General features: G+C 71.7%; 98 protein-coding genes and 1 pseudogene (2 of these 99 only partly in view). 48 read left to right on the top strand and 51 right to left on the bottom strand.

Going from position 1 to position 115343, the window contains the following annotated elements; genetic code table 11:
* On the bottom strand, positions 1-5 hold the start of the coding sequence (locus ACFY5B_RS10105) for a MarR family winged helix-turn-helix transcriptional regulator (RefSeq protein ID WP_389967729.1). It extends 421 nt beyond the left edge of the window; 5 of the gene's 426 nt are visible here — the first part of the coding sequence; it begins with the start codon at positions 3-5; its stop codon lies beyond the left edge, outside the window.
* 189 nt (positions 6-194) lie between these two features.
* Here ACFY5B_RS10105 and ACFY5B_RS10100 point away from each other — a divergent pair, with 189 nt between their 5' ends.
* The 4 genes from ACFY5B_RS10100 to ACFY5B_RS10085 are packed head-to-tail and all read left to right on the top strand — an operon-like array spanning position 195 to position 3976.
* Positions 195-1112: an SDR family NAD(P)-dependent oxidoreductase gene (locus tag ACFY5B_RS10100; protein WP_389967246.1), complete on the top strand. Its 918-nt coding sequence runs from the start codon at positions 195-197 to the stop codon at positions 1110-1112.
* Positions 1113-1123: 11 nt separating this feature from the next.
* Positions 1124-1999, top strand: coding sequence for an amidohydrolase family protein (locus ACFY5B_RS10095; protein WP_389967727.1), 876 nt, complete (start codon positions 1124-1126; stop codon positions 1997-1999).
* Positions 2000-2009: 10 nt separating this feature from the next.
* A complete protein-coding gene (locus ACFY5B_RS10090; RefSeq protein ID WP_389967243.1) occupies positions 2010-3512 on the top strand; it encodes a long-chain fatty acid--CoA ligase in 1503 nt (500 codons plus the stop codon).
* Between the two features lie 8 nt (positions 3513-3520).
* On the top strand, positions 3521-3976 hold the full coding sequence (locus ACFY5B_RS10085) for a MaoC family dehydratase (RefSeq protein WP_389967240.1): 456 nt from the start codon (positions 3521-3523) through the stop codon (positions 3974-3976).
* Here the strand turns inward: ACFY5B_RS10085 and ACFY5B_RS10080 are convergent.
* From ACFY5B_RS10080 to ACFY5B_RS10040, 9 genes are all read right to left on the bottom strand, one after another.
* A complete protein-coding gene (locus ACFY5B_RS10080) occupies positions 3967-4794 on the bottom strand; it encodes a PaaX family transcriptional regulator C-terminal domain-containing protein (RefSeq protein ID WP_389967237.1) in 828 nt (275 codons plus the stop codon). The two genes, ACFY5B_RS10085 and ACFY5B_RS10080, sit on opposite strands and share 10 nt — an antisense overlap.
* A 53-nt stretch (positions 4795-4847) precedes the next feature.
* Positions 4848-6530, bottom strand: a complete 1683-nt coding sequence (locus ACFY5B_RS10075; protein WP_389967234.1) for a PHP domain-containing protein — start codon at positions 6528-6530, stop codon at positions 4848-4850.
* 25 nt (positions 6531-6555) lie between these two features.
* Positions 6556-8391 (bottom strand): LamG-like jellyroll fold domain-containing protein, encoded by a 1836-nt coding sequence (locus ACFY5B_RS10070; RefSeq protein ID WP_389967231.1) that lies wholly within the window; start codon positions 8389-8391, stop codon positions 6556-6558.
* A 34-nt stretch (positions 8392-8425) separates the two neighbouring features.
* Positions 8426-11359, bottom strand: a complete 2934-nt coding sequence (locus ACFY5B_RS10065; protein WP_389967228.1) for a glycoside hydrolase family 2 TIM barrel-domain containing protein — start codon at positions 11357-11359, stop codon at positions 8426-8428.
* The gene (locus ACFY5B_RS10060; protein WP_389967725.1) at positions 11356-12225 is read right to left on the bottom strand and encodes an alkaline phosphatase family protein; all 870 of its coding nucleotides are present in this window, start codon (positions 12223-12225) and stop codon (positions 11356-11358) included. Before ACFY5B_RS10060 ends, ACFY5B_RS10065 begins: the two co-directional genes overlap by 4 nt.
* A gap of 187 nt (positions 12226-12412) precedes the next feature.
* On the bottom strand, positions 12413-13261 hold the full coding sequence (locus tag ACFY5B_RS10055) for a carbohydrate ABC transporter permease (protein WP_033307638.1): 849 nt from the start codon (positions 13259-13261) through the stop codon (positions 12413-12415).
* Positions 13258-14142 (bottom strand): carbohydrate ABC transporter permease, encoded by an 885-nt coding sequence (locus tag ACFY5B_RS10050; protein ID WP_389967723.1) that lies wholly within the window; start codon positions 14140-14142, stop codon positions 13258-13260. Before ACFY5B_RS10050 ends, ACFY5B_RS10055 begins: the two co-directional genes overlap by 4 nt.
* Positions 14143-14266: 124 nt before the next feature.
* Positions 14267-15544 (bottom strand): ABC transporter substrate-binding protein, encoded by a 1278-nt coding sequence (locus ACFY5B_RS10045; RefSeq protein WP_389967224.1) that lies wholly within the window; start codon positions 15542-15544, stop codon positions 14267-14269.
* A 47-nt stretch (positions 15545-15591) separates the two neighbouring features.
* Entirely contained in the window at positions 15592-16644 is a 1053-nt protein-coding gene (locus ACFY5B_RS10040; protein ID WP_389967221.1) for a carbohydrate kinase family protein, read from the bottom strand.
* A 149-nt stretch (positions 16645-16793) separates the two neighbouring features.
* Between ACFY5B_RS10040 and ACFY5B_RS10035 the strand changes: the two genes are divergently transcribed.
* The 4 genes from ACFY5B_RS10035 (at position 16794) to ACFY5B_RS10020 (ending at position 23263) form a co-directional block, all read left to right on the top strand.
* On the top strand, positions 16794-17558 hold the full coding sequence (locus ACFY5B_RS10035) for a DeoR/GlpR family DNA-binding transcription regulator (RefSeq protein ID WP_389967721.1): 765 nt from the start codon (positions 16794-16796) through the stop codon (positions 17556-17558).
* Positions 17555-18895, top strand: a complete 1341-nt coding sequence (locus ACFY5B_RS10030; RefSeq protein WP_389967218.1) for a 6-phospho-beta-glucosidase — start codon at positions 17555-17557, stop codon at positions 18893-18895. The genes ACFY5B_RS10035 and ACFY5B_RS10030 overlap by 4 nt, the downstream gene beginning before the upstream one ends.
* A 71-nt stretch (positions 18896-18966) precedes the next feature.
* Positions 18967-22008, top strand: coding sequence for an alpha-mannosidase (locus tag ACFY5B_RS10025; protein ID WP_389967215.1), 3042 nt, complete (start codon positions 18967-18969; stop codon positions 22006-22008).
* Between the two features lie 4 nt (positions 22009-22012).
* Positions 22013-23263, top strand: a complete 1251-nt coding sequence (locus ACFY5B_RS10020) for an alpha-L-fucosidase (protein WP_389967212.1) — start codon at positions 22013-22015, stop codon at positions 23261-23263.
* A gap of 65 nt (positions 23264-23328) precedes the next feature.
* Here ACFY5B_RS10020 and ACFY5B_RS10015 read toward each other — a convergent pair whose 3' ends face one another.
* Positions 23329-24465 (bottom strand): ATP-grasp domain-containing protein, encoded by a 1137-nt coding sequence (locus tag ACFY5B_RS10015; RefSeq protein WP_389967209.1) that lies wholly within the window; start codon positions 24463-24465, stop codon positions 23329-23331.
* A 257-nt stretch (positions 24466-24722) separates the two neighbouring features.
* Between ACFY5B_RS10015 and ACFY5B_RS10010 the strand changes: the two genes are divergently transcribed.
* Positions 24723-25583, top strand: a complete 861-nt coding sequence (locus ACFY5B_RS10010; RefSeq protein ID WP_389967206.1) for a metallophosphoesterase family protein — start codon at positions 24723-24725, stop codon at positions 25581-25583.
* Positions 25580-26239 carry a 4'-phosphopantetheinyl transferase gene (locus ACFY5B_RS10005; RefSeq protein ID WP_389967203.1) on the top strand — a complete coding sequence of 220 codons (660 nt, stop codon included), beginning with the start codon at positions 25580-25582 and terminating at the stop codon, positions 26237-26239. The genes ACFY5B_RS10010 and ACFY5B_RS10005 overlap by 4 nt, the downstream gene beginning before the upstream one ends.
* 36 nt (positions 26240-26275) lie before the next feature.
* On the opposite strand, the gene ACFY5B_RS10000 is transcribed toward ACFY5B_RS10005, so the two are convergent.
* The 3 genes from ACFY5B_RS10000 to ACFY5B_RS09990 form a co-directional block, all read right to left on the bottom strand.
* Entirely contained in the window at positions 26276-26500 is a 225-nt protein-coding gene (locus ACFY5B_RS10000; protein WP_389967200.1) for a hypothetical protein, read from the bottom strand.
* Between the two features lie 177 nt (positions 26501-26677).
* Positions 26678-27208, bottom strand: a complete 531-nt coding sequence (locus ACFY5B_RS09995; RefSeq protein WP_389967719.1) for a toxin-antitoxin system, toxin component — start codon at positions 27206-27208, stop codon at positions 26678-26680.
* A gap of 32 nt (positions 27209-27240) precedes the next feature.
* The gene (locus tag ACFY5B_RS09990; RefSeq protein ID WP_104781073.1) at positions 27241-27900 is read right to left on the bottom strand and encodes a helix-turn-helix transcriptional regulator; all 660 of its coding nucleotides are present in this window, start codon (positions 27898-27900) and stop codon (positions 27241-27243) included.
* Between the two features lie 238 nt (positions 27901-28138).
* On the opposite strand from ACFY5B_RS09990, the gene ACFY5B_RS09985 reads away from it, so the two are divergent.
* The 7 genes and pseudogenes from ACFY5B_RS09985 (at position 28139) to ACFY5B_RS09955 (ending at position 34537) form a co-directional block, all read left to right on the top strand.
* Positions 28139-28798, top strand: a complete 660-nt coding sequence (locus ACFY5B_RS09985) for a hypothetical protein (protein ID WP_389967197.1) — start codon at positions 28139-28141, stop codon at positions 28796-28798.
* Positions 28799-28868: 70 nt separating this feature from the next.
* Positions 28869-30023 (top strand): NAD(P)/FAD-dependent oxidoreductase, encoded by a 1155-nt coding sequence (locus ACFY5B_RS09980; protein WP_389967194.1) that lies wholly within the window; start codon positions 28869-28871, stop codon positions 30021-30023.
* Positions 30020-30316, top strand: a pseudogene (locus tag ACFY5B_RS09975) ((2Fe-2S)-binding protein); the annotation flags it as partial. The gene ACFY5B_RS09980 and the pseudogene ACFY5B_RS09975, both read left to right, overlap by 4 nt.
* Positions 30317-30569: 253 nt before the next feature.
* Positions 30570-31934, top strand: a complete 1365-nt coding sequence (locus tag ACFY5B_RS09970) for an FAD-dependent oxidoreductase (protein WP_389967191.1) — start codon at positions 30570-30572, stop codon at positions 31932-31934.
* Positions 31931-32821, top strand: coding sequence for a dihydrodipicolinate synthase family protein (locus ACFY5B_RS09965; protein ID WP_389967188.1), 891 nt, complete (start codon positions 31931-31933; stop codon positions 32819-32821). The genes ACFY5B_RS09970 and ACFY5B_RS09965 overlap by 4 nt, the downstream gene beginning before the upstream one ends.
* Before the next feature lie 5 nt (positions 32822-32826).
* Positions 32827-33828, top strand: coding sequence for a proline racemase family protein (locus ACFY5B_RS09960; RefSeq protein WP_389967186.1), 1002 nt, complete (start codon positions 32827-32829; stop codon positions 33826-33828).
* Positions 33829-33865: 37 nt separating this feature from the next.
* Positions 33866-34537, top strand: coding sequence for a GntR family transcriptional regulator (locus ACFY5B_RS09955; RefSeq protein WP_389967183.1), 672 nt, complete (start codon positions 33866-33868; stop codon positions 34535-34537).
* 31 nt (positions 34538-34568) lie between these two features.
* Here the strand turns inward: ACFY5B_RS09955 and ACFY5B_RS09950 are convergent, their stop codons facing one another.
* The 4 genes from ACFY5B_RS09950 to ACFY5B_RS09935 all read right to left on the bottom strand — a co-directional run bounded on the left by ACFY5B_RS09950 (position 34569) and on the right by ACFY5B_RS09935 (position 37240).
* Positions 34569-35504 carry a PDR/VanB family oxidoreductase gene (locus ACFY5B_RS09950; protein WP_389967180.1) on the bottom strand — a complete coding sequence of 312 codons (936 nt, stop codon included), beginning with the start codon at positions 35502-35504 and terminating at the stop codon, positions 34569-34571.
* Positions 35501-35680, bottom strand: a complete 180-nt coding sequence (locus ACFY5B_RS09945; protein WP_344465566.1) for a hypothetical protein — start codon at positions 35678-35680, stop codon at positions 35501-35503. Before ACFY5B_RS09945 ends, ACFY5B_RS09950 begins: the two co-directional genes overlap by 4 nt.
* Positions 35677-36747: a Rieske 2Fe-2S domain-containing protein gene (locus ACFY5B_RS09940; RefSeq protein WP_389967177.1), complete on the bottom strand. Its 1071-nt coding sequence runs from the start codon at positions 36745-36747 to the stop codon at positions 35677-35679. Before ACFY5B_RS09940 ends, ACFY5B_RS09945 begins: the two co-directional genes overlap by 4 nt.
* 223 nt (positions 36748-36970) lie before the next feature.
* A complete protein-coding gene (locus tag ACFY5B_RS09935) occupies positions 36971-37240 on the bottom strand; it encodes an HPr family phosphocarrier protein (protein WP_389967174.1) in 270 nt (89 codons plus the stop codon).
* Between the two features lie 583 nt (positions 37241-37823).
* Between ACFY5B_RS09935 and ACFY5B_RS09930 the strand changes: the two genes are divergently transcribed.
* The 4 genes from ACFY5B_RS09930 to ACFY5B_RS09915 all read left to right on the top strand — a co-directional run bounded on the left by ACFY5B_RS09930 (position 37824) and on the right by ACFY5B_RS09915 (position 42370).
* Complete coding sequence (locus tag ACFY5B_RS09930; protein ID WP_389967171.1) at positions 37824-39719, top strand: beta-glucoside-specific PTS transporter subunit IIABC; 1896 nt, start codon at positions 37824-37826, stop codon at positions 39717-39719.
* A gap of 10 nt (positions 39720-39729) precedes the next feature.
* Positions 39730-41172: a glycoside hydrolase family 1 protein gene (locus tag ACFY5B_RS09925; protein WP_389967168.1), complete on the top strand. Its 1443-nt coding sequence runs from the start codon at positions 39730-39732 to the stop codon at positions 41170-41172.
* Positions 41173-41250: 78 nt separating this feature from the next.
* Positions 41251-42114: a PRD domain-containing protein gene (locus ACFY5B_RS09920; protein ID WP_389967165.1), complete on the top strand. Its 864-nt coding sequence runs from the start codon at positions 41251-41253 to the stop codon at positions 42112-42114.
* Positions 42107-42370 (top strand): PTS transporter subunit EIIB, encoded by a 264-nt coding sequence (locus ACFY5B_RS09915; protein WP_389967162.1) that lies wholly within the window; start codon positions 42107-42109, stop codon positions 42368-42370. The genes ACFY5B_RS09920 and ACFY5B_RS09915 overlap by 8 nt, the downstream gene beginning before the upstream one ends.
* Positions 42371-42451: 81 nt before the next feature.
* Here the strand turns inward: ACFY5B_RS09915 and ACFY5B_RS09910 are convergent, their stop codons facing one another.
* The gene (locus ACFY5B_RS09910) at positions 42452-43735 is read right to left on the bottom strand and encodes an MFS transporter (RefSeq protein WP_389967159.1); all 1284 of its coding nucleotides are present in this window, start codon (positions 43733-43735) and stop codon (positions 42452-42454) included.
* A gap of 169 nt (positions 43736-43904) precedes the next feature.
* Here ACFY5B_RS09910 and ACFY5B_RS09905 point away from each other — a divergent pair, with 169 nt between their 5' ends.
* Positions 43905-45953: a phosphocholine-specific phospholipase C gene (locus ACFY5B_RS09905; RefSeq protein ID WP_389967156.1), complete on the top strand. Its 2049-nt coding sequence runs from the start codon at positions 43905-43907 to the stop codon at positions 45951-45953.
* On the opposite strand, the gene ACFY5B_RS09900 is transcribed toward ACFY5B_RS09905, so the two are convergent.
* Both ACFY5B_RS09900 and ACFY5B_RS09895 read right to left on the bottom strand, forming a co-directional pair.
* Positions 45943-46893: a hypothetical protein gene (locus ACFY5B_RS09900; RefSeq protein ID WP_389967154.1), complete on the bottom strand. Its 951-nt coding sequence runs from the start codon at positions 46891-46893 to the stop codon at positions 45943-45945. The two genes, ACFY5B_RS09905 and ACFY5B_RS09900, sit on opposite strands and share 11 nt — an antisense overlap.
* Positions 46890-47732 carry a phosphatase PAP2 family protein gene (locus tag ACFY5B_RS09895; RefSeq protein WP_389967151.1) on the bottom strand — a complete coding sequence of 281 codons (843 nt, stop codon included), beginning with the start codon at positions 47730-47732 and terminating at the stop codon, positions 46890-46892. Before ACFY5B_RS09895 ends, ACFY5B_RS09900 begins: the two co-directional genes overlap by 4 nt.
* A 167-nt stretch (positions 47733-47899) precedes the next feature.
* Between ACFY5B_RS09895 and ACFY5B_RS09890 the strand changes: the two genes are divergently transcribed.
* A complete protein-coding gene (locus ACFY5B_RS09890; protein ID WP_389967148.1) occupies positions 47900-48508 on the top strand; it encodes a TetR/AcrR family transcriptional regulator in 609 nt (202 codons plus the stop codon).
* A gap of 155 nt (positions 48509-48663) precedes the next feature.
* Here the strand turns inward: ACFY5B_RS09890 and ACFY5B_RS09885 are convergent, their stop codons facing one another.
* Entirely contained in the window at positions 48664-49830 is a 1167-nt protein-coding gene (locus tag ACFY5B_RS09885; RefSeq protein ID WP_389967145.1) for a DUF2510 domain-containing protein, read from the bottom strand.
* Between the two features lie 275 nt (positions 49831-50105).
* On the opposite strand from ACFY5B_RS09885, the gene ACFY5B_RS09880 reads away from it, so the two are divergent.
* The gene (locus ACFY5B_RS09880; RefSeq protein ID WP_389967142.1) at positions 50106-51473 is read left to right on the top strand and encodes a cytochrome P450; all 1368 of its coding nucleotides are present in this window, start codon (positions 50106-50108) and stop codon (positions 51471-51473) included.
* 277 nt (positions 51474-51750) lie between these two features.
* On the top strand, positions 51751-54435 hold the full coding sequence (locus ACFY5B_RS09875) for an ATP-binding protein (RefSeq protein WP_389967139.1): 2685 nt from the start codon (positions 51751-51753) through the stop codon (positions 54433-54435).
* 333 nt (positions 54436-54768) lie between these two features.
* Here ACFY5B_RS09875 and pcaD read toward each other — a convergent pair whose 3' ends face one another.
* The 7 genes from pcaD to ACFY5B_RS09840 form a co-directional block, all read right to left on the bottom strand.
* A complete protein-coding gene (pcaD, locus tag ACFY5B_RS09870; RefSeq protein WP_389967136.1) occupies positions 54769-55887 on the bottom strand; it encodes a 3-oxoadipate enol-lactonase in 1119 nt (372 codons plus the stop codon).
* Positions 55884-57179 carry a 3-carboxy-cis,cis-muconate cycloisomerase gene (gene pcaB, locus ACFY5B_RS09865; RefSeq protein WP_389967133.1) on the bottom strand — a complete coding sequence of 432 codons (1296 nt, stop codon included), beginning with the start codon at positions 57177-57179 and terminating at the stop codon, positions 55884-55886. The genes pcaD and pcaB overlap by 4 nt, the downstream gene beginning before the upstream one ends.
* Positions 57176-57781 carry a protocatechuate 3,4-dioxygenase subunit alpha gene (gene pcaG, locus ACFY5B_RS09860; protein ID WP_389967130.1) on the bottom strand — a complete coding sequence of 202 codons (606 nt, stop codon included), beginning with the start codon at positions 57779-57781 and terminating at the stop codon, positions 57176-57178. The genes pcaB and pcaG overlap by 4 nt, the downstream gene beginning before the upstream one ends.
* Before the next feature lie 6 nt (positions 57782-57787).
* The gene (pcaH, locus tag ACFY5B_RS09855; RefSeq protein ID WP_389967127.1) at positions 57788-58561 is read right to left on the bottom strand and encodes a protocatechuate 3,4-dioxygenase subunit beta; all 774 of its coding nucleotides are present in this window, start codon (positions 58559-58561) and stop codon (positions 57788-57790) included.
* A 113-nt stretch (positions 58562-58674) separates the two neighbouring features.
* Positions 58675-59877 (bottom strand): thiolase family protein, encoded by a 1203-nt coding sequence (locus ACFY5B_RS09850; RefSeq protein WP_389967124.1) that lies wholly within the window; start codon positions 59875-59877, stop codon positions 58675-58677.
* Positions 59874-60518, bottom strand: a complete 645-nt coding sequence (locus tag ACFY5B_RS09845) for a CoA transferase subunit B (protein WP_389967121.1) — start codon at positions 60516-60518, stop codon at positions 59874-59876. The genes ACFY5B_RS09850 and ACFY5B_RS09845 overlap by 4 nt, the downstream gene beginning before the upstream one ends.
* A complete protein-coding gene (locus ACFY5B_RS09840; protein ID WP_389967118.1) occupies positions 60518-61273 on the bottom strand; it encodes a CoA transferase subunit A in 756 nt (251 codons plus the stop codon). The genes ACFY5B_RS09845 and ACFY5B_RS09840 overlap by 1 nt, the downstream gene beginning before the upstream one ends.
* Before the next feature lie 204 nt (positions 61274-61477).
* On the opposite strand from ACFY5B_RS09840, the gene ACFY5B_RS09835 reads away from it, so the two are divergent.
* Positions 61478-61942, top strand: coding sequence for a MarR family winged helix-turn-helix transcriptional regulator (locus ACFY5B_RS09835; RefSeq protein ID WP_389967114.1), 465 nt, complete (start codon positions 61478-61480; stop codon positions 61940-61942).
* Between the two features lie 73 nt (positions 61943-62015).
* Here the strand turns inward: ACFY5B_RS09835 and ACFY5B_RS09830 are convergent, their stop codons facing one another.
* A complete protein-coding gene (locus ACFY5B_RS09830) occupies positions 62016-62993 on the bottom strand; it encodes a DUF3048 domain-containing protein (protein ID WP_389967717.1) in 978 nt (325 codons plus the stop codon).
* A 204-nt stretch (positions 62994-63197) separates the two neighbouring features.
* On the opposite strand from ACFY5B_RS09830, the gene ACFY5B_RS09825 reads away from it, so the two are divergent.
* Complete coding sequence (locus ACFY5B_RS09825) at positions 63198-64388, top strand: zinc-dependent alcohol dehydrogenase (RefSeq protein WP_389967111.1); 1191 nt, start codon at positions 63198-63200, stop codon at positions 64386-64388.
* Between the two features lie 81 nt (positions 64389-64469).
* Here ACFY5B_RS09825 and ACFY5B_RS09820 read toward each other — a convergent pair whose 3' ends face one another.
* Positions 64470-65534: an ATP-dependent DNA ligase gene (locus tag ACFY5B_RS09820; protein WP_389967108.1), complete on the bottom strand. Its 1065-nt coding sequence runs from the start codon at positions 65532-65534 to the stop codon at positions 64470-64472.
* A gap of 74 nt (positions 65535-65608) precedes the next feature.
* Here ACFY5B_RS09820 and ligD point away from each other — a divergent pair, with 74 nt between their 5' ends.
* On the top strand, positions 65609-66643 hold the full coding sequence (gene ligD / locus ACFY5B_RS09815; protein WP_389967105.1) for a non-homologous end-joining DNA ligase: 1035 nt from the start codon (positions 65609-65611) through the stop codon (positions 66641-66643).
* Here the strand turns inward: ligD and ACFY5B_RS09810 are convergent.
* Both ACFY5B_RS09810 and ACFY5B_RS09805 read right to left on the bottom strand, forming a co-directional pair.
* Positions 66630-68774, bottom strand: coding sequence for an OmpL47-type beta-barrel domain-containing protein (locus ACFY5B_RS09810; RefSeq protein WP_389967715.1), 2145 nt, complete (start codon positions 68772-68774; stop codon positions 66630-66632). The genes ligD and ACFY5B_RS09810 overlap by 14 nt on opposite strands.
* Positions 68775-68818: 44 nt before the next feature.
* Positions 68819-71299: a ThuA domain-containing protein gene (locus ACFY5B_RS09805; RefSeq protein WP_389967713.1), complete on the bottom strand. Its 2481-nt coding sequence runs from the start codon at positions 71297-71299 to the stop codon at positions 68819-68821.
* A 189-nt stretch (positions 71300-71488) separates the two neighbouring features.
* Between ACFY5B_RS09805 and ACFY5B_RS09800 the strand changes: the two genes are divergently transcribed.
* Positions 71489-72532 (top strand): multicopper oxidase domain-containing protein, encoded by a 1044-nt coding sequence (locus tag ACFY5B_RS09800; protein WP_389967102.1) that lies wholly within the window; start codon positions 71489-71491, stop codon positions 72530-72532.
* Positions 72533-72638: 106 nt separating this feature from the next.
* Positions 72639-73676 (top strand): LacI family DNA-binding transcriptional regulator, encoded by a 1038-nt coding sequence (locus ACFY5B_RS09795; RefSeq protein ID WP_389967099.1) that lies wholly within the window; start codon positions 72639-72641, stop codon positions 73674-73676.
* Positions 73677-73793: 117 nt separating this feature from the next.
* On the opposite strand, the gene ACFY5B_RS09790 is transcribed toward ACFY5B_RS09795, so the two are convergent.
* Entirely contained in the window at positions 73794-74579 is a 786-nt protein-coding gene (locus ACFY5B_RS09790) for a VOC family protein (protein WP_389967096.1), read from the bottom strand.
* A 220-nt stretch (positions 74580-74799) separates the two neighbouring features.
* Here ACFY5B_RS09790 and ACFY5B_RS09785 point away from each other — a divergent pair, with 220 nt between their 5' ends.
* A complete protein-coding gene (locus tag ACFY5B_RS09785) occupies positions 74800-75045 on the top strand; it encodes a WhiB family transcriptional regulator (protein ID WP_344465514.1) in 246 nt (81 codons plus the stop codon).
* A gap of 112 nt (positions 75046-75157) precedes the next feature.
* Here ACFY5B_RS09785 and ACFY5B_RS09780 read toward each other — a convergent pair whose 3' ends face one another.
* The 5 genes from ACFY5B_RS09780 to ACFY5B_RS09760 all read right to left on the bottom strand — a co-directional run bounded on the left by ACFY5B_RS09780 (position 75158) and on the right by ACFY5B_RS09760 (position 84173).
* Entirely contained in the window at positions 75158-76135 is a 978-nt protein-coding gene (locus tag ACFY5B_RS09780; protein ID WP_358322145.1) for an acyl-ACP desaturase, read from the bottom strand.
* Between the two features lie 189 nt (positions 76136-76324).
* Positions 76325-77101 carry a dimethylargininase gene (ddaH, locus tag ACFY5B_RS09775; RefSeq protein WP_389967091.1) on the bottom strand — a complete coding sequence of 259 codons (777 nt, stop codon included), beginning with the start codon at positions 77099-77101 and terminating at the stop codon, positions 76325-76327.
* A gap of 413 nt (positions 77102-77514) precedes the next feature.
* The gene (locus ACFY5B_RS09770; protein ID WP_389967088.1) at positions 77515-80028 is read right to left on the bottom strand and encodes an Orn/Lys/Arg decarboxylase N-terminal domain-containing protein; all 2514 of its coding nucleotides are present in this window, start codon (positions 80026-80028) and stop codon (positions 77515-77517) included.
* Between the two features lie 232 nt (positions 80029-80260).
* Positions 80261-82537, bottom strand: a complete 2277-nt coding sequence (locus ACFY5B_RS09765) for an ATP-binding cassette domain-containing protein (RefSeq protein ID WP_389967085.1) — start codon at positions 82535-82537, stop codon at positions 80261-80263.
* A 10-nt stretch (positions 82538-82547) separates the two neighbouring features.
* Positions 82548-84173 (bottom strand): ABC-F family ATP-binding cassette domain-containing protein, encoded by a 1626-nt coding sequence (locus ACFY5B_RS09760; RefSeq protein ID WP_389967082.1) that lies wholly within the window; start codon positions 84171-84173, stop codon positions 82548-82550.
* Positions 84174-84482: 309 nt separating this feature from the next.
* Here ACFY5B_RS09760 and ACFY5B_RS09755 point away from each other — a divergent pair, with 309 nt between their 5' ends.
* Together ACFY5B_RS09755 and ACFY5B_RS09750 are read left to right on the top strand one after the other, a co-directional pair.
* Positions 84483-85127 (top strand): GPP34 family phosphoprotein, encoded by a 645-nt coding sequence (locus ACFY5B_RS09755; RefSeq protein ID WP_389967079.1) that lies wholly within the window; start codon positions 84483-84485, stop codon positions 85125-85127.
* Positions 85128-85248: 121 nt separating this feature from the next.
* Entirely contained in the window at positions 85249-86079 is an 831-nt protein-coding gene (locus ACFY5B_RS09750) for an isocitrate lyase/phosphoenolpyruvate mutase family protein (RefSeq protein WP_389967076.1), read from the top strand.
* A gap of 1 nt (position 86080) precedes the next feature.
* On the opposite strand, the gene ACFY5B_RS09745 is transcribed toward ACFY5B_RS09750, so the two are convergent.
* The gene (locus ACFY5B_RS09745) at positions 86081-86497 is read right to left on the bottom strand and encodes an SsgA family sporulation/cell division regulator (RefSeq protein WP_053674905.1); all 417 of its coding nucleotides are present in this window, start codon (positions 86495-86497) and stop codon (positions 86081-86083) included.
* Between the two features lie 257 nt (positions 86498-86754).
* Between ACFY5B_RS09745 and ACFY5B_RS09740 the strand changes: the two genes are divergently transcribed.
* Positions 86755-87849 (top strand): WD40/YVTN/BNR-like repeat-containing protein, encoded by a 1095-nt coding sequence (locus tag ACFY5B_RS09740; protein ID WP_389967073.1) that lies wholly within the window; start codon positions 86755-86757, stop codon positions 87847-87849.
* 70 nt (positions 87850-87919) lie between these two features.
* Positions 87920-88243: a plasmid stabilization protein gene (locus ACFY5B_RS09735; protein ID WP_362237707.1), complete on the top strand. Its 324-nt coding sequence runs from the start codon at positions 87920-87922 to the stop codon at positions 88241-88243.
* 10 nt (positions 88244-88253) lie between these two features.
* Here the strand turns inward: ACFY5B_RS09735 and ACFY5B_RS09730 are convergent, their stop codons facing one another.
* Positions 88254-88547 carry a YciI family protein gene (locus ACFY5B_RS09730; RefSeq protein WP_389967070.1) on the bottom strand — a complete coding sequence of 98 codons (294 nt, stop codon included), beginning with the start codon at positions 88545-88547 and terminating at the stop codon, positions 88254-88256.
* A 63-nt stretch (positions 88548-88610) separates the two neighbouring features.
* Between ACFY5B_RS09730 and ACFY5B_RS09725 the strand changes: the two genes are divergently transcribed.
* Positions 88611-89303, top strand: a complete 693-nt coding sequence (locus ACFY5B_RS09725; protein WP_389967063.1) for an endonuclease V — start codon at positions 88611-88613, stop codon at positions 89301-89303.
* Here the strand turns inward: ACFY5B_RS09725 and ACFY5B_RS09720 are convergent.
* Entirely contained in the window at positions 89291-89485 is a 195-nt protein-coding gene (locus tag ACFY5B_RS09720; protein WP_389967060.1) for a hypothetical protein, read from the bottom strand. The two genes, ACFY5B_RS09725 and ACFY5B_RS09720, sit on opposite strands and share 13 nt — an antisense overlap.
* Positions 89486-89663: 178 nt before the next feature.
* On the opposite strand from ACFY5B_RS09720, the gene mmpA reads away from it, so the two are divergent.
* Positions 89664-89810 carry a morphogenic membrane protein MmpA gene (mmpA, locus tag ACFY5B_RS09715; protein ID WP_170320889.1) on the top strand — a complete coding sequence of 49 codons (147 nt, stop codon included), beginning with the start codon at positions 89664-89666 and terminating at the stop codon, positions 89808-89810.
* Positions 89811-89824: 14 nt separating this feature from the next.
* Here mmpA and ACFY5B_RS09710 read toward each other — a convergent pair whose 3' ends face one another.
* Positions 89825-91003: a saccharopine dehydrogenase family protein gene (locus ACFY5B_RS09710; RefSeq protein ID WP_389967057.1), complete on the bottom strand. Its 1179-nt coding sequence runs from the start codon at positions 91001-91003 to the stop codon at positions 89825-89827.
* A gap of 91 nt (positions 91004-91094) precedes the next feature.
* Between ACFY5B_RS09710 and ACFY5B_RS09705 the strand changes: the two genes are divergently transcribed.
* The 4 genes from ACFY5B_RS09705 (at position 91095) to ACFY5B_RS09690 (ending at position 96178) form a co-directional block, all read left to right on the top strand.
* Positions 91095-91475, top strand: coding sequence for an MmcQ/YjbR family DNA-binding protein (locus tag ACFY5B_RS09705; RefSeq protein WP_389967054.1), 381 nt, complete (start codon positions 91095-91097; stop codon positions 91473-91475).
* 110 nt (positions 91476-91585) lie between these two features.
* Positions 91586-92731, top strand: coding sequence for a CaiB/BaiF CoA transferase family protein (locus ACFY5B_RS09700; protein ID WP_389967051.1), 1146 nt, complete (start codon positions 91586-91588; stop codon positions 92729-92731).
* Between the two features lie 11 nt (positions 92732-92742).
* Complete coding sequence (locus ACFY5B_RS09695; protein ID WP_389967048.1) at positions 92743-93957, top strand: acetyl-CoA C-acetyltransferase; 1215 nt, start codon at positions 92743-92745, stop codon at positions 93955-93957.
* Between the two features lie 34 nt (positions 93958-93991).
* Complete coding sequence (locus tag ACFY5B_RS09690; protein WP_389967045.1) at positions 93992-96178, top strand: 3-hydroxyacyl-CoA dehydrogenase NAD-binding domain-containing protein; 2187 nt, start codon at positions 93992-93994, stop codon at positions 96176-96178.
* Here ACFY5B_RS09690 and ACFY5B_RS09685 read toward each other — a convergent pair.
* A complete protein-coding gene (locus ACFY5B_RS09685) occupies positions 96164-96886 on the bottom strand; it encodes a MerR family transcriptional regulator (RefSeq protein ID WP_389967042.1) in 723 nt (240 codons plus the stop codon). The two genes, ACFY5B_RS09690 and ACFY5B_RS09685, sit on opposite strands and share 15 nt — an antisense overlap.
* Positions 96887-97105: 219 nt before the next feature.
* Here ACFY5B_RS09685 and ACFY5B_RS09680 point away from each other — a divergent pair, with 219 nt between their 5' ends.
* Positions 97106-98572 carry an amino acid permease gene (locus tag ACFY5B_RS09680; RefSeq protein ID WP_389967040.1) on the top strand — a complete coding sequence of 489 codons (1467 nt, stop codon included), beginning with the start codon at positions 97106-97108 and terminating at the stop codon, positions 98570-98572.
* Positions 98573-98645: 73 nt separating this feature from the next.
* Here ACFY5B_RS09680 and ACFY5B_RS09675 read toward each other — a convergent pair whose 3' ends face one another.
* Together ACFY5B_RS09675 and ACFY5B_RS09670 are read right to left on the bottom strand one after the other, a co-directional pair.
* Positions 98646-99533: an arginase family protein gene (locus tag ACFY5B_RS09675; RefSeq protein WP_389967037.1), complete on the bottom strand. Its 888-nt coding sequence runs from the start codon at positions 99531-99533 to the stop codon at positions 98646-98648.
* Positions 99534-99778: 245 nt separating this feature from the next.
* Positions 99779-101272, bottom strand: a complete 1494-nt coding sequence (locus ACFY5B_RS09670; RefSeq protein ID WP_389967034.1) for a M1 family metallopeptidase — start codon at positions 101270-101272, stop codon at positions 99779-99781.
* 211 nt (positions 101273-101483) lie between these two features.
* On the opposite strand from ACFY5B_RS09670, the gene ACFY5B_RS09665 reads away from it, so the two are divergent.
* The 3 genes from ACFY5B_RS09665 (at position 101484) to ACFY5B_RS09655 (ending at position 106529) form a co-directional block, all read left to right on the top strand.
* A complete protein-coding gene (locus tag ACFY5B_RS09665; RefSeq protein WP_389967032.1) occupies positions 101484-103448 on the top strand; it encodes a Xaa-Pro dipeptidyl-peptidase in 1965 nt (654 codons plus the stop codon).
* Positions 103445-104719 (top strand): M14 family metallocarboxypeptidase, encoded by a 1275-nt coding sequence (locus tag ACFY5B_RS09660; RefSeq protein ID WP_389967029.1) that lies wholly within the window; start codon positions 103445-103447, stop codon positions 104717-104719. The genes ACFY5B_RS09665 and ACFY5B_RS09660 overlap by 4 nt, the downstream gene beginning before the upstream one ends.
* An 85-nt stretch (positions 104720-104804) precedes the next feature.
* Positions 104805-106529 carry a BCCT family transporter gene (locus ACFY5B_RS09655; protein WP_389967026.1) on the top strand — a complete coding sequence of 575 codons (1725 nt, stop codon included), beginning with the start codon at positions 104805-104807 and terminating at the stop codon, positions 106527-106529.
* A 72-nt stretch (positions 106530-106601) separates the two neighbouring features.
* On the opposite strand, the gene ACFY5B_RS09650 is transcribed toward ACFY5B_RS09655, so the two are convergent.
* Positions 106602-107552 carry an NAD(P)/FAD-dependent oxidoreductase gene (locus tag ACFY5B_RS09650; protein WP_389967023.1) on the bottom strand — a complete coding sequence of 317 codons (951 nt, stop codon included), beginning with the start codon at positions 107550-107552 and terminating at the stop codon, positions 106602-106604.
* A 66-nt stretch (positions 107553-107618) separates the two neighbouring features.
* Here ACFY5B_RS09650 and ACFY5B_RS09645 point away from each other — a divergent pair, with 66 nt between their 5' ends.
* Complete coding sequence (locus tag ACFY5B_RS09645) at positions 107619-108641, top strand: oxidoreductase (protein ID WP_389967020.1); 1023 nt, start codon at positions 107619-107621, stop codon at positions 108639-108641.
* 28 nt (positions 108642-108669) lie between these two features.
* Complete coding sequence (locus ACFY5B_RS09640; RefSeq protein ID WP_389967017.1) at positions 108670-110319, top strand: ABC-F family ATP-binding cassette domain-containing protein; 1650 nt, start codon at positions 108670-108672, stop codon at positions 110317-110319.
* On the opposite strand, the gene ACFY5B_RS09635 is transcribed toward ACFY5B_RS09640, so the two are convergent.
* From ACFY5B_RS09635 to ACFY5B_RS09620, 4 genes are all read right to left on the bottom strand, one after another.
* Complete coding sequence (locus ACFY5B_RS09635; protein ID WP_389967014.1) at positions 110316-110864, bottom strand: putative glycolipid-binding domain-containing protein; 549 nt, start codon at positions 110862-110864, stop codon at positions 110316-110318. The genes ACFY5B_RS09640 and ACFY5B_RS09635 overlap by 4 nt on opposite strands.
* 113 nt (positions 110865-110977) lie before the next feature.
* A complete protein-coding gene (locus ACFY5B_RS09630) occupies positions 110978-113377 on the bottom strand; it encodes a Tex family protein (RefSeq protein WP_389967011.1) in 2400 nt (799 codons plus the stop codon).
* 99 nt (positions 113378-113476) lie between these two features.
* Positions 113477-113602: an LPFR motif small protein gene (locus tag ACFY5B_RS09625; protein ID WP_267889763.1), complete on the bottom strand. Its 126-nt coding sequence runs from the start codon at positions 113600-113602 to the stop codon at positions 113477-113479.
* A gap of 74 nt (positions 113603-113676) precedes the next feature.
* A complete protein-coding gene (locus ACFY5B_RS09620; RefSeq protein ID WP_389967008.1) occupies positions 113677-114546 on the bottom strand; it encodes a hypothetical protein in 870 nt (289 codons plus the stop codon).
* A 114-nt stretch (positions 114547-114660) separates the two neighbouring features.
* Here ACFY5B_RS09620 and ACFY5B_RS09615 point away from each other — a divergent pair, with 114 nt between their 5' ends.
* Positions 114661-115343, top strand: partial view of a GlxA family transcriptional regulator gene (locus tag ACFY5B_RS09615; RefSeq protein ID WP_389967005.1) — the 5' portion only. Its footprint extends 277 nt past the window's final position; only the first 683 of its 960 coding nucleotides appear in the window; it begins with the start codon at positions 114661-114663; the stop codon falls past the right edge of the window.

The raw sequence follows: 115343 nt of genomic DNA, 5'->3' as shown, positions 1-115343 counted from the left end.
CGCATCCACGGCTCGTGGGCGTCGATGGGCTTCGCGGTGACGTTCTCGCGTGTGATGGCGGGCTCCCTGGGCTCGGTGCTGCTTCCTGCTGATTCCAGCATCCCGCACCCATGGGTCAGCAACAACTATTGACGTCAACAATTATTGCTCTTAGCTTCGACCTCGCAGTCGAACCCGTGTGAAGGGACCCACCCGTGCCCAGCATCGATCTCTCCGGCAAGGTCGCCGTCGTCACCGGCAGTGGCCGCGGCCTCGGCCTCGCATACGCCCACGCCCTGGCCGCCCACGGGGCGTCCGTGGTCGTCAACGACGTCGACGAGGCGGTGGCCGAGGCGGCCGTGAAGTCCATCGCGGAAGCGGGCGGCAGGGCCGTCGCCGAAGTCGTCCCGGTCGGCACCTCCGAGGCCGCCGAGCGGCTGGTGAACCGCGCGGTCGAGGAGTTCGGCCGGCTCGACGTCCTCGTCACCAACGCGGGCATCCTGCGGGACAAGGTCCTGTGGAAGATGACCGACGAGGACTTCGACGCGGTGATCGCCACCCACCTCAAGGGCACCTTCACCTGCGCCCGCGCAGCCGCCGTGCGGATGCGCGAGCAGGGCGAGGGCGGCTCGCTGATCCTGGTCGGCTCCCCGGCCGGGCAGCGCGGCAACTTCGGCCAGACGAACTACGCCGCCGCCAAGGCCGGCATCGCGGCCATGGCCCGTACCTGGTCGATGGAGCTGGGCCGCGCGGGCATCACGGTCAACGCGATCGTGCCCGTCGCCGCCACCGCGATGACCGAGACCATCCCCGCCTTCGCCCCGTACATCGAGGCCATGAAGAGCGGTGAGCCGCTGCCGGACTTCCTGCGCAAGGGGGAGGGCTTCGGCACCCCCGAGGACTGCGCCGCCCTGGTCCCCTTCCTGGCGTCGGAGGCCGCCCGGGGCGTCACCGGCCAGGCCATCGGCATCGGCGGCGACAAGGTGGCACTCTGGTCCCATCCGCAGGAGATCAGGGCGGCGTACGCCGACGGCGGCTGGACCCCCGAGGCCCTGGCCGACGCCTTCCCCACCTCGGTCGGCGCCGAGCTCCAGTCCGTCGGCATCCCGGCGCCCGAGTTCCCGGAGGCGTGATGGCCCCGTCCATGAACCTCGACGAACTGGTCGCGATCGACGTCCACACCCACGCGGAGGTCTCCTCCAAGGGGCACTCCTCCCTGGACGACGATCTGCACGACGCCTCCTCCGCCTACTTCAAGGTGGAGGGCAAGCGGAAGCCGACGCTGGAGGAGACGGCCGCCTACTACCGCGAGCGGAAGATGGCCGCCGTGATCTTCACGGTCGACGCCGAGTCCGCGACCGGCACGGCGCCCGTCCCGAACGAGGAGGTCGCGGAAGCCGCCGCCGCCAATTCCGACGTACTGATCCCCTTCGCCTCCATCGACCCCTTCCGCGGCAAGGCGGGCGTCAAGCAGGCGCGGCGCCTGGTCGAGGAGTACGGCGTGAAGGGTTTCAAGTTCCACCCCAGCATCCAGGGCTTCTTCCCCAACGACCGCTCGGTGGCGTACGACCTCTACGAGGTCATCGAGGAGACCGGCGCGATCGCCCTGTTCCATACCGGCCAGACGGGCATCGGCGCCGGGGTTCCCGGCGGGGGCGGCATCCGGCTGAAGTACTCCAACCCCCTGCACGTGGACGACGTGGCGGCCGACTTCCCGCACCTGAAGATCATCCTGGCGCACCCGTCCTTCCCCTGGCAGGACGAGGCCCTGGCGGTCGCCACCCACAAGCCGGGCGTGCACATCGACCTGTCCGGCTGGTCGCCGAAGTACTTCCCGCCGCAGCTCGTGCAGTACGCGAACAGCCTGCTGAAGGACAAGGTGCTCTTCGGCTCCGACTTCCCCGTCCTCACCCCCGACCGCTGGCTCGCCGACTTCGGCAAGCTGACGATCAAGGACGAGGTCCGGCCGAAGATCCTCAAGGAGAACGCGGCCCGCCTGCTCGGGCTGACGAAACCGTAAGGGGCGTGACATGCGCAACGAGGGACTGGGGTCGTGGCCCGCACGCCGGGCCCGCAAGACCCCGCACCGCACCGCCCTGATCCACGGCGACACATCGGCCGACTACGCCACGCTGTACGACCGCACCACCCGCCTGGCCCACGCCCTGCGCGCCCGGGGTGTGCGCCGCGGCGACCGCATCGCCTACCTCGGCCCGAACCATCCCTCCTACCTGGAGACCCTGTTCGCGGCCGGCACGCTCGGCGCGGTCTTCGTCCCGCTCAACATCCGCCTCGCCGGCCCCGAGATCGCCTACCAGCTCGCCGACTCCGGCGCGCGGGCCCTCGTCTACGGCCCGTCCTACGCCGGTCTGGTCGCGGGCCTGCCCGGCAGCACGGACGTACGCGTCTACCTGGAGGTCGGCGGCGAGTACGAGGCGGCCGTAGCCGAGGCGCCCGGGGAGCCGGTCGACGAACCGGTCGGCGCCGACGACACCTGCATCATCATGTACACCTCGGGCACGACCGGCCGCCCCAAGGGCGCCATGCTCACCCACGGCAACCTCATCTGGAACGCGGTCAACGTCCTCGTCGACACCGACCTGATCGCCGACGAACGCGCCCTGGTCTCCGCCCCTCTGTTCCACACGGCAGGGCTGAACATGCTGACGCTGCCGGTCCTGCTGAAGGGCGGCACCTGCGTCCTGGTCGACGCCTTCGACCCCGACGCCACCTTCGACCTCATCGAACGGCACCGGATCACCTTCATGTTCGGCGTGCCCACGATGTTCGACCAGGTGGCCCGCCACCCGCGCTGGCCCGAAGCGGACCTGTCCTCGCTCCGCATCCTCACCTGCGGCGGCTCCCCGGTCCCCACCCCGCTGATCGCCGCCTACCAGGAGCGAGGCCTGACCTTCCTCCAGGGCTACGGCATGACCGAGGCCGCCCCCGGCACGCTGTTCCTGGACGCCGAGCACGCCGTGAGCAAGGCCGGATCGGCGGGTGTGCCGCACTTCTTCAGCGACGTCCGCGTCGTGCGGCCGGACCTCGCGCCGGCCGACGTCGGCGAGGTCGGCGAAGTCGTCGTGCGCGGCCCGCACGTCATGCCCGGCTACTGGGGGCTGCCCGAGGAGACCGCCGCCTCCTTCGCCGACGGCTGGTTCCGCAGCGGCGACGCGGCACACGTCGACGAGGACGGCTATGTGCACATCGTCGACCGCATCAAAGACATGATCATCTCGGGCGGCGAGAACGTCTACCCCGCCGAGATCGAGGACCGGCTCCTCGCCCATCCGGACATCGCCGAGTGCGCGGTGATCGGGGTGCCGGACGACAAGTGGGGCGAGGTGCCGCGCGCGGTCGTCGTGCCCCGCGAGGGCGCCGCCCTCGACCCCGACGAGGTGCTCGCGTCGCTCGCGGGCCACCTGGCCAAGTACAAGATCCCGAAGTCGGTGGTCCTCGCGGACGAACTCCCGCGCACCGCCTCCGGAAAACTCCTCAAGTCCCGTGTCCGTACGCGCTACGGCCAGAGTTAAGGATCCGTATGAGCATCACCGTCAACGGTCTCGACGAACTCAAGAAGCTCGCCGGCGGCGACCTCGGCACCAGCGAGTGGATCGAGGTGACGCAGGAGCGCATCGACACCTTCGCCGACGCCACGGGCGACCACCAGTGGATCCATGTGGACCCCGAGCGCGCCAAGGACGGTCCCTTCGGCGCACCCATCGCGCACGGCTACCTCACGCTGTCCCTCTTCATTCCCCTGTTCACCGAGCTGCTGGACGTCCAGGGAGTGACGACGAAGGTCAACTACGGCCTCAACAAGGTGCGTTTCCCCGCCCCGGTCAAGGTTGGCTCCCGCATCCGCCTGACCGCGAGGCTCGCCGAGGTCGAGGAGGTGCCGGGCGGTGTGCAGATCACCGTCGAGGGTGCCATCGAGATCGAAGGCGGCACCAAGCCCGCCGCCGTGCTGCAGAGCCTGTCGCGGTTCTACGCCTGAGGCCGCGCGGGCACCAGGTCCAGAAGGCGTTCCGAGGCGACGTGTACGAGCGGTGAGAGCCGCTCGTACACGGTCCGGAACGTCTTCTCGGCCTGTTCGGCCGGCCAGTCGTCCGGCAGGTGGCCGACGGGCAGCCGTGGGTCCCGCCGGACGATCTGCAACCACTCCGTCTGGAGCCGCAGCCGCAGCACGAGGGCGTCGTCGGCGTCCGGCAGGTCGTCCTCCCACGGCTGCCAGCGCCGTACGAACCCCCCGTAGCGCCCGGCCAGGTCGGACAGTTCCCACGTCTCCTCGATCATCCGGCCGATGTCCGTGCCGGTGTCCGCGTGGGCCCGGAAGACCTTCACGTGGGCGGACAGGCCGAGCTCGGCCACCAGTGCCGACACGTCGACCTCGCCGGGAGCGATCCACAGGCCGTTGAAGAGCGGACCGAAGCCGCTCCAGGTCAGCCGGGAGCGCAGGTCGTGCCGCTGGCGCTGCCAGGACTCCGGCAGGGAGAAGCCGAGCAGCGTCCAGGTGCCGTCCCACCGGCGGTTGACGGCACCCGTCCGCCAGATCCGATGCTCGCCGTCGCGCAGCACCGCCTCCGAGCGCTCGGTCAGCCCGAAGTACATGCGGCGGCCCTCACGCTGGCGGCGCAGCAGGTCACGGCCCGCCATACGGCTCAGCGTGGAGCGCGTCGCCTGCTCGCCGATCCCGGCCCGGGCGAACACGTCGATGACGCTTCCCGAGTACACGCACACGTCACGGCCGAGCACCTGGTCGCCCAGGAACGTCAGCATCAGGGACTGGGGCCGCAGCGGCTCTTCACCGGTCACGCGGCCCACCGTACCTCCGCCCGATCGGTCCGTGACCTGCTGGTACCCGGGGATCAGGCCTCCTCGACGTCGACGAACACGGGGTTCGAGTAGAACCACGTGTCCGCCCACGGGTCGCCGTCCCCGGGCGCGTGCGGGACCGGGCCGTGCGGATCGACCGAGGCGCCGAGGTACCCGGTGCCGTTCCGTTTGCCGTCACTGCCGCGCAGCCGGACGTAGAAGGACTCCTCGCCGGCGGTCAGCGGGATCCGCAGGCTGTAGGTGCCCTTGCGGCCGGAGACGTCCTCGGTCCGCACGACCCGCGTGTCCGGGGCCTGCCAGGCGTCGCGGTCGGCGACCGGCCCGCGCACCGCGCCGCGGATGACGTCCACATGCGCCAACTCGGGCAGGATTCCCCGCGGGTTGGGCCGGGAGGCGGTCGTCACCGTGACGTTCAGCGTGAGCCTCTCGCCCTTGCGGACCCGCAGCCGGCCACCGAGCGTCACGCCCCGGCACCGGTCGCAGTCCCGGGTCAGGCGGACGTCGAGCCCGTCGAGCAGATGCCCGTGGTCCAGCCAGACCCGGCCCGCGCGCATCCCCGACATGACCGCGCGGTAGCCGTAGCGTGTGACGCCCACGTGCGTACGGCTGAACTGGCCGGGCCAGAAGTCGCTGCCCGGCTGCGGGGTGTCCGTGTTCACCGGGTCGGGCAGCCTGCCGGTGTTGTCGAAGGTCTGCCCGGGCCGCCAGTCGCCGTTCTTCCAGGTGTCGAAGACGATCCGGTGGGCGTCGGAGTTGGTGGTGACCGAGAACAGCCGGCCCTCGGCGAGCATCGAGTCCCACAGGCCGCCGACGGTCGCGGTCGCCCAGTCGAAGCCGCCGTACGTGAGGTAGGCGTCCGCGGGGTAGCCGGGCCAGGACTGCGCGGACGGCTTGTTCTCGTACTCGCCTCGGATGGACGTGGCACCCCGCCAACCCGGGATGGCGGCGCCCTGGGCGCCGGGCGCGCCCTCCATGCCGATCACGATCCCGGGCGCCGCGTCCCGCCAGTTGCGCATCTCGTGCGGGGAGTCGATCCCGAGGCGCATGGGATGGTTGGCGAGCACCAGCACGTCGTCGACGTATCCCGAACGACGCTGCTCCGCGAGCCACTTGATGCCCTTGAGGGCATGCGCCTCGTTGCGGGCGGTGTCCGCGTCGGCGGGGCCGCCCTTGTCGTAGGCGAGGAGCTTGCCGTCGTAGGCGCTCTCGAAGCGGGTCAGTACGTCGACCTCGTGCGGGCCGGGCGCGGCGAACACCGTGCAGTGCTCGGCGGCCGGGATGTACCACTCCAGGCCCTGGAAGATCAGCTGCCGCGGGTTCTCGGCACGGGCCCGGAGGATTTCCTCGTGTTGCAGCGCGGCCCCGAAGTCGGCGTGCCCGAAGTTGGAGTGCTCGGTGAACACCATCCAGTCCAGGCCGTACTCCGCGCCCTTCGCGGCCAGCTGGGAGAAGGTGTACTTGGCGTCGTGGCTGTAGACGGAGTGGATGTGGTGGTCGCCGACGAGGTAGGCCAGGCGCGGGTCCTCACCGCCCGGCCGGCCGCTGTCACCGGCGGCCAGGGCGGGTGTCCGGGAAGTCGCCGCCGAGCCGAGGGCGAACGCGGCGCCGAACAGGCCCGCGCGGCGCAGCAGCCCGCGGCGGGACACGCCCTGGGGATCGAGGACGGCGGGGGAGACGGTGGGATCGGCCCAGGCGGGCAGTTGCTGCTCGGTCATGACGGATCCTCGGCGTTCTGTGAGGTCAGTGGTTCATGAAAGAGGTGACGGGCAGCGCCCGGGCGACGATCCGGACGTCGCCCAGCCGGCCGTGGAGGATCTGGTCGATCTTCCCGCCGTACTCGTAGCCGCCCAGCAGCCACGGCAGCCCGACGGAGGTGATGCCGACCGCGGACGCCTTGGGGTTGCGGACCACCGGGCAACCTTCGACGTACAGCGTGGTGTGCCTGCCGTCGTTGACGACCGCCAGGTGCCACCAGGTCTCCAGCGGCGTCTCCTGGCCCCAGTTGGTCGCGATGCCCTGCTGGTTCAGCGGGCGCATCGCCCACTGCGGCTCACGGTCGTTGGACAGTGACAGCGTGGCCAGCGGCTCGTCCGGGTCGTCGGCGGTCTTCCCGGCGGCGCCGCCCGTGCCCGTGCGGGAGACCAGACCCGACCAGGCGTTGTGGTCCGGATCCCAGTCGGCGGGCAGCCGGTAGAACGCCTCGATGGTGTAACCGTCCCCGAAGGTGGCCTTGTTCAGCGGGGCGCCGTCGACCGTGCGCAGGTAGGCGCCCTTCAGCGGGGACTTGAACCCCTGGAACTCCAGGCTGCCGTGGCCCGGCTGGTCGGGGTGGTGGTCGGCCGACCAGCCCAGCGTGCCGCCGCCCACGGTGACCAACGTGAGGTCGTTGCCCCGGCCGGACAGGTCGCGGACCCTCCCGGCCGTGCCGTCGACGGGTTCGTCGAAGCGCCAGTACGCCATCGTGCCCGGGACGAGCAGCTTCGACGCGGGCCGGGCGGGACGGGCGGGCACGGGCGCGAAACCGGAGAAGCGCTCCTCGAAGTCGATCTCGACGGAGAACCGGTCGGCGTCGCCGCTCAGCTCCATCTCCCGCCGTTCCAGCTCGTTGAGCCCCTTCGCGGCCCGGCCCAGGATCCACGGCGAGAGCGTCTCCACGTCGATGACGCCGCGGTCCAGGTCGAACCGGTACAGACGGATCATCGCCGCGCCGCCGAAGTAGCGGTTCTGGTAGTTCGTCAGATGCAGATGGACGTCGTGCCCGGCCGCGTTCTTGCGCGTCGCGCGCCCGGCGGGCCAGTAGTGCCCGCCGAGGGCCAGGAAGATCTGGTCGTGGTCCTCGATCAGCCGGTCCCACAGCTGCTGCCCGTAGTCCGACAACGTGTCGTCCTCGACCACCAGTTCGTGGGTGGTGAGGATCACCGGCGTCTTCGGGTGCTGCGCCAGGACACCCTTCGCCCACGTGTAACCCTGCGGCGACAGCCGCCAGTCCAGCGCGAGCACCAGCCACTCCCGGCCGCCCGCCTCGAACCGGTGGCAGGTGTTGTAGCCGTCCGGGGAGGCGCCGCCGAACGTCGGCTTCCCCTCGAACCGCTGCGGCCCGAAGGCGTCCAGATACGGGGTCGCGCCGCGCTGGTCGGTCGTCGACGACTTCACGTCGTGGTTGCCGGCCAGGACGCTGTAGCCGACGCCCCGCCGGTCCAGCAGCCGGAACGCATCGCCGATCGCCGCGAACTCCTCCGTCACGCCGTTCTGCGTGAGGTCGCCGAGGTGGGACAGGAAGACGATGTTCTCCTCCCGGCCGTGCTCCAGCAGATAGCGCAGCGAGGCCTCGACCGGCGCCTTGTCGATGCTCGGGCCGTCGAAGAGGTACTGCGTGTCCGGCATCACCGCGAGCGTGAAGCGGCGGCTGCGCGGGTCGGGACGCCAGCTCGCGGGCGCCCCCTGCGCCGCGACGGCCGGCAGTGCGGTCACAGCGGCGGCGGTCGCGCCGAGCAGCGCGGTGGCGCGGAGGAAACCGCGTCTTCCGGCACCGGCCTGGGGCGCTTCGCCCGGGTCGTGGTCATGCGAAACGCACATGGGTGCTCCATGGGGTGACTGAGAGGGGAGGAACTCAGAGAACGCGCAGTGTCCAGCTCCAGCGATGGACGCCTGTCGCGACGAGATGGGAAGCGAAGGTGTCGGGCCCGCACGACGCCGTGCCGAGCCCGCGGTGCGCCGCGTCGATGTGCACCACGCACCCGGCCCGCGGCACCAGTTCGTCATGGTGTGCGACGGCGGCGAGACCGGCCGCGCGGTGCCGGGTCACGGAGACCTGCCGGGGCCGGTCCAGCCGCACCGCGAGCCCGGTGGCGTCCGGCGCGGACAGCGTGAACCGCCGTACACCGTGCCGCCCTCCGCTCTCCTGCGGCCGCAGATAGGGCGTGAACAGCTCGTCCACCGGGAGGCAGTGGTGGCCGACGGGCGCCCCGGCGGCCCGGTCCGGATACGACTCCCAGGGGCCCTGCCCGAACCACTCCAGCAGGTTCAGCCCGGGGACCGTCTCGAACACGGTCCCCACCCGGGCCACGTCGTGCAGCGCCTCGGGCAGTTCGGCGCACTCGTCCACGATCAGCCCGCCGCCCACGGCCGTCAGCACCTGCTCGTGCCGGACGGTCCCGCCCGCGCAGACGTAGTCGCACACCACGGTCACCCGGCCCGGATCACGCCGCACGGAGACGACCTCGCGGGTGGGCGCCTCCAGCCCCCAGTCCCGCCAGCGGGCCGCCATGCCGCCGAGTTCGTCGTTGTCGGTCGGTGCCCGCCACAGCGACAGCACGGGCGCGGCCGTCAGCAGCGGATGGACGAGCAGCCCCTCGTCGTCGACCTCGACCACACCGTCCGGGACCCGGGTGTACGGCGGCGGGAGTGCCGCCCGCAGCCGCACCTGCGGCAGGCACACGACCGTGCCGCGCGGCGCCCACGGCTCGTCCCCGGCCGTCGTGACCCGCAGCGTCAGCCACGCCTCGCCGCCCTCCGCGGGCAGCTCGAACGGCAGGGGCACCGCGGCCGTCTCACCCGGCCTGAGATCGGGCAGCTCGGCGGGCGCCGTCAGGGCGGTGCCGTCGGCGAGGGACAGCTCCCACTCGCCGGACAGCCAGTCCAGGCCCCGGAAGTGCTGGTGGTTGCCCAGCACGACGCCCTCGTGCCGGAAGCAGTCGATGCGCACCGGCGCGGCGATCTCCCGGTGCTCGAACATCACGGGCTTGGGGGTCCGGTCGGGAAAGACGACACCGTCGGCGATGAAGGCGCCGTCGTGGTCCGTCTCCCCGAAGTCGCCGCCGTAGGCCCAGCGATGCCCGGGCGCGGCGACACCGTTGTCATAGAGCCCGGCGCCCCCACGCCCGGCCGGTCTGCCGTCGTTCACACGCTGGAGGATGCCGTGGTCCCAGAACTCCCAGATGAACCCGCCCTGAAGACCCGGGGTGGCCTCGATGGCCGCCCAATGGTCCGCCAGCGTGCCGTTGCTGTTGCCCATGGCGTGCGAGTACTCGCACTGGATGAGGGGCTTGGTCTGGGTGCCGGACAGGGCGTGCGCCAGGCACTCCTCCAGCGGCGCGTACATGGGGCAGGCGATGTCGGAGGCCAGGTCCGGATCCGCCCAGCCGCGCTTGGCCGCGCCCTCGTACTGCACCGGCCGGGTCGGGTCGTGCCGGCGCACCCAGCCCGCCGCCGCGTCGTGGTTCGCGCCGTAGTCGGACTCGTTGCCCAGCGACCAGATGATGACGGACGGGTGGTTCTTGTCCCGCAGCACCATCCGTGAGACCCGGTCCACGAAGGCGCCCAGATAGCGCGGGTCGTCGGCGATCTCGTGCGCGTGGTCGTGGGACTCGATGTCCGCCTCGTCGACGACGTAGAACCCGAGCTCGTCGGCCAGGTCGTACAAGGCCGGGTCGTTCGGGTAGTGCGCGGTGCGGATCGCGTTGAAGCCGAAGCGTTTCAGCAGGACGAGGTCCGCGCGCATGTCGTCGTACGTCACCGTCCGCCCGGTCAGCGGATGGAAGTCGTGCCGGTTCACGCCCCGGATGAACACCCGCTCGCCGTTGACCAGCAGGTCCCGGCCGTTGATCTCCACGTCGCGGAAGCCGACGCGGTGCCGTGAGGTGTCGGCGACGGTGCCGTCGGCGCGGTGCAGGCGGACGGTCAGGCCGTACAGCTCGGGCGTCTCGGCGTTCCAGGTGCGCACCTCCGGCACGGCGGCGCGCAGCCGGGCCTCGCCGAGGAAGCCGGAGACGCGCTCGTCCTCGGCGTTGGCCCGGTCGAACTCCGCGTCCTGCGTGAGCAGGTGCCCCTCCAGCTCACCGCTGACGTACCAGCCCTCGGGCAGCGCCCCGCCCGCGTTCCGCACCCGGCACTCCACCAGCAGGTCGCCGTCCCGCCGGGCCCGCACGGTCACGTCCGCGAGGTGCAGCGGGTCGACGGCGTACAGCAGCACCGAGCGGGTGACCCCGCCGTGCCACCACTGATCCTGGTCCTCGATGTGCGAGGCGTCCGACCACTTCACCACGGTCAGGCGCACGGTGGCCCGCTCCCCGGGGCGCATGAGGCCCGTCAGATCGAACTCGGCGGCCAGGTGCGAGTCCTTGGAGATCCCGACCGGCCGCCCGTCCACGTGCACCAGCAGTACGCTCTCGGCGGCCCCGACCTGAAGCACGATCCGCCGCCCGGCCCACTCGGCCGGCACGTCCACGGAACGCTCGTACACCCCGGTCGGGTTGGCGGCGGGCACGTGCGGCGGGAACTCGGCGAACGGCATGCGGATGTTGAGGTACCGCGGGAGGTCGTCTGTGCCCTGCATGGTCCACACACCGGGCACGTACGACGACGACCAGACCTCCCCGAGCGGGGCGTCCGGCGCGGGCAGCAGCTGGAAGCGCCAGTCGCCGTCGAGCAGGACGGCTCCGGGGCGCCGGTCGACGGCGTTCATCGGCAGCCGGCCCCAGGAGGTCACCTCGGGGGCTTCCCAGGGACGCAGGGCGATGAGGGGATCGGGGCGTTCGTCGGTCATGACCATTCCGAAGTCGGTGCTGTGGGGCGGGGCAGGACGCGGCCCTGCAGGCCCCAGGCGGGGTCGACGGGGATGCCGAGACGGTCCAGGACGGTGGGGGCGATGTCGATGAGGCGGGGCGTGTCGAGCCGGTTGCCCGCGTGTCCGCCGGGCTCGGCGAGGATGACGAAGACCTCCCGTTCGGCATGCGAGTCGCCGCCGTGGCCACCGGCGTCGAGATGCCCGTGGTCGGTGGTGACCAGTACGGTCCAGCGCTCCTCGGCGCGCCCCGGGCGTGCGCGCCGGGCGTCGATCGCCGCCAGCAGCCGCCCGAGGTGGGCATCCTGGTCGAGCAGGGCCCGGTCGTAGGCGGGGGAGAGGGGGCCGGTGGCGTGCCCGGCCTCGTCGGTGGCGCCGAAGTACACGAACAGGGCGTCCGGGTCGCCCTCGGTGAGCCAGCGCAGGACGGTGCGGGCGACGCGGCGGTCCGCGGTTGCGTATCCCCTGCGTTCACCGTTGGGGCGCACACGGCGGCCGATGGCCCGGCCGAGGGTGCCGCGGCGGACGAGTGCCGGCCAGGACACCGCGGCCGCCGTGCGCAGACCGGGCCGGGCGGTGCCGGCGCGGGTCAGGAAGTCGGGGTAGCGGGCGTAGTCGGCACCTTTGAAATCGTTGCCGGTGACGCCGTGGCGGTCGGGCCACACCCCGGTGAGGATGCTCGACCAGCCGGGTCCGGAGTCGGTGTAGGCCGTGCCGTCCGAGGGGTCGTCGTCGGCCCGGCCGTAGGGCAGCAGGCTCGTTCCGTGGGCGCCCGTGGCCATCAGGTGGTGCAGCACGGGCGCGGTGGAAGGGGAGCGGGTCAGCCGGTCGTAGCGCAGGCCGTCCATGCCGACGACGAGCACCTTGGGGCGTCGGCTCTCGGTGTTGACGTCCGTCACTGAGTGCCTCTCTCGTGTGGTTACCAAGAGCTCGGGACCGCTGGCCGGTTCTTGGCTGCGTGTCCGTCGTGGCTGGTCGCGCAGTTCCCCGCGCCCCTACGGGGCGCTGCCCTGGCGGGGCGTGGCCCGGAAGGCGTCAGCTTCCCTGTACCGCCCCCTCCGTGGCGCCCGCGATGAACCCGCGGGCGAAGATCGTGAAGACCACGACCAGCGGCACGGACGCCATGAGCACGCCGGCCATGACCATGCTGTAGTCGGTGGTGTGGCCGACGTGGAGCTGGGCCAGCGCCACCTGGAGGGTGAGGTGGGCGGGGTCGTTGAGCACGACGAGCGGCCAGATGTAGTCGTTCCAGGCGTTGACGAAGGCGTAGATGGCGAGGAAGGACAGCGCCGGCCTGATCATCGGCAGCACGATGTTCCAGTACTGGCGGAAGAAGCCGGCGCCGTCGATGCGCGCGGCGTCGAGGAGCTCGTCCGGCACGCCGTTCTCTATGTACTGGCGCAGCCAGAAGATGCCGAAGGCGTTGGCGAGGGCGGGCAGGATCAGCGCCTTGAGCGTGCCGACCCAGCCGATGTCCGACATGAGGATGAACTGGGGGAGGACGGCCAGCTGGAGCGGCAGCATCATGAAGCCGACCAGCGTCGCGAACAGCACCTTGCGCCCGGGGAAGTCGAACTTGGCGAAGACGAACGCCGCCAGGGAGTCGATGAACAGCACCAGGACGGTGGTGACGGACGCGACGACGACCGTGTTCAGCATCGACCCGAAGAAGTCGATGGTGTCGAGCACGTGCCGGATGTTCTCCAGCAGGTGGGAGCCGAAGGTCAGTTTCGGCGGGCTCTTGTAGATGTCCTCGGTGGTGTTCGTCGCCATGACGATCGTCCACGCGAACGGGAAGACCGAGATCAGGACTGCCAGGACGAGGACGATGTGCGCGGTCAGGCCCCTGGGACGCCGTGACCGCCTCGGGACCACTGCGGTCATGATTTCCTCCCGCGCTGGACGACGCGCCAGTTGACGACGACCAGCACCATGATCAGTACGAAGAAGGCCCACACGATGGCCGCGCCGTAGCCGTAGTCGTTGTTGACGAAGGCCGACTGGTAGAAGTACAGAAGCGTGGTCAGGCCCGCCTGGCCGGGACCGCCGAGGTTCGGGTTGGCGGCGTTGCTGCCGAACAGGACCTGGGGCTCGCTGAAGCTCTGCAGGCCGTTGATGGTCGAGATGATCACCGTGAACAGGATGATGGGCCGCATGATCGGCATGGTGATCTGGAAGAACGTGCGGATCGGGCCGGCGCCGTCCAGCCTGGCCGCCTCGTAGATCTGGGTGGGGATGGCCTGGAGGCCGGCCAGATAGATGATCATGTTGTAGCCGGTCCACATCCAGGTCATCAGCAGTGCGATGACCAGTTTGATCAGCCACGGGTTGCTCAGCCACGGCACGGGTGAGATGCCGAACGTGCCCAGGATCGCGTTGACCAGACCGAAGTTGTTGCTGAACACCGCCCCGAAGAAGATCGACACGGCGACGATCGAGGTGACGTTCGGTATGTAGAGGGCGATGCGGTAGAAGCCCTTGAAGCGGCGCACCGAATGCAGCAGCGTCGCCAGCACCAGGGCGCCGAACAGGGTGGGGACGGTGGACAGCACCCAGATCGCCAGGGTGTTGCGGATCGACAGCCAGAAGACCGGGTCGTCCCACAGAAACCGGAACTGGTCCAGTCCCACGAACTGCACGGTGCCCATGCCGTCCCAGCGCTGGAAGGCGAGGTACAGCGAGTAGCAGACCGGGAAGAGCGAGAAGACGCCGAAGATCAGGAAGAAGGGCGAGATCGCGAGGTACTGCCGCCAGTGGGACAACACCCCGCGACGCCTCGGCCGCACGGCGCCCGCCGGCGGCGTGCGCCGCGGACGGAAGCGGGCCGGGCCCGGCCCGCCGCGGTGCCGGGGCGCCACGGCGGGACCGGTGACCGGAGGTGACGTCACCTCACTTCACCCCCTGTCGCCGAGCGATCTGCCTGGCCTGGCTCACCGCGTCGTTCCAGGCGTCGTCGGGCTTCTTGCCCTTGGCCTCGATGCTGGTCAGCCCCGTCATGTACGGCGCCATGACGGCGGCGTCGGCGGGTGCCTCATAGCTGGCCGGGATGGCCTTGGCGGCCGGGCCGAACACTTCGATGACCTTCTGCCCGCCGAAGAAGGGGTCGCCGCCCGTCATGGCCGGCATGGAGTACGCGGCGGGCGCGGCGGGGAAGATGGCGGCGTCGGCGAAGCCGCGGGCGTCGTTCTCCGGGCTGAGGATCCAGCTGATGATCTTGAACGCCTCTTCGGGGTTCCGGCACTGCTTGGGCAGGGCCAGGTAGGAGCCGCCCTGGTTGGCCGGTCCGCCGGGCATCGCGCAGACCCGCCACTTGCCCTTGGTGTTCGGAGCCGCCTGCTCGATGTCCAGCGCGTGCCAGGCCGCACCGAGTTCGGTGGTCAGGCTCTTGCCGATGGCGGCGTTCCAGCTGTTGTCGTTGATCTTGGCGTCTATGCCGAGGGTGTAGGGGCGCACCGCCGTGGTCCACGCCTCGCGGATGTGGTCCTGGTCGCCGATGAAGCGGTTGTCCTTGTCGATGAACCGCTCGGTGCCCTGCCCGACCGCCATGTTGAACACCGAGCTGATGTTGTTGATCAGGTAGGTGCCGGGCAGCTTCTTCCGCAGCTCGACGCCGAGGGCGAAGTAGTCCTCCCAGGTCCCGGCCTCGGCGGCGACCTTGTCGGGGTCGGTGGGCAGCCCGGCCTTGTCGAACTGGTCCGCGCGGTAGAAGAGCGCGGTGGGGCCGATGTCGATCGGGAAGCCGATCTGCCTGCCGTCCTCGGTCCGGGCGAGTTTGGTCTTCCAGTCCAGGTACTTCGACGAGATCTCCTTGAAGCCCAGGTCGTTCAGGTCGAGGAAGCGGTTCCCGTTGGGCAGGAAGGACGCCATGTCCTCGCCCTTGATGCCGGTGATGTCGGGCACGGAGGTCCCGGCCGCGAGGGTGGTCGTCAGCTTCTGCTTGAAGTCGCCGCCGATGGAGGCGGCGGTCAGCTTCACGTCCTTGCCGAAGTGCGTCTTCGCCTCGGCGACCACCTTGTCGCTGAGCGCGCCTCCCCAGTACCACAAGGTGAGGTTCTTGCCGTTCTTGCTGCCTGCCGAGTCTGAGCCGTTGCCGCAGGCCACGGTCAGTCCGGAGGCGGCCGCGGTGAACGCGGCGGCCTGGAGGAAGCGTCTACGGGAAAGGTCCACGGGTCTCTCCTGCTGTTGCTGTTCGACGTGCCGAGGGGTTTCGAGGGTCAGTGCCGCCGTTCGGAGGCGCGTGGGCCGACGGACGTATGAGGGGCCGGCGGGGTGACGGGCGCGTACGCGAGAGCCGGCCCGGGATTCTCCGGGAGCCGGTCGGCCAGGAAGCCGTACCCGCGCTTCACTTCGGGATCGGTCAGGGAGTGCCACCAGCGGTCGACGCCGTACCAGCCGGGGGCCGCGAGGGCCCCGCCGTGGCGGGTGACGGACAGCCCGGCCGCGAGCACCGCGAACCGCAGCCGCTGCGCCAGTGGCCAGCCGCCGAGCGAGGCGGTGACGAACGCGGCGCCGAAGACGTCCCCGGCACCCGTAGCGTCGAGCACGTCGACGCCGAGGGCGGGCACGTCCGCGTATTCGCCGGTGATCTGGTCGACGGCCACGGCGCCGTCCCCGCCCCGGGTGACCACGGCGACCGGCACCAGCTCGGACAGCGTGCCCAGCGCGGCGACCGCGCTGTCCGTGCGGGTGTAGGCCATGGCCTCCGTCTCGTTCGGGAGGAAGGCGTGGCACAGGGCCAGCTGCTCCAGGAGGGCCGTCGGCCACTGCTGTGTGGGGTCCCAGCCGACGTCGGCGTAGACCTGTGTGCCGTTCGCGGCGGCCTTGGCGAGCCACTCGCGCGGCTCGGCCTCCAGGTGCACCAGGGCGGTCCGCGCCTCGGGCGGGTCGCCCATCAGCACGTCCTGCGAGTACGGCGGTTCCTGGCCATGGGTGAGCAGGGCCCGGTCGTGACCGTACGCGACGGAGACGGTGACCGGGGTCGGCCAGCCCTCCGCCGTACGGGAGAGCGAGAGGTCGACGCCTTCCTGGTCGCACAGGACGTCCCGGCAGTGCTCGCCGTAGAAGTCGTCGCCGAACACCGTGGCCAGGGAGGTGCTGAGGCCGAAGCGGGAGGCGGCCACCGCGAGGTTCGCGATGCCGCCCGGGCCGCAGCCCATGCCCCGGGTCCAGATCTCCTCGCCCGGCGTCGGCGGCCTGCCGAGCCCCGTGAGGACGAGGTCGTAGAAGAGCAGCCCGGTCAGCAGCACATCGGGCCGGTCGTCGTCCACGGCTGTGTCCTCTCGCTCACGGCTTCGACGGAGATCGTCAAAACTCTTCATTTCGGTGACCGGAATCGTGCGACGCTCAGCGAGATTGGTCAATACCCGAGCAGAAATAAGCATGGCGATGATTGGAGATGACGAGTAATGTGCACGCCGTGCTGGCAGAACGACGACACCAACTCATCCTGCGGGCCCTGCGCGCCGGCGGGCCCGCGGCCGTGACCGACCTCTCGGAGCAACTGGGAGTGAGTCCCGCCACAATCAGGCGTGACCTGGTCAAACTGGAAGAAGACGGACTGCTCACGCGCGTGCACGGCGGTGCCGTCGTGGAGGAGGGCGACCAGCCCTTCGCCGAGGTCGCCGAGGTGCGCGTCACCGAGAAGGACGCCATAGCCGAACGCGCCGCAGCGATGGTCAGGGACGGTCAGTCGGTGCTGCTGGACATCGGGACGACGGCCTACCGGCTGGCCCGGCAGCTGCACGGCCGCCGCCTCACCGTGATCACCAGCAACCTGGTGGTCTACGAGGAACTCGCCGACGACGAGGGCATCGAGCTGGTCCTGCTCGGCGGCATGGTCCGCCGCGAGTACCGCTCCCTGGTCGGCTTCCTCACCGAGGACAACCTGCGCCAGCTGCACGCCGACTGGCTCTTCCTCGGCACCAGCGGGGTACGGCCCGGCGGGCAGGTCATGGACACGACCGTCGTGGAGGTGCCGGTCAAGCGGGCCATGATCAAGGCCGGCGAGAAGGTGGTGCTGCTCGCCGACGCGGCGAAGTTCCCAGGGCACGGGATGGCGAAGGTCTGCGGTCCCGAGGAACTGGACGCGGTGGTGACGAACGAGCCGGTCGACGCAGTGACGCGAGCCTCCTTCCAGGAGGCGGGCGTCGAGGTGGTCGTGGCGGGAAAGGTGCAAGCGTGAAGCTGACGATTCTGGGCGGCGGAGGATTCCGCGTGCCGCTGGTGTACGGGGCGCTCCTCCAGGACCACGCCGAGGGCCGGGTGACCCGCGTCGTCCTGCACGACCTGGACGCCGGACGGCTGTCGGCGGTGACACGTGTCCTCGCCGAGCAGGCGGCCGGAGTGGCCGACGCGCCCGAGGTGAGCGCCACCACCGACCTCGACGAGGCACTCCGCGGCGCCGACTTCGTGTTCTCCGCGATCCGCGTCGGCGGTCTGGAGGGACGGGCGAACGACGAACGCGTGGCCCTGGCCGAGGGCGTACTGGGCCAGGAGACGGTGGGCGCGGGCGGCATCGCCTACGGCCTGCGCACGGTCCCGGTCGCCGTCGACATCGCCCGGCGGGTGGCCCGGCTCGCGCCCGACGCCTGGGTCATCAACTTCACCAACCCGGCCGGACTGGTCACCGAGGCCATGTCCCGCCACCTCGGCGACCGCGTCATCGGCATCTGCGACTCCCCGGTCGGCCTCGGCCGCCGCATCGCCCGGGTGCTCGGCGTGGAGAATCCGGCGGAGGCGTGGATCGACTACGTCGGCCTCAACCACCTGGGCTGGGTGCGCGGCCTGCGCGTCGCCGGCCGCGACGAGCTGCCGCGGCTGCTAGCCGACCCCGACCTGCTCGGCTCGTTCGAGGAGGGCAAGCTCTTCGGCGCCGACTGGCTGCGCTCCCTGGGCGCGATCCCCAACGAATACCTGCACTACTACTACTTCAACCGCGAGGCCGTCCGCGCCTACCAGCAGGCCGAGAAGACCCGCGGCGCCTTCCTGCACGACCAGCAGGCCCGCTTCTACGCCGAGATGAAGAACCCGCACGCCCCGGCCCTGACGGTCTGGGACCGCACCCGCGCCGAGCGCGAGGCCACGTACATGGCCGAGAACCGCGAGACCGCGGGCGCCGGCGAACGCGACGAGGACGACCTGTCCGGCGGCTACGAGAAGGTGGCCCTCGCCCTGATGCGGGCGATCGCCCGGGACGAGCGCACCACCCTGATCCTCAACGTCCGCAACCAGCGCACGCTGTCGGTTCTCGACACCGACGCCGTCATCGAGGTCCCCTGCCTCGTCGACGCGAACGGCGCCCACCCCGTCACCGTCGACCCGCTGCCCGACCACGCCACGGGCCTGGTCTGCGCGGTCAAAGCCGTCGAGCGCGAGGTGCTGGCCGCCGCCGACTCCGGCTCCCTCACGACCGCCGTCAAGGCCTTCGCCCTGCACCCGCTCGTCGACTCCGTCAACGTGGCCCACAGGCTGGTCGAGGGCTATACCGAGGTCCACCCCGGGCTGGCGTACCTTAGGTGAACGCCGATCGGTAAGCGCTTTCCCCCACCGCTTCCCGCCTGCTCGCTCTTCCCGCTTCCTGGAGACATCCCATGCACGACGAAAGCCGCCGCATCGAGGAGCGCGTGCAGCGCCTTCACGACCAGCGCATCAAGACCGCCGTCTACGCGGCCACCGTCCCCTTCCAGGTGGAGGCCTGGCAGGCCCCGGGGGAGCCGGTCCCGTTCGAGGAGGCGGCCGCCGCCTCCTACGAGCCGTTCGCGATGGGCACCCCGTGGGGCCCGCCCTGGGGCACGACCTGGTTCCGTATGCGCGGACAGGTGCCCGCCGACTGGGCCGGCAAGCGCGTCGAGGCCGTCATCGACCTCGGCTTCACCGGCGACTGGCCCGGCAACCAGGCCGAGGCCCTCGTCCACCTCACGGACGGCACCCCGCTGAAGGCCGTCAACCCGCTCAACCAGTACGTGGCGATCGCCAACCCCGCCCGCGGCGGCGAGAGCGTTGACTACCTCGTCGAGGCCGCCTCCAATCCGGACATCCTCGCGGACAACTTCTCGAAGACCACCCCGCTCGGCGACAAGCTCACCGCGGGCGACAAGCCCCTCTACACCTTCCGCGCCGCCGACCTCGCGATCCTCGACGAGGAGGTCTGGCACCTCGACCTCGACGTGCAGGTGCTGCGCGAGCTGATGCTGGAGCTCGGCGAGCACGACCCGCGCCGGCACGAGATCGCGCACGCCCTCGACCGGGCCATGGACCTGCTCGACCTGGACGACGTCTCCGGCTCGGCCGCCGCGGTCCGGGAGGCGCTCAAGCCGGTGCTGTCCAAGCCCGCGCACGCCAGCGCGCACACGATCTCCGGCGTCGGCCACGCCCACATCGACTCCGCCTGGCTCTGGCCGATCCGCGAGACCAAGCGCAAGACGTCCCGCACCTTCTCCAACGTCACCTCGCTCGCCGACGAGTACGACGACTTCATCTTCGCCTGCTCCCAGGCCCAGCAGTACGAGTGGGTGCGCGACAACTACCCGAAGGTCTGGGCCCGCATCCAGGAGTCGGTCAAGAACGGCCAGTGGGCGCCGGTCGGCGGCATGTGGGTCGAGTCCGACGGCAACCTGCCCGGCGGAGAGGCCGTCGCCCGCCAGTTCATCCACGGCAAGCGGTTCTTCATGGACCACTTCGGCATCGAGACCAAGGGCGTGTGGCTGCCCGACTCCTTCGGCTACAACGCGGCCTACCCGCAGATCGCCAAGCTCGCCGGTAACGAGTGGTTCCTCACCCAGAAGATCTCCTGGAACCAGACGAACAGGTTCCCCCACCACACCTTCTGGTGGGAGGGCATCGACGGCACCCGCATCTTCACCCACTTTCCGCCGGTCGACACCTACAACGCTCGCTTCAGCGGCGTGGAGATGTCCCGCGCGGTCCGCAACTACGCGGAGAAGGGTGGCGCCTCCCGTTCCCTGGCCCCCTTCGGCTGGGGCGACGGCGGTGGTGGCCCCACCCGCGAGATCATGGAACGGGCCCGCCGGCTGGCCGACCTGGAGGGCTCCGCCAAGGTCGTCGTCGAGCACCCCGACGAGTTCTTCGCCAAGGCCCGCGAGGAGTACCCGGACGCACCCGTGTGGGTCGGCGAGCTCTACCTGGAGCTGCACCGCGCCACCTACACCTCCCAGGCCCGCACCAAGCAGGGCAACCGCCGCTCCGAGCACCTCCTGCGCGAGGCCGAGCTCTGGGCGACCACGGCCGCGCTGCACGCGCCGGGCTACAGCTACCCGCACGAGAAGCTGGACCGGCTGTGGAAGACGGTGCTGCTGCACCAGTTCCACGACATCCTGCCCGGCTCCTCCATCGCCTGGGTGCACCGCGAGGCCGAGGCCGAGTACGCCCGCGTCGCCCGGGAACTGCACGCGCTGACCGCCGAGGCGGTGGCCGCGCTGGGCACCGGCGGGACCCGCGTCTTCAACACCAGCCCCTACGACCGCGCCGAAGTGGTCCGCGCCGCCGACGGCGCGCCGGTGTACGTGGAGGTACCCGCGAGCGGCTCCGCGCCCCTCGCCGACGCAGCGCCCCCGAAGCCGGTCACGGTGGACGGCCTGGTCCTCGACAACGGACTGGTCCGTGTGGAGGTCGCCGGGGACGGCACCCTGTCGTCCGTCCGCGACCTGCGCGCCGGCCGCGAGGTCCTCGCCGAGCCCGGCAACCTGCTCCGCCTGCACACCGACCTGCCCAACTACTGGGACGCCTGGGACATCGACAAGCACTACAAGAACCGCTACACGGACCTCCTGGACGCGTCGTCCGTCACGGTCGTCGAGGAGGACCCGCTGATCGGCGCGATCCGCGTCGAGCGGGCCTTCGGCAAGGGGTCCACGATCACCCAGACGATCACCGTCCGCGCCGGCAGCCCCCGCATCGACATCGAGACGGACATCGACTGGCACGAGACGGAGAAGATCCTCAAGGCGGCCTTCCCCGTCGACATCCGCGCCCCGCACTCCTCCGCCGAGATCCAGTTCGGCCACATCCAGCGCCCCACCCACACCAATACCACCTGGGAGGCGGCCCGCTTCGAGGTCTCCGGCCACCGCTGGGTGCACCTCGGCGAACCGGGCTACGGCGTCGCGGTCATCAACGACTCGACGTACGGCCACGACGTCTCCCGCACGGTCCGCGAGGACGGCGGCACCACGACCACCGTCCGCCTCAGCCTGGTCCGCGCCCCGCGCATCCCGGACCCCGAGGCCGACCAGGGCCGCCACCGCTTCACCTACGCGCTGCTGCCCGGCGCGACCATCGAGGACGCCGTCGCCGAGGGCTACTCCCTGAACCTGCCGCTGCGGGTGGCCGACGCGGCGGGCGCACCCGAACCGGTCGTCTCCGCGGAGGGCGAGGGCGTGACCGTGGAGGCGGTCAAGCTCGCCGACGACGCGTCCGGCGATGTCGTCGTACGGCTCTACGAGTCCCGCGGCGGCCGCGCCACCGGCACCCTGCGCACCGGGTTCCCGCTGGCCGGCGCCCAGATCACCGACCTGCTGGAACGCCCGCTGGAGGACGCGGAGATCACCGACGGGGCCGTCGCCCTCACGCTGCGGCCCTTCCAGATCCTCACCCTGCGCCTGCGAAGGGGCTGACCCCATGGCCGTGCAGCCGTGGTTCGAGGACGCCAAGCTCGGCATCTTCGTGCACTGGGGCATCTACGCTGTCGACGGCGTCCAGGAGTCCTGGTCGTTCTACGACGACATCGTCCCGCACGACCGGTACATGTCCCAGCTCGACCGGTTCACGGCCGCCCGCTACGACCCGCGCGACTGGGCGAGGCTCTTCGCGCGGGCCGGCGCCCGGTACGCCGTCCTGACCAGCCGCCACCACGACGGAGTCGCCCTGTGGGACACCGCGTACGGCGACCTGAACGTGGGCCGTGACCTGATCGGCGGCTACGCCGAGGCCCTGCGCGAGCAGGGCCTCAAGGTCGGCCTCTACTACTCCCACTCCGACTGGAACCACCCCGACTACGCCTCCACCCGCAAGCCGGGCCGCCCGCCGGATTTGGAGGACAACCGCTACTCCGAGGTCGCCGCCGAGTTCGAGGACCTGGACGCCTGGGAGAGGTTCCTCGCCTACCGCGACGGCCAGATCCGCGAACTCACCAGCCGCTACCGTCCCGACCTGATGTGGTTCGACGGCGAGTGGGACCGCAGCGAGGAGCAGTGGCGCATCCCCGAACTGGCCGCCCTCATCCGCTCCGAGGTACCGGACGTCGTCTTCAACGCCCGCATGCTGAGCGAGGGCGACTACGCCACCCCCGAGCAGGGCGCCCCCGTCATCCCGCCGGAGGGCCCCTGGGAGCTGTGCCTCACGATCAACGACTCCTGGGGCCACCAGCACCACGACCACCACCACAAGTCCGTCGACCAGCTGATCCGCTACTTCACCGAGACCATCGGCGGCGGAGGCAACCTGCTCCTCAGCGTCGGCCCGCGGGAGGACGGCACGATCACGGACGAGCAGGCACAGCGGCTGGAAGGGCTCGGCGACTGGATCGCCCGGCACGCCGAAGCGGTGTACGGCACCGTCCGAGGACTCCCGCCCGGGCACCACTACGGCCCGAGCACCCTCTCCAAGGACCGCCGCACCCTCTACCTGACCCTCTTCGACGCCCCGCGCGCCGAGATCAACGTCCGGGGTCTGCTCGGCAAGGTCCGCCGCGTCTCGGTCCTGGGCACCGGCACCGAACTGTCCCAAAGCGTCACCGGCGGACTCCACGAGACACCCGGCATCCTCTGGATCGAACCCCCCACAGCGGCGGACCTCGACCCGCACGCCACGGTGCTGGCCGTCGAACTGGAAGGAGAACTGGAGCTGTACCGGGGCGGAGGCCGCTTCTGACCCCCTCGCACCCCTACGTCGGCAGCCCGGTGTGGCGCGAGGCGCTCGGCCAGGGCGAAGACGCCTCAGAGGGGAAGTGCTTGAGCCGCCGTCCCGACGGAGCCGGCCTGCTCGGCCGCGGCGGGCGCGGGCACCGCGGGGAGCGGATCCGTCGCCTCGGGCCGCTGCTGCGGCAGCGACACCGGTCGCAGCGGACGCGGCCCCGACACCACCGTGTAGTCCTGGCCCAGGAACGGCGGGACCATGTCGCCCGGGTCCTCGCCGAGCGCCAGCTGCACGGCGGCCCAGGGGACGTTGACCCCGCACTGGGACAGCTGGTGCAGTCCGCCGGCCGGGCGCGTGTTGACGTCCATGAGCACCGGCCGGTCGCCGAACATCCGGAACTGGATGTTGGACAGGTAGTGCAGACCGAAGCCCTCGGCGATCCGCCGGGCCGGGTCCAGCCACTGCTCGTGCAGGGTGAAGCCCCGGCGGCGGCCGTTCTTGGTGCGGCCCACCGCCAGCCGGACCCGGTCGTCCGGGCCGGTCAGGCAGTCGACCGACACCTCGGGCTGCTCCAGCCGCGGCATCACCAGCCAGTCCACCGGCTCCTCACCCTGCCGCAACGCCTCCCGCACCAGGTCGAGCGGCACGTACGGGCTGGGGAACCCGCTCAGATGCACCAGCGAGAAGGGCGTGCGCGTGATCACGCGGAAGCCCACCCCGCCGGCCCCGGACGCCGGCTTGAAGCACGCCTTGTGCCCGCCCGCCTCCAACTCATCGACCGCCGCGACGAGTTCACCCTCCGAACGGACCCGATACCACGGCGGCACCGGCACACCGATCGCCTGGACCGCCTCGTAGGCGATCACCTTGTCGTGGAAGACGGCCACGGCCTCGGGCGGCGGCGCCAGCACCGCCGTACCGGCCGCCTCGAACTCGGCGCGGTGCGCCACGATCGCCGACTGGTGCAGCCGGGGCACGAACACGTCGATGCCCCGCCGCGCGCACTGGTCCAGCGCGTACTCGACGTACCCGGCGGGGGAGAGGTTCTCGGGCTCCAGCTCGGCGGTGTCGGCGGCGGCCAGCACCGGCGAGTCGGGGTCGCCGTGCGTGGCATGGATCTCGACCGCCCGGTCGCTGGGATTCCTCCGCAGCTGATCCATGAAGAACACGTTCTCCGCGTACGTGCGGTTGAGCCAGACGCGTACGCGAGAGACCATGCAGGCCGCCTTTCACGGTTCGCGGGCAGGGCTGAGCAGCCCGTGCCCGGGCAGGAGATAGGGAGGGACACCAAACCGCCCCTGTGAAAGGGAAGTTCGTAGCGGTGGTGTTGGGCCAGATCATACGGCTTCGGCGGGCCACCTCGTGCAACGCGCGTGTGAAGGAATTCTCCCGCCGCTGCCCTCGGGCCGCTCTTGTCCCGGTCGGACGGATGTGATCTCTTGGTGACGTCCGGGTGCGCTGAGGGGGGCGAGAGGTGACGTCGACGGCCGGTGGTGCCGCACAACTGCTGGCCATCAGCGATCTGCACATCGGTTACCCGGAGAACCGCGCCCTGGTCGAGGACATGCGGCCCGGGACGGACGACGACTGGCTGCTCGTCGCCGGGGACGTCGCGGAGACCGTGGTGGACATCCGCTGGACCCTGAAGACACTCGCGGGCCGCTTCCGCAAGGTCGTCTGGGTGCCCGGCAACCACGAGCTGTGGACCCACCCGAGCGACGCCGTCACCCTGCGCGGCGTCGCCCGGTACGAGTACCTGGTCGACATGTGCCGTGAACTGGGCGTGACCACACCGGAGGACCCCTACCCCGTCTGGGAGGGCCCCGGCGGCCCGGTGGCCGTCGCCCCGCTGTTCCTGCTGTACGACTACTCGTTCCTGCCGGCCGGCTGCACCACCAAGGAGCAGGGCCTGGAGTACGCGCAGGGCACCGGCATCGTCTGCACCGACGAGTACCTGCTGCACCCCGACCCGTATCCGAGCCGGGAGGCCTGGTGCCGGGCCCGGGTCGCCGAGACCGAACGCCGACTCGCCGAACTGCCCGGCGACCTGCCGGTGATCCCGGTCAACCACTACCCGCTGCACCGGCACCCGATGGACGTGCTGTGGCACCCCGAGTTCGCCCTGTGGTGCGGCACGGACCTGACAGCCGACTGGCACCGCAGATTCCGCGTGCACACCATGGTCTACGGCCATCTGCACATCCCCCGCACCACCTTCCACGAGGGCGTGCGCTTCGAGGAGGTGTCGGTGGGCTATCCACGCGAGTGGAGCAAGCGGTCCCGGCCGCCGGGGCGGCTGCGGCGGATCCTGCCGGGGGAGGGCGAACAGCGGTGATCGAGGAACTGCTGCCGGAGACGGTGGTCAGCGTCGAGGCGTACGGGTACGACGACGCGGACGCCCCGCTGTACCCCGAGGAGGCGGCCCTCCTGACACGGGCTGTCGACAAGCGGCGCAGGGAGTTCACCGTCGTGCGCTCCTGCGCCCGCAGAGCCATGGAGAAGCTCGGCGTCGAGCCTCAGCCGATCCTGCCCGGGGAACGCGGTGCCCCCGGCTGGCCGGCGGGGCTGACCGGCAGCATGACCCACTGCGACGGCTACTGCGCCGCCGCGCTCGTTCGCGCCACGGACCTGGCGTCGCTGGGTATCGACGCCGAGGTCCACGGCCCGCTGCCCGAGGGTGTCCTGCCGTCCGTGTCCCTGCCGGCCGAGGCCGACCGGCTGCGACGGCTCGCGGCCGAACGCCCCGACGTGCACTGGGACCGGCTGCTGTTCAGCGCGAAGGAGGCCGTCTACAAGGCGTGGTTCCCCCTCACCGGGAAGTGGCTGGACTTCATGGAGGCCGACATCGAGCTCACCGCCGACGGCACCTTCCGTGCGGAGCTGCTCGTCCCCGGGCCATGGGTGGGCCACCGCCGCCTCGGCCACTTCGACGGCCGCTGGACGGCGGGACGGGGCCTGATCGCGACGGCGATCGCCGTACCGCACACCTGACCCCGCGCCCCGGCACCCGCCCGGTGGCACTTCCGGTCAGGGGCGGGGCTCCGGACACCAGTTCTCCAGGAGGCGGAAGAACGCCTCCTCGTTGCCGGTCAGTCCGGCACGCTCCAGGGCCTGCTCCGCCTCGGCGAGCACCGCGGGCGGGACGAGCGGCGGGCTGCCCTCCAGGTCGAAGGCGGCCCGGACGGTGTGCAGCAGCCGCAGATAGGCCTGGACGGCGGTGCGTTCACGATCGGTCAGAACGGCGGTGGGCATCGGTCGGTTCTCCCCGTGTCGGCGTCGTCGGTCCCGCGCCCTCGCGGCGCGTACGCCCCGCACAGCGGTGGCGCACCTCCAGCTTGCCGCCCGCCACTGACAATCCGGTCCCGTCGCCATCCGGTTCGCCCGCTCGGCGGAGGCGGACGCCCCACGTCGCCTGCGCGGTGCGGTCCGTCAGCCCTGCGGTCCGCGGTACCCCAGCGACGCCTCGATCCGCCCCGCCAGATGGTCCCGCTGCACCGGCCCCCGCGAGGAGGAACCGGCCAGCCACGCCCGGCACTTGCTGGCGAGCAGCAGCCCGAAGCTCTCAGCCTCCCGCTCGTCGTCGAGGTCGAAGCGGGTGCGCGCGGCGACCTTCAGCACGGTCGCCTGGAGGTCGGCCCCGTCGTCGAGCAGCCTGGCCGCGACGGCCGCGCCCTCGACGTGGTGGGAGCAGTGCCCCGCCTTCATGTGCCACAGCTCATGGCCCAGGATCACCAACTGGTGCTCGGGAGCGGTGCGTTCCTCGATCACGACGAGGTCCTGCTCGGCCATGTCCAGCCAGAGCCCGCTGGCCGTCCCGGGCGGGAACGCGGCCGTGCGGAAGCGCACGGGGCGGCCGCGGCGTCTGCTCATGCCGTCGCACAGGGCGGTGTACAGCTCCTCGGGCCGAGCCGGCGCGGGGAGGGTCAGCTCCGCGACCAGCTCGCCGCACAGACGGCGCATTTCCTTACCGATGCCCACAGTTCTCCCCACGGTCACGACTCGGGCCGCTTGACGCTCTCCAGGAGCATGTCCAGCCACTCCGCGACCTTGTCGCGGTGCTGGTCGGTGGGCAGTTGCGCGGCCCGCCAGGCGATGCCGCGCACGCCGTGGTCCTGCAGCAGCCGCTCCAGCGGGTCGTCCTGTGCCGCGGCCGCCTGCCGCTCACGGTCGGCGAGCTTCTGCAGCAGATCCTGCTCGGTGTGCTGGAGGGCGCTCACGAGCGCCTCGGGGTCCTCGGCCGTCAAGAAACCGGCGTGCACCCGGAAGAACCGCTGGAGGGCGTCGCAGTGCTCCATGGTCGGCCGTCGGTCGCCGTTGATGAGAGCCCCGGCCTGCTGGCGGGACATGCCGGCGCCGTCGGCGATCTCCTGCTGCGTGTACTTGCGGCCGTTGGGCTTGAGCCGGGTCCGGCGCAGCAGGTCCAGCCGCTGCAGGAACCGGGCCTGCACATCGGGCTCGCCCGCGGGTCTGCCGCACAGCAGGGCCTTCACCACCGGCTCCGGGACGCCGGAGGCGACGGACAGCCGGCCGATGTCGAAGACCTCGGCGTGCGGCACGCCGAGCCGGTCGGCGAGCGCGCCGACACGGGAGACGACAGCCGGCAGCACGGCCGTCGGCGTGACGCCCGGACCTTCGACGAAGCCACCCGTCACCGACAGATCTCCTACGTATCTCACAGGCTTCTCACAAGTGGATGCCGTGACCTACCCCGGCGTGAACTTCCCGGAGCGTAGCCGGTGGTTCGAACTCACATCCAGGTCTCGCCACAACTGTGGCCAATTTCAGCCGTCAACAGACATGGAATGCCACGATAGTTGACACGCCTCAGCCCGGGGCAGCAGGATCGGGGCGCCGCGTCAAGGCCGCACAGGCAAGAGGGGTGACCTCCCGATGGCACATCAGGCAGGAGGGCAGCGGCCGGCACCGCGGCCCCTCCCCGATACTCCCGAGGCCCAGGCCTACCTGGAGGACTACGCCGGGCTCCTGGAGGGTGTCTCCTTCCCCGCGCTCGTCGTCGACCACTGCTGGGACGTGGTGCTCACCAACGGCGCCTTCCGGTCACTTTTCCGTGAGATCGGACCGCACCCGACGGCGATGCCGGGCGACAACTTCCTCAGGTTCGTCCTCTTCCACCCCGACGCCCCCACGGTGCTCGGCGATCACGAGGCGAGCTGGTGCCTGCCGATGCTCGCGCACTTCGCACGGACCGTGGAGAGTCACGGCCCCGACCACGGGCTGCAGGCCGTCCGGCGCGACATCGCCCAGGACCCGATCATGGAGGCCGCCTACCGGCATGGCCTGCCGCACTGGATCCGCGCGGTCGGCGAGGGCGCCGTCGAGCAGGACGGAGCCGTCCGACCCCTGGTGCACCCGGACCCGCACCGGGGTGCCACGGAGTGCCGGGTCGTCGTGGAGACGTCCAGGACGCTGGAGGAGCTGGGCTGCGCCCGGGTCACGTTCGTCCTGCGCGAGACCCGCCGCTCCGCGTCCCGGGAGCGCCGCACCCGCCGTACCGCCTCCCACCTGAGGGTCGTCCCCGCGGCCGACTGACCGTCACCGGGTGTCCGCCCACCTTGCCGGCACCCTTCCCGGACCCTGTGGTGTGTGACATAGTACTGGCGTGAGCGAGTCGCTGACCTGCGATGTCGTGGTGGTCGGAGCCGGAGTGGTCGGCGCCGCCGTCGCTTTGTACGCGGCCCGCGCGGGCCTGGACACCGTCGTGGTGGACCGGGGCCCGGTGGCCGGCGGCACGACCGGAGCGGGGGAGGGAAACCTCCTCGTCTCCGACAAGGAACCGGGACCCGAGCTCGAACTGGCCCTGCTGTCCACCCGGTTGTGGGCCGACCTGGCCCGGGAGGGGCTGGGCAGCGCCGTCGAGTACGAGGCCAAGGGCGGTGTGGTCGTCGCCCGCACGGACCGGGCCCTGGCCGGGCTGGAGAAACTCGCGGCGGAGCAGCGCGCGGCCGGGGTCGAGGCGGTCCCGGTGCCGCCCGACCGGCTCACCGGCCTTGAGCCGTGTCTGACCCCCGGCCTCGCGGGCGGCGTGCACTACCCGCAGGACGCCCAGGTGATGCCCGCCCTCGCGGCGGCGCACCTGCTGCGCGCCTCGAAGGCCCGGGTGCTCACCGGCCGGGAGGTGACCGGAGTCCTGCGCGGCCCCGACGGTGCGGTGCGCGGCGCACGGACCGACCGCGGCGACCTCCACGCCCCCGCGGTCGTCAACGCGGCCGGCACCTGGGGCGGCGAGGTTGCGGCCCGCGCCGGAGTGTCCCTGCCGGTGCTGCCACGGCGGGGGTTCGTCCTGGTCACCGAGCCGCTGCCGCCGCGCATCCGGCACAAGGTGTACGCCGCCGACTACGTGGCCGACGTCGCCAGCGACTCGGCGGCGCTGCAGACCTCCCCCGTGGTCGAGGGCACCCCGGCCGGACCGGTCCTCATCGGCGCCAGCCGCGAACGGGTCGGCTTCGACCGGTCGTTGTCGCTCCCGGCGCTGCGCGCGCTGGCGGCCGGGGCGACCGGGCTCTTCCCCTTCCTGGCCGGAGTGCGGGCGATGCGGACCTACGCCGGCTTCCGGCCGTATCTGCCGGACCATCTGCCCGCGATCGGCGCCGACCCGAGGGCGCCCGGGCTCTTCCACGCCTGCGGGCACGAGGGCGCGGGCATCGGACTCGCCACCGGCACCGGGCATCTGATCGCCCAGGTGCTGACCGGACGGACGCCCGACCTGGATCTCGGCCCGTTCCGGCCCGACCGCTTCACCGAGGAGGCCGAGTGAACCCACTGGAACGGGCGGAGGCCGGACCGGGCCCCGCCTTCACGGTCACGTTCGACGGCCGGCAGATGCGGGCCCTGCCCGGGCAGACCGTCGCCGCCGTGCTGTGGGCGGCGGGCGTCACGTCCTGGCGTGCCACGCGCGGCGGGGGCCGTCCGCGCGGGGTGTTCTGCGGGATCGGCGTCTGCTTCGACTGCCTGGTGACGGTCAACGAACGCCCCAACCAACGCGCCTGCCTGGTGCCGGTACAGCCGGGGGACGCGATCGGCACGCAGGAGGGAACGGGCCACGGGGATGTGAGCGGCACGCGGGACGGGGCCGGTCACCGCGGGGACGCGATCGGCATGCGGGGCGGCACGGGTCACGTGGGCTCGCCGGGCGGGGCCGGCCTCCAGGGGGATGTGAGCGGCACGCGGGACGGGGCCGGTCACCGCGGGGACGCGATCGGCATGCGGGGCGGCACGGGTCACGCGGGCTCGCCGGGCGGGGCCGGCCTCCACGGGGGTGTGAGCGGCACGCCGGGCGGGACCGGGCAGGCGGAGGTGCGGCATGTGGACTGACCTCGCCGTGATCGGCGCGGGACCGGCCGGACTCGCCGCCGCCCTGGCCGCCTCCGCGCGCGGCGTACGGGTCGCGCTCGTCGACGCCGCGGCGCAGCCCGGCGGGCAGTTCTACCGGCAGCCCGCCGCAGGACTCGGCGCCGCGCGGCCCGAGGCGCTGCACCACCGGTGGCGGACCTGGGAGCGGCTGCGGGACGGCATCGCCGCCAGTACCGTGCGCGTCCTGACGGAACACCACGTGTGGTGTGTGGAGCGGACCCCCGAGAGCTTCACCGTGCACGCCCTGCTCGGGCCGGACCAGGAGGAGCCCGCCGAGGTGCACACCCGCACCGTGCTCCTGGCCACCGGCGGCTACGAGCAGGTGCTGCCCTTCCCCGGCTGGACCCTCCCGGGCGTCGTCACGGCCGGGGGAGCCCAGGCCATGCTCAAGGGCGGACTGGTCGTGCCCGGGCGTCGAGCCGTCGTGGCCGGGACCGGACCGCTGCTGCTGCCCGTGGCCACCGGACTCGCCGCAGCCGGCGTCGACGTCGCCGCACTCGTCGAGTCGGCCGCCCCCGGGCGCCTCGCCCGTCACGCCCCGGCCCTGGCCGGCAAGCTCCCCGAGGGTGCCGGACACGCCGCCCGGCTGCTGCGCCACCGCGTCCCGGTCCTCACCCGCAGCACCGTCGTCCGCGCCCACGGCGACGACCGGCTGACCGGCGTCACGGTCGCCGCCCTCGACGCCGAGGGCCGTGTCCGGCCCGGCACCGAGCGGCACCTGCCGTGCGACACCCTCGCCGCCGGCCACGGCATGCTCCCGCACGCCGACCTCGCCGAGAGCCTCGGTTGCCGTCTCGACGGGCTCACCGTGGCCGTCGACCCCGAGCAGCGCACGGACGTCCCCGGCGTGTGGGCGGCCGGCGAGGCCACCGGCATCGGCGGTGCCGCCCTCGCCCTCGCGGAGGGGCACATCGCCGGCTGCTCCGCCGCCGCCCACCTGCGCGGCACCGCCCCCGGCCCGGCGCCCGCCGCACTCAAGGCCCGTACCAAGCTCAAACGATCCGCCGCCGCCCTCGACTCCGCCTACGCACCCCCCGCGCACTGGCCCGAGCAGATCACCGACGACACCGTGATCTGCCGCTGCGAGGAGGTCACCGCGGGGTCCGTGCGCGAGGCCCTGGACCTCGGGGCGGGCGACGAACGCACCGTGAAGCTGCTCAGCCGGGCCGGGATGGGCTGGTGCCAGGGCCGGATGTGCGGCACCGCGATCGCCGCTCTCGCAGGCTGCGCACCCACCCCGGCCAAACGCCCGTTCGCCCGTCCCGTGCCGCTCGGCGTCCTCGCCCGGCAACACCCCCAGGAGGGACCGTCATGACCGAACACCGCCCCTGGCGCGGCGTCCTCGTCGCCACCGCGCTTCCGCTGAACGACGACCTCTCGGTGAACCACGACCGGTACGCCGAGCACTGCGCCTGGCTGGTCGACAACGGATGCGACGGCGTCGTACCGAACGGCTCCCTCGGCGAGTACCAGGTGCTCACGCCCGAGGAGCGGGCCCGGGTCGTCGAGACGGCAGTCGCCGCGATCGGCGGGGAGCGCGTGATGCCCGGCGTCGCCGCCTACGGGTCCGCCGAGTCCCGCCGCTGGGCCGAGCAGGCGGGCGAGGCCGGCTGTCGCGCGGTGATGCTGCTGCCCCCGAACGCCTACCGCGCCGACGAGCGTGCCGTCCTCGCCCACTACGCCGAGGTCGCCCGGGCGGGCCTGCCGGTCGTCGCGTACAACAACCCGATCGACACCAAGGTCGACCTCGTGCCCGAGCTGCTCGCCCGGCTGCACGGCGAGGGGCACATCCAGGGCGTCAAGGAGTTCTCGGGCGATGTCCGCCGGGCCTACCGGATCGCCGAACTCGCCCCCGAGCTGGACCTGTTGATCGGCGCGGACGACGTCCTGCTGGAGCTGGCCGTCGCGGGCGCCAAGGGCTGGGTGGCGGGCTACCCGAACGCGCTGCCCCGGTCCTCGGTCGAGCTGTACCGGGCCGCCGTCGGCGGCGACCTGGACACCGCCCTGCCCCTGTACCGGCAACTGCACCCGCTGCTGCGCTGGGACTCGCGGGTGGAGTTCGTCCAGGCCATCAAGCTGTCCATGGACCTCGTCGGCCGCCACGGCGGCCCCTGCCGCCCGCCGCGGGTGCCGCTGCCGCCCGAACAGGAGACCGCCGTCCGAGCCGCCACCGAGAAGGCCGTCGCGGCCGGAATGAGCTGAGGACCATGCGCAGCGCACTCGTCCTGCACGCCGTCGACTCGCACACCGAGGGCATGCCGACCCGCGTGATCACCGGCGGCATCGGCACCATCCCTGGTGCCACCATGAACGAGCGACGGCTGTGGTTCCGCGAACACCGCGACGACATCAAGCAGTTGCTGATGAACGAGCCCCGCGGCCACTCCGCCATGAGCGGAGCGATCCTCCAGCCGCCGACCCGGCCCGACTGCGACTGGGGTGTCGTCTACATCGAGGTCTCCGGCTATCTGCCGATGTGCGGGCACGGCACCATCGGCGTGGCGACCGTGCTGGTCGAGACCGGCATGGTCGAGGTCGTCGAGCCGGTCACCACCATCCGGCTCGACACCCCGGCGGGCCCCGTCGTCGCCGAGGTGGCGGTCGAGGACGGCGCCGCCCGGGCGGTCACCCTGCGGAACGTCCCCTCCTTCGCCGTCGGCCTCGACCGCAAGGCCGTCCTCGCCGACGGCCGGACGGTGACGTACGACCTCGCGTTCGGCGGCAACTTCTACGCCATCCTGCCGTTGGAGCAGTTCGGGCTGCCCTTCGACCGGTCCCGCAAGGACGAGATCCTCGCCGCGGGCCTGTCCCTCATGGCCGCCGTCAACGCCGAGGACCCGCCCGTCCACCCCGAGGACCCCTCCATCCGAGGCCTCCACCACGTCTACCTGGCCGCCCCGGGCTCGACCGCCCGCCACTCCCGGCATGCCATGGCCATCCACCCCGGCTGGTTCGACCGCTCGCCCTGCGGCACCGGCACCAGTGCCCGCATGGCCCAGCTGCACGCGCGCGGCGAACTCCCGCTGCACACCGAGTTCGTGAACGAGTCCTTCATCGGCACCCGCTTCACCGGCAGACTGCTCGGCACGACCGAGGTCGCCGGCCGCCCGGCCGTGCTGCCCAGCTTCACCGGCCGCGCCTGGATCACCGGCACCGCCCAGTACCTGCTCGACCCCGCGGACCCGTTCCCGGCGGGGTTCGTCCTGTAGGCACCCCGCAAGCGCACCGAGAGGAACCCCGACCGTCATGGCTCCGCAGCACACCCCCGCCCTGCCCGTGCTGGGCAGCAGGAAGCCCAGCCACCGGGAGCGGGTCGCGGACGCGCTGCGGGCCGCCCTGATCGCCGGTGAACTCCGGCCCGGCGAGCTCTACTCGGCCCCCGGTCTGGCCGCCCGCTTCGGCGTCTCCGCCACACCGGTGCGCGAGGCCATGCTCGACCTGGCCAAGGAGGGGCTGGTCGACACCGTGCCCAACAAGGGCTTCCGCGTCACCGCCGTCTCCGAGCGGCAGCTCGACGAGTACACCCACATCCGGGCGCTGATCGAGATCCCCACGACGGCCGAACTGGCCCGCACCGCCGACCCGGTGGCCCTGGAGGCGCTCCGCCCGGTCGCCGAGGAGATCGTCACGTCCGCCGCGGCCGGTGACCTCATCGCCTATGTCGAGGCCGACCTGCGCTTCCACCTCGGCCTGCTGTCCCTCGCAGGCAACGGCCACCTCGTCGACGTCGTACGCGACCTCAGACGCCGCTCCCGGCTCTACGGCCTGACGGCGCTGGTCGAACAGGGGCGGCTGCAGGCGTCGGCCGAGGAGCACCTGGAGATCCTGGACGCGCTGCTCGCCCGCGACGAGGCAGCCGTACGCGCCGTGATGGCCCGGCACCTCGGACATGTCCGGGGTCTGTGGGCCGCGCCCTGAGCAGGCCGGGACGGCGGACGGGGCGGGCCCTTCACAAATCCAGCACGAGCCGCTTCCCGCGGCAGCGCGACACACAGATCATCATGGTCTCGCCGGCCGCACGCTCGTCCTCCGTCAGCACCGAGTCCCGGTGGTCCGGCTCACCGTCGAGGACGTCCGTCTCACACGTGCCGCAGGTGCCCTCGGTGCAGGAGTACAGCACCTCGACCCCGGCGGCGCGCACGGCGTCGAGCACGGACACGTCCGGCGCGACGGTGAGTGTTCGGCCGCTCTGCGCGAGCTCCACCTCGAACGCGGTGTTGGCCTCGCTCTCCTGCTCCTTCGGCTGGAACCGCTCGACGCGCAGCACCCCGGACGGACACCGGGCCTCCACCGCGTCCAGCAGCGGCCCGGGACCGCAGCAGTAGACGAGGGTGCCCTCGGGTACGTCGTCGAGCACGGACGGCAGGTCCAGCAGGCCCGACTCGTCCTCGGGCGCCATCGTCACTCGGTCCCCGTAGCGGCCGAGTTCCTCCGCGAAGGCCATGGACCCGCGGGTGCGCCCGCCGTACAGCAGCGTCCAGTCGGCGCCCGCCGCCTCGGCCGCCGCCAGCATCGGCAGGATCGGTGTGATGCCGATGCCTCCCGCGACGAAGCGGTACCGGGGAGCGGGCTCCAGACGGAAGTTGTTCCGGGGCCCGCGCACCCGCACCTTGCCGCCCTCGCCCAACTGCTCGTGCACATGGGCCGATCCGCCCCGCCCTGGGCGCTCGCGCAGCACCGCGATCCGCCAGGCCGACCGGTCCGCCGGATCGCCGCACAGCGAGTACTGCCGCTCCAGACCGGGCGCCGGCAGGACGTCGACGTGGGCGCCCGGTTCCCATGCCGGGAGCGGCTCGCCCAGCGGATGGCACAGGGTGAGGGCGAGCACGCCATCGGCCGCGAAGTCCCTGCTTGCAACGACGAGTTCGGACTCGTACATGCTCATGAACTGTTTCCTCGTGGTTCGTCGACGAAGTGTCCCTGCGGATGGGCGAGCATCCACTCCCACATCTCGACGGGGTCCTGCGCGGTGTGCTCACGGCCGCAGTGGCACGTGCCGTGCAGGGTGTCGGTGCCGGGCAGCCAGGCGATGCGGTAGACCTCGCCGGTGGGAGCGGTCACCGGACCTTCTCCACGGGCTTCTCGCCCTGTTCCACCAGCCGGGCGAGGATGCGGCGGGCGGCCAGGCCACCGGTGTCGATGTTGATGCTCAGCTCCTGGTAGCCGGTGCGTTCGGTGCCCAGGGTCTTCTGCAGCAGGTTGAGCGCGGTGACGTCCTGCATCACCACCGTGTGGTTGTTGCCCCGCAGGAACTCGGTGACCTCGGCGTCGTCGGTCGCCCAGTCCCGGGAGACCGCCCAGAAGTCGTACACCGTGCCGTCGCCGGACGGTGTGATCGCGTAGGTGATCTCGGTGTGGAAGCCGTTCGGGTCGCTGCCGTCCGCCTCGGGCAGCACCCCGACCGGGGCGATACGGCTGTGCAGCAGATACAGGCAGGGGGCGTGGTACTCGATGTCCTGCCAGCGCGTGATACGGCCCTCGATGCCGGTCGACCTGGCGTAGAACGGCGGGCACTCGGCGTCGTCCATGTGCCGGCTCACCCGCACGATCCCGGCGCCTTCGTCGACCTCGGTGGTGATCGGCGTCTCGGCGACCTCGGGGGTGCCGATGTAACCGCCGTGCAGATACGTCTCGTGGGACAGGTCGAGGAGGTTGTCGACGAGCAGGCCGTAGTCGCAGTCGATGGGCTCCATGCCGCGCACGGTCACCCAGCCGGGGGAGTCGAGGTGCCGGGCCCGGGGGATGCTCTGCGGGTCGGCGAGCGCCGGGTCGCCGATCCACACCCAGATCAGCGAGTCCTGCTCGACGACCGGGTAGGAGGCGACCCGGGCGGTGCGCGGCACCCGTTTCTGTCCGGGCACGTACACGCACGTACCGGACGTGTCGTAGGTGAACCCGTGGTACCCGCACACGATCCGGTCCCCGTCCAGCCGCGTCGGCGCCTCGGACAGCGGGTAACGGCGGTGCACACAGCGGTCGTGCAGGACGACCGGCGTACCGTCCTCCTCGGTCCGGTAGAGCACGAGCGTCTCACCGAGGATCGTCCGGCCGAGCAGCTCCCGCCCCACCTCATGGCTGTAGGCGGCGACGTACCACTGGTTCCTGGCGAAGGCGGTCATGTGAGGCATGGGGTTCCCGTCCCTGTCGGCGGGGCGTCGGCGCCCCGCGTGCCGTGATTGGACTCAGAGTCCTGACGGCTGTGGTGCTGCGCAAGGGCAGCTTCCGTCAGGCGGAAGTGAAGAGATGACCTCGTGCTGCGTGACCACGCCGTCGGGTTTCCACATGGAGATCTGCTGCGAAGGCGTGGTGGTCGACGACGACACGTGGCAGGTCACCCCTCCATGGCGGTCATCACCGCACGTCGAGATCTGTGGCGAGCAGGGCCGCCAACCGGTCGAGCGCGGGCCCGGCCGTCTCGTCGTCGGAGGTGAGAACGACCTCCTCGCCTTCCTTGAGTCCCAGACTCATCAGCATGAGGGTGCTGCTCACCGGGACCGGGTCGCCGCCCGTCCTGCGAATGGTGATGCGATGGCTCATCTCTGCTGCCGCGCGGGCGAAGGCGGCCGCGGGTCGGGCGTGCAGCCCCTGTGAGCACAGGACGGTCGCGTAGCGCTCCGGCATTTTTCACTCCTCGGGTTCTGTGTGCAGCGCCGTTCGATTCACGGCACCGGCGAAGGTGGAGATTGGGTACACCGGGCCGCCGGACGGGTATCGGAGATACGAAAACCGACGACGATCTCGGCGCGGGACCGGATGATTTCGAAAGCCGACGGGCTGTCGTGGCCGAGGGAAGACTCCGCGTCGCGTTCGGCCTCTCAGGCGTATCCGCACAAAAAAAGACCCGGGAAAAGCCGCCTCACGACAACTCGTCCCAGGTCTTGCCCGGCTGACGCCGGTCACAATCCGTGCCGCGTACCGTAGCCGCGAGTCCTTCCCGGCGTCAATGAGACCACCGCCACACCGTATGGATCACCCCTGGGGAAAATGTGGTGCCCGGTCTCTGGACACCGAATGAGAATCGTGTCTACTGTCTCGCCGCAAGGCATCCACGGATGTCTTGCCAAGGCTGGGATTGTTACTGGACCGCAGGCAAAACCCAAGCCGGGACCCGCCGCTTCCCAAAGCGGCTCGAGGGTCACGGCTTGGGTTTTTTTGTTGCCGAAATCGGCAGCGGTTCCGGGGCAGCGGGGCTCGAGGAGGAGCCGTGACAACCACAAGCAAGTACGCATTGATCGCCGAAGAGGTCCTGCGGGGCGTCGGCGGCAAGGACAACGTCAGATCCCTGAGTCACTGCGCTACACGACTGCGTTTCGTGCTCGTCGACCCGTCCAGGGCCGACAAGGCCACCGTGGAGTCCACGAGCGGTGTCATCACCGTCGTGGAGGCCGGCGGCCAGTTCCAGGTCGTCATCGGCAACACCGTCGGCCACGTCTACGAAGCGGTCGTCGTCCAGGGCGTGGACGGGGAGGGCGGTGGCTCTTCCGGTGGTCCGCTCTCCCGCGTGATCGACCTCGTCACGAGCATCTTTCTTCCGTTCCTGTGGACCCTGGCGGCCGCGGGGCTGCTCAAGGCACTCCTCGCGGTCGCGGTGAAGATCAGCCCGGGCTTCGGCACCACGTCGACGTACGCCATCTGGTTCGCCGCGGCCGACGCGGTGTTCCAGTTCCTGCCGATCCTGCTGGCCGTCACCGCCGCCAAGCGCTTCAAGGCGAACCAGTTCACGGCGATCGTCATCGCCTGTGCCCTCGTCTACTCCGCCACCGTCGCCGTCATGCCCGGTGCGCACGGCGCGAGTGTGACGCTGCAGGCGTTCGCCCAGGGAGGGGGCAAGCTGACCTTCCTCGGCATCCCGGTCGTCATGGCCAACTACCTGTCCGCCGTCGTCCCGGCCATCCTGGCGGTGTACTTCCAGTCGCACGTGGAGCGAGTGGTGGAGCGAGTGCTGCCCGCGACGGTGCGCAACTTCGGAACGCCGCTGATCACGCTCGCGCTCGTCGTGCCCGTCTCCTTCCTCGCCATCGGGCCGGTCTCGACCTGGGCCGGTGACAGCCTCGCGTCCGGAGTCGGCGATCTGTGGGGGCTGTCCCCCTGGGCGGCCGGCACGGTGCTCGGCGGTCTGTGGCAGGTCTTCGTCGTCTTCGGCCTCCACTGGGCCTTCATCCCGATCGCTTTCCAGCAACTGGCTACCACGGGCCACACGGACCTGGCGGGCGCGCTGTTCGCACCGGTGCTCGCCCAGGCCGCGGCCACGTTCGCCGTGTTCCTGCGCACACGCGAGCGCGACCTGAAGGTGGTGGCGGGGCCGGCCGCTCTGTCCGGCTTCCTCGCGGGGGTCACCGAGCCGGCGATCTACGGTGTCACGCTCCGCCTCAAGCGCCCGTTCGTCTTCGCCTGCGTGGGCGGCGCGGTCGGCGGTGGCATCGCGGCGGCGGGGGGCTCGGCGGCGACGAGCTTCGTTCTGCCCGGCGCGATCACCCTGACCTCCACCCTGAACGCCGGCAGCTTCGCCCTCCAGCTGATCGGTTGTGCCGTCGGCACGGTCATCGCCTTCGCGCTGACTCTCCTCATCGGATTCAAGGACCTGCCCGCGGCGGGTGGGACAGCCGCCGGCACCGCGGACGAGGCCTCCGACGGCACCGTGTCCGATGCCGGGACGGCGACCCTCGCGGCACCCGTCGCGGGGAAGGTCGTCGCGCTCGCCGACGTCCCCGACCAGGTGTTCGCCTCGGGCGCGATGGGCTCCGGCCTGGCGGTCATCCCCAGCGAGGGCAAGGTGTACGCGCCGCTGAGCGGCACCCTGGTGAGCGTCATGCCACACGCGTTCGGCATCCGCAGCGACTCGGGCGTCGAAGTGCTCGTGCACATCGGCCTGAACACCGTCGAGCTGCGAGGCCGGGGCTTCGCCCCCGTCGTCACCCAGGGGCAGCGTGTGCACGCCGGCGATCTGCTGACCGAGGTCGACCTCCAGGTGCTCACGGACGCCGGCTACGACCCGATCACCGTACTGATCGTGACCGACCAGGGCGGACACACCGCCGTCGTGCGGGCGGCCGCCGGTGACGTACAGGCCCGCAACGCCGCACTCGACCTCGTCGGCTGAGGAGACACGCGTGACCGACCGCACCGCGCCCCGCCCCTTCCCGGACGGTTTCCTCTGGGGCGGCGCGACAGCCGCCAACCAGATCGAGGGCGCCCACGACAAGGGCGGCAAGGGCGTCTCCATCCAGGACGTCCTGCCCCGCGGCCTCGCGGGCCCGCGCACCGCACACCCCACGCCCGACAACCTGAAACTGCAAGGCGTCGACTTCTACCACCGCTACGCCGAGGACATCGCCCTCCTCGCCGAGATGGGCTTTACCGTCTTCCGTTTCTCGATCGCGTGGAGCCGGATCTTCCCGCACGGCGACGACGAGCTGCCCAACGAAGAAGGCCTGGCCTTCTACGACCGTGTCCTCGACGAACTGGAGAAGCACGGGATCGAACCGCTGGTCACGATCTCCCACTACGAGACGCCGCTGGCGCTCGCGGAGAAGTACAACGGCTGGGCGAGCCGCGACATGATCGGCTTCTACGAGCGCTACGTCCGCGCCCTGTTCGACCGCTACGGGCGGCGCGTCAAGTACTGGCTGACCTTCAACGAGATCAACTCCGTGCTCCACGCGCCCTTCATGAGCGGCGCCATCAACACGCCCAAGGAGGAGCTGCCCCGCCAGGAACTCTTCCAGGCCGTCCACCACGAACTCGTGGCCAGCGCCCTGGCCACCAAGATCGCCCACGAGACCGCGCCGGACGCGCGGGTGGGCTGCATGGTGCTCGCCCTGCCGGTCTACCCGCTGACCCCCCACCCTTCCGACGCCCTCGCCGCGCTGCATGCCGACCACGCCAACCTCATGTTCGGCGACGTGCACGTGCGCGGCGCGTACCCGGGTTACGCGCTGCGGCACATGCGGGAGAACGGCATCGAGCTCGACATCACCGACGAGGACCGCGAACTGCTCACGCACACCGTGGACTTCGTGTCGTTCAGCTACTACATGAGCGTCTGCGAGACCGCCGATCCCAAGCGGCGCGAGGCGGGGGAGGGCAACATCATGGGCGGTGTCCCGAACCCGACGCTCCGGGCCAGCAAGTGGGGATGGCAGATCGATCCGATCGGTCTGCGGATCGTGCTGAACCAGTTCTGGGACCGGTGGCAGAAGCCGCTGTTCATCGTCGAGAACGGTCTGGGCGCCAAGGACGAACTGATCCACGCGGACGGCCGGACCACGGTGAACGACTACTACCGCATCGCCTACCTGAACGACCACCTGGTCCAGGTCGCGGAGGCGATCGCCGACGGTGTCGACGTTCTCGGCTACACCACCTGGGGCTGCATCGACCTCGTCAGCGCGAGCACCGCGCAGATGAGCAAGCGCTACGGGTTCGTCTACGTCGACCGCGACGACGACGGCAACGGCAGTCTCGCCCGCCACCGCAAGAAGTCCTTCGGCTGGTACGCCGACGTCATTCGCAGCCAGGGCGCCGTCCTGCTGCGCCGCGACGGGAGACCGTAGCCCCCCGACCCGACCCGGCCGTGCCCCTGGGGCCAGGTACCCTGCCCCGGGGGCCAGGCCAGTGAGGACTCCGTAACCATGCTCGTCAAGAAGATCTTCAACAACAACGTCGTGCTCGGGATCGACGAGCACGGCGGTGAAACCGTGTTCCTGGGGCGGGGGCTCGGTTTCCAGGTCAAGCCCGGGGACGTCGTGGACGCCGGCCGGGTCGAGCGCCGGTTCGTGGCGCAGGCGATGCCCGCCGAGCGGCTCGCCGCTCTGGCGGCCGAGATCCCGCTCGGTGTGATCGAGGTCATGGAGGAGGTCGTCGCCACCGCCCGGGGGCGGCTCGGCGAGAAGATCAGCGAGCACATCCTGCTTCCCCTGGCCGACCACGTCCATGTCGCGCTCGCCCGCGCCCGTACCGGATCCGTGATCGAATACCCGCTCAAGTGGGAGATCGAGAACCTGTATCCGGCGGAGACGGCGATGGGCACAGCGGCCCTGGAGATCATCGAGAGGCGGCTCGGGGTACGGCTGGACGAGACCGAGGCGCTGCCGCTGGCCCTCCACTTCGTCAACGCGCAGATCGGATCCGGCGACATCGCGGCGACCATGCAGATGACGCAGTGGCTGAGGATCGCGCTCCAGACGATCGGCGAGGACCTGGGAGTGGCGGTCGATCAGCGCTCGCTCGATGCGGCGCGGTTCCTCACGCATCTGCGCTACCTCTTCCTGCGCGCCCGGGACGGCAAGCAGGCCGCCGATGTGGGGGACCAGATCGGCGAGGCCGTCAGGAGCACCAGGCCGCTGGAGTACGCCTGCGCGGAGCGGCTGGCCCGCCGGATGGAGGAACTGTTCGACTGGCAGGTCGGCCGGGAGGAGATCCTCTATCTCGCGCTGCACGTCAGCCGCCTCACGGCACAGCGCGACCCATCGGAGGGTGACCGTGTCGATGCCTAGCGGCGCCCACGACGCGGACGTGATCCTGAGAGAGGTGGGCGGTCGGGAGAACGTCACCCTGCTGACGCACTGCTTCGTCCGTCTGCGGTTCCGGTTGCGCGACCCGGCAGCCGCCGACATCGACGCGCTGCGCGCTCATCCCCTCGTGGCGTTCACCGCGTGGCAGATGGACGAGTTGCACGTCGCGCCCCGGCGTGACCTCTTCCGGTTGTTCGCGGCTCTGCAGGACGCGCTCGGCGACACCGCCGTTCCCTGACACGTCCCCCCCCGGGACTTCCACCCTTCCCCCGGCAGCAGCCCGCGGACGGCCGGCGAGCCGGTCCCCGACGGCGCCCCCTCACCGCCGCAGCGGTCCGTGAGCCGTCTCCGGCAGGCGCAGGTACACCACCGACGACACCAGGCAGATCACCGCGACATACCAAGGGAACAGCCCCGAGTGCCCCTGCTCCTTGAACAGCGTGCCCACGTACGGGGCCGTGCCGCCGAAGAGGGCCACCGTCAGGGAGTAGGGGAAGCCGATGCCCGCCGCGCGGACCCGGGGCGGGAAGATCTCCGCGTTCACGGCCGCGCTGATCGAGGTGAACCCGGTCAGCAGCACCATGCCCGCGCAACTCACGAGCAGCAACACGGCGAACGAGTCGCTCAGGGTGTGCAGCAGGGGCACCGCGAGCAGCGCGAAGCCCAGGCCGAAGAAGAGCAGCAGGGGGCGGCGGCCGAAGCGGTCCGAGAGCAGACCGCCGAGCGGTTGCAGCAGGGCGAAGAACGCCAGTGAGATCGTGCCCGCGAGCAGCGCGTCCGCCTTCTCGACGCCGGCGTTGAGTTCGGCGTACGTCGGCAGGTACGACGTCCACGTGTAGTAGGCGATGGTGCCGCCCGCGGTGATGCCGCCGATGAGCAGCGACTCGCGCGGATGCCGGCGCAGCGCCTCGAACAGGCCCGGGCGCGGGGCCCGCTGCTGCTCGGCGCTGCGGGTCTCCTGCGCGCCCTGCCGGATCCAGAAGCCGACCAGGCTCAGCACCGCCCCGAGCACGAACGGCACCCGCCAGCCCCAGCCGTTCATCTGCCCGTCGCTCAGCGTGTCCACGAGCAGGGTGGCGATGCCGGAGGCGACCAGCTGCCCCACGGTCGTCGACACGTACTGGAAGCTGGAGAACAGCCCCCGCCGGCCGGGCCCCGCCGACTCCACCAGGAACGTCGTCGAGGCCGCGAACTCGCCGCCCACGGAGAGTCCCTGCAACAGCCGGGCGAGGACGAGGACCACCGGCGCCAGCACACCCACGGACGCGTAGGTGGGGGTGAGCCCGACCAGCAGGCTGCTGCCGCCCATCAACAGGATGGTGACCGTGAGGGCGGCCCGCCGTCCGTGCCGGTCCGCGACGGCGCCCATCAGCAGCCCGCCCACCGGACGCATGAAGAACCCCACCGCGAACACCGCGAACGTGGACAGCAGCGGCACCAGCGAGTTGTCCGCGGACTCCGGGAAGACCTGGGCGGCTATGTAGGTGGCCAGAAACGTGTAGGCGTACCAGTCGTACCACTCCACCGCGTTGCCCACCGACGCGGCGAGGAGCTGGCGAACGGGCCGTTTCGTCGGCGGGGAAACCGTCTGCGTCTCTGTCACGCCCCTCACCCTCCCCTGGCGACGCCCCGGCACACCCTCCGTACCGGCGACTTTCACACGAGTGTCACGTGCCCCTTCCTTGGCGTTTGGTGTCCCTGAAACACTCCTTCCGCGCAGATTCCGTCACGTTCCGGCCATCCCGCACCTCAGGATGAGAGGTCTGTCCTTCATGTCCGAAGTCAACCGGCGCCGCTTTCTCCAACTCGCGGGTGCCACCACGGCCTTCAGCGCCCTGTCCGCCAGCATCCAGCGCGCCGCCGCCCTGCCGGCGAACCATCGCACCGGGTCGATCGAGGATGTCGAGCACATCGTCGTCCTCATGCAGGAGAACCGTTCCTTCGACCATTACTTCGGCACCCTGAGAGGCGTCCGCGGCTTCGGCGACCCCCGCCCGGTCACCCTCGACAACGGCAAACCGGTCTGGCACCAGGAGAAGGACGGCAAGGAGATCCTGCCGTTCCACCCGGATGCCGACGACCTCGGCATGCAGTTCCTGGAGGGCCTGCCCCACTCCTGGCCCGACGGCCACCAGGCCTACGACGGCGGCAAGTACGACCGCTGGGTGCCCGCGAAGGGCACGACGACCATGGCGTACCTGACCCGCGAGGACATCCCCTTCCACTACGCCCTCGCCGACTCCTTCACGGTCTGCGACGCCTACCACTGCTCGTTCATCGGCTCCACCGACCCCAACCGCTACTACATGTGGTCCGGGTACACCGGAAACGACGGCACCGGCGGCGGCCCGGTCCTCGGCAACGACGAGCTGGGCTACGGCTGGACGACCTACCCCGAGCGCCTGGAGCAGGCCGGCATCTCCTGGAAGATCTACCAGGACATCGGCGACGGTCTCGACGCCCAGGGCTCCTGGGGCTGGATCCAGGACGCCTACCGGGGCAACTACGGCGACAACTCACTGCTGTACTTCAACAAGTACCGGGACGCCAAGCCGGGCGACCCCTGGTACGACAAGGCCCGCACCGGCACGAACGCCAAGGCCGGCGAGGGCTACTTCGACCTGCTGCGCGCCGACGTCAAGGCCGGCAAGCTGCCGCAGATCTCCTGGATCGCCGCCCCCGAGGCCTTCTCCGAGCACTCCAACTGGCCCTCGAACTACGGCGCCTGGTACATCGCGCAGGTCCTCGACGCCCTCACCTCCAACCCGGAGGTCTGGTCGAAGACCGCCCTGTTCATCACCTACGACGAGAACGACGGCTTCTTCGACCACGTGGTGCCGCCGCTGCCCCCGAAGGACGCCTCCCGCGGTCTGTCCACCGTCGACGTCTCCCTCGACCTCTTCCCGGGCGACGGCAAGAACACGGCCGGCCCCTACGGCCTCGGCCCCCGGGTGCCGATGCTGGTCGTCTCGCCGTGGAGCAAGGGCGGCTACGTGTGCTCCGAGACCCTCGACCACACCTCGATCCTGCGGTTCATGGAGCGCCGCTTCGGCGTCCGCGAGACCAACATCTCGCCCTGGCGACGCGCCATCTGCGGTGACCTGACGTCCGCGTTCGACTTCTCCCGCAAGGACGCGCGCCCCGCCCCGCTGCCGGGCACCGACGCGTACGAGCCGCAGGACCGCGAACGCCACCCCGACTACAAGCCGGTCCCGCCCGCCGACCCGCGCATGCCCCGGCAGGAGCGCGGCCTGCGCCGCTCCCGGCCACTGAAGTACGCCCCGCACGTGGACGCCTCGGTCGACACCGCGGCCGGGAAGCTCACCCTCACCTTCGCCACCGGCGCGAAGGCCGGCGGCGCCTTCCACGTCACCTCGGGCAACCGCACCGACGGCCCCTGGACGTACACCACCGAAGCCGGCAAGACGCTGTCCGACACCTGGAACTCGGCGTACTCCGGCGGCTCCTACGACCTGACCGTGCACGGTCCGAACGGCTTCGTGCGCGTCTTCAGGGGCTCGAACAAGGCGGCCGGCTGCGAGGTCACCGCCCGCCACACCGGCGACGACATCGAGCTCACCTTCACCAACCAGGGCTCCGGCACGGTCCGCCTGAAGCTCACCGACGCCTACGGCGGCCGGCCCGCGACCGTCACCGTCCGCCCCGGCGCGAAGGTGTGCCGGACCGTCGCACTCGCCGCCCACCGCTGGTACGACCTGACCGTCAGCGCCGAGGGCGACAAGGCGTTCCTGCGGCGGTTCGCCGGGCACGTCGAGAACGGGCGGCCGGGGGTGAGCGACCCGGCGATCATCACCGGGTAGCGGGGGTGAGGTGCCCCGGCTCGTGCGGCCGGGGCACCAGAGCCGGTTCGGGCGTGGCCGAGCCGGGCTCCAGGGCCAGGACGGCGGCCACCGGGTGGTCGTCGTCGACCGGGCCGCCCGCCGCGGGGGCCGCCCTGCTGAGCAGCACCACACCCCAGGACGCCAGGCCCGCCCCGGCGAGCGCGAGCAGCACACCCGCCGGCCCGCCCTGAAGACGTTCGCCGAGCAGCGACAGGCCGATCACGGCGGCGGCCAGTGGGTTGGACAGGGTCACCATCGCGAGGGGTCCGCCCAGACCGCCCCGGTACGCCGTCTGCGACAGCACCAGTCCGCCGGCCGCGAAGGCCGCCACCAGCAGGGCCACGCCGACCACCTGGCCGGTCAGCACCGGGCCGGACCGGTCCGTCGCGGCCACCGTCACGGTCTGCGTGAGGGCCGAGGCGACCCCGGAGGCGAGACCGGACGCGGTCGCGTGCCGCAGCCCGGGGCGGGCGCCGGGCCGGGACAGCACCCCGATGAACGCCGCGGTGGCACCGGCCACCGCCAGTGCCTCGGGAACGCTCAGCACACCCTCCGGCGCGGGACCGGACGCCGTGGCCAGGATCGCGCCCAGCCCCAGGAGGGTCAGGGCGGTGCCCTTCCACTCGACCCCGCTCACCCGCCGTCCCGCCATCCGCGCCCCCATGGGCACCGCCGCGACCAGGGTGAGCGCGCCGAGCGGCTGGACCACGGTCAGCGGGCCGTACCGGAGGGCGACGACGTGCAGCAGCGCGGCCGACGCGTTCAGCCCGACGGACCACCACCAGGCGCCGCTGCCGAGCAGCCGCAGCGTGCCCGCTCCCGGGGAACGGGAGGCGAGCCGCTCCTGGGCGACCGCGGCGGCCGCGTAGGCCACGGCGGAGACGAGGGACAGGGCGACGGCGATCAGGACGGCGTTCATCGGTCCGCTCCCACGAGTGCCTGCTCGTCCCGCTGGGCCGGTACGAGGCCGCCCCGCGCACGACCGGCCGTGCTGGACGTGCGGTGCGGCGAGCGAAGCGAGGCGGGGGTCCCTGCGGACGGGGTCCGGGGGAGGATCACCGCGAGCGCCAGGCCCAGCAGAGCCGCCGCGACGATCGCGTCGAGCCAGTAGTGGTTCGCCGTACCGACGATCACCAGCAGCGTCAGCAGCGGGTGCGCCAGCCACAGCGGGCGCCACCGCGAGCGGGTCGCCACGATCAGGCCGATCGCCACCATCAGCGCCCAGCCGAAGTGCAGCGACGGCATCGCCGCGAACTGGTTCGACAGGGAGTCGGTCGCCGGATTGCCGTACACCGAGGGCCCGTACACCCGCGCGGTGTCCACCAGACCGGTCGCGGCCAGCATGCGCGGCGGGGCGAGCGGGAACAGCAGGTGCAGGATCAGGGCAGCGGCGGTCACCGCGGCCAGGACCCGGCGGGCCCACACGTAGTGGGCCGGGCGGCGCAGGTAGAGCCAGACCAGGAAGGCGGCGGTGGCGGGGAAGTGGACGGCCGCGTAATAGGTGTTGGCGATGTGCACGAGGCCGTCGCCGTGCAGCAGCAGCGACTGCACCGCCCCCTCGCCGGGGAGATGGACCGCTCGCTCCAAGTCCCACACGCGGTGCGCGTTGTGGAGGGCCTCGCCGGTGTGGCCCGTCGCCAGCTGCCGGCCGAACTTGTAGACGAGGAAGAGCCCCGCGACGAGCAGGACCTCCCGGACGAGCGGTGGTCGCGCTAGCGCGTCGGACCCCGCCGGCGCAGGCTCGGTGCGGGCATTCATCCCCCGGCCCCTTCGGTGACGACGGTGCTGTTATCGGTACGGGAGCGTACCGATACGTCAGTGTACCGATACGGTTGCGTACCGGTACACTGGCGTATCGATAGACGTAGAACACATCGCGAGCCGGGAATTTTCCGGCCGCCCGACGAAAGCCAGGAGCACCGCCCATGACGTCGCAGGCTGCGGACCGGCCCGAGCCGGTCGGTGTCACGCGCCGCTCCAAGATCACGCCCGAGCGTGAGCAGGAGTTCTACGACGCCGTGCTGGAGCAGCTGAGGGAGTGCGGCTACGACTCCGTCACCATGGAGGGGATCGCCGCCAGCACCCGGTGCAGCAAGTCCACGCTCTACCGTCAGTGGAAGACCAAGCCCCAGTTCGTCGCGGCGGCTCTGCGCTCGCACCGGCGGACACGCTGCATCGACACCGGCTCGCTCGCGGACGACCTGCGCGAGGCCGCCCGTGCGGCGGGGGAGTTGTCGGGCCGGGACACCAAACTCCTCCAGGCGCTCGCGCACGCGGCGCCTCAGGACCCGGAGTTGCAGCGTGCCCTGCGTGAGGCGCTGGTCGAGCCGGAGATCGCCGCGCTGAAGGAAATCATCCGGCGCGGGGTCGAGCGGGGAGAAGTGCCCGCCGACCACCCGGCGCTGGAGTACATCCCGGCGCAGATGTTCGGCGTCCTGCGCATCCGGCCCGTCCTGGAGGGCCAGTACGCGGACCCGGACTACCTGGTCCGCTTCGTGGAGGCCGCCGTGCTGCCGGCACTGGGCCTGACCTGAGACCCGGGGCGCCGTCCGCGGGATGACCGGACGGCGACCCGACCGCGCCGACCCGTGGGGACGGGGGCGGCGCGCACCCCCCCCGGCCGGGTGGGGTGCCCCTGTGAGCGGCGGGGGCGCCCCCCCCGGCCGACCGGGGCGCGGGGCGCCGGGCGTCAGACGTCCTGGCCGTTGCCGCTGCCCGTCGACACCTTGATGCCCTTGGTGATGTCGTCGAGCACGGCCTCCTTCTGGTCCGCGTCGACACCGAAGCGCACCACGACCATCTGCTTCGTGTTCGCGGGGGAGGGGAACGCGAGGGACTCCACGATGCCGTCGGCGCCCTTGCTCGTGACGGCCTTCCAGCGGACCAGGTAGCCCTTCTGCCCGGCCACGGTCACGGCCTTGGAGTCCAGCACGTCGTGGGAGGTGATCCCGCCGTACGACTTGCCGCCGTAGGACTCCTCGGCGTTCTTCGCGATGTCCGCCTTCGCGATCTCCTCGGCGGTGGCCCCCTTGGTGCCGAGCAGCAGGGCCGGTGCCGAGTAGGCGCCGCCCTTCGTGCAGGTCGCGGAGGTGTCGCCGGGGCACTTGTAGGAGTCGTCGGACGTCACCTGGGCACCGGCCTCGGCCTGCTGGCCGTACCAGCCCTTCGGGATCGGCAGACTGATGCCGCTGACCGCATCGGTCACGGACCCGCTCCTGATCTTCGGCGGCTCGGACTGCTCGGGCCGCGGACTCTGCCCACCGGACCCGCCGTCGCCCCCGTTGCCTCCGGACCCTCCGGACCCTCCGGACCCTCCGGATCCACCCGAGCCGCCCGACCCTCCGGAGCCGCCCGGTCCGCCGAACGGGCCGCCCTGACCTCCGGGGGCGCCCGGCCCGCCGGGCCCCTGCGAGGTGGGCGAACCGCCCCCGCCGCCGTTGTCCGCCAACGCGTAGACGCCCACGCCGATGCAGGTGAGGACGACTACGGCAGCGGCGACGGCGGCACCTATCCGCAGCCGCCGCCCCTTCCCGCCGGGAGGCGCTGTGGGAAAGGCGGGGTAGGCGGCATACCCGGCGGCTCCGGGGCCCCACCCTCCCGGGTGCTGCCCGACTCCCGCCTGACCGGCGGGGTTCGGTCGCGCCGGGGTCTCGGCGGGCGGCGCGTCTGGTGCCGTCTGCTGCGTCGATACGGAGTCGGCGGACGCCGGGCCCGTCGGGGGACCCCAGGTCGCGGGCGGCTGCGCCGGGCGGATGCGGTCCGTCCACGCCCGGCCGTCCCACCAGCGCTCGGTGGCGGGCCCGTCAGTTGTCTGTCCGGGGTCGGCGTACCACCCGGGAGGAGTCTCCTGCGTCATGCCCCCACCGTATGAGGCGTCGGTGAAAGAGGCATGAGAGGACTCGGAACCGGCTGTTCCAGCAGCAGCCGGTCGGCCGCCGGGCCCCCGTGCGACAGCCGCAGCCAGCCCCGGCCCGGGGTCACCGCTGAAGCCCCCGTACAACGCTCTCCGCTGGGCGCACCCTCCAGCTCGCCCACGTGGCACAGGACACGTTGATGACAGGATTGCGCCGGGGAAGGGTCAGGGAAGCCATAGGGCGCCCATGATTGCCGTGAGCCGTGAAGGGATGACCCGTGACGTCCGCTGCGCCTCTCCCCATACCTCGGGCTGCCGGATCGCTTCCGTTCATCGGCCACGCTCTGAGAATGCGCGACAACCTCGGCTTCATCGACTCGCTGCGCGACACACGGGAACCGCTCGTCGAGATCGTCCTGCAACCCGGCACGCGCACCGTCGTGGTCCAGGACCCGGCCCTGATCCACCAGATGCTCAAGGCCCTCGCACCCACTCTCGACAAGGGCCGGCTCTACGACAAGCTGGGCCAGCTGCTGGGCGACAGCGTCGTCACCGTCACCGGCCGGCCTCACGTACGCAAACGCCGCCAGCTGCAACCCGCGTTCGCCCACACCGAGATCAGCCGGTACGTCGACATCATGCGCACCGAGGTCACGGCCACGGTCGCCGGCTGGAAACCCGGGCGGCTCCTCGACGTACGCGAGGCGATGGTCGGACTCAGCCTCGACATGCTGGCCAAGACGGTGTTCGCCGGCAGCCTCGACGACGCCGTCTTCCGCCGGCTGCGCAGCGACCTGTCAGTGGTGATGAACGGCGTCGGTGTGCGCCTCATGCTGCCCGACTGGGCCGAGCGCCTGCCGTTGCCTTTCAACCGCCGCTTCGACCGGGCCCGGGCCGGCGTGCGCGCCACCGTCAACACCGCCGTCGAGGAGTTGCAGGCCTCCGGGCACGACACCGGAGACATGCTCTCCATGTTGCTGCGTGCCGTCGACGAGGAGACCGGCGAGCCGTTGACCGGGCATCAGATCTGCTCCGAGATCCTCACCCTGGCCGTGGCGGGCACCGAGACCACCGCGTCGGTTCTGTCCTGGACCCTGTACGAACTCGCCCGCCACCCCGGCATCGAGGCCCGGGTCCTGGCCGAGCTGGACGAGGTACTCGGTGAGCGGCCCGTCGCCTTCGACGACGTGGCCCGGCTGCCGTACCTGAATCGGGTGATCACCGAGACCCTGCGGCTGCACCACCCCGGCTGGTTGGTCACACGCCGTACCACCGAGGAGACCCGTCTCGGCGAGTGGACGCTGCCCGCCGGCACCGAACTGGCCTACTGCCAGCACGCCCTGCACCGCGACCCCGAGCGTTTCCCCGATCCGCTCACCTTCGACCCGGACCGGTGGAACGACGCCGCGCAGGAGCCTCCGCCAGGCGCGTTCCTGCCCTTCGGGGACGGCAAGCACAAGTGCATGGGGGACCGCTTCGCCCGCACCGAGATGGTCACGGCGATCGCGACGATGCTGCGTTCGGTACGGCTGGAACTCGCCGAGGGCCAGGCCGTCCGCCAGGTCGCCCGGCTCACCGTACGGCCGCGCGCCCTGCGGATGACCGTCCTCCCCCGCAACCGCCCCCGAGCCGGGGCCCGCCACTAGCGCGTGTCTCGCGTACTGCGGATGAGATTGCCCACCGACCCGCGACCAGCGCCCGTCGGCCGCGCCGGGTGTCCCTTCGTTCCTGAATACATGTCACTTCCCTTGGCCGAGCGTACGGTTGACCCGAACGCGGCTGGTGACGGGGCAAGTGCGTCGCCCGGCCGCACCCGGTGTCACCCATCACGGCAAGAGGTGCCCCGACCACCCTCCACTCAGGCAATCGGACGGCTACGCTCGATGTCTGTACGTCGTTCGGGCGACTTGGGGAGGTAGCGGGATGACGGAGGTACGGCCCACGGCCGCCGCCTCGGCTTCCCTGTGGGAGCGCGACGAGGAGGTCGCCGCCGTCGAGCGGGCGGTCGACAGCCTGTGCGCGGACCGTTCCTCGTCCGGCGGACTACTGGTCTTCCGCGGCGAGGCCGGACTCGGTAAGACCGCCCTGCTGGCCGAAACCCGCCGCATCGCCGAGGCCCGCGGCTGCACGGTCTGGTCGGCCCGCGGCGGCGAGACCCTCAGGTCGGTCCCCTTCAACGTGGTACGGCAGTTGCTGCAGCCGGCGCTGGTGTCGATGCTGCCCGAAGAGGCACGCGAGTACCTCGGCGACTGGTACGACATCGCCGGCCCCGCCCTCGGCATAGCGGAGCCCGGCGACCGGCAGGCCGACCCGCAGGGTGTGTGCGACGGCCTGGTCGCGGCCGTGCGCCGGCTCTCCCGCCGCGACTGGCCGCTGGTGCTGCTGATCGACGACGCGCACTGGGCGGACCAGGAGACCCTGCACTGGCTCGCGGGACTCGCCGAGCGCCTCGACGAGATGTCCGTCCTGGTCGTCGTCACGCGCCGCCCCGAAGAGGTCTCCGGCGCCAGCGCCCGCCACCTCGACACCGTCGCCGCCGCCGCGCACGGCCCCGCCACGACCCTGAGCGCCCTCACCCCGGACGCGACGGCCGGACTCACCCGCGCCACCCTCGGTCGACACGCCGACGCCGCCTTCTGCCGCGAGGTCTGGGCCGTCACCGCGGGCAACCCCTACGACACCGTCGAACTCCTCGCCCGAGTGCAGGACAGCGAGCTCGAACCGGTCGAGGCCCACGCCGGCGAACTGCGCGACCTGAACCGCTCGGCCCGCGGCGGTGGCCTTGTCGCCCGCCTGGAGGAACTGGGCATCGACTCCACCAGGTTCGCCTGGGCCGCCGCCATCCTCGGCACCGGCATCTCCACCGACCTGGTCGCCAAGCTCGCCACCCTGCGACCGGACGACGCACGCCGCTGCGCCGAACTGCTGCGCACCGCCCGTATCCTCACCGCGCCCGACCCCGCGACCGGCCGGAGCGCCGACGGCGACCTCGAATTCGTCCACCCGCTGATCGCCACCGCCGTCTACAACTCCATCCCCGACGCCCTGCGCACCGCCATGCACGGCATCGCCGCCCGGATCGTCTCCGACGAGGGACACGGCGCCGCGGCGGCAGCCCGCCACCTCCTGGAGGTCCACCCGGACGACGACGAGGAACTCGTCGGGCAACTGCGCGAGGCCGCCCGTGAGCACCTCGCCGTCGGCGCCCCCGACGCGGCCCGCCGCTGCCTGGAACGCGCCCTGAAGGAACCGCCCCGGCCCGAGTCGCACCCGCAGGTGCTGTACGAACTGGCCGAGGCCACCTTCCTCACCGCACCCGCCCGCACCATCGGCCATCTGCGGACCGCGCTCGCCATGCCCGGACTCCACGGCGGCCAGCGGGTCGACGCCGTCTTCCGGCTCTCCCAGGCGCTGCTCCACAACGACCAGCTGGAGGAAGCCGTCCGCACGGTCGAGGCGGAGGCCGCCCGGCTCGAGCCGGGCCCCGACCGGATGCGGCTGCAGGCCGCGCAGTTCATGTGGGAGGGGCTGCACGCCGGCGAGGCCGCCTCACCCGGCCGCTCCCAGCGGCTCGCCGAGCTCGCCGGCCCCTGCACCGGCCGGGACAACTCCGAACGCGCCCTGCTCATCCTGCGGGGCTTCGACGCCCTGATGCACGGCGAGAACGCCGAGGAGGTCGCCGAGCTGTGCGACCGCGCCCTCGTCAACGGCCGCCTCGCCCCCGGACTCGGCTGGACCGACACCGAGTGGGGCATCGAACTGCTGCTGATGCTGGCCAACGCGTACGGCTTCACCGACCGGCTGGACCGCGCCGAGACCCTCTACAACGAAGCGCTGCGCGCCTACGAGACGGCAGGCTGGAGCGGCGGTCACCTCGCCCTGGCCCACGCCTACGTCGGGATCGGCCACCGCAGGCGAGGCCGGCTGAAGGAGGCCGAGGCGTCCCTGCGCGAGGCACTGCGCCTGGCCGAGCGCGTCGGCCGCGGTCTGCCCCTGTACTGGTCCGCGACCTGCAGCCTGGTCGACACCCTGCTCGCCCGCGGCCGGGTCGAACAGGCCTGGGAGGTCGCCGAACGGCACGGCTTCGCCCCGCCCTACCCCTCCACCATCGTCCTGCCCGATCCCCGTTCGGTGCGCGGCCGGCTGCTGCTGGCCGTAGGCCGCACCAAGGACGGCATCAACGAACTGGAGGCCGCGGAGAAGGCCGCGGCGGCCCGTGGCCACCACAACCCGGTCCTCGTCCCCTGGGCGGCCGACCTCGCCCGCGCCCTGCGCACCGAGGACCCGGCGCGGGCCGCGCGGCTCGCCGTCGACGTCCGCCGCCAGGCCGAGCGCTTCGGCACGGACACGGCGATAGGGGAAGCCCTGCGCTGCGCCGCCGACCTGGAGACGGGCCAGCGAGCGGTCCGGCTCTACGGCCAGGCCGTCACGTACCTGGAGGCGTCGCCCTGCCAGTACGAATACGCGGCGGCCCGCATCGAGTTCGGCATCGCCGCCCGCTCGGCGGCCGACCTGCACCGCGGCCTGGACCTGGCGGTGTCGTGCGGGGCCGACGGCCTGGCGGAGCGGGCACGTGCCGCGCTCAGGGCCGGTGTCGGCCCGGCGTAGTTCACGCGCGGAGCAACGGGCCGGTTCATGCACCTGCCCGTAGTTCACGCGCGGAGCAACGGGCCGGTTCATGCACCTGCCGTGTTGGCAGGCACGCGGGGCAGGCGTGCGCGAGACGCAGCCGGGCTCATGACCCGCAGGGCCGCCTTCCGGCTCCCGAGATCCGGCGGGGGCACGGGCCGCAGGGTCGCCTTCCGGCTCCCGAGATCCGGCGGGGGCATGGGCCGCAGGGTCGCCTTCCGGCTCCCGAGACCCGGCGGGATCATGGGCCGCAGGTCGCCCTCCGGCTCGCGAGACCGGCGGGATCATGGCTCGCGGAATCGCTCCCGGCCCTCACGAGGTGCCGTCCTCCTCCGCCAGCACCCGCTGGGCCGTCGCGAACGCCGAGTTCGCCGCCGGCACCCCGCAGTACACGGCCGTCTGGAGCAGCACAGCGCCGATCTCCTCCGGGGTGAGGCCGTTGCGGCGGGCCGCGCGCACATGCATGGCCAGCTCGTCGTAATGGCCGTATGCGACCAGCGCGGTGAGGGTGATCATGCTGCGCTCACGGCGGGACAGCGTCGGGTCGGTCCAGATCTCGCCCCAGGCGTAGCGTGAGATGAAGTCCTGGAACCGGGCCGTGAACGGTGTCTGGCGGGCCTGCGCCCGGTCGACGTGCTGGTCGCCGAGCACCTCGCGCCGAACTGCCATGCCCAGGAGGGCGCCCTGGCCGAAGTGAGCGCGCAGGGCGGTCAGCACCGCCTCCGGGCACTGGGCGGGTGCCAGGTGCGAGGCGCCCGGAAGCTCCACGAGCGTCGCACCCGGCACGGCGTCGGCGATCTCCCGCAGATGCGCGGGCGGTGTCGCGGGATCCTCGCGGCCGGCGAGCAGCAGGGTCGGCACGGTGATCTCCGGCAGCCGGTCCCGCAGGTCGAACGCGGCGAGCGCGTCACAGCAGGCGGCGTAAGCCTCCGGGTCGGCGTCCCGGTGGTCCCGGACCAGACCCGGCACGGTGAAGTCTCCTGCGAACCAGCGCGCGCCGGCGTTGTCCGCCAGCCCGGCCAGCCCCTCCCGTCGCACCAGCGCGGCCCGCTCCTCCCAGGGCCTCGACCCGTTGAAGTGCGCCGACGAGCAGATCGCGGCGAGCGACGTCAGGCGCTCCGGATGGTGCACCGCGAGATGTAGCCCCACGGCCCCGCCCAGCGACACACCCGCGTACGCGAACCGCTCGATGCCGAGCGAGTCGGCGAGCGCCAGCACCTGCCCGGCGAGGTCACCGACGCTCGCGCCCGCCCGGATGAGACCGGCCGCCGAACCGCCGTGCCCGGGCAGGTCCCAGCGCACCACCCGATGGGTGATCGACAGCTCGGGCGCCACGTCGTCCCACAGGGCGTACGAGGTGCCGAGGGAGGGGCCGAGCAACAGTGGGGGAGCGGAGGCGGGCCCTTCCGCATGGTGGTTCAAAAGTGTCAACGTCGCTCCAGAGCACGGTCGGTGAGGACTCCGGCGGAGCCCGTGTAATGGGCCGGGTCCAGATCCACGCCGGCCAACTCGGGTGCCTCCGCGAGCGGTTGCCCTTCGCAGGCCAGTCGCGTGAGGAGCTCCTTGGCGCGGGCGCGGCCCAGCACCGGGGTCAGTTCGGCGGACAGCCGCTCCGAGACGATCAACCCGTTGGTCAGATCCAGGTGTTCGCGCATGGCCTCGGGCCTGACCCGCAGTCCCCCGGTCAGTTCGGCGGCGTCCCGGGCGGCACCGCCGACCAGCCGCAGCAGATCCCGCAACGGTTCCCACTCGGCGTGCCAGGCCCCGGCCGGGCGTTCGTCCTCCGCGGCCATCGCCCCGTACAGGGTCGCCGCGAGCAGGGGGGCCCGTCGCGCGGCGGACGCGATCAGGGTGGACCGTACGGGGTTGGACTTGTGCGGCATCGCGGACGAGCCCCCGCCGCTGCCCTCCGCGACCTCGGCGATCTCGGTGCGGGACAGGGTGAGGACGTCCACGGCGAGCTTGCCGAGCGCGCCCGCCGTGAACGCGAGGCATCCGGCGAGGTCGGCGACCGGGGTCCGCAGGGTGTGCCAGGGCAGGCCGGGTGCCCGCAGGCCGAGCTCCCGGGCGTACGCCTCCGGCAGTCCGGCCGGATCGCTCGCGCCGTACGCCCCGAAGGCCGCCAGTGTTCCCGCCGCACCGCCGAGTTGGGCGGGCAGCGACTCCCGGACGGCCCGCAGCCGGTCCCGCGCGTCCAGGACCAGTGACCGCCACCCGGCAGCCTTCAGCCCGAAGGTGGTGGGTACCGCGTGCTGGGTGAGGGTCCGCCCCGGCATCGCGGTGTCGCGGTGCTCGGCGGCCAGCCCGGACAGCGCCTGTTCGGTTCGGCCGAGGTCGGCGAGGAGCACGTCGAGGGTCCGCGCGGCGACCAGCATCGTCGCCGTGTCCATGATGTCCTGGCTGGTCGCGCCCCGGTGGACGTAGGGCCCGTACGCCTCGCCCACGGCCTTGGTCAGATCCGCGACCAGGGGGATGACGGGGTTGCCGCCCGCGCGGGCGCGCTCGGCGAGGGACCGTGCGTCGAAGGCACCGGCCCCGGCCGCCTCGGTGACCGCCGTCGCCGCCTCGGCCGGGGCGAGCCCCATGACGGCCTGGGCGCGGGTCAGCGCGGCCTCCGCGTCGAGCAGGGCCCGCAGGTACGCCTCGTCGCCGGTGGCGGAGGAGGCCGCCGAGTCGGCCCATCCGGGGGCGAGCAGGCCGGTGTCGCCGGGGTGCGCTGTCACGTGAACTCCAGGAAGACCGTCTCGCCTTCGCCCTGAAGGCGGATGTCGAAACGGTACGTGCCGTTGCCCTCCTCCGCGGCGATCAGCGTGTCGCGGCGGGCGTCCTCCAGCCCGGACAGCAACGGATCGGCCGCGAGCACCGCCGCGTCGCCCGGCAGGTAGATGCGGGTGTACAGGTGCACGAGCAGCCCGCGCGCGAACACGCACACGCTGAGGTACGGGGCGCTGCGCCCGCGGGCGCCGGGCCGCAGCGTCCGCGCGTACCAGTGGCCGTTCGCGTCGGTCTGGATGCGCCCCCAGCCCGTGAACTCCACGCCGTTGCGCCCTAGGAAGCCTCCGGAGGCCGGGTCGCGCCGCATGGAGCCGTCGGCGGTCGGCAGGTTGCCGTCGGGGTCCGGCCCCCACAGCTCGATCAGGGCGTCCGGCAGCGGGTTGCCGTCGCCGTCGGTGACGTAGCCGTGCACGGTGACGGTGTCGGGATGCCCGAGGGGCGCGATGTCCTCGCCGCCGCGGAACGGCAGGGCGTGGCCGTAGAACGGTCCGACGGTGTGCGACGGGGTGGGCAGCACGCTGTCGGGCCGGCTGCTGTCGATCTTCGTCATGGCCGGTCAGCGCCCTTCTTCGATCCAGGTGGCCTGCGGGCCGTCCAGCACGATGTCCCAGTGGTAGCCCATGGAGAACTCCGGCACCGACAGGCTGTGGTCGTACGTCGCGACCAGCCGCTGCCGGGCCGCGTCGTCCGTCACGGACTGGATGATCGGGTCGTACGGGAACAGGGGGTCGCTCGGGAAGTACATCTGGGTCACGAGCCGCTGGGTGAACGCCGTGCCGAAGAGCGAGAAGTGGATGTGCGCCGGCCGCCAGGCGTTGACGTGCTGCCGCCAGGGGTAGGGGCCCGGCTGGACGGTGGTGAAGCGGTAGTGGCCGTCGTCGTCGGTGAGGGTGCGGCCCACACCGGTGAAGTTGGGGTCGAGCGGGGCGTCGTGCTGCTCTCGCTGGTGGGCGTAGCGGCCCGCGGAGTTGGCCTGCCAGATCTCCACGAGCTGGCCGCGCACCGGGCGGCCGTCGCGGTCCAGCAGCCGTCCGGAGACGGTGATGCGCTCACCGATCGGCTCGCCGTCGTGCTGCCGGGTGAGGTCGTTGTCGATCTCGGTGATGTCCCGCTCCCCGAAGGCGGGGGAGGACAGCTCCACCAGCTCGGGGTCCTTGCTGACGTCGATGGTGACCGGCGGCTGCTTGGGGTGCCGAAGCACCGAGGACCGGTACGGCGCGTAGTCGCGGCGCGGCTGGTGCTCGACGGGTCCCCCGTCGGCGAGCCGCTTCTGGTACGCGGCCCGCTCGGCCGCGATCTCCTGATCGATGTCGTGCTGAGTGAGAGTCATGGGGGTCCCTGAAAGGTTCTTACGGTTGTCGTCGACGGGGGAGGGGGCGCGCCCCGAAGGGGCGCGGGGAACTGCGCGTCCGGCCACACACGGCCCGCAGCCGCGCGCATCGCTCAGCGTTCCAGAACGAGGGCGAGCCCTTGCCCCACCCCGATGCACAACGTGGCCACACCCACACCACTGCCACGCCGGGCCAGCTGATGGGCGACAGTCCCGGCGAGCCGAGCTCCCGACGCGCCCAGCGGATGCCCCAGCGCGATCGCGCCGCCCTGCGGATTGAGGATCCCGGGATCGAACTCGGGCCACTCGGCCACACACCCCAGCACCTGAGCGGCGAACGCCTCGTTCAGCTCCAGCACGGACAGGTCGCCGAACCCCCTGCCCGCCTTGGCCAGCGCGCGGTTCACCGCCTCCACGGGCGCCAGCCCGAAGTAGTGCGGGTCGGTCGCGGAGACACCCGTCGCGCCGACGCGGGCCAGCGGTTCGCGGCCTGTCGCCCTCAGCCCCTCCTCGTCGACGAGCAGCAGCGCCGCCGCACCGTCGTTCAGCGGGGACGCGTTGCCCGCCGTCACCGTGCCGCCCTCCTGGCGGAACGACGGCTTCAGCTTGGACATCGCCGCCAGGGAGGCATCCGCCCGGACACCTTCGTCGGCGGCGAAGACCACCGGCTCACCCTTGCGCTGCGGGATCGTCACGGGCGCCAGTTCACGGTCGAAGAGGCCCTCGGCTTGCGCCCGTGCCGCCTTCTCGTGGCTGCGCAGCGCGAACTCGTCCTGCTGTTCCCGGCCGATCTTGTGCTTGTCCGCGATGAGTTCGGCCGACTCGCCCAGCGGGATCGTCCACTGCGGCTCCATCCGCGGGTTGACCATCCGCCAGCCGAGCGTCGTCGAGTACAGCTCGGTGTGCCCGGCCGGGAAGGGCTTGTCGTTCTTCGGCAGCACGTACGGCGCCCGGGTCATGGACTCGACGCCCCCGGCCAGTGCGATGGACGCGTCGCCGAGCGCGATGGCCCGGGCCGCCTGGATCACGGCCTCCAGGCCGGACGCGCAGAGCCGGTTGACCGTCACGCCGGGAACGGACGTGGGAAGACCGGCGAGCAGTGCGGCCATCCGGCCCACGTTGCGGTTCTCCTCGCCGGCCCCGTTCGCGTTGCCGAAGTACACGTCCTCGATCCGGGCCGGGTCCAACTGCGGCGTGCGGTCGAGAAGTTCACTGATGGCATGCGCGGCCAGGTCGTCCGGGCGGACGCTCGCGAGGCCCCCGTTGTAGCGGCCGATCGGCGTGCGGACCGCGTCGACGATGTAGACGTCCTTCACTTGCATCCCTCCGGCACGGTCAGTTCGGCGTCCGTCCTGGCGACGATCTCGTCGGCGGTCACGCCCGGCGCGGTCTCCACCAGCACGAGCCCGCCGTCGGTGACGTCCAGGACGGCGAGGTCGGTGATGATCCGATTCACGCACCCCTTGCCGGTCAGTGGCAGGGAGCACTCGGTGAGGATCTTCGGCGAGCCGTCCTTGGCGGTGTGGGTCATGACGACGACGACCGTACGGGCGCCGTGCACCAGGTCCATCGCCCCGCCGATGCCGGTGATCAGCTTGCCGGGGACGGCCCAGTTGGCCAGGTCGCCCCGCTCGGACACCTGCATGGCACCGAGCACGGCCACGTCGATGTGCCCGCCCCGGATCATCGAGAACGACAGCGCCGAGTCGAAGAAGGAGGCGCCCGGCAGGACCGTCACGGTCTCCTTCCCGGCGTTGATCAGGTCCGGGTCGACGGCGTCCTCGGTGGGGTAGGGACCGGTGCCCAGGATGCCGTTCTCCGACTCGAGCACCACTTCGACGCCCGGCGGGAGGTGGTTGGGGATGAGTGTGGGCAGGCCGATGCCGAGATTGACGTACTGGCCGTCCCGCAGCTCCCGCGCCGCCCGCGCGGCCATCTCCTCACGCGTCCAGGCCATCAGGACCTCACCGTCCGCTGCTCGATCTTCTTGTCCGCCGCCTGCTCCGGGGTGAGCGCGAGCACCCGCTGCACGAAGATGCCCGGCAGGTGCACCGCGTCCGGGTCGATCTCGCCGGGCTCCACCAGCTCCTCCACCTCCGCGATCGTGACCTTCCCGGCCATCGCGGCCAGGGGGTTGAAGTTCCGGGAGGACTTGCTGAAGACGAGGTTGCCGTGCCGGTCGCCGCGCGCGGCCCTCACCAGGGCGAAGTCGGTGCGGATGCCCCGCTCCAGCACGTACTCCGTGCCGTCGAACACCCGGACCTCCTTCGGCGGCGAGGCGAGGGCCACCCCGCCCTGACCGTCGTAGCGCCAGGGCAGTCCGCCGTCGGCGACCTGTGTGCCGACACCGGCCGGGGTGTAGAACGCGGGGATGCCCGCGCCGCCGGCCCGCAGCCGCTCGGCCAGCGTGCCCTGCGGGATCAGCTCGACCTCCAGCTCCCCGGCCAGGTACTGCCGGGCGAACTCCTTGTTGGCGCCGATGTAGGAACCCGTGACCCGGGCGATCCGGCCGGCGGCCAGCAGCACCGCCAGGCCCGACTCCATCGCGCCGCAGTTGTTGGAGACCACCGACAGCCCGGCCACGCCACGCTCGTACAGCGCCCCGATCAGCACGTTCGGCACACCGCTCAGCCCGAAACCGCCCACCGCGAGCGACGCGCCGTCCGGCACGTCGGCCACCGCCTCCAGGGCTGTGGCGACCACCTTGTCCATCCGAGAAGCCCCATCTCTTCCAAGCGACCAGACCAAATTAATCAGGGCACTGAGTATTTTTGCGAGCTGCCCCTCACGCTGCCACCGAGCCGGGAGGACGTCAAGACCTCGGTGAACAAGCCGGTGGACCTTTGCAGGACCGGCAGACAGTGGGCGTCGCTTTGAGTATTGTTCAGTGCACCGACGAATGAGAGAGGGGTGCACATGGCGGCCGCGGACCTCACCACCCACCCCGGGCACCTGGCCCGGCGGCTTCAGCAGGCGCACTACCTGCTGTGGAACGCGATGGTCTCCGAGGAGATCACCTCGCCCCAGTACGCGGTCCTCAACACCCTCGTCGCCGAGCCCGGCCTGGACCAGCGCACCGTGGGGGAGCGGGTGGGGCTCGACCGGTCCACCATCGCCGAGGTGATCAGCCGGCTCAGCCGGCGAGGGCTGCTCGACAAGGTGCGTGACCCCCAGGACGGCCGCCGTTCCCTGCTGCGTCCGACGGACGAGGGGGTGCGCACGCATCGCAGGCTGACCGTGCGCACCGCCCGGATGAACCAGGTGTTCCTCGCCCCGCTGACCGCCGACGAGCGGACGGTGTTCTTCGACCTCATACGGCGGGTCGCGGACGCGGCCGAAGAGCTCCGCAACCCCGAGGAGCCCCTGGTGACGCCCCGCTGACGGAGGCGGCCCGGGCGGTGAGGGGGGTTGGGCCGGCCGGCGGACGAGGCCGGGGCCGGACGTGCGGGGGCGGTCAGGGCGCCTTGGCGAACACCACCCACACCTGGCCCTCGGCGAAGTTCACCGGAGTGTCGTCGCCGGTGGTGAACGAGGTGCCGTCCGTGGCCCTCTCCCGCTTCCAGTCCGCGTCCCAGGTGCGTCCGTCGCGCAGCACCTGCGCCTTGCCCGAGCCGACCGTCTCGGTGTACGGCGTGTTGTTGCCGAGGAAGTCCCGGAAGGCGGACTCGCGCACCTTCACGTACTGCACGACGACCGTCGCGGCCGTCATCCGCCGGCCGTCGGCCGTCGCCGCGGGCGTACCGTCCATGTCGATCAGCCAGCGGTCGCGGGAGTCCGACCAGGTGAAGGTGAAACGGGCGGCCGGGTAGCGCACGGTCCGGGAATCCGTCGCCGTGCCGCCCGCGGGTGCCGCTCCGTAGTGGAAACCGGTGGTCAGGGCGGCCTCACCCGGAGCCTTCGGCACAATGCGCTCGGGCCGCAGGTAGAGGTTGTGCGGGGCGGGTCGACCGGAGCCGCGGAAGTAGGCGTCGCCGGCGTTGCCCGGTGTCTCCGCCCTCAGGGGCGCCTCGTCGATCAGCGGCAGGAGCTTCTTCTGCGCGCCGGAGAAGGCGAGCGTGGGGCGTTCGAACTGGCGCAGCAGCTCCAGGTCCGACTCGCGTGCGCTGCGCACCGGTCCCACCGTCTCCGGCAACCGCGTCGCGTACACCGCCATCAGCCGGCTCAGCCCGCCCTCGACCTGCTCCGCGTAGACCACGTCCGCCGCGTCGACGCCCGTGTGCGGACGGGCCGCCGACGCGTTGTCGATCTTGACGGCGAGTGCGGAGGGGCCGGTGGCCGACGGGGACGCGCTCCGTCTCGACTCCTTGGGGGAGCCCCGTCCGTCGTCGTGCGACCCGGTGTCGGCGGTGCAGCCCGCCGCCAGGGCGGACGTGGCCGTGGCGGCCAGCAGCGCCGCCACCGTGGCGCGCCGTCCGCGCGCACCTCGTCTCAGTCTCACTGTCGCCACCGCGCCCCATGTCCTCGATGTGTCTTGATTGTGCGCTTATCTGAACATCGATGGCCATAGCCGTTCGTTCCAGCCGGGGAGGTGTCACCACCGCGTCCGTCGATCGGCTCAAGGTTCAGCGCGGGCCGTCCGGGTACCCGGACGGCGCCGTACGACCGACGCGCACGCTGACGGAGGGAGCGCGAGGCGATGAGGGCAGTGACCTGGCAGGGCAAGCGGGACGTCCGGGTGGAGAACGTGCCCGATCCGACGATCCAGGAGCCGACGGACGCGATCATCCGCATCACCTCCACCGGGCTGTGCGGGTCCGACCTGCATCTGTACGAGGTGCTCACCCCGTTCATGACGCCGGGCGACATCCTGGGACATGAGCCCATGGGCATCGTCGAGGAGGTCGGCGCGGGCGTCCAGGACCTCCAGGTGGGGGACAGGGTCGTGGTGCCGTTCCAGATCGCCTGCGGCAACTGCTGGATGTGCCTGACCGGCCTGCCCACCCAGTGCGAGACCACCCAGGTGCACGGCGAGGGGATGGGCGCCGCGCTGTTCGGCTACACCCGCCTGTACGGTTCGGTGCCGGGTGCCCAGGCCGAGTACCTGCGCGTCCCCCAGGCGCAGTTCGGCCCGATCAAGGTCCCCGAGGGCCCGGCCGACGACCGTTTCGTCTACCTCTCCGACGTCCTGCCCACCGCCTGGCAGGCGGTCGCCTACGCCGACGTCCCCGAGGGCGGCAGCGTCGCCGTGCTCGGTCTCGGCCCCATCGGCGACATGGCGTGCCGTGTCGCGCAGGTGCGGGGTGCCGGGAGGGTGTTCGGCGTGGACCTGGTCCCGGAACGGCTGCGCCGGGCGAAGGCACGGGGCGTGGAGACCTTCGACCTGAGGTCCTTCGACGACGAGAAGGAACTCGTCGAAGCGATCCGCGACCAGACCGACGGCCGCGGCCCCGACGCCGTGATCGACGCGGTCGGCACCGAGGCCCACGGCAGTGCGGCCGCGCGCATGGTGCAGAACGCCGCCGCGATCCTGCCCCGCAAGATCGGCGGCCCGATCGCCGAGCGCTTCAGCGTCGACCGCCTCGCCGCGCTGTACACCGCCATCGAACTGGTGCGCCGTGGCGGTACCATCTCGCTGTCCGGCGTCTACGGCGGCATGGCGGACCCGTTGCCGCTGCTCACCCTGTTCGACAAGCAGATCCAGATGCGCATGGGGCAGGCCAACGTCCGCCGCTGGACCGACGACATCATCCCGTACCTGACCGACGAGGACCCCCTCGGCGTGGACGACTTCGCCACCCACCGGGTGCCGCTGTCGGAGGCCCCGCACGCTTACGAGATGTTCCAGCGCAAGCAGGACGGCGCGGTGAAGGTCATCATGCAGCCGTGAGTGAGGGCCGGCCGCGCCGGGACGGTCACGCGCCCGGCTTCTCGAACGGCCGAGCAGGCCCGGGCGGCGGGTGCCGCGGCACTAGGCGCCGAGGATCTCCGCCAGGTCGTAGCGGACCGGCTCCTCCAGTTGCGCGTAGGTGCAGCTCTCGGGGGTCCGGTCCGGGCGCCAGCGGCGGAAACGGGCGGTGTGCCGGAAGCGCTGCCCGTTCTCCATGTGGTCGTACGCCACCTCGGCCACCCGGTCCGGCCGCAGCGGCACCCACGACAGGTCCTTGCGGCCCGACCAGCGGCTCGGCGCCCCCGGCAGCCGGGCCGTCTCGTGGGCGGCCTCCTCGGACCAGGCCGCCCACGGATGCCCCGACACGTCGTCCAGACGCAGCGGCTCCAGCTCGTCCACGAGCTCGGCGCGCCGCTTCATCGTGAAGGCGGCGGACACCCCCACGTGCTGGAGCGTCCCCCGCTCGTCGTACAGGCCGAGCAGCAGCGAACCCACGACCGGGCCGCTCTTGTGCAGACGGTACCCGGCGACCACGACGTCCGCCGTCCGCTCGTGCTTGATCTTGAACATGGCGCGTTCGTCCGGCCGGTAGCGCACGGTCAGCGGCTTGGCGATGACACCGTCGAGCCCGGCCCCCTCGTACTCCTCGAACCACTGCCGCGCCACCTCGATGTCGGTGGTCGCCGGGGCCAGGTGAACCGGCGCCCGCACCCCGGACAGCTCAGCGGTCAGCCGCTCCCGCCGCTCGGTCAGCGGAGCGTCCATCAGTGACGCGTCGTCCAGTGCCAGCACGTCGAACACGACGAGCGAGGCCGGCGTCCGCTCCGCCAGCGTCCGCACCCGCGAGTCCGCCGGATGGATCCGCTCCGTCAGCGCGTCGAAGTCCAGGTGCCCCTCCCGCGCGATCACGATCTCCCCGTCCACCACGCACCGCTCGGGCAACCGCTCCCGCACGGCCGTGACAAGCTCGGGAAAATACCTGGTCAGGGGCTTGCCCGTACGGCTGCCCAGCTCGACCTCGTCCCCGTCGCGGAACACGATGGCCCGAAAGCCGTCCCACTTCGCCTCGTACTGCATGCCCGCGGGGATCGCCGCCACGGACTTGGCGAGCATGGGCAGCACAGGGGGCATCACCGGCAGATCCATGGATCGATTCTGCTCTGATATGCAACGTGTCGCCCGATATGCGAGGTGTGCGGGCTACGCCTACCGTGTCGAGCATGGGTGACGCGGTGGAACTGGAGGTGGACGGCCGGACCGTACGGCTGTCCAGCCCGGACAAGATGTTCTTCCCGGAGCGCGGCTTCACCAAGCTGGACCTCGCCCGCTACTACATCGCCGTCGGCCCCGGCATCCTGCGCGCCCTGCGCGACCGGCCGACCACCCTGGAGCGCTACCCGGAGGGCGTGAACGGGGAGAACTTCTTCCAGAAGCGGGCGCCGAAGAACATGCCCGACTGGATCCCGACCGCGCACATCACCTTCCCCAGCGGCCGCAGCGCCGACGAGATGTGTCCCACCGAGGCCGGGGCGGTGGTGTGGGCCGCCCAGTTCGGCACCCTCACCTTCCACCCCTGGCCGGTACGCCGCGACGACGTCGACCACCCGGACGAACTCCGCATCGACCTCGACCCGCAGCCCGGCACCGACTACGACGACGCCGCCCGCGCCGCTCACGAACTGCGGCAGGTGCTCGACGAGTTCGGCGGGCTGCGCGGCTTCCCCAAGACCTCGGGCGGCCGCGGCCTGCACGTGTTCGTGCCCATCGAGCCGCGCTGGACCTTCACCCAGGTCCGGCGCGCCGCCATCGCGGTCGGCCGGGAGATGGAGCGGCGGATGCCGGAGCAGGTCACCATCAAGTGGTGGAAGGAGGAGCGCGGCAGACGCATCTTCATCGACTACAACCAGACGGCCCGCGACCGCACGATCGCCTCCGCCTACTCCGTGCGCCCCCGCCCGCACGCCCCCGTCTCGGCGCCCCTGCGCTGGGACGAGGTCGGCATCGCGCACCCCCGGGACTTCGACCTCGCGTCCATGCCCGCGCGCTTCGCCGAAGCCGGCGACGTGCACGCGGACATGGACGACAAGCGCTACTCGCTGGAAGCCCTGCTCGACCTCGCCCGCCGCGACGAACACGACCACGGACTGGGCGATCTGCCGTACCCGCCCGAGTATCCGAAGATGCCGGGGGAGCCCAGACGGGTACAGCCGAGCAGGGCCCGCAAGGAGAAGGAGCCTCCTCCTACAGCTCCTTGATCCGGATGTCCCGGTACGAGACCACATCCGTCGTGCCGTGCACCTGGAGCCCGATGTAGCCGGAGGCGAACCGCCGCCCGTCCGTGCCCGGGTCGTCCGAGCGGGGCGGGCTGAACTCCTGGCCGCCGGTGTTGTCGAACTCGTTGATCAGCACACCGTTGCGCAGCACCGAGTAGTGCTGGCCCTCTACCCGGATCTCGTAGTCGTTCCAGGTGCCCTTCTGCGTCACGCCCGCGCCGGCGAGCCCGACACGGTCGAAGCCGTAGACCGACCCCGTCTTGTACATGTCGCCGTCGGGCCGGTCGAGCACCTGCACCTCGTGCCCGTACTTGATGGCGACCCACTCCGGGCGGGACTCCTCGGGGTGGTCGTGGACCCACGGGAAGCGCACGAAGACACCCGAGTTGGCGTTGCCCGTGCCCGGGGCGTCGTCTCGCCACTGGAGCTTCAGCGAGAAGTCGCCGTACTTGCGCTGCGGGAACCACAGCATGCCCATGCCGGGCGTCGTGGTGCTGGAGGTGATCGTCCCGTCCGGATTCAGCCCGAACGAACCGCCGCCCACCTGCTGCCACTTGGCGAGGGACTCCGCGGTGCCGTCGAAGAGCGGGCGGTAGCCCTCGGTCTGCCCCGGCTTGCCGATGCCCGACTCGCGGGCCGCCTTCCGGATCTCCTTGGACTCCCGCTCGTCGACGACCCCTTCCTTCAGCAGCTCGTCGAGCACGGACGTCACGTGCTTGAGGAACAGCGCCTGGGACGTCCACTCCTTCTCGTCCTCGATCAGCTCGCCGATCCGGCACCGGTTGTCGGTCACCCGGTTGCGCACCCCGGAGTCGACCGTGCCCACGATCACCGTCAGCCGTTCGTCGTACTCCGGGCAGTCGGGCGCCGGGACCTGCCCGGAGACGACCGTGAAGGTCACCGTGCGGGCCGCGGCGGTGTTGCCCGCCTTGTCCGTCGCCCGGTACGCCACGGTGTGCGCGCCCGCCCGGTCGACCACCACCGGCGCCGAGTACGCGAGGTAGGGCCCGCCGTCCAGCGAGTACTCGATCTTCTCGACGCCCGAGCCGTGCGCGTCGGTCGCCGTGACCGTCACCCGGGCGCTGTTGACGTACGCCCCGGCGGAGTTCTTCGTGCCCTCCACGGCCACGCCCGTCACCGGCGGCGTGGTGTCCTGCGGCGGCGCGGCGGCCACCGTGAACCGCACGCTCTTCTCCGCCGCCACGTTGCCCGCCTTGTCGGTGGCGCGGTAGCGGACGGTGTGCTCGCCCACCTGGTGCACCATCACGGGGGCGGTGTACGGCTGCCAGGCACCCGAACCGACCGCGTACTCGATGGTGTTGACCCCGGAACCCGTGTCGGAGGCCGAGACGGTGACCGTCACCATGTCGATGTACGCCCCGTCGGCGTTGCGCTCACCGCTCACCGTCGCCGAGGTCTCCGGCGCGGTGGTGTCGTCCGACTGGGGCGCGACGACGGTGAACGCGGCGCTCTTCTCGGCGGAGACGTTGCCCGCCTTGTCGAACGCCCGGTAGCGGACCTGATGGCTGCCGACCTGGTCGACGACGACCGGCGCGGTGTACGGCTGCCAGGCACCCGCCTCGCCGATCGCGTACTCGATGCGGTCGACGCCGGAGCCGCCCTCGTCGGTGGCGTGCAGCATCACGCTCGCCGAACCGACGTACGCGCCCTGTGTGTTCTGCGTGCCGCTGACGTGCGCGGACGCCTCGGGCGCCGTGGTGTCCTCGCCGGTGCCCTCGGTCACCGTCAGGATGCCCTGCATCTGGCCGTGGCCGGGGATCGTGCAGTGGTAGAAGTACCGGCCGGGCGTGAGCGTGACCTGGGCGGTGTGCTTGCCGCCCTGGGCGTCGTTCGGGTTGGCCAGGATGTTGAGCTGCACATCGTTGTTGAACTCGGGATCGCTGGTCACGAACGTCAGCGTGTGCGGCATGCCCGTGGTGTTGCCGGTGGCCGTGCTGTTCTCGAAGACGATCGTGGCCGTGCCGGCGACCGCGGTCTTCGGCGCGGAGAGGTACTTGTCGATGTCGTTGCCGGCCGTCCAGGTGAGCACCTGGTCGGCGGCCTCCTTCCCGGGCTGCCCGGCGGCGGGCAGTGCCTGCACGCCGAGCATCATCAGCAGGGCGGCCAGCAGGGCGGCCCAGACTCTTCGGTGCCGGATCACTCGCTCCCCCTCGCCAGCTGACCGGCGGCCGGGGTGGGCCCGCCGCCCTTGTAGGTGACCCGCCACAGGGCCGACTTGGAGTCCGAGGTGAAGAAGCCGCGCCCGTAGTCGAGGACGTACAGCGCGCCGTCCGGACCGAACTTCCAGTCCATGAGGTTCCTGATGCCGTCGTTCCCGACCGGCACGATCTTCTTCAGCGACTCCGCGTGCACCGGCAGACCGCCGTCGCCCTGCGTCTTCGGGTCCATGAGCACCGCGTGGCGCGGCTGGTCGGCGTCGTAGAAGTCACCGACGAACCACTTGCCGTCCCAGTACGCCGGCCACTTCACGGCACTGTCGGCCGCGACCGTGCCGTGCCGGTAGACCGGCCCGTTCATCGCGGCCTGCCCGCCGCCCTTCAGCCAGGGCAGCCGGTACGTGGCCTCCACCGGCTTGTACGACGGGACACCGCCGGCGTCCCTCGGGTAGTCCGGCGCACCGCCCGACGGCGAGTACCAGATGTTGTTGCCGGTCACCGGCGGCAGGTTGACCAGGCCGTCGTTGTTCGGCGACTCGTTCTTCGGGTGGTCGCAGTCGTACCAGCCCAGCGGCTTGGACGGGTCCGGCAGATTGCGGTCCCGGTAGGGCTGCTTGTTGCCCATGCAGTACGGCCAGCCGCGGTTGCCCGCCTCGGTGATGGCGGCGAACGTGTCGTACTTGGCCGGACCCCAGGTCGTGGACGGCGCACTCGCGTCCGGGCCGACCCAGCCCGCGTAGAGCACGTCGGTCGACTTGTCGACGGAGATGCGCGCCGGGTTGCGTACGCCCATCACATAGATCTCGCCGCGCGTCTTGCCACCGCCTTCGTCGGGCTCCTTCCCGGTGAAGAGGTTGCCCGCGGGGAGCGTGTACGTCCCGTCCGGCTCCGGGTGGATGCGCAGGATCTTGCCGTTGAGGTTGTTGGTGTTGCCCGCGGTGCGGCGCGCGTCCGCGAAGGAGACGCCCTTGTAGTTCGGCTCCGGGTTGTTGCCCGAGTAACCGGCGCTGAAGCCGCTGGAGTTGTTGTCACCGGTGGCGATGTACAGGTTGCCCTTGGAGTCCCAGGCCATCCCGCCGCCCGCGTGGCAGCAACTGTGGATCTGCACCGGCCACTTCAGCAGGACCTTCTCACTGGCGAGGTCCAGCTTGTTCGTGGCCCGGTCGAGCGTGAACCGGGACACCCGCCGCTCCGCCGTCCGCGTCTCGCGGTCGATCCGCTCGTGCGGCGTGTAGTGCAGATACACCCAGCCGTTCTGCGCGAACCCCGGGTCCAGCTCGATGCCGAGCAGCCCCTCCTCGACCTTGACCAGTTCGTCGCCGCCGCCCTTGTTGCCGAAGACGGTGAGCGCCCCGGCCAGGGCGACCTGCTTGGTCTTCGGGTCGTAGACGTGGACCTCGCCCTTGCCCTTGCCGATGTCGGGGTTGTTCCAGTCGGTGATCACGGACTGCGAGGAGTCCGCGCCGCCCCGGCCGATGTAGAAGACCCGGCCGTCGGGCGCGGTGACCATGCCGTGCGGCTCGCCGATCTGGTCGTTCCGCCCGGGCTGGTTGGGCTTGGTCAGCCGCTCCGCCGCGTAGTTGGCGTTGATGGTGGCCTTGCAGTCGGCCTGCTCCAGCCGGGTCGTCCACAACAGCGCGCCGCGCAGGTGATCGCGGAAGTCGGTCTCGTCGTACGACGACACCGTCCCGCCCATGCCCGTGTAGAAGGAACGGCCGCCGTCGTAATCCCGGCACCAGCTGACCGGATGGTCCCAGCCGTTGGACCCGGTACCCGGCTGGTACGTCGACTCGCGGACCCGGGCCACCGTGTGAACGTCGCCCGAGGGGTTCTTCACCCAGTTCAGCCACTGGTCCGGGCGCTTCCACTGCACCGGCAGATCCTTGGTGGCCGGGTGCCGGTGGTCGCCGACCTCCACGGTCGCGCGCTGCACGTTCGTGGGGCTCGACGCGGCCGGGCGGGCACCCACCAGACCGGTGAACCAGTCCGAGTACGGCTCCGCGCGTGCCGCGTCATGAATGCCGACGAACCCGCCGCCGGCCTCCATATAGGCCTCCAGGCCCGCCTCCTGCTCCGCGTCGAGGACATCGCCCCCGCCGGTCAGGAACACGATCGCGTTGAAGCGGCCGAGCCTCGTCTCGTCGGTGAACACCGAGGCGTCGCCGGTGGCCTGCACCTTGAAGCGGCGGTTCGCCGGTCCCGTCAGACCGATGTCCTCGATGGCCTCGATCCCGGCGTTCACGACCGGCGACTCCTCCCCGGCCGCAGCGGAACCGTGGAAGATCAGCACCCGTACGTTCGCGCCGCCCGGCGGCGACTTGATCGACATCGTTGTCAACGGGGGTTCGGGGTAAGGGCGCGCGCTCGCCGCAGGGCCCGACAGCAGCCCGGCGGTCACGACCCCGGCGGCGACGGACGCCGCCCAGACGCGTCTTGACTTGCTCAACCCTCGTAAGTGCATGGGCACCTCCTCGGTCACAGCAACACCGCCAAGGAAGCTAAACCCCTTTGCATGTCCCGCCAATACCTATGACCGGTATGGCGCCAACTTTGTCTTAAGTGTGGATAAACGGAAGCGCGGCCGGTACCGTCTCACAGGTTCATCACAGGTACGCCTCCGTAAAAGCCTTACCAGGGTGGGGAGTTCCGCATGGACAGACGCAGCTTCAACCGGCGGGTCCTGCTGGGCGGCGCGGCCGTCGCGACGTCGCTGTCCGTGGCGCCGGAGGCCGTCAGCGCCGCCGGACCGGCGAAGACGGCGCCCGCCGGAGGCGAGGTGAAGCGCATCAAGATGTACGCCGAGAAGCTGGCCGACGGGCAGATGGGCTACGGCCTGGAGAAGGGCAAGGCGTCCGTCCCGGGCCCCCTGATCGAACTCAGCGAGGGCGACACCCTGCACGTCGAGTTCGAGAACACCATGGACGTGGCGGTGAGCCTGCACGTCCACGGCCTGGACTACGAGATCACCAGCGACGGCACGAAGATGAACCGCAGTCATGTCGAACCGGGCGGCACCCGCACCTACACCTGGCGCACCCACACCCCCGGCCGCCGCAAGGACGGCACCTGGCGGGCGGGCAGCGCGGGCTACTGGCACTACCACGACCACGTGGTCGGCACCGAGCACGGCACGGTGGGGCTGCAGAAGGGCCTGTTCGGCCCGGTCGTCGTGCGCCGCAAGGGCGACGTCCTGCCGGACCGCACGCACACCGTCGTCTTCAACGACATGCGGATCAACAACAGGCCGCCGCACTCGGGGCCGAACTTCGAGGCCACGGTGGGGGACCGCGTGGAGTTCGTCGTGATCACGCACGGCGAGTTCTACCACACGTTCCACATGCACGGTCATCGCTGGGCGGACAACCGCACCGGCATGCTGACCGGCCCCGAGGACCCCAGCCAGGTCATCGACAACAAGATCACTGGCCCTGCCGACTCGTTCGGCTTCCAGGTGATCGCGGGGGAGGGGGTCGGCGCGGGCGCCTGGATGTACCACTGCCACGTCCAGAGCCACTCCGACATGGGGATGGTCGGACTGTTCCTGGTGAAGAAGCCGGACGGCACCATTCCGGGGTACGAGCCGCACGAGCACGGCGACGAGCCGGCGGGCGGTGGTCACGAGCACGGCGACGAGTCGGCGGGCGGCGGTCACGAGCACGGGGAGGAGCCGGCGGGCGGCGGTCACGAACACTGACGGGCGGCTGCTCTCCCCGTCCGGGCCGGTCGGCACGCGAGAGCGCTCTCACCACGCTGCGTGTCCGGGGCTATCCTGATCCGCAGCCGCAGGTGAGGAGCCCGAAGTGACCGACACAGCCCCGCGTCCCACCCTGGAGGCCGTGGCCGCCCGGGCCGGTGTCTCGCGGGCCACCGTGTCCCGCGTGGTCAACGGCGGCGACGGGGTCCGGGACATCCTCGTGGAACGGGTCCGCAAGGCCGTGGACGAACTCGGGTACGTGCCCAACCAGGCCGCCCGCGCCCTGGTCACCCGGCGCCACGACGCGATCGCGGTCGTCGTCGCCGAACCGGAGACCCGGGTCTTCGCCGACCCGTTCTTCGCGCTCCAGCTGCGCGGCATCAGCAAGGAGCTCACCGCCCACGACAACCAGCTCGTGCTGCTGCTCACGGAGGGCAGGGACGACCACGCCCGGGTCGGCCGCTACCTCGCCGGCGGACACGTCGACGGCGCCCTCGTCTTCTCCCTGCACCTCGACGACCCGCTGCCGGAGCTGATCCAGCGGGCCGGTGTCCCCACCGTCTTCGGCGGACGGCCCGGCTGGAGCGGCGACCGGCGCGACGTGGTCTACGTCGACAGCGACAACCGCGGCGGCGCCCGTGACGCCGTCCGGCACCTGGCCGGGCTCGGCCGTACCAGGATCGCGCACATCACCGGCGCCCTCGACCAGACCTCCGCCGCGGACCGCCTCGACGGCTACCGGGACGTCATGGTGGACGCCGACCCGCGGCTGATCGCCGAGGCCGACTTCACCCCGGCCGGCGGCGAACGGGCGATGCGTGAGCTCCTGGAGCGCTGCCCGGACGTGGACGCGGTGTTCGCCGCCAACGACCTCACGGCCGCCGGCGCGCTGCGCGTCCTGCGCGCCTCCGGCCGCCGCGTCCCCGACGACGTGGCCGTGATCGGCTTCGACGACATGCGGCCCGTCGCGGAACAGACCGACCCGCCGCTCACGACGGTACGTCAGGACATCGAGGAGATGGGCCGCCTGATGGCCCGCCTGCTGCAGCGCGGCCTCGACCGTGAGGCCCCGCGGGATGGCGTCGGGGCACCCCCGTCGAGCGTGGTGCTGCCGACGACCCTGGTGCGGCGCGGGTCGGCGTAGGGACCGCGTCGCCGGGGGGACCCGGACGGCGCGCGCCGGGGGGATCCGGACGGCGTGCCCCGGGGGGATCCGGACGGCGCGCGCCGGGGGGATCCGGACGGCGTGCCCCGGTCGGGCTCAGCCCTGCTGCGGCTCACTGCGGATCACCGCGAAGCGGGCGCCGTAGGGGTCGGCGAGTTTGGCGAGGCGGCCGACGGACGGCAGGTCCGTGGCCGGGAGGCGGACCGTGCCGCCCAGCTCCTGGGCCCTGGCGACGATGGCGTCCGTGTCGGCGACCTCGAAGTACGGCAGCCAGTACGCCTCGTTCTCCGCCGGGTCGTCGGCCAGGGGTACGACACCGCCGAACATGGCGTCCTCGCTCAGTCCGGCGGGGTTGAACGTCGTGTAGGTGCCGCCGGCGAAGTCGGCTCCGAAGGTCTCCAGGCCCAGCACGGAGTGGTAGAAGGCCGCCGCGGCCGGGACGTCCGCCGTGTACAGCTCGACCCAGCACAGCGAACCGTGCTCCTGGACGACCTCCAGGCCCTTGTTACGGCCCGGCTGCCACAGCCCGAAGGTCACCCCGGCCTGGTCGGCGAGGATCGCCATCCGGCCCAGGTCCTGGACGTCCATCGGCTGCACCGTCACCGCACCGTGCGCCTGCTCGGCCGCCCGCGCCGTGGCGTCCGCGTCCGGCGCCTGGAAGTACACCGTCCAGGACGGCGGCCCCTGTTCCGGCGTGGTCTGCATGCCCCCGGCGGCCGTCCTGCCGCCGAGCTGGAACAGGCCGTACCCTCCGACCTCCGGGCCGCCCGGCTGGAACCGCCAGCCGAACAGCCCGCCGTAGAAGGCGGCGGCGCCGTCGATGTCGGGGGTGCCGAGATCGATCCAGTTCGGAGCGCCCGTGACATAACGGGTGGTGAGCATCGTCGCCCTCCTCGCACAGGGGCCCGTCGTCTGCCCTCCCGAGTCTCGCACCGCCCGGTGACGACCGCCGCCCGAGCGCCGCCGGACGTGCACCCCGGGTTTGCGCGCGCCGCCGTGCGTCTTCCTGCCCGGCGGGCGATCATCTGGGGCCGGGAGGGGTGAACGCGGTGTTGATCCCGCGTTGATCGAACGTTTTTCACCGCCCGCGACGCTCTCGGTCATGCACATCGACACCATCACCCCGCCCGAACTCGAATGGCAGCAAGAGGCGTTGTGCGCGCAGACGGGGGCGGACTTCTTCTTCCCCGAGCCGGGCAGTTCGGTGCGGGAGGCGAAACGGATCTGCGGTATGTGCCCGATCCGGGCGGCCTGCCTGGCGTACGCGCTGGAGCACGACGAGCGCTTCGGCGTCTGGGGCGGTCTTTCGGAGAAGGAGCGGCTGGAGCTGCGGCGGGTGCCGCGGTAGCCGCCAGGGCGCGGGGACCTCCCGGTCCCCGCGCCGCTGTCCGCAGCCGGTAGCGCACGGGCCCGGCCGCTCGTGGCGGCCGGGGCCCGGGGACGTGCGGGCGGGTTCGGCGTCAGGCGCCGGCCCGGGCGGCCATCCGCGCCTTGCGGGCGGCCAGCTTCTCGTCGAACTTCGACGCCTCGGAGTCCAGACCGCCCATGTACAGACCCAGCTCCTCCTGCGCCTTGCGACCCTCAGGGCCCAGACCGTCGATCTCCATGATCTTCAGGAAGCGCAGCACCGGCTGGAGCACGTCGTCGTGGTGGATGCGCATGTTGTAGATCTCGCCGATCGCCATCTGCGCGGCGGCCCGCTCGAAGCCGGGCATGCCGTGGCCGGGCATCCGGAAGTTCACGATGACGTCGCGCACCGCCATCATCGTCAGGTCGGGCGCCAGCTCGAAGGCCGCCTTCAGCAGGTTGCGGTAGAAGACCATGTGCAGGTTCTCGTCGGTGGCGATGCGCGCCAGCATGCGGTCACAGACCGGGTCCCCGGACTGGTGGCCGGTGTTGCGGTGCGAGACGCGGGTCGCGAGCTCCTGGAAGGCCACGTAGGCGACCGAGTGCAGCATCGAGTGCCGGTTGTCCGACTCGAAGCCCTCGCTCATGTGGGACATCCGGAACTCCTCCAGCTTGTCCGGGTCCACCGCGCGCGAGGTGAGCAGGTAGTCGCGCATCACGATGCCGTGCCGGCCCTCCTCCGCGGTCCAGCGGTGCACCCAGGTGCCCCAGGCGCCGTCGCGGCCGAACAGCGAGGCGATCTCGTGGTGGTAGCTGGGCAGGTTGTCCTCGGTGAGAAGGTTGACGACGAGCGCGATGCGTCCGATCTCGGTGACCTTGGACTGCTCCTTCTCCCAGGCCTCGCCGTCCTCGAAGACACCGGGGAAGTTGCGGCCGTCGCTCCACGGCACGTACTCGTGCGGCATCCAGTCCTTGGCGACCTTCAGATGCCGGTTGAGCTCCTTCTCGACCACTTCCTCCAGGGCGTACAGCAGCTGAGCGTCGCTCCAGGCGCCGGCCGGGCTGCCGAGGTGGGGAGTGGTGATCGTCATGGACTCTCCAGGGGACAAACGTACGAGCGGTGATCAGTGAACCTACGGCATCGTAGGCTACGTCTCCGTAGGTTACGTAGCCGTAGGTTAAGAGTGCCGTAAAGTCCCCTGATCAGCGGTGTCGCCCGGTGACGCGTCAGCCTCCCAGGACCCGCAGGTCGAGAGGTCGGTCGGGGGCACGCGGGCCGCTCAGACGTACAGCTCCCTCAGCCGCACCGAGAGGCACGTCACACATCCCTCGAGTTTCTCGAACTCGCTGATGTCCATGACGACCGGTTCGTACCCGAGGTCGGCGAACAGCTCGGCGGTCTTCGGCGCGCTCGCCGCCATCAGCAGCTTGTCGCCGCCGAGCAGGACCACGTGCGACCCGGCCTCCTCCGGGACCGGCAGGAAGCGGGCGAACAGCGACGGGGTGTCCATCTTCGGAATGTGCCCGATCACCGTGCCGTCGGGCAGCGCCGTGACCGCCGACTTCAGGTGCAGCACCTTGCTCACCGGCGCGGACACGACCCGCGCGCCGAGCGGCTCGAACGCCGCGCGCAGCTGACGGACGCCGGCGGCGTTGGTGCGGCCGCCCCGGCCCACGTAGACCGTGTCGCCGATCTTCAGGACGTCTCCGCCCTCCAGGGTGCCGGGCTCCCAGATCCAGTTCACCGAGCAGCCCAGACCGGCCACGGCCTCCTCCACCCCGGCGGTCTCCTCCCGCCGGGAGTCGGCGCCGGGACGCGCGATCAGGGCGACGTTCTTGTACATCACGACCGTGTCCTCGACGAACACCGAGTCGGGGCAGTCGTCGGCCGGGTCCACCTCGATGGTCTCCCAGCCGTGCGTGCGCAGGGCCTCCACGTACGCCTCCCACTGCTCGACGGCGAGGTCGGCGTCGACCTTCTCCCGCTCGATGTGCGTCACCAGCCCTTCGGCGAGACGCGGGCTGGGGCGGCGGACGAGGGCCTTCTTGCTGGGCACGAGCGTGACTCCGTATCGGGTGGGACGTCGGGACCGCACCGACGGAGCCTCCGGGATCGACCGGAACCCATCGGGCGTCGGCCGACCATCATGCAGGGCGAACGAGGGCGAGGACAGCCCCGGGGAGGGGCGGAGCGGGTGGAGGGGCCGAGTTACCGCCCGCCGGGTACCCGCCGAGCGCCCCCTCCAACTCAGCCGCCGACCCGGCCCCTTCCGGCCGCCCGCCCGGCGCCCCGACCGCGTTCCTCGGCTCCGCCCACCGGACCGGCCCCCTCCAGCCCTGCGCCCCGACCGCGTTCCTCGGCTCCGCCCACCGGACCGGCCCCCTCCAGCCCTGCGCCCCGGCCGCGTTCCTCGGCTCCGCCCACCGACCCGGCCCCCTCCAGTCCTGCGCCCCGACCACGTTCCTCGGCTCAACCCACCGGACCGGCCTCCTCCAGCCCTCGCCGCTGTGCCGGTGTCACCGCACCGGTGGCGGTTTCCTGCTGTTCGTCCGGACGCAGGCACTCGATCAGGTAGTCGCCCGTGTCGGGGTCTCGGGTCACCCCGTGGGTCTCGCTGCCGAAGCCGGGGAAGCGGCGGTCGAAGGACTCCAGGGCGCCGAGGTAGCGCAGGAGAGGACCGTCCGTCTCGCCGGTGCTCTCGCCCGGCATGAGGACCGGGATGCCCGGCGGCGTCACCGTGACCATCGCCGCGGCGACCCGCCCCGGCGCGTCCGCCAGACGGACCCGTTCCGTGCCGCCGCGGATCAGGCGCTGGTAGCACAGCTGGGGCGGGGCGGCCGGCTCGGGCAGGTGCTGGAAGGCGGTGTCGAGCAGTTCGACGAGGCGGGCCGCGCGCAGATGGTCGTGCATCTCCTGGCACAGGTCGCGCAGCGTCAGCCCGGTGTAGCGCCGCGGGTGCTCCGCCACCAGCGCGGGCAGCACACGGTCGAGCGGGGCGTCACCGTCGTAGAGGTCCTTGAAGTCCATGAGGGCGTCCAGCAGGGTGCCCCACTTGCCCTTGGTGATGCCCATGGAGAACAGCACCAGCGTGGTGTAGCTGTCGGTCTTCTCGACGACGATGCCGCGCGTCGTCAGGTACGCGGTGAGCACCCGGGCCGGGATGCCGCGCTCGGACATCTCCCCGGTCGCGTCGAGCCCCGGGCAGGTCAGGGTGACCTTGATCGGGTCGAGCATGCAGTAGCCGTCGGTCAGCCCGGGGAAGCCGTGCCAGTCCGCGTCGGGCGCGAGGTGCCAGCAGGACGGCTCGGTGCGCAGCAGGTCGGCCGGTACCTCGTCGAAGGGCAGACGTTTCCCGCTCGCCGGGTCCGTCACCTCGTCCGGCTGCCACACGCCGAAGAACCACGGCGGCCGGTCGCCCGCCGCCTCGATCCGCCGACCGATCCGCACCATCTCCTGGCGGAACCGGATCGCCTCGGTCACCGCCTCGTCGACCAGCCACTGTCCCTGCGGGCCGTCCATCATGGCCGTCGCCACGTCCAGCGAGGCGATCATCGGGTACAGCGGTGATGTGGTCCCGTGCATCATCAGCGCCTCGTTGAACCGGTCGTGCTCGACCGGTGCCCGCGGTGCCGGCCTGACGTGCACCATGGCTGCCTGCGACAGGGCCGCCAGAAGTTTGTGGGTGGACTGGGTCGCGAAGACCGTCGGCCGGTCGGGGCCGGGGAAGGCCTCCTCGTCCACCGACATGCCGTAGCGCCCGGCGTAGAGCGGATGGAAACGGGCGTAGGCGAACCACGCCTCGTCGAAGTGCAGCCGGGGCGTGGCCGCGGCGAATGCCCGGGCCGCCGCCACCGCGTCGTAACACAGCCCGTCGTACGTGGAGTTGGTGAACACCGCGTACTGGGCGCGCGAGGAGACGGCATCCGAGGTCAGCGGATTCGCCGCGATCCGCGCGGCCACGGAAGCCGGTGCGATCTCGGCGGGCGGCAGGGGGCCGGCGAGGCCGTAGCCGTTGCGGGTGGGGACCAGGTACACCGGGCGCGCGCCGGAGACGACCAGGCCGTGCAGGACGGACTTGTGGCAGTTGCGGTCGACCAGGGCGATCTCGTCGCGGGTCACGCTGAAGTGTCCGACCAGGCGGTTGCAGGTGGAGTCGCCGTGCAGGACGAAGTAGGTGTGCGCGGAGCCGAAGACCCGCGCGGCGTTGCGCTCCGCCTCGCCGATCGGCCCGGTGTGCTCGAACAGGGAGCCGAGCTCCTCCACGGAGATCGACAGGTCGCTGCGCAGCAGCCGCTCCCCGAAGTACGCGTGGAACGCCCGGCCCACGGGTGACTTGAGGAAGGCGACACCGCCGGAGTGCGCGGGAGTGTGCCACGAGTACTCGTGCGCGTCGTCGAAGCGCCGCAGCGCCTTGAAGAACGGCGGCAGCAGGGCGTCCTGGTAGGCGCGTGCGGCGGTGGTGATCCGCCCGGCGATGAACGCCGGCGTGTCCTCCAGCGGCCACACATAGCCCACCACCGACTGGGACACCCACAGCGGCAGCTCGCACAGCCCTTCGTCCGCCATGACCAGGAACACCGGCAGGTTCCGGAACCGGCGCCCGATCCGGCGCAGCACCGTCGCACCGCCCGGCCCGCTCCCAGTTCCCGCTTCGGCCCCGGTGGGGGATCCGCCCCGGCCCTCGGTCCCCGCTCCGCTCCCGCCCTCGGTCCCCGCTCCGCCCCCGCCCTCGGCCGCCGCGAGGGCTTCACCCCGGCCCCCGGCTCCGCCCCCCGCTCCGGACGGAAGGTCCCAGGCGATCACGGCGGCGGCCAGCCCGGCCTCGGTCCGCAGCACCGCCTCGGCGTCGGCGACGCTCACCACCCACCGCACCTGTAAGCCGCGCGCCCGGATTCCCTCGGCGATGCAGGTCAACTGCTCCGCGCCGACACCCCCGTCGTCCGGATGCTCCGCCACCGCCACCAGTACCGTGCCGTCGGCCATGCCGCTCCCCCTCCCCGGTGGCCCGCGCCACCCCCTCCAGTGTTCGCGGGCCCCGCACGCATGATCGGCCGGAGCCGCGCCAAACCACCCCATCGATCCAACGCCCGGATCGCGCGTTGACGATCGGTCCGATGCCCGGACCGCTCATCGGCGATCGGTTCGACGCCCGGGCCGCTCATCGGCGATCGGTTCGACGCCCGGACCGCTCATCGGCGATCGGCGTGGCTCCGGCTCACCGGCGGTGCCCCACCGCCCTCCGCAGATGCTCCCCGGTGAACGAGCCCTCGGCCTCCAGCAGCTGCCGGGGCGTCCCCTCGAAGACGATCCCGCCGCCGTCCCTGCCGCCGCCCGGGCCGAGGTCGATCACCCAGTCCGCCCGGGCCACCACGTCCAGGTTGTGCTCGACCACGACGACCGTGTTGCCCGAGTCGACCAGCCGGTCCAGCAGGGCGACGAGCCCTTCCACGTCCGCCATGTGCAGGCCGGTCGTCGGTTCGTCGAGCACGTAGACCGCCCCGGTCCGGTGCAGTCGCGTGGCCAGCTTGATGCGCTGTCGCTCGCCCCCGGAGAGGGTGGAGAGGGGCTGGCCGAGCGTCAGATACGTCAGCCCGACGTCCCGCAGGGCGCGCAGCCGGCGCCGTACGCCCGGGTCGTCGAAGAAGCCGAGCGCCTGCTCGGCCGTCATCTCCAGGACGTCCGCGACGGAACTGCCCCGTACGGTCAGCCGCAGCACCTCCTCCTTGAAGCGCCGCCCCTCGCAGGCGTGGCAGGTCGTCGTCACCGGGTCCATGAAGGCCAGGTCGGTGTAGATGAGGCCCCGGCCCTCGCAGGTGCCGCAGGCCCCGCCGGAGTTGAAGCTGAAGAGGCCCGCCTCGGCCCCCGTCTCGCGGGCGAAGATCCTGCGGACCGTGTCCATGATCCCCAGGTACGTCGCCGGGGTGGACCGGCCCGAGATGCCGATCGACGACTGGTCGACGACCACGGCCTCGTCGTGCGCGGCGGTGAACTCCCCGGCGAGGGTGCTCTTCCCGGACCCGGCGACCCCGGTCACCGCCGTGAGCACACCGGCAGGGAACCGCACGGTCACGTCCCGCAGGTTGTGCCGGCGGGCGCCCTTGACCCACAGCTCGCCGACGGGCTCCCGCACCTCGCCCTTGACCGCCGTACGGCGGCGCAGGCACCGCCCGGTGAGCGTGCCGGACGCCGCCAGGTCCTTCGGCGTTCCCTCGAACACCACCGTGCCGCCCCCTGCCCCGGCGCCAGGCCCCATGTCGACGACGTGATCGGCCAGTGCGATGACGTCCGGGTCGTGTTCGACGACCAGCACCGTGTTGCCCTTGTCGCGCAGGCGCAGCAGCAGTTCGCCGAGGCGGCCCACGTCCCGGGGGTGCAGGCCGACGCTCGGCTCGTCGAAGATGTACGTCATCCCGGTCAGGCTGGAGCCGAGGTGCCGCACCGTCTTCAGCCGCTGCCCCTCCCCGCCGCTGAGCGTGTCGGTCTCCCGGTCGAGGCTCAGGTAGCCGAGGCCGATCGCCTCGATGCGCTCCAGCGCGGCCACGGCGGCCGAGGCGATCGGCCGGGCCACCGGGTCGTCGATCTCCTTCAGTACGGTGATCAGATCCGTGACCTGCATGCGGGTGCAGTCGGCGATCGTCCGGCCGTCGATGCGGGTCGCGAGCGCCGCGGCGTTCAGACGCGCCCCACGGCAGACCGGGCAGGGACCTTCCACCAGGTACGCGCGGACCAGGTCCCGGGTCTTCTGGCTCATGGCCGACAGGTCACGCTTCAGGTAAAGCCGCTCGAAACGGACGGCCAGCCCCTCGTACTCGGTGGTCCAGGTGCCGCCGCTGCCGTTGACGGTGACCTTGCTGCCGGGCCGCCCGCGCATCAGGAACTCGCGTTCGGCGGCGGTGAACCGCCCCACCGGCTTGTGCGGGTCGAGGTCGGTGCTGTTGGTGTACGCCTGCCCCTGCCAGGTGCCGGCGGCGAACGGCGGGAAGCGGACCGCCCCGTCCGCGAGGGAGCGGCCCGGGTCGAGGATGCGGTCCCAGTCGGGCCGCACCGTCCGGCCGAGGCCGTCGCACTCGGGGCACATGCCCGACGGGTCGTTGAACGAGTACGCCGTCGCCGGTCCGGCGCTCGGCGTGCCGTGCCGGGAGAACAGCACCCTGATCACCGAGTAGACGTCCGTCATGGTGCCGACGGTCGACCGGGAGTGGCCGCCCACCTGCCGCTGATCGACGACGATCGCGGGGGTGAGATCCTCCAGGCCGTCCGCGCGCGGCCGCTCGAACTTGGGCAGCCGGTTGCGGACGAACCAGGGGTAGGTCTCGTTCAGCTGGCGCTGCGACTCCACCGCGATCGTGTCGAAGACGACGGACGACTTCCCCGATCCCGAAACGCCGGTGAACACGGTCAGCCGGCCTTTCGGGATGCGGAGGGTGACGTCCTTGAGGTTGTTCTCGCGTGCTCCGGTCAGGGTGATGGCATCGTGCCCGAAGTCGGTCATGCCACCGACGCTAGGAGGAAATCCCGACAGCCTCTGGCGTGATTTCCCTGAGTTCTCCCTCCTCCAGCAGAAGCCAGCGCGTGATGCCGACCGACTCCAGGAAAGGCAGGTCGTGACTGGCCACGACCAGCGCTCCCTCGTACGACTCCAGGGCCGTGGTGAGCTGCCGGACGCTCGCCATGTCCAGGTTGTTGGTCGGCTCGTCCAGCATGAGCAGCTGCGGCGCGGGCTCGGCCAGCATCAGCGCGGCCAGCGCGGCCCGGAAGCGTTCGCCGCCGGACAGGGTCGCCGCCTTCTGGTCGGCGCGGGCGCCCCGGAACAGGAAGCGCGCCAGCCGCGCCCGGACCCGGTTGTTGGTGGCGCCCGGTGCGAACCGGGCCACGTTCTCGGCGACGGACAGCTCCCCGTCGAGGACGTCGAGCCGCTGTGGCAGGAACCGCAGCGGGACGTGCGCCATCACCTCGCCCGATTCCGGGGCGAGCTCCCCGGTGATCGTGCGCAGCAGCGTCGTCTTGCCGGCGCCGTTGCGCCCGATCAGCGCGACCCGCTCGGGCCCGCGCAGTTCGAAACCGCCCTTCACCCGGGCGCCGTACCGGAGCCCCAGATCCTGGAGGGTGAGAACCGTCCGTCCCGGCGGCACGGCCGTGTACGGCAGGTCGACGCGGATCTCGTCGTCGTCCCGTACGGCCTCCACCGCCTCGTCGAGCCGCTCTCTGGCCTCGGCGAGCTTCTCCTCGTGCATGATGCGGTGCTTGCCCGCGGACTCCTGCGCCGCGCGCTTGCGCGCCCCCATGACGATCTTCGGCTCGCGCTTCTGATCCCACATCTTCTGCCCGTACCGCTTGCGGCGGGCCAGCTTGACCTGGGCGTCCACCAGTTCGCGCTTCTGCTTGCGGAAGTCGGACTCGGCGACGCGCACCATGCGCTCCGCCGCCTCCTGTTCGATCTCCAGTGCCTCCTCGTAGGCCGAGTAGTTGCCGCCGTACCAGGTGATCCCGCCGGAACGCAGATCGGCGATCTGGTCGACGAGGTCCAGCAGTTCGCGGTCGTGACTGACGACGATCATCACGCCCGGCCAGGACTGGACGGCCGCGTACAGCCGCCTGCGGGCGTACAGGTCGAGGTTGTTGGTCGGCTCGTCCAGCAGCAGCACGTCGGGCCGGCGCAGCAGCAGTGCGGCCAGGCGCAGCAGGACGGACTCACCGCCGGACACCTCGCCGATGGTGCGGTCCAGCTCGACGTGGCCCAGGCCGAGTTCACCGAGCGTGGCGAGGGCGCGCTCCTCGACGTCCCAGTCGTCACCGACGGTCTCGAAATGCGCCTCGGAGACGTCGCCCGACTCGATGGCGTGTAGGGCGGCGCGCTGCGCGGCGATGCCGAGGGCCTCGTCGACGCGCAGGGTGGTGTCGAGCGTGACGTTCTGCGGGAGGCAGCCGACCTCGCCGGCCACGCGGACGGTGCCGTCGGCCGGTGCGAGTTCACCGGCGATCAGCTTCAACAGGGTTGATTTTCCGGACCCGTTGACGCCGACCAGGCCGGTCCGGCCGGGGCCGAACGAGACGTCCAGGCCCTCGAAGACGGGGCTGCCGTCGGGCCAGGCGAACGCAAGGGACGTAACGGTGATGAAAGTGGACATGGGGCCTCACTCGCGGTTGCTCGAAGCGGTCAGGGGCAAACGCGTGTCGAGACACCTGCGACCAGGGGGAGGAGGCTCCATGGGCACGTCACGGACATGAAAGATGCCCTGCACCGGGAGGACGGCTCGAACGCCGAGGTCGCACGCAGCGCACACCACAGAGGGATGTGACGCGGTGTCTCAGGACCTCAGACGAGCAACGTCCTTCTCCAATCGGCGGCAACAGGACGCTGTACACGCTACGAAGGCCCTGTGGGCCTGTCAACGCATTAACGCGCGACTCGATCTTCTGCTCCGAGGAGGCCTCCCGTGCCGCACGGCCCGCTCTCGCTGCCGGCCCGGCTCTGCCTGCTGGCCTGGGACGCCGCACGGCCTGCGGCCGGCCGCACCGCCCTGCGGCCCGACCTGGTGCGGGCCGGTGCCCTCGTCGAGCTGGCCCAGCGCGGGCTGCTGACCGACGTGGACGGTGTCGCCACGCCGGTGGACCTGGACGCGAGCGCGGGTGACCCGGTCCTCGACGGGCTGCTGGATCTCGTCCGCGAGTCATGCCCGCACCCCTGGCGGACCTGGGTGACGCTGCGGGCGCGGGTGACCTCCGACGCCGTGCGGGAGCAGCTGGTGGCCGAGGGGTACCTGCGGGCGGAGAAGCGCCGGGTGCTCGGGGTGTTCCCGTCCGTGGAGTACGCGCTGGAGCGTGCGACCGTCGCGGCGGCGCTGCGGGAGGAGACCCGGCACGTGCTTCGTGGGCCGCTGCCCGCCGCCGGGGTCTCCGATCGCGACGCGGCGGTCGCCGTCCTCGCCGCCGCTGCGGACCTCTTCGGCGAAGGCACTTCCGGACAGCGCACCCGGGAACTGACCGAACGGGCCGGAGCGGCGACGCCAGGACCGGGGAGCATCGTCCGCGAGGTGAGCAGGGCGGTGAGAGCGGGGAGGACGCCGGCGGCTTCGCACTGAGGCCCGTCGGGGCCGACCGCGGCGGGTGGTGACGCGGCCTCGTCACCCGCGACGGTGAAGGGGACCACTGTGTCGGATTCCTGCCAGACCCGCCCACCGGCCCGCTGGTTGAGTCCTCCGCATGACGAACCAGACCGACCGCGCCGCCGCCTTCCGTGCACTGCACATCCCCGGGACCCCGCTGGTCCTGCCCAACGCCTGGGACGCCGTGAGTGCCCGGCTCGTCGAGGAGGCGGGTGCCGCCGCCGTGGCCACGACCAGTGCCGGGCTCGTCTGGGCACTCGGCGCGCCCGACGGCGAGCAGGCGGACCGTGACGCGGCCCTCGCCGCCCTCGCCAGGATCGCCGACGCCGTGACCGTCCCCCTGACCGCGGACATCGAGAGCGGCTACGCCGAGGACGCGAAGGGCGTCGCCGGCACGGTCCGGGCGGTCGTCGCCGCGGGAGCGGTGGGAGTGAACATCGAGGACGCCCTGCACGGCGCGGGAACCGGCGGCCCGCTGCGGGAGGTCGCCGAGCAGGCCGAGCGGATCGCCGCCGCCCGCGAGGCCGCCGACGCCGCGGGTGTGCCGCTGTTCGTCAACGCCCGCATCGACACCTTCCTCAGTCGGGCCGGGGGAGTCGGCCCCACCCTGGAGCGGGCGGCCGCCTTCCGCGCCGCGGGCGCCGACGGGATCTTCGTCCCCGGGGCCGTCGACCCGAGGACCGTGAAGGAACTCGTGGGCGGGGTCGACGGGCCGCTGAACGTCATGGCCGGTCCCGGCGCACCCACGGTCGCCGAACTGGCCGCCCTGGGCGTCGCCCGGATCAGCGTCGGCTCGGGCGTCGCCCAGGCCGCCTACGCCATGGTCCGCCGGGCCGCGCGGGAGCTGCTGGACCGGGGAACCTACGGGTCACTGACCGGCGCACTCGACCACGGCGAGGTCAACGCCCTGCTGAGGCGGGCCGGTTAGCTCAGCACGCGTCACGCATCAGCTCGGCGAGACCATGGTCCAGATCCAGCTGGAGGTGCTCCAGACCGACCGGCACCAGTTCGCTCGTGGCCTCGAGGAACCGGCGGATCTCGCTGGAGCGCACATGGACCACGGCCGTGCCCTCGGGGGCGTGGAACTCCAGCACCGTGCGGTCGTAGCCGTAGGGGCGCACGCGCACGTCGCCGTGCCCCTCGGCGCTCTTCTGGCCCGCGGCGAGCAGCTCGCGGGAGAAGGTCCAGCAGACCTCGACGCCCTCCAGCGTGGCCGGGGCGGGGAAGGTCATGCGGACCGCGAAAGGATCACGCCGGTCGTAGTGCAGCGTCGCGGGAATGCTCGGCATACGCGGCGCGGCGGCGACGAGGCGGGCCTCCACGGGCTGCTCGATGACGATGGACAACGCCTTGCTCCCTTGTGACGGCTGGACGGACACTTCCGGGCGGATGAGGCCGGGCACTGGAAGAGACGACGGAATCAGCCAATCCGTGCACACGAAATGCGAGTGACCTCTGTCACCGCGTTCATGCACCAGAGTGACGTGACTCTCCTTGTGCGTCTCCAAGGGCACTTGTGGCGACCACCGCACCGCCCGCACCGCCCGCGAGGCCATCTGGACGGCACCCAAGCGGTGGGCTAGCTTCCCCCGCCATGAGGCGCATGGGGAGCACGCGACGGACGGGACGAACATGGGGCAGGGCGACCGCGATGGCGGCCTGCGCGGCGGCACTGGCAGCCCTGACCGCCGTACCGGCGCAGGCGCACGGGCCTGAGCACCGGCCGCCGCACTGGGAACTCAAGGACACCGGCACCCCGCAGGCACGCTTCCGGGGCCTCGCCGCCGTCAGCCGGAACACCGCCTGGGTCGCCGGCACCGGCGGCACCGTGCTGCGCACCACCGACGGCGGGAAGAGCTGGCGGAACGTGTCGCCGCCCGGCGCGGGGGAGTTGCAGTTCCGGGACGTCGAGGCGTTCGACGCCCGCCGGGCCGTGGTGCTGGCCATCGGCGAGGGCGAGGCGTCCCGGGTCTACCGCACCGACGACGGCGGAGCGACCTGGACGGAGTCCTTCCGCAACCCGGACCCGAAGGCGTTCTACGACTGCCTCGCCTTCTTCGACCGCCGCCACGGCCTGGCGATGAGCGACCCGGTGGACGGGAGGTTCCGCATCCTGTCGACCGGCGACGGCGGCCGTACCTGGAAGGTGCTGCCGGACCGGGGGATGCCGGCCGCGCAGGAGGGCGAGGCCGGATTCGCGGCGAGCGGCCAGTGCCTGGTGACATCCGGGACGAGGGACGTCTGGCTGGCCACCGGCGGGGCGGCACGTGCGCGGATCCTGCACTCCTCCGACCGCGGACGCACCTGGACGGCCACCGACTCGCCCCTCCCGGCGGGCGACCCCGCCCGGGGCGTGTTCGCGCTCGCCTTCCGCGACCGCACCCACGGTCTCGCCGTCGGCGGCGACTTCCGCCCCGACCAGCCCTCACCGCAGGCCGCCGCCCGCTCCTTGGACAGCGGCCGCACCTGGCGCGCGGCCGCCACACCTCCGCCCGCCTACCGCTCGGGCGTCGCATGGCTCCCGCACAGCCGCACCGCCGCCCTGACCGTCGGCCCCACCGGCACCGACCTCACCACGGACGCGGGCCGCACCTGGCGCACCGTCGACACCGGCTCCTACGACACCGTCGACTGCACCCCGGACCACGGGTGCTGGGCCGCCGGTGAGAAGGGCCGGGTTGCCCGCTTGGAGCACTGAGCATGCGGGGTGCCCTGATCGTTGGCAGTGTGGGTACTCGTTCACTGATCGGGAAAGGAAGTGAGCGGACATGCCACGCGGTTCGAGCCCCAAGCGGGAGCGCCAGTACGAGCACATCAAGGAAAGTGCGGAGGACCGGGGCGAAAGCACCGGCCGCGCCAAGGAGATCGCCGCGCGGACGGTGAACAAGGAACGCGCCCGCTCCGGCGAGTCGAAGACGGCCAGCCGCACCTCCACGAAGGACATGTCGTCCGGCAAGCGCGGTGGCCAGCGGTCGGGGCAGGGCTCCCAGGGCCCCACCTACGACCAGCTGTACCAGGAAGCCAAGCGCAAGGGTGTCGAGGGCCGTTCCAGCATGAACAAGAGCCAGCTGCAGCGCGCGCTGGGCAAGTGAGGCGGACGCCTCAGAGGGTCTCCCGGTAGGCCTCCAGCGCGGGCGCCGTCTTCGTCGCCGCGAACTCGGTGACGCGGTACGCGCACACGCCCGCGGTGACGAACGGGTCCTCCGCGGTGATCGCCTCGATCCGCGCGCGATCCCCCGCGACGGCGATGATCACCCCGCCGTCGCGGGGGTTCTTGCGCCCGGACGCGAGGAAGACCCCCTGCCGGTACGGCTCGTCGAGCCAGTCCACGTGGTCCTTCAGCACAGCGTCGACGGCTTCCAGCGGGGCGGTGTACGTCAGCTCCAGCACGAACATGATCGGGAGCCTATCCCCAGGCCTCTGTCCCGGTCCCCGGGGAGCCCGTAGGCTCGGGCCACCATGACGACCGTACGCATCCCCGAAGACTGGCCCGCCACCGAGGAACAGGCCCGCGCCGTCCAGGACGAACTGCGCGCACGCGTGATCCTCGACGCGACCGGACCGCCGCCCGGATCGGGCCGGGTGACCGGGGTCGACGTCGCGTACGACGACGAACGGGACGTCGTCGCCGCCGCGGCGGTCGTGCTGGACGCGTCGAGCCTGGAGGTCGTCGCCGAGGCCACGGCCGTGGGCCGGGTCTCCTTCCCCTACGTGCCCGGGCTGCTCGCCTTCCGCGAGATCCCGACGGTCCTCGCCGCCCTCGACGCCCTGCCCTGTCCGCCCGGCCTGGTCGTCTGCGACGGCTACGGCCTCGCCCACCCCCGCCGCTTCGGCCTGGCCAGCCACCTCGGCGTCCTGACCGGCCTGCCCACGATCGGCGTCGCGAAGAACCCGTTCACCTTCTCCTACGACGACCCGGACACCCCGCGCGGCAGCACCGCCCCCCTGCTCGCCGGCTCCGAGGAGGTCGGCCGGGCCCTGCGCACCCGGGACGGCGTCAAGCCGGTCTTCGTCTCCGTCGGGCACCGGGTGACGCTGGACGACGCCTGCGCCCACACCCTCGCGCTGACCCCCGCCTTCCGCCTCCCGGAGACCACCCGCAGGGCGGACGCGCTGTGCCGCGAGGCGCTCAGGAATACCTACTCCTCCTGATCCTCCACCCGCCAGCGGCCCACCTCGCGGTACTCCGAGTCGTAGATGGCCGCTTCGTCCCCGGGGGCGAGCGGATAGTGGCGCAGATTGCCGGCCCAGTACCTGAGGATCCGGCCCAGCTCGCCCGCCGGGTCCTTCGCCAACGCCGCGTCGTCCAGGGAAACTTCCAGGAGGAATCTCATGCCTTCAAGTGTTTCATTGAACTCCTTGTTGGCACTTTCCGAGCCGTTGCCGCAGGCGGAACGCCGAAAGTCTCAAGCGCGGGGAGAGGCGCGGTCCGGGCGGGCGGACGAAACTGAGTACCGGCCCTGAGTACCCGTACGGATGCCCGGCGGCGGCAGCGCCGACAGGCTGGAGCGCATGACAACGCACCGCGCCCCCAAGCCTGTTGCCGCCCCGACCCAGACCGTCGAACGGGCCGTCACCATAGGGCTGATCCTCGCCGTCCTCGCCGGGCTCGGCTGGATCGCCGGAATGATCTACACCCTCGCCGAGTGGCCGTTGTAGGCCCCCGGCGGGCCTCAGCGGGTCGACGCGACGCGGAAGCGGATGCCCGCCGCGCGCAGCCGGTCGATCAGCGCGTTGCCCATCGCCACCGCCGTGGTGACCTGACCCGCCGTCTTCGGAAGGTCGTCGAGTGCCAGGCACAGCGCCGACTCGGCGAACATCTTGGCCGTCTCGTCGTAGCCGGGGTCGCCGCCCGAGACCTCCGTGTACACCCGTGAGCCGCCGCCTTCGCCCACGAAGCGCACGGAGAACCAGCTCTTCGCCCGCTTCTCGGGGCTCGGCCCGTCCCCGGGCTTGAGCCGGTCCGACAACCAGCGTCGCGCGGGCGCCACCTGGGCCGCCGCGACCAGCGCCCCGACCGCCGCGACCCCGCCCACGGCGACGGGCAGATGACGGACGGCCGCGTACTGCCGGTAGCGGAAGTCGGGCCCGTACCGTTCGAGGGCCGACGCAGAGCGCCGCACGATCTGCGGGTCGATGGTCGGCATCGGCAGCGCCCACGCCCCGACCTCCTTGGCGAACCGCGGCCCGCCCAGCGGCGCCGACGTCCGCCGGCCCACCAGCCGCGGCTCGTGCCGCCGCCGGTCCCGCGCGGCCGCCGCCATCTCCCGCTGCCGTGCGAACTGGCCCAGCGCGGAGGCGAAAGTGCCGCCCGAGAAGGCCGCGTCCGCGGTGACGAAGCCCTCCACGCTCAGGGGCACGTCCTCGGGAAGCTGCTGCACGGTGAAGTAGACGCCCAGGTCGTGCGGGATCGAGTCGAACCCGGCGGCGTGCACCAGCCGCGCCCCGGTCTCCCGCGCGCGAGCGTCGTGCCGGACGTACATCAGGTCCACGAACTCGGGTTCGCCGCACAGGTCCAGGTAGTCGGTCCCGGCGTCCGCGCAGGCGGCGACGAGTTCCTCCCCGTACGTCACGTACGGGCCGACGGTCGTGGCCACCACGCGCGCCTGTCCGGCGAGGTCGCGCAGCGAGGCCGGGTCGGACACGTCCGCCCGCACGACCCCGATCTCCGCGTCGGCGGGCAGCCGCTCCCGCAGCCGCTTTAGCTTCTGCGCGCTGCGGCCCGCGATCGCCCAGCGCAGCCCCTCGGGCGCGTGGGCGGCCAGATACTCCGCGGTGAGCGCCCCGGCGAAACTGGTCGCTCCGAAGAGCACGATGTCGTACGGACGGTCCGTCCTGCTTTGCCTGCTCATGACACCCCTCGGTCGTGCAGCCCGTGCCGCTGTCGGTGGCCGAGGCTAGCGTGAGGAGTGCGGAGCCCGACGACGAGCCCGGAGGACGACGATGGCCGTGCCCAGGAATGCCCTGAAGAAGTGGGAGAAAGTGCGCGCGTTCGCACTGGGGCTGCCGGATGCCGTCGAAGAGTTCCCCTGGGGCGAGTCCGTCGCGAAGGTCAACAAGAAGGTGTTCGTCTTCCTCGGGGTCGAGGACGGCAGTTACCCCTTGGGGGTGACGGTGAAGCTCACGGACGAGACGGCGCACGCGCACGCGCTGGCCTGCCCCGGCGCCGAGCCCGCCGGGTACGGCCTGGGCAAGGCGGGCTGGGTGTACATCCCCTTGGAGCAGCAGGGCGCCCCGGCCGCGGAGGTGCTCTGCGACTGGGTGGAGGAGAGCTACCGGGTCATCGCTCCGAAGCGGCTGATAGTGGAGCTGGACGGGACCTGACCCCGTCCGGCAGATTGCTAAGCGCTTGCTCGTTCGGGTCTTGTGCCGAGTGGAACACGTTCTTAGCATCACTGGTGTTACATCAGATGTGTCACAGCACTGGGGGCTGGATGACCACGGCAAGGACGCCAGGACACGGCCCGCTCACCGGCGTGCGCGTCGTCGAGCTGGCCGGTATCGGGCCCGGCCCGTTCGCCGCCATGCTCCTGGCCGACCTCGGGGCCGACGTCGTGCGCGTGGACCGCCCGGGCGGCCCCGGACTCGGGATCGACCCGGCGTACGACGTCACCAACCGCAACAAGCGCTCGGTGATCGTCGACCTGAAGTCACCCGACGGCCGGGAACAGGCGCTCGGCCTCGCGGCCCGCGCCGACGTCCTGGTGGAGGGCTATCGCCCCGGCGTCGCCGAACGCCTCGGAGTGGGCCCCGAGCCCTGCCACGCCCGCAACCCGCGTCTCGTCTACGGCCGCATGACCGGCTGGGGCCAGGACGGCCCGCTCGCCCAGCGCGCCGGGCACGACATCGCGTACATCGCCCCCACGGGCACCCTCGGCATGATCGGCAGGCCGCAGGAAGCGCCGCCGGCCCCGGCCAACCTGCTCGGCGACTACGCGGGCGGCTCCCTCTACCTCGTCGTCGGCGTCCTCGCCGCCCTCCACCACGCCCGAGCGACCGGCGCCGGCCAGGTCGTCGACGCCGCCATCGTCGACGGTACCGCTCACCTCACCACGATGATCCACGGCATGCTCGCCGCCGGCGGCTGGCAGGACCGCCGCGGCGCCAACCTCCTGGACGGCGGCTGCCCGTACTACGGCACGTACGAGACGGCGGACGGCCGGTACATGGCCGTCGGCGCCCTGGAACCGCAGTTCTACACCGAGTTCCTCGGCCTCCTCGGCGTCGAGGACCGGGCCGGGGCCCGCAAGGACGTCACCCGGTGGGACGAACTGCGCGAAGAGATCGCCGTCCGCTTCAAAGCGCGGACGAGGGACGAGTGGACGGCCGTCTTCGACGGCTCCGACGCCTGTGTGGCGCCCGTGCTGTCGCTGCGCGAGGCCCCGCACCACCCGCACCTGGCCGCCCGCGGCACCTTCACCGATCACGGCGGCATCACCCAGCCCGCCCCGGCCCCCCGCTTCTCCGCGACCCCGACCTCCGTCCGCACCGGCCCGGCCCGGCCGGGCGCCGACACGGCGGACGTCGCCCGGGACTGGGACGTCCCCGGGCTGCTCCCGTCGTCCCGCAACCCTCAGTGAAAGGCCTCCTCGTGAGCACCGAAGCGTATGTGTACGACGCGATCCGCACCCCGCGCGGCCGCGGCAAGGCCAACGGCGCCCTGCACGGCACCAAGCCCATCGACCTGGTCGTCGGACTCATCCACGAGATCCGCGCCCGGTTCCCGGACCTCGCCCCGGCCGCCGTCGACGACATCGTTCTCGGCGTCGTCGGCCCGGTCGGCGACCAGGGCTCCGACATCGCCCGGATCGCCGCCATCGCCGCGGGCCTGCCCGACACCGTCGCCGGCGTGCAGGAGAACCGCTTCTGTGCCTCGGGCCTGGAGGCCGTCAACCTGGCCGCCGCCAAGGTGCGTTCCGGCTGGGAGGACCTCGTCCTCGCGGGCGGCGTCGAGTCCATGTCCCGGGTGCCGATGGCCTCCGACGGCGGCGCCTGGTTCAACGACCCGATGACGAACCTCGAGGTCAACTTCGTGCCGCAGGGCATCGGCGCCGACCTCATCGCCACCATCGAGGGCTTCTCCCGGCGGGACGTCGACGAGTACGCGGCCCTCTCCCAGGAGCGGGCCGCCACCGCCATGAAGGACGGCCGCTTCGACAGGTCCGTCGTCCCGGTCAAGGACCGCAGCGGCCTCGTCGTCCTCGACCACGACGAGTTCCCGCGCCCCGGCACCACCGCCGACTCCCTCGCCAAGCTGAAGCCGTCCTTCGCGGACATCGGCGAGCTCGGCGGCTTCGACGCGGTGGCGCTGCAGCAGTACCACTGGGTGGAGAAGATCGACCACGTCCACCACGCGGGGAACTCCTCCGGCATCGTGGACGGCGCGTCGCTCGTCGCGATCGGCTCCAAGGAGGTCGGCGAGCGCTACGGCCTCACGCCCCGCGCCCGGATCGTCTCCGCCGCCGTCTCCGGCTCCGAGCCCACCATCATGCTCACCGGCCCCGCCCCCGCCACCCGCAAGGCCCTCGCCAAGGCCGGACTGGCCATCGACGACATCGACCTCGTCGAGATCAACGAGGCGTTCGCGGCGGTCGTCCTGCGCTTCGTGAAGGACATGGGCCTGTCCCTGGACAAGGTCAACGTCAACGGCGGCGCGATCGCCCTCGGCCACCCCCTCGGCGCCACCGGCGCGATGATCCTCGGCACCCTCGTCGACGAACTCGAGCGCCAGGACAAGCGCTACGGCCTCGCCACGCTGTGCGTCGGCGGCGGCATGGGCGTCGCCACCATCGTCGAGCGCATCTGACCCCCTCCCGACGGATCACACGGAGCACCTCCACATGAGCACTGAATCCACCACCATCCGCTGGGAACAGGACCGCACCGGCCTCGTCACCCTCGTCATCGACGACCCGAACCAGTCCGCGAACACCATGAACCAGGCGTTCCGCGACTCGCTGGCCGCCGTCACCGACCGCCTGGAGGCCGAGAAGGACTCCATCCGGGGCGTCATCATCACCTCCGCGAAGAAGACCTTCTTCGCCGGTGGCGACCTGCGCGACCTCATCCGCGTCACGCCCGAGACGGCCCAGGAGCTGTTCGACGGCGGCATGGCGATCAAGCGGAACCTGCGCCGCATCGAGACCCTCGGCAAGCCGGTCGTCGCCGCGCTCAACGGCGCCGCGCTCGGGGGCGGTTACGAGATCGCCCTCGCCTGCCACCACCGCGTCGCCCTCGACGCGCCCGGCTCCAAGATCGGCTGCCCCGAGGTCACGCTCGGCCTGCTGCCCGGAGGCGGCGGCGTCGTCCGCACGGTCCGGATGCTCGGCATCGCCGACGCGCTGCTGAAGGTCCTCCTCCAGGGCACGCAGTACAACCCCCGCCGCGCCCTGGAGAACGGCCTCGTCGACGAGGTCGCCGACAGCCCGGAGGACATGCTCGCCAAGGCCCGCGCCTTCATCGACGCCAACCCCGAGTCCCAGCAGCCCTGGGACAAGCCGGGCTACCGCATCCCGGGCGGCACACCGGCCAACCCCAAGTTCGCCGCGAACCTGCCCGCCTTCCCGGCCAGCCTGCGTAAGCAGACCAACGGCGCCCCCTACCCGGCCCCGCGCAACATCCTCGCCGCCGCCGTCGAGGGCTCCCAGGTCGACTTCGAGACCGCGCAGGTCATCGAGGCCCGCTACTTCGTGGACCTCGCGGCCGGACAGACGTCGAAGAACATGATCCAGGCGTTCTTCTTCGACCTCCAGGCGGTCAACTCCGGCGCCAACCGCCCGAAGGGCGTCGAACCCCGCAAGGTCCGTAAGGCCGCCGTGCTCGGCGCCGGGATGATGGGCGCCGGCATCGCCTACTCCTGCGCCCGCGCCGGCATCGAGGTCGTCCTGAAGGACGTCTCCCTGGAAGCGGCCCTCAAGGGCAAGGCCTACTCCGAGAAGCTCTGCGCCAAGGCCGTCGCCAAGGGCCGTACGACCCAGGAGAAGGCCGACGCGCTGCTCGCGCGCATCACCCCCACCGCCGAGGTCCAGGACCTGGCCGGCTGTGACGCCGTCATCGAGGCGGTCTTCGAGGACACCTCCCTCAAGCAGAAGGTGTTCCAGGAGATCCAGCACGTCGTCGAGCCCGACGCGCTGCTGTGCTCCAACACCTCCACGCTGCCCATCACCGCCCTCGCCGAAGGCGTGGAGCGCCAGGGCGACTTCATCGGACTGCACTTCTTCTCGCCCGTCGACAAGATGCCGCTGGTGGAGATCATCAAGGGCGAGCGCACCGGCGAGGAGGCCCTGGCCCGGGCCTTCGACCTGGTCCGGCAGATCAACAAGACGCCCATCGTCGTCAACGACTCGCGCGGCTTCTTCACCTCCCGCGTCATCGGCCACTTCATCAACGAGGGCGTCGCCATGGTCGGCGAGGGCATCGAGCCCGCCTCCGTGGAGCAGGCCGCCGCGCAGGCCGGCTACCCGGCCAAGGTGCTGTCCCTCATGGACGAACTGACGCTGACCCTGCCCCGCAAGATCCGGGCCGAGACGAAGCGGGCGGTCGAGGAGGCGGGCGGCACCTGGACGGCCCACCCCGCCGAGGCCGTCATCGACCGCATGGTCGACGAGTTCGGCCGCACCGGCCGCAGCGGCGGCGCCGGCTTCTACGACTACGGCGACGACGGCAAGCGCACCGGCCTGTGGCCCGGACTGCGCGAGCACTACACCAAGCCGGGGTACCGCATCCCGTTCCGGGACATGCAGGAGCGCATGCTGTTCTCCGAGGCGCTGGACACCGTCCGGCTGCTGGAGGAGGGCGTGCTGACCTCCGTCGCCGACGCCAACATCGGCTCCATCTTCGGCATCGGCTTCCCGGGCTGGACCGGTGGCGTGCTCCAGTACATCAACGGCTACGAGGGAGGCCTGCCCGGCTTCGTGGCCCGCGCGCGGGAACTCGCCGAACAGTACGGCGAGCGCTTCGCCCCGCCCGCGCTGCTGGTGGAGAAGGCGGAGAAGGGGGAGCGGTTCAGCGACTCAGCCCGCGGCTGACCCGCCGGACTCCGACGGCCCGGTGAGCCACTCGCCCAGCTCTTCCTTCAGCGACCGCTGAAAAGCGGTGAGGAGCGCCTGCACCACCATCGGGTGCATGTGTGCCGACAGGGACCGAACGTCCCGCGCGTCACGCTCCGCCACCTCACCGCGGAAGAGCTGGGACAGCTCCCGGGCCGCGGCGCACGCGTGCTCGATGAGGACGGTGCGCGCCGTGGAGATCGCCTGCTGGGACAGCGGCACGTCCAGCAGCCCGGTGCCGAGCCGGAGCAGACCGAGGTCGGCCTCGTACCCGCCGTCCGCGGGCCGGACCACGCCCATTGCGACGAGCCGCTCGACGTCCTCCTCGCCCAGCGGCCGTCCGGCCCGCCGCTCCAGCTCCGCCCGCGTGACCGTCTCGACGGTCTCCGGCGCCCAGGAGGCCACCACGGCCCGGTGGATGGCGAGGTCGTGCGCGCTCAGGTCCGGCGGCAGTTGCCGCAGGTAGCGCTCGATGCCGGCCAGCGTCATGCCCTGCTGCTGCAACTCCTCGATCAGCGCCAGCCGGGCCAGGTGCTCACGCCCGTAGTGCCCCACCCGCCGCGGCCCGAGCACCGGCGGGGGCAGCAGCCCCTTCGTGCCGTAGAAGCGGACCGTGCGCACCGTGACTCCGGCCCGGGCCGCCAGCTCGTCGATCGTGAGGGTCGGCTCCTCGGTGTCGGTCGTCATGTGCAGCAGTATCGCTGTCTCACCAGTGCTGTGAAACCTCCGGTGCCCCAGGTGAAGGTGCTGTGAGAAGTCGCGCTCTGTGACGTATGCCACCGCGTGAGCCGCGAAGGGTGGGGGAAGGTGGCCCCTTGGTCTGTGCCTTTACCGAGGGCACGGACCTTATGTACGTCCGGAAAGCCGAGCGCGACCCGCTCGGGAGCACCAGAGAGTGGATCCACCGTGAGCAAGGACGCCGTGAACACGGCAGCAGCCGCATCCCCCAGTGACGCGGCCCAGGTGCCCGCGGACGCGGGCGACGCCGGCTACAGCAAGGACCTCAAGCCCCGTCACGTCAACATGATCGCCATCGGAGGCGCCATCGGCACCGGGCTCTTCCTGGGCGCGGGCGGCCGCCTCCACAACGCGGGCCCGGCCCTGGCGATCGCCTATCTGGTCTGCGGCGTCTTCGCCTTCTTCGTGGTCAAGGCCCTCGGTGAGCTCGTGCTCTACCGCCCCTCCTCGGGCTCCTTCGTGTCCTACGCGCGCGAGTTCCTCGGTGAGAAGGGCGCGTACGTCGCCGGCTGGATGTACTTCCTCAACTGGTCGACCACCGGCATCGCCGACATCACCGCGATCGCGCTCTACACGCACTACTGGAGCCTGTTCACCGACATCCCGCAGTGGGTGCTCGCGCTGGTCGCCCTCGCGGTGGTCCTGGTGGTGAACCTGATCTCGGTGAAGATCTTCGGCGAGATGGAGTTCTGGTTCTCGATCATCAAGGTCGCGACGCTCGTCGGCTTCATGCTGATCGGCATCTTCCTGCTCGCCACGCAGCACAAGGTCGGCGGTGAGACGCCGGGCCTGAGCGTCATCACCGACAACGGCGGCGTCTTCCCGCACGGCATGATGCCGGTCGTCCTCGTCATGCAGGGCGTGATCTTCGCGTACGCCGCGCTGGAGCTGGTCGGTGTCGCCGCGGGCGAGACCGCCGAGCCGGAGAAGGTCGTCCCGCGCGCGGTGAACTCCATCATGTGGCGCGTCGGCCTCTTCTACGTCGGCTCGGTCGTCCTGCTGGCCCTGCTCCTGCCCGGTTCCGTCTACTCGGCCGACCAGAGCCCCTTCGTCACCGTGCTGTCGAAGATCGGCATCCCGGCGGCCGGCGACGTGATGAACCTGGTGGTCCTGACGGCCGCCATGTCCTCCCTCAACTCCGGCCTGTACTCCACGGGCCGCATCCTGCGCTCCATGGCGATGGCCGGCTCCGCACCGAAGTTCACCGCCCTCATGAACCGCAGCCAGGTGCCCTACGGCGGCATCCTGCTGACCTGCGGGGTGTGTGTGCTCGGCGTCGGCCTGAACTTCCTCGTACCGGCGCAGGCCTTCGAGATCGTGCTGAACGTGGCCTCCCTCGGCATCATCAGCACCTGGGTGATCATCATGGTCTGTCACCTGGTCTTCGTCCGCCGCGCCAAGGCGGGCCTGATCAGCCGCCCCTCCTTCCGCCTTCCGGGCACCCCGGTCACGGAGATCGCCACGATCGTCTTCCTGCTGGCCTGCCTCGGCATGATGTGGAACGACCCCGAGGTCGGCCGCAAGACCCTCCTGCTCGTCCCGCTGATCGCGGCCATGCTGGTCGCGGGCTGGTTCGGCGTCCGCCGCCGCGTGTCGCAGACGGCGGACCAGGAGCTGTCGCAGCTGACCGAGTAGCCGGTCGGGCCCGCCGTACGGACCGGGCGCCCGCGGGCCCTTCGCAGCACGGGCCGCGTCGGCTGCCGCCGGCTCAGCCCTGGCTGTCGAAGGCCCGCACCAGGCAGTCGGCGAGGCGCTGTGCGAGGGTGTCGTCGGGATCCAGGCGGGGGTTGAAGATCGTGACGGTGAGGCCGACGGCGCCGCCGCCGGACAGGGCCGTGCGCAAGACGGTCTCCAGCTCCTGCCAGGTCAGGCCGTCCGGCTGCCGGTAGTCGACGGCGGGCATGAGCGCGTCGTCCAGCACGTCGACGTCGAGATGGACCCAGTACCCGGCGTCCGCGCCGCCGCCGCTCAGCAGCCCGACCGCGCGGCGGGCCGCCTCGGCCGCCCCCAGCGCGCGCACGGTGTCCAGTTCCATCGCGTGCAGCGCGGGCGGCAGCGGCTGCATCCCGTGTGCCGCGGACTCCTCCGCGTCCCGGAACCCCAGGGCGACGACGTCCTCGTCCCGCACGAGCGGGCCCCGGCCCTCAAGGTCGGCCAGCACGCGCGGTCCGCGCCCGGTGGCCAGGGCGAGTTCCATGGAGGCCACCTCGCCGGCCGGCTCGGCCGAGGGCTGGTAGAAATCGGTGTGGCCGTCCAGGAAGAGCAGACCGTGCCGGTCGCGGCGGCGCAGCGCGAGCAGGGTGCCGAGCAGCACGCTGCAGTCGCCGCCGAGCACGACGGGGAACCGGACGTCGTCGAGGAGGTCGCCCACGGCGCCGGCCAGCGCGGCGGAGTATGCGGCGATGCCGCCCGGGTTCAGGACCCCCGTTCCCGGGTCCCGCTCCCAGTCGTACGGGGGCGGCTCGACGCGCCCCGCGTGCACCGCCCCCAGCCCCTCGGCCAGCCCTGCCCCGAGCAGTGCCGCCGGCAGATCCTCCACACCGGTGGGGCGCAGCCCGAGCACGGACGGGGCCTCGATGATCGCCAGTCTCCGCAACGCCGGCTCCCTCGTCAGCAGCCGTGGCCTCCCTCGTCACGGCGCATGGGCCCACCGTAGACGGCCGGGCCCCGTCCGGCAGGCCGGGAGCCGCCTGACGGGGCGGGGCGCCGACACCCCGGTGCGGCGAGCCGCCCGGCCCGGGGGTCTCGCGGACACTCCTGCGCGACGACATCAATGCCCGTGCACCCCGGCGCGGCGAGCCGCACCGGCCGGGTCGCGGCGGACACCCCTGCGCGGCGCCATCAGTGCCCGTGCACCCCGTTCGTCGCCGCGATCCGCTTCCAGGACCTGGGCTGCGGAACGCCCTTCGCCTCCTTGGCCACCGCGGCGGCCCGGGCCGCCGGCACCCCGGGCTTCGACGGCTGGAACAGCCACGTGTCGAACAGTGCGGCCAGCGGCTTGCCCGACACCTCCTCCGCGTAGCGCTGGAAGTCCGCCACCGACGCGTTGCGGTGGGCGTACTTCGACGGCCAGCCCTTGAGGATCGCGAAGAACGCCTCGTCGCCGACCCGGTTGCGCAGCGCCTGGACGGCCAGTGCGCCACGGTCGTAGACCGCGATGTCGAACTGGTTCTCCGGACCGGGATCCCCCGGCTTCACCGTCCAGAACGGGTCGTCTGCCGGGTGCGAGGCGTAGACGTAGTCGGCGAGCTCCTGTGCCGTGCCCTCACCCTCGTGCTCGGACCACAGCCACTGCGCGTACCGGGCGAAGCCCTCGTTGATCCAGATGTCCTTCCAGCCCTTGACCGACACCTCGTCGCCGTACCACTGATGGGCCAGCTCATGGACGACGACGGACACGTTCGAGCCGTTCGCGAACTGCCGCGGGCTGTAGAACGGCCGGGTCTGGGTCTCCAGCGCGTACCCGGTGTTCGTGTTCGGCACGTACCCGCCGAGCGCGCTGTAGGGGTAGGGCCCGAAGTACCCGGCGAGCCAGTCCGCGATCTCCCCGGTCCGTTCGATGCTCGCCCGTGCGGCCCCGGCGTTCGCCCCGAGATCCTTGCTGTAGGCGTTGAGGACCGGGATGCCGCCCTCGGTCGTGCCGGTCGTGATGTCGAACTTCCCGACCGCGAGCGTGGCGAGGTACGTGGCCTGCGGCTTGTCGGACCGCCAGTTCCAGCGGGTCCAGCCGAGCTTCGAACTCGTCGACTGGAGCGTGCCGTTGGCGATGGCCTGGGTGCCGTCCGGGACCAGCACGGACACGTCGTACGTCGCCTTGTCCAGCGGATGGTCGTTGCCCGGGAACCACCAGGCCGCCGCCTCCGGCTCGTTCGCCGCGACGCCCCCGTCCGGGGTGCGGTGCCAGCTGGTGAAACCGTAGGCCTTCTTGGACGACGGCACCCCGCTGTAGCGCACGACGACGGTGAGGGGCGCACCCTTGGCCGGCGGGCTCTTCGGCGTGATCTCCAGCTCGTGCTCGCCCGAGGTGCGGAACGAGGCCTTCGCTCCGTTGACCCGTACCTCGCCGACATCCAGCAGGAAGTCCAGGTTGAAGCTCGACAGGTCCTGCGTGGCGCGGGCCACGAGGGTCGCCGTGCCCTCCAGTTCGTCCGTGGCCGGCTGGTACTTCAGCCGGAGGTCGTAGTGGGAGACGTCGTATCCGCCGTTGCCGTAGGCCGGGTAGTAGGGGTCGCCGATCCCCGGCGCGCCGGGGGAGTAGGGGGCGGCCGATGCCGGGATCGCCAGCAGGAGAACGGTCGCCGCCAGGGCTCCCGGCGCGATGATTCTGCGGTGCACGCGAGGCTCCAAGTCGTAGGGTCCCGAGGTCTTCCGGGCTCTGTCCGGAGCCTATTGACTCCCTGTGCCTCTGATCATGTCCATGGCCCCTGCTGTCACACGATCGCCATTCGGCCGACATGAGACACCCGTCCCGAACGCCCGTCCCGGACACGCCGGTCCGTCAGCTGCCCTCTTCTGAACGGGAGTTCACCGATGTACCGTCCGGCGCATGCCGAAACGCACGCGCTTCACGACCTGGAGACCGCTCGCGACGGCGGCCGCGGCCGCCCTCTTGGCCACACTGCTCACCCCCGTGGCCGCACAGGCCGCACCGGCCGCCCCGCGCGGGAGCGAACCCGTCTACTCCTACGACAACGCCATCCGCGAGGCCGTCTGGGTGGACACCGGGCTCGACGGCGACCGCGACGGGAAGACCGACCGGGTCGCCGTCGACATCGTCCGCCCCCGCGAGACCGCCCGCCTGGGCCGCAAGGTCCCCGTCATCATGGACGCCAGCCCGTACTACTCCTGCTGCGGGCGTGGCAACGAGAGCCAGAAGAAGACCTACGACGCGCAGGGCCGTGTCGCACAGATGCCGCTCTACTACGACAACTACTTCGTCCCGCGCGGCTACGCCTTCGTCGGCGTGGACCTGGCCGGAACCAATCGCTCCGACGGCTGCGTCGACGTGGGCGGCCGGTCCGACATCCAGTCCGCCAAGGCCGTCGTCGACTGGCTGAACGGCCGCGCGAAGGCCTACACGACCCGCACCGGCACCACCCGCGCCCAAGCCGGCTGGACCAACGGCCGCACCGGCATGATCGGCAAGAGCTGGGACGGCACCATCGCCAACGGCGTCGCCGCCACCGGCGTCAAGGGCCTGAAGACCATCGTCCCGATCAGCGCCATCTCCTCCTGGTACGACTACTACTTCCAGCAGGGCGCCCCGCTGTACGACTCCGGCCCCGAGTGGCTGTCGGACTACGTCGACAGTCCCGACGCCCGCGCGAAGTGCGCGGCCGTCCAGCAGAAGCTCACCGACGGCGCCCCGCGCACCGGCGACTGGACCCCGCTGTGGACCGAGCGCGACTACGTGAAGGCCGCGCGCAAGGTCAAGGCCAGCGTCTTCCTCGTCCACGGCATGCAGGACCTCAACGTCCGCATGAAGCACGTCGGCCAGTGGTGGGACGCCCTCGCGAAGCGCGGCGTCGAGCGCAAGATCTGGCTCTCCCAGACCGGCCACGTCGATCCCTTCGACTTCCGCCGCGGCGCCTGGGCCGACACCCTGCACCGCTGGTTCGACCACGAACTCATGGGCATCGACAACGGCATCGACCGCGAGCCCATGGCCGACATCGAGCGCGCGCCCGACCGGTGGGAGACCTCCAGGGTCTGGCCGCCCAGCGGCACCCGGGCCGCCACCCTGCGCCCCGACCGCGGCTCCCAGGCCGGCGTCGGCACCCTCGGGCTGCACCGCGGCCACGGCACCGAGAGCTTCACCGACGACCCGAAGCTGAGCGAGACCGACTGGGCCGCCCGGATCGACCGGCCCACACCGGAGAAGGCCGGTTTCGTCACCGGACCGCTCACCCGTGACCTGCGCCTGGCCGGCTCCTCCCGGGTCACCGTCACCGCCACGCCCTCCACCCCGACGGCCCACCTCTCCGCCGTCCTCGTGGACGTCGGCCCCGCCACGATCCGCGACTACGCGGTCGCCGGTGAAGGCATCACCACCCTGACGGACCGGACCTGCTGGGGCGCGAGCACCGCCGGCGACAGCTCCTGCTTCAAGGAGACGAAGGCGAAGACCGCCGACGTCGACTACACGGTCGTCAGCCGCGGCTGGGCCGACCTCGGCAACCACGCCTCGGACCACAAGGGCTCCCCGCTCACCCCGGGCGAGAGGTACACGATCACCCTCGACCTCGCGGCGACCGACCACGTCATCCGCAAGGGCCACCGCCTGGCGCTGATCGTCGCGGGCACGGACAAGGACCTCATCGACCCTCCGGCCGACAAGCCGAAGCTCACGCTCGACCTCTCCCGTACCTCGGCGCGCGTCCCGTTCGCCGGCGGAGCCACCGCCTTCGCCCGCGCCACCGCGGGGACCTCGTTCGCCACCCCCGACGCCACGCTCCTGGACGGCGTCCGGGAGCCGCGCACCACGCACCGCGTCCCGGGGGAGACCCGGTGACCCGCGCAGGCGCCCTCGTCCTGACCGCAGCCGCCCTGACGGCCTCCCTGATCGCCGCACCGGCCCAGGCGGCCCCGGACTCCCCGCCGCGCACCGGCTTCGAACAGTCGAGCGGTGCCCGCTGGACCACGCAGCCCGAGGAGCAGGACTTCCTCAAGGCGGTCGACCGCTCCAGCGGACGCGTCGCCGTGACCCGCTTCGGCACGACGAAGCAGGACCGCCCGCTCCAGCTGGTGCGGATCGGCAACCGCCCCAGCCCCAGCAAGATCCTGCTCGTCTGCAGCCAGCACGGCGACGAACCCTCCGGCCGCGAGGCCTGCCTGACCACCGTCCGCGACCTCGCCCACGCCCGCGACAGCCGCACCCGCCGCTTCCTGGACCGCACCACGGTCCTGGTCGTGCCCACCGCCAACCCCGACGGCCGGGCCGCGAACACGCGCGGCAACAGCGACGGCGTCGACATCAACCGCGACCACCTCGCCCTCAGGACCGCCGAGGGCCGCGCCCTGGCCGCCCTCATCCGCGACGAGCGCCCCGACATCGTCTACGACCTGCACGAGTACGGCGCCACACCCCGGTTCTACGACAAGGACCTCTTCGACCTCTGGCCGCGCAACCTCAACACCCACGAGGCGGTCCACGACGAGGCGCAGACCCTCTCCGAGGCGTACGTCCGCCCCGCCGCCCAGCGGGCCGGCCACTCTACGGGCACCTACGGCATCTGGACCGACCCCGAGACAGGTGAGCCGGTCAGGCAGGTCGCCGGAGACGGACAGGAGCGCATTCTGCGCAACATGTCCGGTGTGAAGCACTCCGTCGGGCTGCTCATCGAAAGCCGCGTCGATCCGCTCACCGACGCGGAGAGAGCGGACGAGGCGCTCAACAACCGGCGCCGGGTCACCTCCCAACTGGACGCGCTCAAGGGCATGTTCGGATACGCCGACCAGCGTCGTGCGCGCATCGAGGCGACGACGGCACGGGCCCGGCTCGCGGGCTACGCCGACACCGGCCCCGTCTACGTCGGCGGCGCCGACAACGAGGCCCCCGAACCGGGTGAAATCATCCCGAACCCGCCCTGCGGCTACCGGCTCACCGCCGCCCAGTACGCCGAGGTGGGCGACGAACTCGTCCTGCACGGCGTGCGGGTGCGCAAGGACCGTGAGGGTGTGCTCGTCCCGCTGCGCCAGCCCCTGCGGGCGCTCGTGCCGCTGCTGCTCGACGACCGGGCCGAGTACCACCTGACAGGAGGTTCATACGAAACCGCATGTTGAGAGGGGTGAAATTGCGCCACACGTGGTAGCAGCGTTTACGGAGGACCTACATCCTCCTCCGCTGTCCCGATGAAAGGTTCCGCCTGTGACGCAAGAACGACCAAGCGACAAGGACTCCCCGGAGGGAGCCGCGCTGCCGGGGTCGGAAGCGGGCCTGCCCGGTCAGGACCGGCCGCAGACCGACCGCATCGTCTTCGGCGTCACGGCGGTGCTCACCCTCGCCTTCGTGGTCTGGGGCGCCGCGGCGACCGACTCGCTCGAAGACGTCTCCACCAGCATGCTCAGCGGCCTGATGCACAACGGCGGCTGGGCGTTCATGCTCGCCGCCTCCGGCTTCGTGGTCTTCGCCCTCTGGCTCGCGATCAGCCGCTACGGCCGGATCCACCTCGGCGCGGAGGGCGAGGAACCCGAATTCCGCACGGTGTCCTGGGTCGCGATGATGTTCAGCGCCGGCATGGGCATCGGCCTGATGTTCTACGGCGTGAGCGAGCCGCTGTCGCACTACGGCACGCCCCCACCGGGATCCAATCCGGCCGACTCCGGCGATCGCATGGAGACGGCCATGGCCACCACCCTGTTCCACTGGACGCTCCACCCCTGGGCGATCTACGCCGTGGTGGGTCTCGCCATCGCCTACAGCACCTTCCGCAGGCGCCGCCGGCAGACCATCAGCGCGGTGTTCACCCCGCTGATCGGCAAGAAGAACGCCAACGGAGGCATCGGCCGGGCCATCGACGTCCTCGCGATCATCGCGACCGTCTTCGGCTCCGCCGCCTCCCTGGGCCTGGGCGCGCTCCAGATCGGCTCCGGTGTGCAGGAGCTGAAGTGGATGGACAAGGTGAGCACCGGGCTGCTTGTCACGATCATCGCGGTGCTGACCCTGGCCTTCGTCGCGTCGGCGATCTCCGGTGTGGAAAAGGGCATCCAGTGGCTGTCCAACACCAACATGGTGCTGGCGCTGATCCTCGCCCTGTTCGTGTTCGTGGCGGGCCCGACCATCATCGTCCTGGACCTGCTGCCCACCTCCGTCTTCGCCTACCTCGGCGACCTGCCCCAGCTGGCCGGCCGGACCGAGGCGAGCGGCGGCGAGGGCGTCGCCGACTGGCTGGGCAGCTGGACGGTCTTCTACTGGGCGTGGTGGATCTCCTGGACGCCGTTCGTCGGCATGTTCATCGCCCGCATCAGCCGCGGCCGCACGATCCGCCAGTTCGTCGGCGGGGTCATCCTCGTGCCCAGCACGGTCAGCCTGATCTGGTTCGCGATCTTCGGCGGCTCGGCGATGAAGATGCAGGAGGAGGGGCAGCTCGCCAAGGAGGCGACCCCGGAGGGCCAGCTCTTCGGCGTGCTCCAGCAGTTCCCGATCGCCACCGTCACGAGCCTGCTGGTGATGGTCCTCGTCGGCATCTTCTTCGTCTCGGGCGCCGACGCGGCCTCGATCGTCATGGGCACCCTGTCGCAGAAGGGCGCCCTCGAACCCGGCCGCTTCGTGGTGGTGTTCTGGGGCGTGGTCACCGGTGCGGTGGCCGCGATCATGCTGCTCGTCGGCAGCGGCCAGGGCGACGCCCTGACCGGTCTGCAGAACCTCACGATCCTCGCGGCGGCCCCGTTCGTCATCGTGATGATCTTCATGTGCGTCGCCCTGATGCGCGACCTTCGCCGCGACCCGGTGATCGTGCGCGAGCAGATGGGCTCCGAGGCCGTCGAGATGGCCGTCATGGAAGGCCACAAGAAGTACGACGGCGAGTTCGAGTTCCGCGTCGGCCCGGGCCGCGGCCCGGACGTGGAGGGAGACCCGATCGGCAAGCACTGATCCGCACGGCGAGGGCGGCCCGGGTGCAGGGAACCCGGGCCGCCCTCTGCCGTACGGACAGCGCCGCGCGTCTCAGCCGGAGACCAGCCGGGCCGTCTCCTCCGCACACCCCCAGGCCACGGTGACGCCCGCGCCGCCGTGGCCGTAGTTGTGCACCAGGAGCCGCCCGTCCGGCAGGGTGTCACGCTCGAGCCGGACCGCGGGCCGGGTCGGCCGCAACCCCACCCGGTGCCCCAGCACGCGGGCTCCGGCGATCTCCGGCCTGAGGGCCGCACAGCGGCGGACGATCGCCTCGGCCGTCGCGGGATCCGGCTCCAGCGACCACGCGTCCTCCTCGGAGGTACCGCCGAGGACGAGTCCGCCCGGCTGCGGGAACAGGTACGCATGCTCCCCGGCCGCGTCGGTGGAGACCAGCCAGGTGTCGATCCCGGGGTTCTCCACGACGACCAGCTGCCCGCGCACGGGCCGCACGGAGGGGTCCGGTACGAGCTCCCGCGCGGCGAGACCCGCGCAGTTGACCACGATGGGCGCGTCCACCTCCGCGAAGGAGGACACCGTACGCGTCTCGACCACGCCGCCCGCGGCGGCGAACCGCTCCCGCAGCCACGGCAGGTGGGCCGGCATGTCGATGAGCGGCAGCCGTGCCCACAGGCCCGTCCCCGCGTATTCGCCGGCCGTGGCCGCCCGCAGCCCCGGCACCCGGCCCGCCAGCCACGCGTCGGCCTCGTCGAGGCGGACCTCGCCCTGCACTCCCTCGACCATGCGCACCCCGGCCGGTTCGCCCCCGGCCGCCAGCTCCTCGTACACCTCCAGCGACCGCAGCGCCCACACGCGTGCCGTCGCGACCGGCTCGATCCGGTACGGCCACCACAGCGCGCCCGCGACGGCGGAGGTGGTCGCCTCGACGGCGTCCCGCGTCCACACCCGCACCCGCCGGCCCCGCTCCGCGAGGACCAGGGCGGTCGTCAGCCCGATGACCCCGCCGCCGACCACCACGATCTCGCCACTCGGTTCACCCGTCATGCCCGGACCGTAGCGGAATCTGTCATGCCGTGCTCACATCACGCGCAGTGTGGGGATACTCACCGTATGTGTGCCGAGTACGCGACCTTCGGCCTGGCGCCCGCGATGCGGGCCGGGGGAGTACGCAACGACGGTGGTTACCAGGTCCACCGGGACTTCGTGGACTTCATCGTCGACGGACGCCCCCTGTTGTTCCAGCTCTCCGACCTCGACGCGGTCTCCCCGCTCGCCTCCGACGTCCCGCCCGCGATCTTCACCGCGCAGGTCCGCAGCCTGCTCCTGGAAAGCCCCGCCCCACTGCCCGGCGGCCGCTACGTCGTCTACGGCTGCCCCGAGTGCGAGGACCTGGCCTGCGGCGCCGTCACCGCGGTGATCCGCGGCGACGGCGAGGACTTCGTCTGGCAGGACTTCGCCTGGCAGACCGACGAACACGCCGACCTGGAGCTCAACGGCTACCACGGCATCGGTCCGTTCCGCTTCCGCGGCGCCGAGTACCGGACGGCGCTGAGCGCCCTGCTGAACGGCTCCGCACCCGATCCCCGGCGCCGCATCCTGCTGATCGGCGCCCGCGTCGCCGTCCTCGCGAAGCTGGCCGCCGCGTTGCGCACCATCGGCGTCGGCGCCGACATCGCCCAGGACGCCGACGGCGTACCCGCCGACGAACTCCGCGGCTACGGCGCCGTCTTCCTCGGTCACGCGGCCGGGGAGCAGGAACGTGCCGCCGTCCGCCGCGCCTTCGAGCGCGCCGGGGTACCGGTCGCCCACGTCGACGGCCTCGCCCCGATCGTGCCGCTCCTCGTCGCCCAGATCGAACACGCCCTGGACCGCAGCCCGGCCGAGCAGCGCCGCCTCACCGGCCTGACCGTGACCGACGGCGGCGCGGACGTCGAGGTCACCTCGGCGTGCCGGGTCACCCTGACCGCGTACCGCCTCGACCGGCTCTCCCGCACCCACACCCACGAGGTCTTCGACGGCGTTCTCCAAGCGGGCCGCCACCGGCTCGCCCTCGACGCGAAGGCGGCCAGGGGCCGGTCGTTCGTCGTGGCGCGCACCTCCACAAGCGTCCTGGTGGCGGCCGTACGGCAGTGAGCGGGCGGCGACTAGGATCGGCGCTCTGATGACTGCCACCCTCGTCGCCAAGAACCTCGCCGCCGGCCACGGCGACCGCTCCCTGTTCACCGGGCTCGACCTGGTCGTCGCGCCCGGCGATGTGATCGGCCTGGTCGGGGCCAACGGCGCCGGCAAGTCCACCCTGCTCAGAATTCTCGCCGGACTCACCGTTCCCGAGCAGGGCGAACTGCACCTGTCCCCGCCGAGCGCCACCGTCGGCCACCTCCCGCAGGAACCGGACCGCAGGCCCGGCGAGACCGTACGGGAGTTCCTCGCCCGCCGCACCGGCGTCGCCGAGGCCCAGCGGACCATGGACGAGGCGACCCAAGCCCTGGTCGACGGGGCACCCGGAGCCGACGACGCCTACGCCACCAGCCTGGAGCGCTGGCTCGGGCTCGGCGGCGCCGACCTGGACGAACGCGCCGAGGAGGTCGTCGACGGCCTCGGGCTCGCAGTCGGCCTGGACCAGCCGATGACGTCCCTGTCCGGCGGCCAGGCGGCCCGCGCCGGACTCGCCTCCCTGCTCCTGTCCCGCTACGACGTCTTCCTCCTCGACGAGCCGACCAACGACCTCGACCTGGACGGCCTGGAGCGCCTCGAACGCTTTGTGAGCGGCCTGCGCGCCGGCACGGTGGTCGTCAGCCACGACCGCGAGTTCCTCACCCGCACCGTCACCAAGGTCCTCGAACTCGACCTCGCACAGCGGCAGATCAACCTCTTCGGCGGCGGCTACGAGGCCTATCTGGAGGAGCGGGAGGTGGCCCGCCGGCACGCCCGCGACGAGTTCGAGGAGTACGCCGACAAGAAGGCGGCCCTTCAGGACCGCGCGCAGACGCAGCGCTCCTGGATGGACAAGGGCGTGAAGAACGCGCGCCGCAAGGCGGGCAACGACAACGACAAGATCGGCCGCAAGTTCCGCAGCGAGGCCAGCGAGAAGCAGGCCGCGAAGGCCCGCCAGACCCAGCGCATGATCGAGCGCCTGGACGTCGTCGAGGAGCCCCGCAAGGAGTGGGAGCTGCGGATGGAGATCGCGTCGGCACCGCGCTCGGGCGCCGTCGTCGCGACGCTGCGGGACGCCGAAGTACGCCGGGACGGCTCCGGCGGGTTCGTCCTCGGCCCCGTCTCCCTGCAGATCGACTGGGCGGACCGGGTGGCGGTGACGGGCGCGAACGGCGCCGGCAAGTCCACGCTGCTGGCCGCCCTCCTCGGCCGTATCCCGCTGGACGCCGGGCACGCCGCGCTCGGCTCGGGTGTCCTGCTCGGCGAGGTCGACCAGGCCCGCAAGCTGTTCCACGGCGAGGAGTCGCTGCTCGACGCGTTCCGCGCGGCCGTCCCGGACACCGAACCGGTCGAGATCCGCACCCTCCTGGCCAAGTTCGGCCTCAAGACCGACCACGTCCTGCGCCCGGCGGGGAGCCTCTCCCCGGGCGAACGCACCCGGGCCGCGCTGGCACTGCTCCAGGGCCGGGGCGTCAACCTCCTGGTCCTCGACGAGCCGACCAACCACCTCGACCTGCCGGCCATCGAGCAACTGGAGTCCGCGCTCGACGCCTACGAGGGCACCCTCCTGCTGGTCACCCACGACCGCCGCATGCTGGACGCCGTGCACGTCACCCGCCGCCTGGAGGTGGCGGACGGCAAGGTGACCGAGCGCTAGGGGGTCGTCAGGCGGGTGGCGAGGGAGGGGTAGTCCGCGACGTACCCCTCCTCGTCGAACGCCAGGTCGCTCCGGAAGTCGCCGGAGGCGAAACGGACCCGCCCGGCCCCGAGATGCGTGTAGGTCTGCCGCGACGGCCGCACTGCCAGGTCCGGCACCGAGACCCAGGCCATCAGGAACTCCCGCTCGCCGGACTCTCGGTGCAGCCCGTGCCGCAGTACCGGCATGGTGTTGGTGAGCGGGCACAGACCGAGATCGCAGTCGAGGGCTCCGTCGACGTCGGGCAGCGGCTCGCCGTCCGCGGTCCACCGGCCGTGACCGTCGTGCCGCAGGTCGAGCGTGCGCAGGCCGCCCGCGGTCTCGGCAGTCACCCACAGGCTACGGGTCACGAACCCGTCGGCCGTGTCGAGTTCGTACGTGACCCAGTACGGCTCGGGTTCGATACCGACGGCCCGCCCGCGGGCCCGCAACATGCCTTCGCCTTGCTCGGGCCAGGCGGTCTCGAACCCCCGGCTGGCGAACACGTCCCAGGTGATGGCAGACATACCTTCACCCTAGGCATGAAAGAGGGGCGAAGCACCGCTTCTCAGGGGCGCGGGGAACTGCGCGACCAGCCACAACGGACCCGCAGCTCCCCACGATCACCCCGGCGGAGCCGTCAGCGCTTGCCGCCCTTGGGATCCGCCAGCCCCGCGCGGCGCAGCGCGTCGGCCATGGCACTGTTGGCAGGCTGCGGCGCCTGACGCGAACCGCCACCACCGCCACGGCCACCACCACGCCCGCCCTGCCGCTGCTGCGGCGGACGCCCGCCGCGCTGCCGGCGCTCACCGGAGCCGCCGCCCTGCGGTCCCTGCTGGGCCGCCTCGTCCTCCAGACGCAGCGTCAGCGAGATCCGCTTGCGCGGGATGTCGACGTCGAGCACCTTCACCTTGACGATGTCGCCGGGCTTCACCACGTCCCGTGGGTCCTTCACGAACGTCTTCGACATGGCGGAGACGTGCACCAGGCCGTCCTGGTGGACACCGACGTCGACGAACGCCCCGAACGCGGCGACGTTCGTCACGACGCCCTCCAGGATCATGCCGGACGACAGGTCGGAGATCTTCTCCACGCCCTCCTTGAAGGCCGCCGTCTTGAAGGCCGGGCGCGGGTCGCGACCGGGCTTCTCCAGCTCCTTCAGGATGTCGGTGACGGTGGGCAGACCGAACTTCTCGTCCACGAAGTCCTGCGGCCTCAGCGAGCGCAGCACGCCGGTGTTGCCGACCAGCGAGGCGACCTCCTGCCCGGCGGTCTTCACCATGCGCCGGACCACCGGGTACGCCTCCGGGTGCACGCTCGACGCGTCCAGCGGGTCGTCACCGCCACGGATCCGCAGGAAGCCCGCGCACTGCTCGTACGCCTTCGGGCCGAGCCGCGCCACCTTCTTCAGCTCGCCGCGGGCCTTGAAGGGCCCGTTCTGGTCCCGGTGCGCCACGATGTTCTCGGCGAGCCCGGAGGTGATGCCGGAGACCCGGGCGAGCAGCGGGGCCGACGCCGTGTTGACGTCCACGCCCACGCCGTTCACACAGTCCTCCACCACCGCGTCCAGCGAACGCGACAGCTTCACCTCGGACAGGTCGTGCTGGTACTGGCCGACGCCGATCGACTTCGGGTCGATCTTCACCAGTTCGGCCAGCGGGTCCTGGAGCCGGCGGGCGATCGACACGGCGCCGCGCAGCGACACGTCCATGTCGGGCAGCTCCTGCGAGGCGAAGGCGGAGGCCGAGTACACGGACGCGCCGGCCTCGGACACCATCACCTTCGTCAGGTTCAGCTCCGGGTGCTTGGCGATCAGTTCCCCGGCGAGCTTGTCGGTCTCGCGGGACGCCGTGCCGTTGCCGATGGCGACCAGCTCGACCGCGTGCTCCTCGGCGAGCCGGGCCAGCTTGGCGATGGCCTCGTCCCAGCGGTTGGCCGGGACGTGGGGGTGGATGACGTCCGTGGCGACGACCTTGCCGGTGGCGTCGACCACGGCGACCTTCACGCCCGTGCGGAAACCGGGGTCCAGGCCGAGCGTCGCGCGGGTTCCCGCCGGGGCGGCGAGCAGCAGGTCGCGCAGGTTCGCCGCGAAGACCCGCACCGCCTCGTCCTCGGCGGCCGTACGCAGCCGCAGCCTGAGGTCGATGCCGAGGTGGACGAGGATGCGCGTGCGCCACGCCCAGCGGACCGTGTCCTTCAGCCACTTGTCCCCGGGGCGGCCCCGGTCGGAGATCCCGAACTTGTGCGCGACGATCCCCTCGTACGAAGAGGGCCCGTCCGTCTGCTCCTCGGGCTCCAGGACGAGGTCGAGGACCTCCTCCTTCTCCCCGCGCAGCATCGCGAGGACGCGGTGCGAGGGCAGCTCGGTGAACGGCTCGGCGAAGTCGAAGTAGTCGGCGAACTTCGCGCCCGACTCCTCCTTGCCCTCCCGCACCTTGGCGGCGAGCCGCCCGCGCACCCACATGCGCTCGCGCAGTTCACCGATCAGGTCGGCGTCCTCCGAGAACCGCTCGGTGAGGATCGCCCGGGCACCGTCGAGGGCTGCCTGCGGGTCCGGCACGCCCTTGTCGGCGTCGACGAACGCGGCGGCCGCGGCGAGGGGATCCACGGCGGGATCGCCGAGCAGCCCCTCCGCCAGCGGCTCGAGCCCCGCCTCGCGGGCGATCTGCGCCTTGGTGCGCCGCTTGGGCTTGTACGGGAGATAGATGTCCTCCAGGCGCGCCTTCGTCTCGGCGCCCCGGATGCTCGCCTCCAGCTCTTCGGTGAGCTTGCCCTGCTCGCGCACCGACTCCAGGATCGCCGTCCGCCGCTCCTCCAGCTCCCGCAGATAGCGCAGCCGCTCCTCGACGGTGCGCAGTTGCGCGTCGTCGAGCATCTCGGTCGCTTCCTTGCGGTAGCGGGCGATGAAGGGCACCGTAGAACCGCCGTCGAGCAGTTCCACGGCGGCCCTGACCTGCCGCTCCCGTACGCCGAGCTCCTCGGCGATCCTGCCTTCGATGGACACTGCGTTGATGGACCCGTTGGACCCGGGTGTCGTCACGATCCCGTACCGCCTTCTCCACTGAGGTTGCGCGGCAATTGTGGCAGGTGGCACCGGCACATGGGGATCAGGGCAACACCCGGCAGGTCGGTGTCCTGATCAGGCCCTGCGGGTGGAGGACGAGGCCCCGCCGAACAGCCGGGCCAGGGCCCGGAAGGGCAGGGTCACGACGGTGGCGATGGCGCCGCCGATCTGGCGCAGCACGTCTGCGATAGCACGGAACACGAAATTCCCCTTTCTCCACTCCCGGCCGCGCCGGCCGGTGGAGTGCGGGTACCTCGCAGACGCGTCACTATGCGTCACCCCTTGCCGATCAGATCCGCCGGGAAGGCCCCCGCCTCGAGCGCCGTCTGCGTGAACGCCCCGCCCAGCTCGGTCAGCCGGGTCACTCCCCGCGGGCCGAGATGCTCGTACGGGGCGCGGTCCAGGCGGTCCGTCTCGTCCTCGATCTCCCGGCGCAGGGCCACGCCCCGCTCCGTGAGGTCGCCGGAGGTCTCCAGCAGTCCGCGCCCCCGCAGCCGGTCCGTCGCAGCGTTCCATTCGTCCCGGCTCCAGCCCCGGGTGGCGCACACCCACCTCGGGGTCATGCCCTTGCCCGTCGCCGTGTGGGTCACCATCGCCTCCAGGCCGTCGAGACCCGCGGACATCAGGGCGGCGAGGTGCCCGTCGCCGCGGTGCTCGCGCAGCAGGGTCGCCGCGTGCCAGTAGGCGAGGTGCGGCTCCTCGGGGACGGGCAGGTCGGCGTGTGCCGAGTACAGCGGCCGGGCCTCACGCGAGCAGGCCTCGGCGGCGCGCAGCGCGAGCCGTGCGGCCTCGGCCATCTCCGCCGATGCCAGGGCCTCCTCGCCGAGCAGGCGGCGCAGTGTCGCGTCGACCGCACGCGTGCGCGCGGCCAGGACCTGTCCCGGGGCGGCGGTCTCCCACACCGCCGGCACGTACCGGGCCACGAGCTCGTACTTGTAGTTGTAGAAGGCGGCCGTCACTGCCCCGGCCCCGACCGGTCCGAAGGCGGCGGCCCGCACGGCGAAGTTCACGGCACGCGGGTCGGTGACCCCGACGCTGCCCAGCTCGCGCCCGAGGTCGGGGGAGAAGTAGTGCGTCGCGTGCAGGGAGTTGAGCACGTTGTGGCAGCGTCGGCCGGCGCGCGGCTCCAGAGCGGCAGTCGTCATGCCCGGCAGGTTACCAACCGCTTGGTATGTGCTCCATGGGCAGGCGCCGCATGGCAGGAAAGGTGGGGTACTCGTCCTTGCCGCCACGCGGCGCCCCCGCGAAGAATCGACGGCATGGCCCCCCGCACGGTTCTCGCCGTCCTCTTCGACGGCCTGCAGAGTCTCGACGTCACCGGCCCCCTGGAGGTCTTCGCGGGCGCCGACCTGCTCGCCCCGGGCGCGTACCGCATCCGCACGGCCTCTCTCGACGGGGCGCCCGTGCGGACCACCAGTGGACTGACGCTCGTCCCCGACGAGTCGCTGGTGTCGGCGCCCGACCCGGACATCCTCCTGGTCCCCGGCGGCACGGGCAGCCTGCGGCCGGACCCGCGCCTGGTCGGCTGGGTGCGCGAACACGGACCACGCGTCGAACGCCTGGTCTCGGTGTGCACCGGTGCCGCCGTGCTCGCCGAGGCGGGCCTGCTCGACGGCCGCCGCGCCACGACCCACTGGGCCTACTGCGACCGGCTCGCCCGCGCTCACCCGGCCGTCGAGATCGACCCCGACCCCGTCTACGTACGCGACGGGCACATCGCCACCTCGGCCGGTGTCACCGCCGGCATCGATCTCGCCCTCGCCCTGGTCGAGGAGGACCTGGGCCGGGACGCCGCCCTCACCATCGCCCGCCACCTGGTGGTGTTCCTGCGCCGCCCCGGCAATCAGGCCCAGTTCAGCGCCCAGCTCGCGGCCCAGACCGCACAGCGCGAACCCCTGCGGGACGTCCAGCGCTGGATCACCGATCACCCGGACGCGGACCT

The sequence above is a fragment of the Streptomyces sp. NPDC013187 genome (assembly GCF_042899705.1).
GTDB classification, from domain to species: Bacteria; Actinomycetota; Actinomycetes; order Streptomycetales; family Streptomycetaceae; genus Streptomyces; species Streptomyces hawaiiensis_A.
The sequence above is the reverse complement of the archived record's forward strand: the minus strand, read 5'-3'. Positions and strand labels throughout refer to the sequence as shown.

Excerpts from the sequence above, each read along its gene's own strand:
- ACFY5B_RS09805 (WP_389967713.1), bottom strand. The coding sequence starts at position 71,299 with ATGCACTTACGAGGGTTGAGCAAGTCAAGACGCGTCTGGGCGGCGTCC.
- ACFY5B_RS09800 (WP_389967102.1), top strand. The coding sequence starts at position 71,489 with ATGGACAGACGCAGCTTCAACCGGCGGGTCCTGCTGGGCGGCGCGGCC.
- ACFY5B_RS10095 (WP_389967727.1), top strand. The coding sequence starts at position 1,124 with ATGAACCTCGACGAACTGGTCGCGATCGACGTCCACACCCACGCGGAG.
- ACFY5B_RS09940 (WP_389967177.1), bottom strand. The coding sequence starts at position 36,747 with ATGCCTCACATGACCGCCTTCGCCAGGAACCAGTGGTACGTCGCCGCC.
- ACFY5B_RS09645 (WP_389967020.1), top strand. The coding sequence starts at position 107,619 with ATGTGTGCCGAGTACGCGACCTTCGGCCTGGCGCCCGCGATGCGGGCC.
- ACFY5B_RS09875 (WP_389967139.1), top strand. The coding sequence starts at position 51,751 with ATGACGGAGGTACGGCCCACGGCCGCCGCCTCGGCTTCCCTGTGGGAG.
- ACFY5B_RS10015 (WP_389967209.1), bottom strand. The coding sequence starts at position 24,465 with ATGGTCTCTCGCGTACGCGTCTGGCTCAACCGCACGTACGCGGAGAAC.
- ACFY5B_RS10025 (WP_389967215.1), top strand. The coding sequence starts at position 18,967 with ATGCACGACGAAAGCCGCCGCATCGAGGAGCGCGTGCAGCGCCTTCAC.
- ACFY5B_RS09725 (WP_389967063.1), top strand. The coding sequence starts at position 88,611 with ATGACGACCGTACGCATCCCCGAAGACTGGCCCGCCACCGAGGAACAG.
- ACFY5B_RS09760 (WP_389967082.1), bottom strand. The coding sequence starts at position 84,173 with ATGTCCACTTTCATCACCGTTACGTCCCTTGCGTTCGCCTGGCCCGAC.
- ACFY5B_RS09985 (WP_389967197.1), top strand. The coding sequence starts at position 28,139 with ATGGCACATCAGGCAGGAGGGCAGCGGCCGGCACCGCGGCCCCTCCCC.
- ACFY5B_RS09785 (WP_344465514.1), top strand. The coding sequence starts at position 74,800 with ATGCACATCGACACCATCACCCCGCCCGAACTCGAATGGCAGCAAGAG.
- ACFY5B_RS09750 (WP_389967076.1), top strand. The coding sequence starts at position 85,249 with ATGACGAACCAGACCGACCGCGCCGCCGCCTTCCGTGCACTGCACATC.
- ACFY5B_RS09770 (WP_389967088.1), bottom strand. The coding sequence starts at position 80,028 with ATGGCCGACGGCACGGTACTGGTGGCGGTGGCGGAGCATCCGGACGAC.
- ACFY5B_RS10070 (WP_389967231.1), bottom strand. The coding sequence starts at position 8,391 with ATGTGCGTTTCGCATGACCACGACCCGGGCGAAGCGCCCCAGGCCGGT.
- ACFY5B_RS09885 (WP_389967145.1), bottom strand. The coding sequence starts at position 49,830 with ATGACGCAGGAGACTCCTCCCGGGTGGTACGCCGACCCCGGACAGACA.
- ACFY5B_RS10055 (WP_033307638.1), bottom strand. The coding sequence starts at position 13,261 with ATGACCGCAGTGGTCCCGAGGCGGTCACGGCGTCCCAGGGGCCTGACC.
- ACFY5B_RS09790 (WP_389967096.1), bottom strand. The coding sequence starts at position 74,579 with ATGCTCACCACCCGTTATGTCACGGGCGCTCCGAACTGGATCGATCTC.
- ACFY5B_RS09635 (WP_389967014.1), bottom strand. The coding sequence starts at position 110,864 with ATGTCTGCCATCACCTGGGACGTGTTCGCCAGCCGGGGGTTCGAGACC.
- ACFY5B_RS09995 (WP_389967719.1), bottom strand. The coding sequence starts at position 27,208 with ATGCGCCGTCTGTGCGGCGAGCTGGTCGCGGAGCTGACCCTCCCCGCG.
- ACFY5B_RS09890 (WP_389967148.1), top strand. The coding sequence starts at position 47,900 with ATGACGTCGCAGGCTGCGGACCGGCCCGAGCCGGTCGGTGTCACGCGC.
- ACFY5B_RS09835 (WP_389967114.1), top strand. The coding sequence starts at position 61,478 with ATGGCGGCCGCGGACCTCACCACCCACCCCGGGCACCTGGCCCGGCGG.
- ACFY5B_RS09640 (WP_389967017.1), top strand. The coding sequence starts at position 108,670 with ATGACTGCCACCCTCGTCGCCAAGAACCTCGCCGCCGGCCACGGCGAC.
- ACFY5B_RS09765 (WP_389967085.1), bottom strand. The coding sequence starts at position 82,537 with ATGACCGACTTCGGGCACGATGCCATCACCCTGACCGGAGCACGCGAG.
- ACFY5B_RS09825 (WP_389967111.1), top strand. The coding sequence starts at position 63,198 with ATGAGGGCAGTGACCTGGCAGGGCAAGCGGGACGTCCGGGTGGAGAAC.
- ACFY5B_RS09705 (WP_389967054.1), top strand. The coding sequence starts at position 91,095 with ATGGCCGTGCCCAGGAATGCCCTGAAGAAGTGGGAGAAAGTGCGCGCG.
- ACFY5B_RS09650 (WP_389967023.1), bottom strand. The coding sequence starts at position 107,552 with ATGACGGGTGAACCGAGTGGCGAGATCGTGGTGGTCGGCGGCGGGGTC.
- pcaG (WP_389967130.1), bottom strand. The coding sequence starts at position 57,781 with ATGACGAAGATCGACAGCAGCCGGCCCGACAGCGTGCTGCCCACCCCG.
- ACFY5B_RS09965 (WP_389967188.1), top strand. The coding sequence starts at position 31,931 with ATGACCGAACACCGCCCCTGGCGCGGCGTCCTCGTCGCCACCGCGCTT.
- mmpA (WP_170320889.1), top strand. The coding sequence starts at position 89,664 with ATGACAACGCACCGCGCCCCCAAGCCTGTTGCCGCCCCGACCCAGACC.
- ACFY5B_RS09845 (WP_389967121.1), bottom strand. The coding sequence starts at position 60,518 with ATGGCCTGGACGCGTGAGGAGATGGCCGCGCGGGCGGCGCGGGAGCTG.
- ACFY5B_RS09920 (WP_389967165.1), top strand. The coding sequence starts at position 41,251 with ATGCTCGTCAAGAAGATCTTCAACAACAACGTCGTGCTCGGGATCGAC.
- ACFY5B_RS09690 (WP_389967045.1), top strand. The coding sequence starts at position 93,992 with ATGAGCACTGAATCCACCACCATCCGCTGGGAACAGGACCGCACCGGC.
- ACFY5B_RS09730 (WP_389967070.1), bottom strand. The coding sequence starts at position 88,547 with ATGTTCGTGCTGGAGCTGACGTACACCGCCCCGCTGGAAGCCGTCGAC.
- ACFY5B_RS09960 (WP_389967186.1), top strand. The coding sequence starts at position 32,827 with ATGCGCAGCGCACTCGTCCTGCACGCCGTCGACTCGCACACCGAGGGC.
- ACFY5B_RS09970 (WP_389967191.1), top strand. The coding sequence starts at position 30,570 with ATGTGGACTGACCTCGCCGTGATCGGCGCGGGACCGGCCGGACTCGCC.
- ACFY5B_RS10000 (WP_389967200.1), bottom strand. The coding sequence starts at position 26,500 with ATGCCCACCGCCGTTCTGACCGATCGTGAACGCACCGCCGTCCAGGCC.
- ACFY5B_RS09915 (WP_389967162.1), top strand. The coding sequence starts at position 42,107 with ATGCCTAGCGGCGCCCACGACGCGGACGTGATCCTGAGAGAGGTGGGC.
- ACFY5B_RS10065 (WP_389967228.1), bottom strand. The coding sequence starts at position 11,359 with ATGACCGACGAACGCCCCGATCCCCTCATCGCCCTGCGTCCCTGGGAA.
- ACFY5B_RS09685 (WP_389967042.1), bottom strand. The coding sequence starts at position 96,886 with ATGACGACCGACACCGAGGAGCCGACCCTCACGATCGACGAGCTGGCG.
- ACFY5B_RS09720 (WP_389967060.1), bottom strand. The coding sequence starts at position 89,485 with ATGAGATTCCTCCTGGAAGTTTCCCTGGACGACGCGGCGTTGGCGAAG.
- ACFY5B_RS09900 (WP_389967154.1), bottom strand. The coding sequence starts at position 46,893 with ATGAACGCCGTCCTGATCGCCGTCGCCCTGTCCCTCGTCTCCGCCGTG.
- ACFY5B_RS09780 (WP_358322145.1), bottom strand. The coding sequence starts at position 76,135 with ATGACGATCACCACTCCCCACCTCGGCAGCCCGGCCGGCGCCTGGAGC.
- ACFY5B_RS09935 (WP_389967174.1), bottom strand. The coding sequence starts at position 37,240 with ATGCCGGAGCGCTACGCGACCGTCCTGTGCTCACAGGGGCTGCACGCC.
- ACFY5B_RS10090 (WP_389967243.1), top strand. The coding sequence starts at position 2,010 with ATGCGCAACGAGGGACTGGGGTCGTGGCCCGCACGCCGGGCCCGCAAG.
- ACFY5B_RS09905 (WP_389967156.1), top strand. The coding sequence starts at position 43,905 with ATGTCCGAAGTCAACCGGCGCCGCTTTCTCCAACTCGCGGGTGCCACC.
- ACFY5B_RS09840 (WP_389967118.1), bottom strand. The coding sequence starts at position 61,273 with ATGGACAAGGTGGTCGCCACAGCCCTGGAGGCGGTGGCCGACGTGCCG.
- ACFY5B_RS09740 (WP_389967073.1), top strand. The coding sequence starts at position 86,755 with ATGGGGAGCACGCGACGGACGGGACGAACATGGGGCAGGGCGACCGCG.
- ACFY5B_RS09710 (WP_389967057.1), bottom strand. The coding sequence starts at position 91,003 with ATGAGCAGGCAAAGCAGGACGGACCGTCCGTACGACATCGTGCTCTTC.
- ACFY5B_RS09895 (WP_389967151.1), bottom strand. The coding sequence starts at position 47,732 with ATGAATGCCCGCACCGAGCCTGCGCCGGCGGGGTCCGACGCGCTAGCG.
- ACFY5B_RS10020 (WP_389967212.1), top strand. The coding sequence starts at position 22,013 with ATGGCCGTGCAGCCGTGGTTCGAGGACGCCAAGCTCGGCATCTTCGTG.
- ACFY5B_RS09955 (WP_389967183.1), top strand. The coding sequence starts at position 33,866 with ATGGCTCCGCAGCACACCCCCGCCCTGCCCGTGCTGGGCAGCAGGAAG.
- ligD (WP_389967105.1), top strand. The coding sequence starts at position 65,609 with ATGGGTGACGCGGTGGAACTGGAGGTGGACGGCCGGACCGTACGGCTG.
- ACFY5B_RS10075 (WP_389967234.1), bottom strand. The coding sequence starts at position 6,530 with ATGACCGAGCAGCAACTGCCCGCCTGGGCCGATCCCACCGTCTCCCCC.
- ACFY5B_RS09700 (WP_389967051.1), top strand. The coding sequence starts at position 91,586 with ATGACCACGGCAAGGACGCCAGGACACGGCCCGCTCACCGGCGTGCGC.
- ACFY5B_RS09735 (WP_362237707.1), top strand. The coding sequence starts at position 87,920 with ATGCCACGCGGTTCGAGCCCCAAGCGGGAGCGCCAGTACGAGCACATC.
- pcaH (WP_389967127.1), bottom strand. The coding sequence starts at position 58,561 with ATGACTCTCACTCAGCACGACATCGATCAGGAGATCGCGGCCGAGCGG.
- ACFY5B_RS10060 (WP_389967725.1), bottom strand. The coding sequence starts at position 12,225 with ATGGACGGCCTGCGCTACGACCGGCTGACCCGCTCCCCTTCCACCGCG.
- ACFY5B_RS09810 (WP_389967715.1), bottom strand. The coding sequence starts at position 68,774 with ATGATGCTCGGCGTGCAGGCACTGCCCGCCGCCGGGCAGCCCGGGAAG.
- ACFY5B_RS09665 (WP_389967032.1), top strand. The coding sequence starts at position 101,484 with ATGCCGAAACGCACGCGCTTCACGACCTGGAGACCGCTCGCGACGGCG.
- ACFY5B_RS09950 (WP_389967180.1), bottom strand. The coding sequence starts at position 35,504 with ATGAGCATGTACGAGTCCGAACTCGTCGTTGCAAGCAGGGACTTCGCG.
- ACFY5B_RS10085 (WP_389967240.1), top strand. The coding sequence starts at position 3,521 with ATGAGCATCACCGTCAACGGTCTCGACGAACTCAAGAAGCTCGCCGGC.
- ACFY5B_RS09620 (WP_389967008.1), bottom strand. The coding sequence starts at position 114,546 with ATGACGACTGCCGCTCTGGAGCCGCGCGCCGGCCGACGCTGCCACAAC.
- ACFY5B_RS09820 (WP_389967108.1), bottom strand. The coding sequence starts at position 65,534 with ATGGATCTGCCGGTGATGCCCCCTGTGCTGCCCATGCTCGCCAAGTCC.